A 112,805-nucleotide genomic window follows, 5' to 3' on the forward strand; every position below is an offset into this window, starting at 1 on the left:
ACGCGCCTATTTGTATTGCGGGGTGGTCCCTCCCCTCTCCCCCTCCGGGTAACCATGGCGGGTCCCCCCTCTCCTTCCTTCTCCTTCCCCCCCCCCCCCCCCCCCCCCCGGACCCCTACCTCTCACCTGTTCCACTGCACCACCTCCCTGATACCCGCGTCACCCGGTGACGTGTAACCGACCGGAGGGTCCGCCGTGGCCAAGCCAAGTTCCCGCAAGGACGCAGCGACTGCCGCTGCCCAGCACCCAGTTGACGAGCGCCTCCCGGCGCTCAAGATGGCCACCACCGGCCTTCAGCACGTCGCCGCGATGTACGCGGGCGTCGTGGCACCGCCGCTGATCGTCGGCGCCGCGGTGGGACTCTCCGCCACCGAACTGACCTTCCTCACCGGGGCCTGCCTGTTCACCGCGGGCCTTGCCACGTTCCTCCAGACCCTCGGCGTCTGGAACATCGGCGCCCGCCTGCCGTTCGTCAACGGCGTCACCTTCGCGGGCGTCGCGCCGATGCTCGCGGTCGTGGACTCCACCAAGGACAAGGACGACGCGCTCCCCGTCATCTTCGGCGCGGTGATCGTCGCCGGGATCCTCGGCTTCGTCGCGGCCCCGTTCTTCTCCAAGGCGGTCCGCTTCTTCCCGCCCGTCGTCACCGGCACGGTCATCACGCTCATCGGCATCTCCCTGATGCCGGTGGCCTTCGGCTGGGCGCAGGGCCCGAACCCCGGGGCCGACGACTACGGTTCGCGCAAGTTCCTGGCCCTCGCGGGCATCACCCTGCTGATCGTGCTGCTCCTGCGCCGGTTCACCCGCGGCTTCGTGAAGCAGATCGCGGTCCTGCTCGGCCTGGTCGTCGGCACCCTAGTGGCCATCCCGTTCGGTGTGACGGACTTCGACCCGGTCACGCAGGCGGACGTGGTCGGCTTCCCGACGCCGTTCCACTTCGGCGCCCCGCAGTTCACGGCGGCCGCCATCGTCTCCCTGTGCGTGGTCATGGTCGTCTCCATGACGGAGTCCACGGCGGACATGCTCGCGCTCGGCGAGATCGTCGACCGCCCCGCCGACGAGAAGACCATCGCCGCGGGCCTGCGCGCCGACACCCTCGGCTCGGCGGTCAGCCCGCTGTTCAACGGCTTCATGTGCAGCGCCTTCGCGCAGAACATCGGCCTGGTGGCGATGACGAAGATCCGCAGCCGCTACGTCGTGGCGACCGGCGGCGGTTTCCTCGTCCTGATGGGCCTGTGCCCGATGGCGGCCTCGCTGATCGCGGTCGTGCCCCGGCCGGTGCTCGGCGGCGCGGGCGTCGTGCTCTTCGGCTCGGTCGCGGCCAGCGGCATCCAGACCCTGGTCAAGGCGGGCCTGGACAAGGACAACAACGTCCTGATCGTCGCGGTGTCCCTGGCCGTCGGCCTGATCCCGATCTCGGCGCCGGAGTTCTACCACGCGTTCCCGGAGACCGCGAGGATCATCCTGGATTCCGGCATCTCCACGGGCTGCGTCGCCGCGGTCGTCCTCAACCTCCTCTTCAACCACATCGGCAAGGGCAGCGAGGACGACGAGGTCACCGCCCCGATGGAGCCGGGCGACGAGATCTCCGAGATCCGGCTCCGGGGGCAGCGCCCCGAAGGGGCGCGGGGAACCGCGCGCCCCGCCACGATGGACCGGTAGCCGACGGACGGCCCATCGTGGCAGGACCTGCTGCTCAGCGGGAGATGTGGAACGCCTCGCCGTAGACCTTCCAGTCCAGCGGCGGGTCCAGGTTCAGGTTCCTCTTCTTGAGGAAGACGCGCTGGGCGGTGTCCACGCGGCTGGTGTCCTCGTGCGCCTCCTCCTGCTTCATGGCCCAGACGCGGGCGTCGAGGAAGGCGTTGAGGTAGGTGACCTCGTCGCCGCCCTGCGCCGGAGGCTTGGCGGTGCGCAGGGCGCGCTTGCGGATGTTGCTGAAGCTGGTGCTGTCGCCGCCGTCGCCGTGCATGACGATCGCGTCGTAGTACGCGAACTGCCCGAGCACGCCGATGCCGTCGGCCTTGCCCTGCTTGACGGCCGGGTCGAAGTACACGCGGTCGCGCTCGTCGTTCTGCGCCCGCTGGAAGGCCGGGTCCTGCGCGGCCTTCTTCCAGTCCTTGGTGTAGTTCGGGTCCAGGCCCGCGTGGGAGTCGGAGCCGTTCACGCGCCGCAGCGCGGGCAGGTACTTCTCCAGGACGTTGCCGGGCTTGCGCTCGGCGTACAGCTCGACGAGGTCGAGCATGTCGCCGGTGCCGGAGCAGAAGCCGATGATGCCCGCGGTGTAGCCGCGCTTGTCACCGATGTCCTCGATGTACTTGTACTGCGCCTTCCAGTCGAGCGAGGAGTTCTCCGCGCTGGAGACCAGCTTCATGGCGATCTCCTTCTTCGCCGGGTCGTCCAGGCCCGCGGCGGCGGTGCCCGCGGGGGTCGCGGCGCGGGGCGCGGGCGCCGCGCCCGCGGACTGGGTGGTGAGCAGGGGGCCCGCTATCAGGGCCGCGCCTATCAGTCCGACGACGGCGCGTCGCGTGCTGGTGGGGTGGGGGGTGCGAGGGGAGTGCAACGGGGCCTCCAGAGGGGGGATTTCGTGGTGCCGTGTGCGGATCGCGCTTTGTTAGGAAGGTTTCCTACCAGAGAACGGAGATGACGTATACCCGTCAAGCACGGTCCGGTGCGCGGCACAGGAGCCGAGGCGGTCCCCCGACGCGGCACGCCGCCGGGCCCCAGCGGGCCCAGGAGCGCGCTCGCACATGGCCGGTCATCGCCCTAGTCGCTGCTCACGCTGGTCCGTACGATCCCAGCACCCTCAGCCTCCGCTCATCGCACGCCGACCGGTCGCCGACCCGTGAGCGGACCCGTGCGATGGCTGAGTCAGTTCCTCCCAGCACACGCTCCATCCCCCACCTCGCGGCGGCACGCCCTGCGTGCGTGCCGCCACGGGCCGAAGCACTCGATGGGAGAACCACCACCATGTCCGCTGCACTGCTCGCCGGTGGCGCCCTCGCCACCCTGCTCGCCGCGGGTCTGCCCGCTCACGACCCGACCGAGTTCAGTGACCCGCCGCCCGACAAGATCGTGATCGAGATCGCGACCGTGAACGGTTCGGGTTGCCCGAGAGGGACGGCGGCCGTCGCCGTCTCCCAGGACAACACGGCGTTCACCGTCACCTACAGCGACTACCTCGCCCAGGCGGGCGGCAGCTCCGCCCCCACGGCGTTCCGCAAGAACTGCCAGCTCAGCCTGATCGTGCACGTCCCGCAGGGCTTCACCTACGCGATCGCGAGCGCCGACTACCGCGGCTTCGCCTCGCTGGAGCGGGGCGCCAAGGGCACGGAGAAGGCCTCGTACTACTTCCAGGGCTCGCCCGACACCGGCGCCAAGTCCCACATCTTCTCCGGCCCGGTCGCCGACAACTGGCAGGCCACCGACGAGACCGAGGTCACCCAGCTGGTGTGGGCACCCTGCGGCAAGAAGCGCAACTTCAACATCAACACCGAGCTGCGGGTCGACGTCGGCACCTCGGACCGCACCAAGACCAGCTTCATGACGATGGACTCCACCGACGGGGCCATCAGCACGATCTACCGCGTGAAGTGGAAGGAGTGCCCGAACTGACCGAGCCCGGGTGAGGTGCTGACCAGACAGCTCCTGGTGAGGGGGCCGCGCCTCCGGCGGAAGAGTCCGGCCGGGGGCGCGGCGAAAGACCCGCGCGAGCGGGATCCGGCGAGCGCGTCACGTACCTTCTTCGCGATCGTGTACGTGTCTCCCGTGGGGGTCACGGCGAGGCGTCCGGGTTCGCGGAGCCACCGGTCCTCCAGGGCGAACCAGTCCGCCCGGCCGAAGGCCCGCGGCTCGCGGCCCTCGGCGAGCGCGGCGCGCAGCTCGTCGAAGTACGTCGTCCAGCGCAACCGGTACAGGCCGCCGACCAGGCCCGCCCATTCGCGGTTGGCGTAGTCGTTCAGCCCCGCGTCGGCGCCGGCGCGGGTGCCCCACACGGTGACCAGCGACAGCTGGTCGTAGGCGAGTTGGTCGCGCTCGCGGTCGTCGGCGCCCCAGGCGCGGGCATCCGCCACCCACCGCCCGAGCAGCTGCCGGGCGTCGGTGGCGGCGAGGCGGTCGAGCAGATCGAACAGGTGCAGCCAGGTGCGGGTGAGCCGCTCGAAGAGGGCGGTGTCCCGCGCCTCGTACGCCGCCCTGACGCGGGGCAGCAGCACCCGGCTCCGGTTCGACAGGGCTTGGCGCGCCACGTCGAGCAGGTCGCGCCGGTACGCGGACGAGTTCCTCAACTCTCGCCGTACCAGCAGGAGTTCGTCGAGCGCGGGCTCGAAGTCGGCGGCCGGGTAGCGCAGCTCCTTCGGCGACCAGGAAGCGGCGGAGCGCACCGTGAGGGCGGGCCGCGCGCCGAACAGGCCGTCGGCGCCCTCGGCCCACCCGTCGGCGCGGGTGGTGCCGTAACAGGTGCGGCGCAGCACGTCCCAGGCGCGCGCGGCATGCGCGTCGGCGCCGCCGTACCGGCTGGTGGCCCACTGCGTGAACCACTCCTTCAAGTCCAAGTCGCCCTGACGCCAGGCGAGTTCGGAGAACAGCTCGAAGGCCGCGGGGTTGTTGTCGGCGGCCTCCGGCAGCAGCGCGATGCCGCGCAGGGCGCTGCCGTCCTTGGTGCGCCACCGCTCGTAGAGCCGCGCCCAGTCGGGCGTGTTCGCGCCGAGCGCGGTGTGCCCGCCGAAGTTCCAGATCGAGCCGAAGGCGTACGGCGTGCCGCCCCAGTCGGCCTCGCGGTCGGTGACGTACGGGAAGCGGTCGGACAGGCCGTCGACGACGAGTACGCGGTCCTTGTCGACGGCGTCCGTGAGGGCCTTCGGCGGGTTGCGCCGCCAGCCGAGGATCACCCACAGGGCGTCCGGGCGCGCGGCCCGCAGCGCCCGCTCGACGCCCCGGGCGGCCTCGCCCACCGGCACGTCACCGGGCCTGCCGCCCTCGTGCAGCAGGTCCATCTTGTACATCGTGGACGGTCCGAGGAGTTCGCCTTGGACACGGTAGAAGGCGGCGGCGACCCGCTCGAAGGGGCCGGTGCGCGGATCCAGCCAGTCGGGCCGCGCGAAGCCCAGCCAGTCGCCCTGCGGCACGGTCCGCGCCCCCGGGTTCCGCTCGGCGAAGCCGGGTGGCACGGTGCCGCAGTAGCCGGGGAACACGGGCGTCATGCCGAGCGCGCGCAGCCGGTCCGCGATGCGCCGCCCCAGCCGGGCGCGCCGCTCCAGGAGCTGCCGGGACACCGGGTGCGGGAAGGCCGCCATGTTCTGGAGCAGCCACCACGGCTGGTGCGCGGGCCCCGGCACCCAGGCCCGCAGCTCCTCGTCGCCGTACCCGAACTCCTGGAACAGCCGGTGGTGGACGGCGTCCGCGCCCGCGTACACCAGGACCTCGTTGTAGCCGTGCAGCGCGAGTACGTCGATCTCGCGCTCCCAGTACGACCAGTCGTGGTACGCGTTCGTGTAGCCGTCGTTGGTGTCGTTGAGGGCGAACCGGTGCGGGGTGTTCGCCCGCCCGGTGACCGGTGTGCCGGGCGCGGGCAGCAGCTTCGGCAGGGCGAGTTGGTGGCCCGCCCAGGTGATGTTGGCGTGGCAGACGTGCTTCAGGTAGTGGTACAGGCCCTTGAGCTGGACCGCGGGGGTCGGCCCCGCCACGGTGAGGCGCCCGCGCGCCCCGGACACGCGGTAGGTGTCCGGAGCCCCGGAGGCCTCGAACGCGATCTGGTCCGCGTGCCGGGGCAGCAGCCGCCGGGCCGCGGCCGCGGCGCTCCCGGGGGCCCCGGTCCCGCCCCCGGGTGTCCGCGAGTCACCGTCGGCCGCGCTCCCCCCGGAGCAGGCCACGGCGGTCCCGGCCGAGCCGGCGAGGGCGGCGAGCAGGGTGCGGCGGGGCAACTGGGGCATGGCGGCTCCCGGGGTCGGGCGAGCGCGGCGGACACCGAGGTGACTCCTGCCCCGCAAGGCCCCGCCCGCTAACCCACCACCAGACCCGCGAGGTCAGGGCGCGGGCCCTTCATCGGGTCGACGTGGCCGGAAGGCCCGGGTCGGCGCGCTCGCTGACCACGGCGTACTCGGTGAAGGTGCCGCAGGCCGCGAAGCCGAGCGCGCGGTAGACGCCCTCGCCCTCCGGTGACGCCTGGAGCACCGCCGTCCGCATCCCGGCGGCGCGCCCCGCGTGCAGCGCGGCCAGGGTGATGGCCCCGCCGTAGCCGCGGCGCCGGTCGGCGGCGAGGGTCGAGATGTTGTAGATCCCGGCGACGCCCGCGTGCAGGAAGGCCTCGGCGGTGCACACCGGGCGCCCGTCGACGTACCCCACCAGGTAGCGGGCGGGGCAGTCCGCGGCGAGCGCCCCCTCGGCGACGGCCGCGTAGAAGGCGCGGACCGTCGCCGCCGGGGGCTCCCAGTTGGCGGCCAGGATCGCGGCGTACGCGGCGAGTTCGGCGGCCGTGGTCACAGTCCTGATCTCCAGGCCGTCCGCGTGCGCGGGCGGCGGGGCGGCGCCCAGGTCAAGGCACATCCCGGTCTCGGTCCCGGCCGCGGGAAGCCCGGCGGCGGCGAGGCGCGCGCCGAGGTCACCCGGCGTCGAGGTGTCACCCACCCACCAGGAGAAGGCCCGCCCGGTGCCGGTCAGCTCCGCCACGGTGGCGGCGACGCGGGCGTCCGCGTCCTCGGCGGTGAACCGCGCCGCGGCGACGATGTTGAAGGTGTCGTCGTCGATCCCGCTGTCCGCGACGACCAGGTCCCCGCTGTCGGCGACGCGGGCCCCCGGCAGGAAGCGGTGGAGGTGCCCGGCGTGAGCGGCGAGGTTCCGCTCGGCCGCGTCGAGCGCCTCCGGGCCGGTCACAGCTCCTCCAGGACCGTGTCGATGGTCGTCGTCAGGGCCTTTCGGTCGTCCCGTACGCGGGCCAGGACGCGCATGCCGTAGTACGTGCTCTGCACCAGGCGTGCCACCTCGCGCGGGTCGCGGGCGGGGGAGATCTCGCCGGTGGCCTGTCCGGCCCGGGTCACCGCGCACACCTCGTCCTCGACGCGGTCGAAGCCGCGGCGCACGGCGCGGCGGACGTCGCCGTCGAGGCCGGCCCGTTCGATCGCCGCGTTGATGGCGAAGCAGCCGCGGCCGTCGTCGGCGTCCAGGTCGCTCTCCAGGGAGTGCAGCATCATCGCGCGCAGCCGCTCCTTGGCGGAGCCGGGGGACTGGAGCCGCTCGACCTGCGCGGCGGTGACCGTGTCGTAGTAGCGGTCGAGGGCGCGCAGATACAGCTCGCGCTTGCCGCCGAAGGTGTTGTAGAGGCTCGACGGGCCGAGGCCCGTCGACTCGCACAGGTCGCGTGTCGACGTGCCCTCGTACCCGCGGCGCCAGAAGGTCTCCATGGCCGCGGTGATGACGCGGTCCTCGTCGAACTGTCGTGGCCTGGCCATGGACCGGACCCTACCCGTTTTGGAATACCTTTTCAAAACTAGCCGACGCCGAAGCGGAAGGTGTCGGGGCGGCCCGCCGTTCCAGGATCCCCGCTCCCACCGCCGCCGCGCAGCCGAGCGCCGCGAGCCCGGCCCCGACCCACGCGACGGCCGCGTAGCCGTGGCCCGCGTCGATGGCGAGGCCGCCGAGCATCGGGGCGAGGGTGTTGCCGACGTTGAACGCCGCCGTGTTGGTCGCGCCGACGAGCGTGGGCGCGTCCGGCGCGAGCGTGAACACCCGCGACTGGAGCGCGGGGTTGGTGACGTACCCCGCCATGCCGAGCAGGAAGACCAGCGCCACCACGACGGCCACCGCCGAGCCCGCGGTCAGCGCGAGCACCGCCGAGACCGCCGCGAGCGCGCCGAGCCCCCACACGAGCGTGGCGACCGCGTGCGTCCGCGCCGTCCGGCCGCCGACGACCAGGCCGAGCATGCCGCCCGCCCCGAACAGCGCGAGCACCGCGGGCACCCACCCCTCGCCCAGGCCCGTCTCGTCGGTGAGCAGCGCGGCCAGGTAGCTGAAGGTCACGATGACCGCGCCGAAGGCGAAGGCCGTGACGGCGTACGAGAGCCACAGCTGCGGGCGCGCCATGCCGCGCAGCTCCGCCCGCACGGACGGCGCCTCGCCCCGCTCGCCGCCCGGCACCGCCACCACCGTGCACACCAGGCTCACCACCGTCGCCGCCGCGACCGCCCAGAACGCGGCCCGCCACCCCGCCGACTGGCTCAGTACGGTCCCCGCGGGCACGCCGACGATCGTCGCGAGGGTCAGACCGCCCGCGACCAGGGCCACCGCCTTGCTCTTCGCCTCGCTCGGCACGAGCGCCACCGCCGTCGCCACGGCCACGCCCCAGAAGCCCGCGTACGCGAGCGCGCTGACGATCCGCGTCGCGAAGAGGAGCCCGTACCCCGGTGCCACCGCGCCCACCACGTGGCCCGCCACGAACACCGCTTGCAGCAGCACCAGGGCCGTCCGGCGCGGCCACCGCAGCGTCGCCACGGCGAGCAGCGGCGCCCCGACGACCATGCCGATCGCGAACGCCGAGATCAGCAGCCCCGCGTCGGGGATGGACACCCCCAAGTCCTCCGCCATGCCCGGCAGAAGGCCGGACAGCATGAACTCCGATGTCCCTTGCGTGAAGATCCCGAGCGCCAACACGTAGACGGCGAGCGGCATGGGTGTCCCTCCCTGATGTGCACGTGAGTTCTGAAGCGGTCACTTCAAAACCGGGATGGACGGTAGCACGTTCTGAAGCGATCGCTTCAAAACATGGGCGGGGTGTGCGCCCCGTAAGGGGCGCGGGGAACTGCGCGACCAGCCCCCACCCGCCCGCAGGCAACTACTCGGCGGCAGGCTCCCAGACGGTGACGTCCAGCTCATCGCCCAAGGCCAACTTGCCCGTGCGCAGCACCGAGAACTTGGCCCCCAGGGCCACCCCACCCCCCGGCTGCCTCCGATACGCGGCCAGCGTACGCAGCGGCTCCGGCCCGACCCGCTCACCCGACGCCTGGTCGACGAGGGTGACCGCGCAGCGCAGGGCGAGCTTGGCGAAGCCCAGCTCGGTGTTGCCGATGCCGACGTTCCTGACGGAGTCCTCCGTGTGCGGCTCGTCCCACCCGTCGACGACGACGTTGGGCCGCAGCCTGCTCAGGGTGACGGGCGCGCGCCCCGCCGCCTCGATGCGGGCGTTGAGGTCGTCGTACGACGCCCGCGACAGCAGGTGCAGCGCGCCGCTGTCGGCGAAGCCGGACGTACCCGGGTGAAGCCCGTCGGTGACCCGCTCGTGCTCCGGCGGCACCCGCACCAGACGGCAGTCCGTGCCGAGCACGTCCGACAGCCACCGGGCCGCGTCCGCCCCCTGGTCGACGGCCCGGAACGGCGCCCCGAACAGGTCCACGTCGCGGCGCGGCGAATCGACGTCCACCGCGATCTCAAGCGGGTCCGCGGCCGGGGCCCGCAGCGTGAGCCGTGCGCCGTCCCAGCTCACCTCGGGGCGGATGACCGCGAGCCGGGGGGTCTTGCGCTGCGTGCGGTACACGCCCGAGTCGTCGACCACCATGAACACGCGGTCGTGCGCGAGCCCCGCCGGCGTCAGGTCGCTCTCCGTGAGGGTCACTCCGGCGCACCCCTTGACCGGATACGTGATGAGGTCCGTGACTACCGCTGCCATGCCGGTCCGATCGCTGCGACGTCGTCCATGGGAGCTGCCCTTCGGTCGGTCTGGAGGTCGATCTTCCCCGTCCGCCTCAGCATCGTTCGCCGACCGGCGCGGCATCAATGCCTTTTGCCCAACGAAAAGGATCACCGTGCGTGCCGGGCGGCCCGTCTCTGTAACGGTCGGCGTCCGCCCGATCGCCCGCGCGCGCCCGCTCCCGCCACAATGGCGGCGCCGCCCTCACCCTTCCCCCCACTGGAGACGCCATGAGGCTCCGCACCGCCCTCGCCCAGCTCTTATGCGCCGCACTCCTGGGCACCCTCGCCCTGATCGCGGCCCCCGCCGCCACCGCCGCCCCCGCGCAGACACCGCTGCGCGGCGGCACCCTGCTCTTCAGCCCTTCCGGGCGGTGCGTCGTCTCCTTCAACGCCACCACCGGCACCCGTTACTACGGGATCATGGCGGGCCAGTGCGGTGCCGTCGGCACCAAGTGGTACGCCGACCCGCGCCTCACCATCGAGGTGGGCATCACCGAGACGGCCGTCTTCCCCGGCAGGGACTACGCGCTGGTGCGGTACACCAACCCCGACTACTCGTACCCGAGCGAGGTCGTCGCGGGGATGCGGATCATCCGCATCAACCGGGCCGCGAACCCCGTCGTGGGCCAGTCCGCGTGCCGCGTCGGACCCACGACGGGGACGCACTGCGGCACCGTCCAGGCCGTGAACGCCTCCATCACCTACCCGCAGGGCACGGTCAGCGGCCTCTTCCGCACCAACATCTGCGCCGAGCCCGGCGACTCCAGCGGCCCCGCCTTCGGCGGCGACGCCGCGCTCGGCTTCCTGGTCGGCGGCAGCGGCAACTGCGCCTCCGGCGGGACGACGTACTACCAGCCCCTGGCGCCGGTGCTCAGCATGCACGGGCTGCGGGTGGGCTACTGAGCGCCGCCCGCGTACGCCACGAAGTCGGCCCAGGCGTCCGGGGCGACGGCCAGTCGGGGCCCGGCCGGGCGCTTGGAGTCGCGGATGTGGATGGTGGTGGGGCAGGTGGCTACCTCTATGCAGTCGTCACCGTTCCCGCCGCTGTAGCTCGACTTGTGCCAAGAGAGGGCAACCTCTACGCAGTCACCCGAACTTCCGCTGCTGTAGCTGCTCTTGAACCACTCCAGTTCAGGGTCAGTGCTCATAGCGCTCCTCGCAGTCGCTCCAACTGGATCACGGAGTCCTCAGGGGTGAGGGCCTGTGTGCGCAGTTTGGCATACCGCATCTGAAGCGTGCTGATCACTTTTGGATCTGAGATGAGCTGCCCGCTCTCCGGACCTTCGCAATACCCGAACCACCTGTTCTCAGGGGTTTCCAGGAGCTGGATGGGCCCGTCGAGCCCGCAGTGAACGTCCCGCTCCAGTGGCATGATCTGCACCTCGACGTTGCGCGGCGTCGCCGCTTCCAGTACGCGATCGATGAGTTGGCGCGTCACGTCGATGCCGCCGGTGCGGCGCATGAAGATGTGCTCCTCGATGATGAAGCTGAAGCCAGTGTTCGGCCGTTCCTGGAGCAGGTTCTGGCGCTCCAGTCGTGCGGCCACCTGGTCCTCCAGCTCCTGGTCCGACAGGGCGGGCACGCGGGTGCTGAACAACCTGCGGACGTACGCCTCCGTCTGTAGCAGCCCTGGGATCAACCTGCACTCGTACGTGCAGAGGTTGAGGGCTTCCTGCTCAAGCTGGGCCCACTGCCGGAACCACGCGGCCAGGCCCCGCTGTCGCGTCAGCTGGTTCACCATCAGCCGCAGCGTCCCGAAGGCGTCCAGCGTGACCTCCACCTGGTCCACGAAGCGCGGCGGCGGGAAGCGCCTGCCCTGCTCGATGGATGCGATGAAGTGGGTCGAGTAGCCGATCTCGGGGGCCAGGGTCTCTTGCGTGTACCCGGCCCGTTTGCGGAAGCTCTTCAGTGCGGCGCCGAACGCCTTGAGTCCATCGGTCGGTTCGGGCTCCTGAGAGCCCTGCGTGCTTGACGACATCACGGGTATCCCCTGACGCTCGCTTACCGTCCCCGCCAACGCGCCCATGATTACGGGCTGTTACTCCCGCTGTCTACGTTTCGCACTCGTACACTTACGGAGCGTACGAGTTTTGTGCCTCCCGAAGCGCGCGTTCACACGGTCACCGTGGTTCGCATGCCACCCCAGGTGCAAACTCCCACACCAGCACATGTGTTCACGCGGCGTATCACCGCCGGCCCGCGCGGGGCCCGCCTCGCGAGAAGGCTCGCCCGCGCCCGGCTCGACGGCTGGGGCATCCCTTACGGCAGCGAACTCTCCGACGCGGCGGCACAGATCGTCGCCGAGCTGGCCGCGAACGCGGCGACGCACGGGCGGGTCCCCGGGCGCAGCTTCGAGCTGAGGCTGCTGCTGCTCGCGGGGACGCTGCGGATCGAGGTGTCGGACACGCGGGCGGAGTGCGCGCCGCCCGAGGAGGCCCGGCTGCCGCCACAGGAGGCGGAGTCGGGCCGAGGACTCGTCCTCGTGGCGGCGCTTGCCGAGGAGTGGGGCGTGGAGGGCCGGGTGATCGGCAAGACGGTCTGGGCGAACCTGAACAGACGACCAGGCCCGTCCGGCGCCTGAGCGAGCGTGCGGACGCCGGGGGCCTGGAGGCCCTCACCGTGGGCTGACCTACAGGCCGAGGACCCGCGCGTCCGTCGCGAGCGCCCGGAAGTACTCCTTCGGGTCGTCGACCATGCGCCGCTCCTTCAGGTCGAGCAGCCCGCCCACGCCGGTCAGCTCCGCCGCGACCGTGCCGTCCGGCTTGGTGAAGATCTGCTCGATCCTGAAGGTCTTCCGCTCGCCCCACAGGAACCGGCACGACACGGAGACCTCGTCCCCGGCCCGCAGCTCGCTGCGGTACCGCACGGTGTTCTCCAGCGCCACGGGACCCACCCCCTTCGACAGCATGTCCGCCTGCCGGATCCCCGCCTCCATCAGAATCGACCACCGCGCGTGCTCCGCGTACTGGAGATACACGGCCTGATTCAGATGCCCCTGCGCGTCCGTCTCGTACCCCCGCACGACAATCCCGACGGAGTACCCCTCCGCCACGGAATCCCCCTGCTGCTGCGCCACGGTGCTCCCTTTTCTGTCGGTACACGGCTTGCAGGGCCTTCAACCCCCTGCGGCTGCCCGGCATTCCTGGCCGAGCTTCGTGGGCGTGCCCAATCCGGAGGTGCGTCTTTGCGTCGGCGAAGGCGCCCGGCGACCGGTGCTGACTTTCAGTCAACTGGGCCCTGTTATGCGCACGTTGCGCTCCGCCGATGATCACGACTGCTCCATAGGGTCTGGCCAGGTAGGGCACAGGTTGCGCACAAGTTCAGTAGAGGGTGGCCCGGCGGCGCTTTCGCGCCAACCGAGCGCGTATGCGCCGTTACCCCTTGTTACGTGCCAGCGACATCTACCTAAGGTGACCCTCGGCGCTCCGCAGGTCTGGACCACCCTGCCGTATCGGGCGCTGACTGAACCGGCACACCGGGGGGCGTGGAAGAGGCGTACGTACGTCTTCTTGCTTCCTTTGCTCCTGACCCTGGCCGTTCTGGCGACTCTCGCCGTCCACCCCGATCTGACGATGCGTGATCGCGGCGTTCCCGTGGCGGACTCCTACGACGGGTTCGACGCCAAGGGCGCCGACCAGCTCCGGCAGGATCAGTGCTTGATGGCCGAAGCGCTGCGGATGGGCGGACCGAACATGTTCGCCACCGCTCAGGAGGCGCTCGGGCAGTCACCGGACAAGCTGCGGGTGGCTGCGAATCGCGACTACTGGGAAGGCACCCCACTCAGCAAGGCGTTCGCGAAGGATGAGACGGCGGCCGGCAAGAAGGGCGACGAACTCGACAAGCGGGCGGACGTCTGGGAGGAGCCCCTCGACGGGCTGCCCACACCCGCCGGCTTCACGGAGACCGGCTTCTACTGGGCCCCCGACGGCGAGAAGAGCTTCTTCAACCAGGTCGGCTACCTCTCGTGGATCAGCGAGCAGTTCTGGAAGGACGAAGAGGGCTTCTACGACGACCCGACGCCGAAGGCCGGGAAGACGGAGGCCGCGAAGCTCCGCGAAGTGGGCGGCCCGCTGTACGGGGAGGCCCCGGATTCCTCGCTCCCCACCGACGAGTGGCGGAAGGCATACGCCGAGCACGAGGCGTGGGAGGCCCTCACCAAGGGCTTCCGCCCCCTGTCGGCCGACGACGCTCGGCTGTTCCTGACGACCGGCGGGTTCCCGCGCGTGGCCTCCGAAGAGGGCAGTCTGCCGTTCCGGGTGGCGGTGGAGGACTTGAAGACGCGGTTCGGCGCCTGCGCCTGGCGGGGCCCGTTCGATCCGAGTCGCGTACTGGGCAAGGAGGTCGCCGCCGCGTCGAAGGAGTGGCAGGAGGAGATCGCCTCACAGGCCACCCAGCGTGACGACATCCTGAACGCCAACAAGGAGACGACAGGGGCGCTGTCCACGGGCACCCAGGCGCTCGGCGAGCTGCTGGGCCAGTCCTGGGTGGCCGACCACCTCACCCGTTGGCAGAACTACTGGTCACTGGGAGGCCCGGGGGCGATCGGCGACAGCCCCATGATCGTGTACGTGCACGACGCCCAAGGCAAGTGCCTCGACGTGCAAGGGGGAGGCAGGGCCAACGGCACCCCGGTGCAGTTGTACACGTGCAACGGCTCGTCCGCGCAGAAGTGGCAGATCGACGGGGAGCGCCTGCGGAACGTCAACTCCGGCAAGTGCCTTGACGTCAAGGACGCCAGCACGGCCAATGGCGCGCCCGCACAGATCTGGAGGTGCAACGGCTCGGCGGCACAGAAGTGGCAGTACTCCACGCGCGGGACGAGCACGCTCAAGAACATAGGTACCGGAAACTGCCTCGACCTGCCCAAGTACGAGAACGGGTCCAACGCGCGGCTGTGAAACTGCAGCGGCACCGGGCACCAGAAGTTCGACGTCAAGCCGTCCGGGAACAACGGCACCGACGACCTCGACTACCCGACGAAGCCCCAGTTCGAGCAGGCGAAGAAGGGCGTCGCGGACGCGGAGGAAGAGGGCAGACGCCAGCTGGGCCTGCTCCAGGACCAGTTGGTGATCGCTACCAAGGCCGCTGCCCGTACCGAGGTCGCGAAACGCGAGTCGTACAAGATCGCTGACTCCAAGGGGGCGCCCCGCGGCCGAGGGCTCATCGTCGGTGAGCAGAAAGCGCAGGTGACTCAGGCGTCCCTCGCGGCTTTGCAGGCGATGGTCGCGGCCGGTAAGACCGCCTACCAGGCCACGAAGGCCTCCGCGTCGGACAGCGCCACGATCGCCGACCGGGCCCGCGCCCAAGCGTCTGCATGTCTGGGCCGCCAAGGCCGCCGGCCACGCGGCGGACGCCCGCAAGTCGGCCAAGAACGCGATCTCGTACGCCGCCGAAGCGGCGGAGGCGGCGGCCAAGGCCGCGGCTTCGCTGGCCCGCACGATCGAGTACGGCCAGCAGGCGGCCGAGGACGCCTCGTATGCCTCTCGTCGTCTACGTCGAAGACCAGAACCGCGGGCGCATGGCCGCGACCCATGAAGACCGGAAAGGTACCTTCCTTGCCTTGTGCGAGGCCGCTCCGGAGGGCAGCACTCTGCGGTTCGTGCAGCGTTACGGGGACACGATGCTGAACGAGCTGCAACTGGCCGGGTTCGTGGCGGAGCTGGACCGGCTTCCGGAAGGGGTGAAGAACAGCACGGTGCGGAAGCTGAGGGCGGCGGCCGAGTTCGCGATCGCCTCTCATGGCTACCTGTATTTCGTGGGGGAGGCCGAGGAAGAAGGCCGGTGACCTGGGGTGAACGGCGTCGGGCGGCCGGTGTCAGTGGGGTGGGGCAGTATCGGGAGCATGGCCAAGCCGACGACAGCCGCGCAGCGGCGGATCATCGCGGAGGCGGACCCCGTGACGGGGCGCCTGCGGGGGACGGAGGCGCAGCTCACCGCACTGGTGCGGCTCCAGCTCGCCTTCCGGCACCCCCGCCCGCCGCACGCGTACTTCCTGACGCCCGCGGGGCACCGCGTCCGGGAGGAGCCGGTGGGGGCCGCGCCGGAGGTGGCTCCGGTGGAGGCGCAGGCCGGGGTGTTCACGGCCCGCACCGGCACCGAGCAGGGCCCGCCCGGCGAGGACGGGCCGGAGCGCGCGCGGGAAGTGCGCGGTGCCTGGCTCGGCATCGTCGAGATGCGGCGCATGACGAACCCCGGCGGCGACCGGGACACCCCCTGCGCGTGGGAGCGGGCGCACCAGGTGCGGGCGGTGGCGATAGCCCTGGAGGCGGCGGGCCGCGTCCCGGCAGGGCCCGACCGGGAGGGGTACCGCGTGGTGGACACGGCACAGCCGGACGCGGTGGAGGTGGGGGAGCCCTCGGGGGAGGGCGTCCGGGCCTGCGGCGCGGTGCTTGAGCGGGCGGGCTGGCTGGTCAGCGAGCACGGCGACGCCCGCACGGGCCGCCGGTACGTCTTGGTGTCCCCGCGCCGCGCCTAGCCCTCGCGGGAACGCCCCTCCGCGCTCCGGGGCTGCCGCCCCGCCTTTTCGGCGCTCCGCGCCTCGTCCTCAAACGCCGGACAGGCTGGAAGATCTCCGGTGCGGGCCGCTCCCGGCCGCGGACCGGCAGCCTCGCGGGTCAGCAGCCGCCTGTGGACCCACGGACGGGGCCGGTCCACAGACGGGGTCCGGTCCGCATCCGGTATTCGGTCCGCTGTCGAGATCCGGTCCGCGGTGGCACCATCCAGCCCGTCCGGCGTTTGAGGACGAGCGCGTCAGCGCGATGGGGGTCTGGCCCGTCCGGCGATTGAGGGCGAGCCCGGCGGGCGATGAAGGGCGGGTGGGTGGGGAGAAGCCCGCGCAGCGGAGAGGGCCGGGGGCAGGGGGCCGCGAGGGGCGCTACGCCGAGGGGCGTAGGTTCCACGTGGCCACCACGGGGCGGCCGTGCTCGAAGCTGAGGCGGCTCACCGTGCCCGTGGCCAGCTGGAAGTGGGCGCCCGCCGCCGCCGGAAGGCCCAGTCGGCGGGCGGCCAGGACGCGGAGGAAGTGACCGTGGGCCACCAGGAGCACACTGCCCTCCGTGTTGGCGAGCGCCGCGTCCACCTTGGCGAGCATGCGATCGGCCCGCGCCCCGACCTGCTCGGGGGACTCACCCGGATGCTCCGGCGGCCCCGCGGCCACCCCGTCCGTGAACAGGAACCAGTCGGGCCGCGTCCGGTGGATCTCCACCGTCGTCACGCCCTCGTACGCCCCGTAGTCCCACTCGGCCAGGTCGTCGTCCACGCGCGCCTGCGCGAAGCCGGTCAGCTCCGCGGTCTCCCGCGCCCGCGCGCGGGGGCTGGTGAAGGCCGCGTCGACCCGGTACTTCCCGATCAGCGGCGCGAGCGACCGGGCCTGCTCGCGGCCGTGCTCCGTGAGGGGGATGTCCGTCCAGCTCGTGTGCTGCCCGGACAGGGACCACTCGGTCTCGCCGTGCCGGACCAGGAGGAGATCACCCATGTGCGTTCCGTTCTGCTCGGTTCCGCTCAGTGCGAACCGTCGGGGCGGTGGCCGTATTCCATGATCCGTCCCCCTTCCGGTCGGCCGTCACCTCCGCCGCAGCTCCCGACCGCCGAACGCCCCGGCGCCGTCGGCCCGCTTCCACCACGCCTCCATGCCGCCCTGGTCGAGCGACCGCCACGCGGGGGTCTCCCGCACGAGGGCGCGGCCCAGCTGCCGCCCCAGGTCGACCATGGTGCGGCCCGCGACCGTGCGGTCGGCGTCGTAGGACTCCAGGGCGTCGGGCCAGGTCACGGCCGTGGTGATGGCGGACTCCAGGACGGTGGCGTCCTGGAGGGCCTTCACCGCGCCGGCCCCCGTGTGCGGGCGCGCCACCGTCGCCGCGTCGCCCGCGAGCAGCACCCGGCCCTGGGTGTAGCGCGGCGCGGTGTAGTCGTACATGGGCTGGAGGAACAGCTCGGCCGGTTCGGTGGCGCGCACCACCGACCCCCAGTAGGGCGGAAGCAGCACGTCGGCGACGTACGACAGATGGCCGCGCAGGGTGTCGGTGAGGCCGCCGGGCGGCAGGCTCCGGGGGTCGCCGAAGCCCAGGTCCGCGTCGAGGCCGGACGGCGGCGCGGTGTACAGCACCCAGTTCACGCGGCGCCCGCCCCTCCCGTCGGGGATGCGGTACAGGATCACGTGGCCACCGTCGAACACGGCGTACACGCAGTCCTCGACGCCCCACAGGTCCGGATCGGGCACGCGCTCCTCCGCGTACGCGCCGCGCCACGCCACATAGCCCGCGTACGCGGCCCGCACGCCGGGGAACACCGCCTCGCGCACCACCGAGCGGTAGCCGTCCGCGCCGACCACCACGTCGAACCGCTCCGTGCCGTCGTCGGTCTCCACCACGGCCCCGCCCGGGCAGGCCCGCACCCCGGCGACCGCCGTGGCGGTGCGGAACGTGACCGTCTCGGGCACCCGGCGCCGCAACTCGCCCCACAGCGGGCCCCAGTTGTACGTCCGGAACGGGAACGGCATCACCGCGATCGCGTGCCCGCGCGGGTCCTTCGCCGCGTCGTCGCGCACGTACCAGCGGCGCCGGACGAGCTGCACCCACTGCATGTCCGCGTCCAGATACCCGGCCGACTCCAGCTCCGTGTACCGGGAGTTGTGCACGGCGAGGCCGAGGCCCCGGTCGGCGAGGCGGCCCGCGGCCCGCTCGTAGACGGTGATCTCGTCCGCGCCGCCCCGGTGCGCGGCCAGTGCGGCCGCGCAGCCCGCGACGCTGCCGCCCACCACGGCGACTCTGCCCGAATGCATCATCGCGCCATCCTGGCAGGGCGGGTGACGTCCTGTCATGACCGTCGGTCAGCGCATGGACACACCGCGCCCGGCGAAGAACGGCTCGAACTCCGCGCGCGGGAGCCACGCCGTGCGCGTGGGCGCGTCGATGCCCGACGGGTTGTGGAAGTGCAGGCCCCCGTCCGCCGTGCGCGCCGTGACCAGGACCAGATGCCCGCCGCGGCCCGGCGCCGGGCGCCCCGGGCGGCGGATCTCGCGGTGCGCGGAGGCGATCACCGTGTGCCCGGTGTCGACGAGATCGGCCACCTCGTCGAGCGTGAGGTGGCGGTGCACCGCCGCCTCGATGCCGTGCGCTTCGCGCACGTACTCGACGAACGGCGCGTAGATCAGGCCCTTGATCGTGCCGTCCGCGGGGTCCTCCGTGTACGCGCCGTACTTGAGGGCGCCGTCTCGCAGCTCGAAGAGCGAGGGGGCGCCCTCGCCGAGCGCCATCCGCAGGCAGGTGAGGCCGCACAGATGGCCGCACCAGCGCGCGTAGTCGTCGAGCGTGGCCGCGCCCGAGTCCCGCCAGGCGGGGTCCTCGGCCGCGTCGTGCCCCTCGTACACGATCCTCCCGACCAGACCGGGCGAGGCGAACTGGGTCAGGGAAGGGACCTGGCAGGTGGGGCAGTCGACCACGGGCGTGCTCCTCGTCGCGGTGACGGGCCCGCGGGGACCGCGGGCCTACTGGCGATAGCCGCTCAGGAAGCGGCCGATGCGGCTGATCGCCGCGTCGAGATCGTCAGCGTACGGGAGTGTCAGGATGCGGAAGTGGTCCGGGCGCGGCCAGTTGAAGCCGGTGCCCTGGACGACCTGGATCTTCTCCTGGAGGAGCAGGTCGAGGACGAACTTCTCGTCGTCGTGGATGGCGTGCACCTTGGGGTCCAGGCGCGCGAAGGCGTACAGCGCGCCCTGCGGCTTCACGCAGCTCACCCCGGGGATCTCGTTGAGCTTTTGCCAGGCGCGGTCGCGCTGCTCGTGCAGACGGCCGCCCGGTGCGGTCAGCTCGTGGATGGACTGCCGGCCGCCGAGCGCCGCCTGGATCGCGTACTGCGCCGGCGCGTTGGCGCACAGGCGCATGGAGGCCAGCGTCGTCAGGCCCTCCAGATAGTCCCGCGCGTGCTGCCTGGGGCCCGTCACGACCAGCCAGCCGGAGCGGAAGCCCGCCACCCGGTAGGTCTTGGAGAGCCCGCAGAAGGTGAGGACCACCAGGTCGGGGGCCAGCGCGGCGACGCTGTGGTGCACCGCGTCGTCGTACAGGATCTGGTCGTAGATCTCGTCGGCGAACACCATCAGGCCGTGGCGGCGCGCCAGGTCGAGGATGCCTTCGAGGACCTCGCGCGGGTAGACGGCGCCCGTCGGGTTGTTCGGGTTGATGATCACGACGGCCTTGGTGCGGTCGGTGATCTTCGCGGCCATGTCGTCGAGGTCGGGGTACCAGTCGGCCTGCTCGTCGCACAGGTAGTGCACGGCCTTGCCCCCGGAGAGGGTGGTCACGGCCGTCCACAGCGGGAAGTCGGGGGCCGGGATGAGGACTTCGTCGCCGTCCTCGAGGAGCGCCTGCACGGCCATCGTGACCAGCTCGGACACGCCGTTGCCGAGGAAGACGTCGTCCACGGAGACGTCGTCGATGCCCAGGGCCTGGTACCGCTGCGCCACCGCGCGGCGGGCGGAGAGGACGCCCCGCGAGTCCGTGTAGCCGTGGGCGCTCGGGAGCATCCGGATCATGTCCTGGACGATCTCCTCGGGCGCCTCGAAGCCGAACAGGGCGGGGTTGCCGGTGTTCAGGCGCAGCACGCTGTGGCCCGCCTCCTCCAGGGCGTTGGCGTGCTCGATGACCGGGCCCCGGATCTCGTAACAGACCTCGCTGAGCTTGCTGGACTGCCGGAACTCCATGCGGTGTGCCTCCCGTAGCGTGGGTTCCTTGGTTTTACCAAGTTGGCGCTTGGAAAGTCCAACAGCTTGTCTAGACTGCGACGCATGCCATATCGACCGCGCCGCAGCTACGACCAGTTCTGTGCCGCCGCCCGCGCCCTCGACGCGGTCGGCGATCGCTGGACCCTGCTGATCGTCCGCGAACTGCTCCCCGGTCCGCGCCGCTACACCGATCTCCACGCCGACCTGCCCGGCGTCAGCACCGACGTGCTCGCCTCGCGCCTGAAGGACCTGGAGCAGTCGGGCCTCACCACCCGCCGCAGACTGCCGCCGCCCGCCGCCGCGTACGTGTACGAACTCACCGCGCGCGGCCGGGAGCTGGCGCCGGTCCTGCGCGCCCTCGCGGCCTGGGGGGCGCCCGAACTCGCCGAGCGCCGCCCCACCGACGCGGTGCGCGCCCACTGGTTCGCGCTGCCGCTCCTCGACGCCGTCGCCCTGGAGGCGGGCCTGCTGGAGCTGAGCCTGGAGGAGGGTGCCTTCCACGTCCGGATAGGCGTCGACGGGGCGGTCTCGTACGGCGAAGGACCCGCCCCCGAGGAGCCCGACGCGCGTATGACGCTGGACGCGGGGACGGCCGTCGAGCTGGGGCGAGGCGTGATCAGCGTGGCCGACGGGGTGCGGGGCGGGCGGATCGCGGTGACCGGCGAGGGGCCACTGGCCAAGGCCTTGCGGGAAGGGTGAGGGGTCCAGGGGCCGAGCCCCTGGACCCCTCCGCGCGTGCGGGTCCAGGGGTCGAGCCCCTGGACCCCTCCGCGCGGGCGCCGTGCGCCGCGTGTCCTCAGACGCCGGACGGGCTCGCCGGAGGCCTGCCGTTGCCGCGCGTCAGGGCGTAGCCGCCCACGCCCGCCAGCGCGGCGAGCACACCGCCGACGCCCGTCCAGACCCAGCGGTCCGTCCACCATCCGGAGGACCAGCCGTCCTCGGGCTCGGCGGCGGAGGGCTTGGAGCCCGGCACGAGCGGGTCGCCCAGGTGGCCGTCCACCGCCGCCGAGCCGCCCACGTCCTTCGACGTGGCTTCGACCTCGGCCGTGACCGGCTGGCCGAGCCCTGCCGTGCGCAGGCCGGTCGCCGTCAGGCGCACGTAGTACGTGCCCGGCAGCGGGTCGTTGGCCCACGGCTCCGACCAGGCGCGCACGGTGCGCAGGGTGCAGGCCAGCTCGACGGAGGAGCCCTCGGCCTTGCGCGCCTGCATGCCGTACATGCAGGACTGACGGCGCCTCAGCCCGTCGTACACGTCGATCCGCCACGTGGCGCCGGACGCCCCCGCGGCGGACTCGGGCAGCTTCACGGTCGCCTTGACCGTGGGCCGCTGACCGGAGTCCGCGGGGAAGGACCAGTACAGGTAGTCACCCGACGAGGCGCTCGCCGTCGCCTTGTGGCCCTGCTCGATCTCCGTCGCCGTACGGAAGGACGTGCCCGCGTCCGTACGCTCCTTGCCGTCGTCACCCGAGGCGGCGAACGCCGGGCCCGAGGTGAACAGCGCGCCGAGGCCGAGCAGGCCCGCGACGGCCAACAGACGTGTCCTACGCATCAGTTCGTCCTCCAGACAGCGACGCGCCAGCGCGAGATCCAGCCCCACAGCACACCGCCCACGAAGCCGGTGAGCACCAGGGCGCCGAGCAGCCACCAGCCGCGGCCGAGGCCGAAGGCCGCCACGTCGGACGAGCCGTCGGGCGCGTCCACGACGTCGACGGCCAGTTCGACGGGCAGACCGGGCTTGCCCTTGGCGGCGGCCCCGGCGGCGGGCGAGTAGGAGTGCGACACCTGAAGGCAGACGGTCTCCTTCTCGTCGGCGTCGTCATCGTCGTCGTCCCGCTCCGGCTTCGGATACCGCAGCCCCGTCGAGATCACGTCGGTACGGCCGTCGCCCGCCTCGGAGCCGCGCACGATCTCGCGGTCGTGCTTCGTGACGGCCCGCAGGAGCACGCCGTAGTCGTTGTTCACGGCCCGGTCGGCGCCCACGCTCACCGAGGCGCGCAGCTCCTTGCCCGGCGCCACGTCCACGCGGTACCAGCGGTGCTCGCCGAACCCGGCGCGGTCGGTGTACAGACCCGGCTTCAGCTCCGGCGCGGCCGAGCAGCGGTCGGCGCCCTCGACGGCCACGGGGTTGACGACCGGATCGGCCGCGCGGTCCACCAGCTGGCCCACCCGGTCGGTGAGTTCGTCGGTGTGCCGGATGGAGGTGTACGTGCCGCCGGTGGCCTCGGCGATGCAGCTCAGCTGCGCGCGCATCTTGGTGTTCGGGACCAGGCCCAGGGTGTCGACGGTCAGGTTGATGCCCTTGGCCGCGATCTCCCGCGCCACCTCGCACGGGTCGAGGGGCTGGCAGGTGTCCTCGCCGTCGCTGATGAGGACGATGCGGCGCGAGCCCTCGCCGCCCTTCAGGTCGTCCGCGGCCTTCAGGAGGGCCGGGCCGATCGGGGTCCAGCCGGTGGGCGAGAGGGTGGCCACCGCGGTCTTGGCGTCCCTGCGGTCCAGCGGTCCCACCGGGTAGAGCTGCTCGGTGTCCTTGCAGCCGGTCTTGCGGTCGTCGCCGTGGTAGTTGGCGCCGAGGGTGCGGATGCCCAGCTCGACGTCCTCGGGGGTGGCGTCGAGCACCTCGTTGAAGGCCTGCTTCGCCGCGGCCATCCGGCTCTTGCCGTCGATGTCGCGGGCCCGCATCGAGCCGCTCACGTCGAGGACCAGCTCGACCTTGGGCTTCGCCCCGCCCTCGCTGTCCTCCGGTTCGTCGGCCGCGTGGGCGACGGTGGGCGCGATGCCCATGCTCAGGGCCGCGAACAGGGCACAGAGCCCCGCCGCGAGCCGTTTTGTGGTGATCATCAGCGGATCCTATGGATCAAGGTCCGTCCGCTCCAAAAAACCAGTTGAGGGCGCCGGTTAGGGTGGCGGGTGTGCTGCGAGAAGTGACGGCTGTCCGATATCTGGAACCCCTGCGGGCCGGTGGCTCCGTGCCCGGCGTCGTCGAGGCCGACGACCTCGGGACCTACGTCCTGAAGTTCACCGGCTCCGCCCAGGGCCGCAAGGCGCTGGTCGCCGAGATCGTCGTCGGGGAGCTGGCCCGCCGCCTCGGCCTGCGCGTGCCCGAACTCGTCCTCGCCCACTTCGACCCGGCCGTCGCCGCGCACGAGCCGCACCAGGAGGTCCAGGACCTGCTGCACCGCAGCGCGGGCCTCAACCTGGGCATGGACTATCTGCCCGGGGCGCACGACTTCGCCCCGGACACCGACCTCGACGTCGACCCGCTGGAAGCGGGCAGGGTCGTCTGGCTCGACGCCCTCACCGCGAACGTCGACCGCACCGTGCACAGCTCGAACCTCATGGTCTGGCCCACCTTCGGCACCCGGCCGCCGCGCCTGTGGCTCATCGACCACGGCGCCGCGCTCGTCTTCCACCACCGCTGGGACGCCGCGTCGGCCCTCGCCACCGCCGAGAAGGCCTACGACTTCCGCCAGCACGCGCTCGGCCGCTACGGCCCCGACACGCGCGCGGCCGACGCGGAACTCGCGCCGCGGGTGACGGAGGAGCTGCTGCGGTCCATCACCGCGGACGTCCCCGACGCCTGGCTCACCGGCGAGCCGGGCTTCGCCTCCCCCGACGAGCTGCGCGAGGCCTACGTCACCCACCTCACGGCCCGCGCCCGCGCCTCCGCCGCCTGGCTCCCCACCGACTTCCCCTCCCGCGCCCAGCTCGCCGCCGAGGACGCGCGGCGCGCCCGGGCCACCGAGGCGGGCCGCCCCGCCTGGCTGAAGAAGGTCCCCAACCTGCACGGCCAACCCGACCCGCGCCCCGCGAAGAGGTACCCATGAGCCACCGCGTAGAGATCGAGTACTGCACCCAGTGCCGCTGGCTGCCCCGCGCGGCCTGGCTCGCCCAGGAACTCCTGACCACCTTCGAGACCGACCTGACCGACCTCGCCCTGAAGCCGGGCACGGGCGGAATCTTCGTCGTACGCGTCGACGGCGAGCCGGTGTGGGACCGTAAGCAACAGGGCTTCCCGGAGCCGACGGCGGTCAAGCGCCTGGTACGCGACCGCGTGGCCCCGGGCCGGAGCCTGGGCCACTCGGAGAAGTAGCGGGCGGCCGCGTCGGGCGAGGGGGAGGGGGAGGGGGAGCGAGCATGCGGTCGCCGCCCCGCAGGACCCCGCTGGACGTACAGGCGCTGCTCATCGGCGTGGTTCTCGGTTTCGGCACGAATCTGGTGACGGCCGACCCCGCCGGGTGGTGGGGCCCGCTGCCGCTCATCGAGCGGTACGCGGCCCTCTGGCTGCCGCTCGGGATCGGCGCGGTGGTCGGATGGGAGTACCTACGGCGTCGAGCGGAGCGGCGCCGCGTGCCCTGGACCCGGCCGGACAGCCCCTACCCGGGACTTGAGGCCTACGGAGCGGACCGGGCCGAGGTGTTCTTCGGGCGCGAGGCGGAGACGGCCGAGATCGTGGGCCGCGTCACCGCGGGCCGTGAGGCCGCGGAGCGCTGGCTCACCGTCGTCGGCCCCTCCGGGAGCGGCAAGTCGTCCCTCATCGCCGCCGGAGCGCTGCCCCGCCTGCGCGGGCACCACACGGTGCTCGGACCGATGCGCCCTGGCTCCGCGCCCTTCCTCGCGCTCGCCCACGCGCTGGTCGCGGGTTCCCCCGCGGACGGCCCGGCCGCGGCCCAGCGACTCGCCGCCACCCTGCGCGCGGAAGCGGTGGCCCTCGAGGCCGAGCCGGACCGGGGCCACCCCACCGCGCTGGCCGCCGCCCTCCTGTCGGCCCAGCGGCACCGGGCCCGCACGGTCCTGGCCGTGGACCAGCTGGAGGACGTCTTCCAGCTGGTGCCGGAGGACGAGTGCGCCCTCTTCCTCTGTCTGCTGCGGGCGGCCCTGCGCACCCAGCCCCAGTTCCACGTCCTGGCCGCGCTGCCGACCGAGAGCGTGCGGGAGGCGGCCACAGGACCGCATGCGGACCTCTTCCGTGCCCGGATCCTCGTCCCCCCTCTCGGTCCGGCACAGATCCGCGCGGTGATCACCGGCCCGGCGAGGGCCGCAGGAGTGCCCGTCGACGCGGAAGCGGTGGAACTCATCACCGCCGAGGCGACTGCGGGCAACACCCTGCCCCTGCTCGGCCAGCTGCTGCGCGACCTCTACGAATCGGCGGCTGACAGCACCGGCATCGACCTCGAACTCCTGGCGCAAAGAGGCCCGTTGGCCGAAGCCATCGGACGCCACGCCGAAGTCGCGTACGCGCGGATCGCGCAAGTGCACGCGGCCCGGACGATCGACAGGCTCCTGATCAAGTTCGTCTCCTGGGACGAACGCGGCTGTAGGCGGCGGTTCGTGGCCGTGGGCGACCTCGACGGTCCGCAGCGGGACATCGTGGCGGCGCTGCGCGGGGCCCGCCTGCTGGCCGAGACCGACACCGGTGAGGCCTTCGACCTCGTCCACGACGCCGTGCTGCGGCACTGGCCGCGCCTGCGCGACCTCATCGCCCGCCACGAGGAGACGCTGCGCCTCCTCACGGACGTCGAGCGCAGGGCGGCCGCCTGGCGGGCCCAGGGCAGGACCGTGGACGACCTGCTGCGGGGCCGGGGCCTCGCCAGGGCGGTGGACATGGCCGCCGAGCACAGTGTGTCCCCGACCGTGCGGGACCTGATCGCGGCCTCGCTCAGGCAGGCGGAGCGGGAGTCCGGCGAGCGGGCCGACGCCCTCGCCGCCTCGGCCCAACAGGTGTACGCCGCGGGGGAGGAGCCGGGCCTCGCCCTCGCCCTGGCCGCGGCCGCCGTGCGCGAGTTCAGCGCCACCCCGACCTCCGCCCTGACGCTCTGGGCCGTCGTGCGGCCTCCCGACACCGAGCAGCTCGCCTTCGGCCACGCGGGGAAGGTCCTCGCGCTCGGCTGGGACCGGGAGTCCGGTGCGCTGCGGACCATCGGCGAGGACGGCCGGATCGTCACGTGGACGCCCGACGGGGGCCTGGTGGGCCAGGAGGCGGCGGGGCTGGGGGAGTTGGACAAGGCGGGCCTCGGCGACGGCGACGCCTACTGGGTGGCGGCCCGGCCGCCGGGCCCCCTGGAGGTCCGCAGGTTCGGCGACCCCCGCGCCGCCACGAGGACGGACACCTACGGGCCGAACGCGGTGGCGGTGTCGCGGGACGGCGCGTGGGCCGCGGCCGCCTTCTCCGGATCCGGCGTCAGCATCGTGGAACTCACCGCCGCGGAGAGCGGCCGGATCGCCCCCTGGACCCTGGACGCCCAGGGGGCCACCGGCCTGAAGTGGTCGCCGGACGCGACGCACCTGGCGGTCGTCGCGTACGACGAACTGCGGGTGGTGCGCATTGAGGACGCCCAGACCCTCTGGACGTACGCGCCGCCCGGCGCGGTCAGGTTGCTCCCGGAAGCGTGCGTCGACTGGTCCCCGGACGGCGGGCGCCTCGCGGTGGGGGCGCGGGGTGCCGTCGGCATCCGGTCGGCCGGGGACGGTTCGGTCCTCGTGGAACGGGAGTCGGACCGGGCCGTGTCGGCGCTCTCCTGGTCACCCGACGGCCGGTTCCTCGCGATCGCGGAGGGGGAGACGGAGGCCGACGCCCGCGTCGTGGTGTGCGACGCGTCCCTGACGGAGACCGCGGCGGCCGGCCTGAACGGCCGCGCCGACGCGGTCGTATGGAACGGCGACAGCACGCGCCTGGCCTGGCGTTCGGCCTTCGGCGAGGTGACGATCTGGGAGCGGGGCTCGGGGCGGCGGCACGTCCTGGCGACCGGAAGGCTGATCGCCGCCTCGTGGAGCGGTGACCGGGTGGCCACCCTCTCGTCCGGGTCCGGGGCGGTGCGCGTCATCAGGACCGGGGAATCGCCGCTGCCCGTACGGGTCCTGACGGCGGAGGATCCCCGTCCGGCCAGGGTCGCGTGGAGGCCCGACGACGACGCCCTCGCCGTCTCGTTCAAGGACCGGGTGGAGATCTGGGACACGGCGGGCGCGACCCGCACCGTCCTGCTCCGGCCCGCGTCGAACGTGCCCGCGGTCTGCGCGTGGGCCCCGGTGGGCACCGCCCTCGCGACCCTTGGCCGTGACTTCTGGCAGCGCGAGCCCGATCGCGTCGAGGTGTGGGACCCCGCGACGGGCACGCGCGTCGCCCTCATGGACAGCGGCGACGCCGGGCTGTGCCCCGCCTTGGCGTGGCGCCCGGACGGGGCCGCCCTCGCCGGGGTGACGAAGGCCGGGCACCTGGCGGTCTGGGCCCCGCGCACGGGCGAGCGGACGGCCACCCACGCCACGTCGAGCGGCCCGGTGGCGGCGCTGTGCTGGTCACCCGACGGCCGGGCGGTCGCCCTGCTCGGCCAGGACTGCCGGATCGGCGTGTACGAAGCGGGCTCGGGGCGTGAACTCGTGCGCACCGTAAGGGGAGGCGACGGCAGCGCGCGCCTGGCGTGGTCGCCCGACGGCCGCTACCTGGCGACCACCGGGATCCGCCGCATCCGGTTCTGGCTCGCCGCCACGGGGGAGTGTCTCGCGGTGGCCCGGGTGGACGGCGTCACGGCACTCGACGCCCGCTGGCTCGACAGCCGGCGCTTCGAGGTGACGAGCGAGCACCACGTCCGGTCCGTGTGGACCCTGCCCGAACGCGCCGACGCGGCCGCGTGCGCGTCCCTCCTGGACACCGCGGGCGACGGTCCGCGCGCCCTGACCGCTGAGGAACGCAAGCGCTTCGGGCTGCCCGTGGACGAGGGCCGATGACAGCGCCCCGGCGCCGAACGGCACCGGGGCGGTAGCTACGTACGGCTGGTTCAGCGCAGTCGCTCGTACGCCGGCAAGGTCAGGAAGTCCGCGTAGTCCGCGTCCAGGGACACCTGGAGGAGGAGGTCGTGGGCCTCCTGCCACTTGCCCGCCGCGAAGGCGTCCTCGCCGAGGTCGGCGCGGATCGCGGCCAGTTCGGCGGCGGCGACCTCGCGGGCGAGGTCCGCCGTGGCGGGCTTGCCGTTCTCGAAGACGACGCCCGCGTTGATCCACTGCCAGATCTGGGAGCGGGAGATCTCGGCGGTCGCCGCGTCCTCCATGAGGTGGAAGATGGCGACCGCGCCGAGGCCGCGCAGCCAGGCCTCGATGTAGCGGATGCCGACCTGCACGGCGTTGACCAGGCCGTCGTAGGTGGGCTTGGCGTCGAGGGAGTCGATGGCGATCAGGTCACCGGCGGCCACGGAGACGTCCTCGCGGAGGCGGTCCTTCTGGTTCGGCTTGTCGCCGAGGACCTTGTCGAAGGACTCCATGGCGATCGGGACGAGGTCGGGGTGGGCGACCCAGGAACCGTCGAAGCCGTCGCCCGCCTCGCGGTCCTTGTCGGCGCGGACCTTCTCGAAGGCGACCTTGTTGACCTCGGCGTCCTTGCGGGACGGGATGAAGGCCGCCATGCCGCCGATGGCGTGCGCGCCGCGCTTGTGGCAGGTGCGCACGAGCAGTTCGGTGTAGGCGCGCATGAACGGGGCCGTCATCGTGACCGCGTTGCGGTCCGGCAGGACGAACTTCTGGCCGCCGTCACGGAAGTTCTTGACGATGGAGAAGAGGTAGTCCCAGCGGCCCGCGTTCAGGCCGGAGGCGTGGTCACGCAGTTCGTAGAGGATCTCCTCCATCTCGTACGCGGCCGTGATGGTCTCGATGAGGACGGTGGCGCGGACGGTGCCCTGCGGCAGGCCGACGTAGTCCTGCGCGAAGACGAAGATCTCGTTCCAGAGGCGCGCCTCCAGGTGCGACTCCGTCTTCGGCAGGTAGAAGTACGGGCCCTTGCCGAGGTCCACCAGGCGCCGGGCGTTGTGGAAGAAGTACAGGCCGAAGTCGACGAGGGCGCCGGGGACGGGTGTGCCGTGCTCGTCCGTCAGATGCCGCTCGTCCAGGTGCCAGCCGCGCGGGCGGGTCACGACGGTGGCGAGTGAGTCCGCGTCCTTCAGGGCGTACGACTTGCCGGTGCGCTCGTCGGTGAAGTCGATGCGGCGCTCATACGCGTCGATGAGGTTGAGCTGGCCGAGGATCACGTTCTCCCAGGTGGGAGCGGAGGCGTCCTCGAAGTCCGCGAGCCAGACCTTCGCACCCGAGTTCAGCGCGTTGATGGTCATCTTGCGGTCGGTGGGGCCGGTGATCTCCACCCGGCGGTCGTCGAGCGCGGCCGGTGCGGGCGCCACCGTCCAGGAGTCGTCCGCGCGCACGGCGGCGGTCTCCGGCAGGAAGTCGAGGGACGACGTGCGGGCGATCTCGGCGCGGCGCTCGGCGCGGCGGGCGAGGAGTTCGTCACGGCGCGGCGTGAACCGCCGGTGCAGCTCGGCCACGAAGGCGAGCGCCGCGTCGGTCAGGACCTCTTCCTGCCGGGGCAGGGGCTCGGCGTCGACGATGGCCAGCGGGGACGGCGCTGGTGCGGACATGAGCTGTCACTTCCTTCAGCGAGCGTGCTTCACGGGCGGCGCGGCGGTGGCGGCGGAACGACCGTCGGCCCGGTCGCGCGGCACTGCGTGCCACGGCGCCGGGGAACGGCCGCGGGCGCCGTCCACCGGGTCAGGCGCTTCTGAACAGTGGATACTAGTTTCCTCATGGTGGAAGTTCAATGGACTGTTGACGTCGAGATTCTCTTCGTCGACAGAACGCGGCGCAGAGTGCCACCGCCGTCACTCCCAGTGGACCAGGGCTCCGGCGGGGCGGCCAGGGGGCGCCCGCGCCCCGTCCGTCACTCAAGGCGCTCCAGGTCCGATGGCGAGTCGATGTCGTACGGCTCCGCCACGTCCCCGCACTCCACGAGCGTGAGCGCCGCCGCGTGCTCCTTGAGGTAGGCGCGGGCCCCCTGGTCACCCGTCGCGGCCGGCGCGATGCCGTCCCAGTGGTCCGCGCCGAACAGCACCGGATGGCCGCGCTCGCCGTCGTACGCGGCGGCCGCCAGGTCGGCCGGGGAGCGGTGCGTGGCAAGGAGCCGGGCCACCGCCGCCGCGCCGACGCCCGGCTGGTCCACGAGCGTGACGAGCGCGGCCCGCGCGCCGGTGCCCCGCAGCGACGCCAGGCCCGCGCGCAGCGAACTCCCCATCCCCTCGCGCCAGTCCGGGTTGTCGACGAGCACGCACCCCGGGAGCGCCGCCCGCTCCCGTACGACGTCGGCGGTGGCCCCGAGCACGATGTGCACGCGGGTGCAGCCGCCCTCGCGCAGGGCCCGCGCGGCGCGCTCCACGAACAGCTCCCCGCGGTGTTCGAGCAGCGCCTTCGGGCAGCCGCCCAGGCGCCGCCCGCCGCCCGCGGCGAGCAGCAGCCCGGTGACCTCGGCGGCGGGGGCGGACGGGGCGGGTGACAGTGATTCGGTCATGACCCTTGCTTACCGCATGGCTTCTGGGGACCCTGTTCCGGCCGGGGCGTGGCCGAAAGGTGCGGCTGCCGCACGACGACGTGCGAGGGGGAGAGCTGTGTTGCGGAGCATGGGGCAGAGAGCGGCGACGGGCGGCTACGAGGATCCGCGGGTGACGGAGCTGCGGGCCGCGGTGTCCCGCCTGCGGCGTGAACTCGCCGCCTACCCCGGGGAGTTCCCCGACCGTGGCATCGCCGAGGACGAGCTGGCGGCCCTCGCCGCGATGGCCGCGGCGGGGGCGCCCGACCTCCGCCGGCTGCGGCGCTCCCTCTTATTGGTCGCGGGCTCGATCGGCTCGGTCAGCGCCCTGACGGGGGCGCTGGGCGGGGTGCGGGTGGCGGTGGAACGGTTCCGCGAGCCCTGGGCCTGAGCCCTCGCGGGGCGGCGAGCCGTGCGCCTGAGCCCTCGCGTCCCGCGCGCCCTGGATCAGGGGCCGCACCCCCGCCCTCCGCTCACGCCGCGTGCCCGCCGTCCACCGAGACCTCCGCCCCCGTGACGTACGCCGCCTCGTCCCCGACGAGGTACGCCACCAGCGAGGCCACCTCGGCAGGGCTCCCGTAGCGGCCCAGGGCGGTGGCCGCGACCTGGCCCGCGGCGTAGGGGCCGTCCGCCGGGTTCATGTCGGTGTCGATGGGCCCGGGGTGCACCACGTTCGCCGTGACGCCCCGCTCGCCCAGCTCCCGAGCCAACGCCTTGGTGAGTCCGATGAGCGCCGCCTTGCTGGTGGCGTACAGCGTCCCGCCGGGACCCGGCACCAGCTTGGCCATGCAGCTGCCGATGGTCACGATGCGCCCGCCGCGCGGCAGTCGCGCGGCCGCCGCCTGGGAGGCGAGGAACGCCGCGCGGACGTTGACGGACAGCACGCGGTCGACGTCGGCGAGGCTGAGGGCCTCCAGCGGGGCGATGACGCCGGCGCCCGCGTTGTTGACCAGGATGTCGAGGCCCCCGAGGTCGTCCGCGGCCCGCTCGACGGCGCCCGCGGCGTCCCCCGCGTCGGCCGCGTCGGCCCGGATCGCGAAGCCGCGCCGCCCGGCCGACTCGACCTTGGCGACGACCTCGCGGGCCGCGTCCTCGCCCTGCACATAGGTGATCGCGACATCGGCGCCCTCCTGGGCCAGACGCAGGGCGATCGCCGCGCCGATGCCCCGGCTGCCGCCGGTGACCAGGGCCTTCTTGCCGATGAGTGAAGACATGTCAGTAACCGCGCTTTCGTGTTCGTCCGTGGTGGCCGCCGGTGGCGGCCCCCGCTCACGTCCTCCATCAAAGGCGCGGCCGCGCCCCGGAGCTGGCGGTAATCGGACGCCGAGGCGCGGGACGGCGGAGCGCCCGCAGAGCGATGAGTTCCGGGCGGTACGAGGGTCGAAAGAGGTGACGGGCGCGGACGGCGCCCGGCAGGGACCGCGGGGCGCGGACGGCGCCCGGCGGGAACTGCGCCTCGACACGGAAGGCGGTCACCATGAAGATCACGCTCACGCAGTTCCAGACCCTCGACGGCGTCATCCAGGCCCCGGGCGGCCCCGACGAGGACACCAGCGACGGCTTCACGCACGGCGGCTGGTCCGTGCCGTACGGGGACGAGGACTTCGGCGGCTTCGTCGCCGAGGTGTTCGCCCGGGCGGACGCCTTCCTCCTGGGCAGGCGCACGTACGAGATCTTCGCGGGGTACTGGCCCAAGATGACCGACCCCGCCGACCCGATCGCGTCACGGCTCAACTCGCTTCCCAAGTACGTGGCGAGCCGGACGCTCACCGGCGCCGACTGGACGGGCACCGAGATCATCGGTCGTGGGGACCTGGTGCGGGACGTCGGCGCGCTCAAGGAGCGGCCCGGCCGCGAACTCCAGCTGCACGGCAGCGCGGGCCTCGCGCGGAGCCTGCTGGCGCACGACCTGATCGACACGCTGCACCTGCTCACGTTCCCGGTGGCCCTCGGCACCGGCAGGCGCCTGTTCGCCGAGGGCGGCCTGCCGACGGCGTTCCGGCACACCGGATGCCGTACGACGTCCAAGGGGGTCGTGATCAACTCCTACGACCGCGAAGGCCGTCCGGAGTACGGGAGTTACTAGTCCACCGAGCGGGCGAGGCCGCCCATATCGGGCGGCCGGTCCCGGTTAACTCCAGGGAAATTCCTCGGACTTACGGCCCATTGTCATTGACACATCAACCTCTACGCGCGTCACACTGGGCCCATGCGAATCCCCCCACGGATCACCCGTCTCGTCAGTGTCTCCGCCCTCACCGCCGCGTTCCTCGTCGGCGGCTCCGTCACCGGCGTCGCGCACGCCGCTCCGCAGCCGGCTCCGGCCGTCGCGGGCCCGGCCGGCTTCTCCGTCGCCGCGGTCGGCGACATCTGTTACTCGGCCCTGCCCGCGCAGGCGCACGACACGCTCGACCTGATAGCGAAGAACGGGCCGTTCCCGTATCCGCAGGACGGCACCGTCTTCCAGAACAGGGAGGGCGTCCTGCCCGAGCAGGGCACCGGCTACTACCACGAGTACACCGTCAAGACCCCGGGCTCCTCCCACCGCGGCGCCCGCCGCATCGTCACCGGCGAGCGGAACCAGGAGGACTACTACACCGCCGACCACTACCGGTCGTTCGCCCTGGTCGACCGCGGCTGCTGAGCCGCGCCCAGGGGGCTCAACGCGCCTTCTCGCCACTCTCCGCCGCCGCGAAAAGAGCGACGGCGAGCACGACGAGCACGATGCTCAGATACAGCTCGTAGCCGTCGGCGAAGCCCAGGTGCTGGATCACGCCCCAGCCGCGCGCCCAGCCGGTGAACTCGTGCACCAGGCCCGCGGCCCCCTGGACCAGGAGCACGAACCCGATCCCTTCGAGAAGTTGTTTCATGACAGGTGATCCTCGTTCCGCGGACCGCGCACGCGCATCGGCCGCGGGGCGGGGCCCGCCTCGCCGTGCGGCCGCCTCCAGAGGCGCCCGGGTGCGTCCAAAGTCGCGTACGCCGTGACTTTCGTCGACGATCACCGCTGGTGGGCGGGGTTCCCGCCGCGAGGTGCGTAGATTTGTCGATTGTGAACGACAGCACTTCCACCCGGCCGGCCGTCGACGGGGGACGGCCGGCCGGCGTGGACCGCCGGACCGGTACGGACCACGCAGGAGGGACCGGGCCCGTGGTGCGCGGCACCTGGTTCCTGCCCTCGGCCGTCGCCGCCGAGCTGGACCCGGACCGGCGGGACGGCGGGGGCAGGCGCGTGCGGCGCACCCTGCGGGACTGGGTCGTCGACTTCTGCTTCTTCCTCGTCGCCGTGGCCATCGGCCTCGTCGGCGCGGACGGCGTCGCCAAGAACCCGGCGGTCTCCGAGAACATGGTCGTGCTCGACCAGCTGATCGGCGCCGCGGCCTGCGCCGCCGTCTGGCTGCGCAGGCGCTGGCCGGTCGGCCTCGCCGTGGCGATGCTGCTCGCCGGCTTCGTCTCCGACTCCGCGGGCGGGACCACGCTCGTGGCCTACTTCACGCTCGCCGTGCACCGGCCGTTCAAGTACAGCGCGTTGATCGGCGGCCTCTCGGTGGCCTCCATCCCGGTGTTCTACTGGCTGCGGCCCGACAGCGACATGCCGTACCTGGTGTCGGTCGTGCTGATCACGATGGTCATCCTCATCGTCTTCGCCTGGGGCATGCTCGTGCGCTCCCGGCGCCAGCTCCTGATCGCCCTGCGCGACCGGGCCCGGCGCGCCGAGAACGAGGCCGCGCTCCGCGCCGAGCAGGCCCAGCGCCTGGCCCGCGAGGCCATCGCACGCGAGATGCACGACGTCCTCGCCCACCGTCTGACGCTGCTCAGCGTGCACGCGGGCGCCCTGGAGTTCCGGCCCGACGCGCCCCAGGCGGAGATCGCCCGCGCGGCCGGGGTCATCCGGGAGAGCGCGCACGAGGCGCTCCAGGACCTGCGCCAGGTCATCGGCGTGCTGCGCGGCGGCGAGGCGGACGCCTCCTCCGGGCGGCCCCAGCCCACCCTCGCGGCCCTGGACACGCTCGTCGCCGAGTCCCGCGACGCGGGCATGAAGGTGGCGCTCGACCTGCGCGTCGCCGACCCCGAGGCCGTGCCCGCCGCGATCGGCCGCACCGCGTACCGCATCGCCCAGGAAGCCCTGACCAACGCCCGCAAACACGCGCCGGGCGCCGAGGTCACCGTCACCGTCGCGGGCACGCGCGACGAGGGCCTGACCGTGACCGTCCGCAATCCGGCGCCCCCCGGCGACGTACCCCCCGTGCCCGGCTCAGGCCAGGGGCTCATCGGGCTCACCGAACGGGCCTCGCTCGCGGGCGGGCGGCTCGCCCACGGCACCCGGCGGGGCGGCGGCTTCGCCGTGGAGGCATGGCTGCCGTGGGGATGAGCCGGACCGCCCGGCTCCGCCCCTGACTCCCCACCCCCCCCGGGCCTGGTGAGGGGGCGTGATCACCGGTGCGCCCGCCCCGGATACGATCGGCCGCTGCACACGAGCAAAGGGCCGCGAGCACGGGCTCTTACCGGAGAGGTGAAGGCTGTGACGGGGGAGAGCGCGCCGGACGACACCGGCCGCCCACAAGAGGGCAAACGGTTCATACGCATACGGCAACGCCTCGGGGCCCGGCGCGCCGCGCTCGCCGCCGGCACCGTGGTGGTACTGCTCGCGGCGGGAGCCGGTACCTGGGCCACGGACACCTGGCCCTTCGACGGCCGCGCACGCTACTGCTGGGGCGCCTGGGAGGAGGGCAGCGGCCCCGCCGTCCTCGGCGACGAGGCCTTCGACGGGGACGACGCCCACAGCCGCACGGCGGCGGAGACCGCGCCCACCAGGGCCCGGCCGCAGGGGCGGTGCGTGCTCGCCGTGCGCTCCGAACACACCTTCAGCGACGGCGACAAGGGCGTCCAGGACACCCGCGTGACGGTGACGTACGGACCGGCACCCGAGAAGACCGCCGCCCGCCTGGAGTGGATCAACACCTTCGTGGGCGGCCGCGCGATGCCGCTGCCCGAAGGGCTGCCCGGCGCCGTCGACGGCAGCCGCGGCCTGCTGGTCCTGCCCAAGGGCTGCGACACCCGCGACGGGCGGCCTACCGCCGTCACCCTCCGGGCCGAGGAGAAGGGGCCGGACGACGTCGTCGGCGGCACGGACCTCGGCGGCGCCGACGCGGCCGTCGAACTCCTCCTCGCCGCGGCCGACCGGGGCATGCGCGCCGCGGGCTGCGCCCCCGCGAAGCCGTTGCGCGTCACCTCGCCCCTGCTCAGGCTCCCGGAGAAGGACGACACCAGCCCGTCGTACGCCGTCTGCCGCATCCCCGGCCTCGACGTCCGCTCCGGCCTCGGCAAGGAAGCGGCCCTGCGGGTCGTCACCCAGGCCGGCGCGGTCACCCGGGACCGGCAGGCCTGCTCCGCGTGGATCGGCCGCTCCGCGCGGCTCGGCGTGCGCGAGGACACCCGGATCTTCGACGCCCTGATGATCCGCGAGCCACGGCTCGGCGCGCTGCTCGACGGCGTGATGGGGAGCGAGCCGCCCGCGCCGGGCTGGCGCGGCACCGGCGTCCTCGCCGACGGCCACCAGGTCGTACGCGCCCGGTGCGCGGGGCGCCCCACGGCGTTCCTGATGCTCGGCTCGCCGGCGCGCGAGACCAAGGGCTACTTCACGACGTTCACCGACGCGGTGACGCGGCGCCTGGGGTGCGCGCCCCTCGCGCCGAAGGCGGCACGGGCTGCCGGCGGGTCCGCTGCCGAGGGGACCGCTGCCGACGGGTCCGCTGCCGAGGGGTCCGCTGCCCAGGGGGAGAACCGATGAGCGAGCACAGCACGACGGCCACGGGGGACGCCCGCGAAGGCCGGGGCGACGTGGCGGCCGCCGTCGCCACGACCGGGCCGCGCCGCCCCTGGTGGCACTGGCGGCAGCTCACCCGCGGCCGCCTGCGGCCCGCGCTCGCCGCCGCCATCGCCGGGGCGCTCCTCGGCGGTACGGGCGTGGCCTGGCAGGCCCAGGCGGGGCCGTTCGCCGAGGAACGGGCCTGCTGGGGCGCGCTCGACGAGGACGACGTGGCCGGCCTGTTCCACGGCAAGCGGGACGTCGAGGCCTCCGAAGTGCCCGTCACCACCAGCAGGATCGGCTCCGAGGGGCCCTCCGGCCTGTGCCGCCTCACGTCCCCGCGCGGCGCCCGCGTCACCGCCCGGCTGCACCAGCTCGACGTCCGCTTCGGCGGCGCGGGCGACAAGTGGGCCGACGAATACCTGTCCGCGCGCATGACTCCCCTCGGCGGCGGACTGCTCGGCATGGTGTCCGACACGCGCGCGTGGCTCGCGGTCCCCGAGGGCTGCGTCGGCCGGCAGCGCGAGGACGACGGCCCGCTCGTCGCCGACATGGAGACCGGCTGGACGGTGTACGACAACGAGGTCGACACCGACGAACGGGCCCGGCTCGCGAGCACCGTGGTCAAGCTCGTCAACGACTACATGGCGGACCAGGGCTGCACCCGCGCCCTCGCCGACCCGGCCGAACGGCTCGGCGCCCCCGCACGGTTCACCGACGAGAAGCGCGACGCGATCTGCGGCATCAAGGGCCTGCGCACGCACGACGGGAAGGACGCGGACCACTACCGCCGCCCCCTGGTCACCGTGGGCGACGCCCCCGTGCGCACCTGCGACCGCGACGTCCTCTTCGGCCACCCCTCGCTGCGCCTGATGACGGTCGCCGACCCGCGACTCGCCGTGCTGTACAAGAACCTCTCGTACGACGGCGGGCAACGGCGCATCACGGCCGAGGGCGACACCCGCAGGCGCCCCCGGGGCTACGGCTTCCTCCGCGACGACATGGCCCTCTACCAAGCCTCGTGCCAGAGCGGCGACGTGACCTTCCTGATCCGGGCCGACGACGGGGAGCGCGCCGCCGACATCCGGGCGCTCATGCCCCGCTACGTGGCGGCGGAGGCCGACCGCGTGGGCTGCGGCCCCCTGCGCCTGAGGCTGCCCCGGTGACCGCGTCCCGGCCCCGTCCGGGGCTCGTTACGGTAGGGCGCATGAAACCGATCAGGCTCCTGCTCGTCGACGACGACCCGCTGGTCCGTGCCGGCCTCTCGTTCATGCTCGGCGGCGCCGACGACATCGAGATCGTGGGCGAGGCGGGGGACGGCAGCGAGGTCGCCGCGCTGGTCGGCGAAGTGCGCCCCGACGTCGTCCTCATGGACATCCGGATGCCCACGATGGACGGCCTCGCCGCCACCGAGGCCCTGCGCAAGCGCCCGGACGCCCCCGAGGTCATCGTCCTCACCACGTTCCACGCCGACGAGCAGGTGCTGCGGGCGCTCCGCGCGGGGGCCGCCGGGTTCGTCCTCAAGGACACCGCGCCCGCCGAGATCGTCGCGGCCGTACGGGCCGTGGCCGCGGGGGAGCCCGTGCTCTCGCCCTCGGTGACGCAGCAGCTCATCTCCCAGGTGACCGGGGGCGGGCCGCAGCTCGACCGGAAGCAGCGCGCCCTCGCCCGCCTCGGCGCGCTCGGGGAGCGCGAGCGGGAGGTCGCCGTGGCGGTGGGCCGGGGCGCCTCCAACGCGGACATCGCGGCGGAGCTGTTCCTGAGCGTGGCCACGGTCAAGGCGCACGTCTCGCGCGTCCTGACGAAGCTGGACCTCAACAACCGCGTGCAGATCGCCCTCCTTGTCCATGACGCGGACCTCCTGGACGGCTCCTGACCCTCAGCTCCCCTCCGGCGGTCGAGGACGGGTGCGCAACACGAGGAACGCCGGAACCCCGGGCGCGGCCACCCCTGTTCGGGAAAGGGCAGGCCCGGGGTGTGCTCCCCTCGGGTCAGCCCAGTTCGCGGTGGCGGGTCCTGAGGGCCGTGGACCCGGTCTCGGTGAGGCGGCCGAAGAGGCGGAGGCGGGAGATGCCGCCGTCGGGGAAGATGTCCACGCGCGCGTGGGTGCCGACGGCGGTCTCGGGCAGCACGAAGCGGTGGTTCGTGTCGGGCTGGAGCCGGGTGCGCGGAAGCACCTCCACCCAGTCGCCGCCCTCACCGTCACGGACGGACACGGAGGCCCATCCCGCCGAGTTCCCCTTCAGATACGCGGTGTCGATCTCCAGGGCCCGCACGGAGGCCTGCGCCACGAGCCGGTAGCGGATCCAGTCGTGCCCCTGGTCGCGCCGCCGCCGCGTCTCCCACCCGTCGTCCATCTTGCGTGAACGCCCGGGCTGGATGGTGTTGGTGGCGGGGGAGTAGAAGCGGTCGGACGCGTCCTCCACCTGGCCGCCGTTCTCCAGGGCGACGACGTCGAAGGTGCCGAGCGCGGCCAGCCAGTCGGGGTCGGCGACGACTTCGCCGTACACGCGCAGGCGGGCGATGCCCCCGTCGGGGTGCTGGTTGACCCGCAGGTGGGTGAAGCGCCGCGGCACGTCCACGGCGAAGCCGTTCGCCGCGTGGCCCCCGACGGGCGTACGGGGGACGAGTACGGTCCACTTCACGTCGTCGGCGAGGAGTTCCCCGGGCGTCGGCGAGCCCTCGACGGCCGTGCCCTCGACGGAAACGGCCTGCGGGTAGTTGCCCCGGAAGTGCGCGGTGTCGACGACGACGCCGTGGATCACGCCGGGCGCGCCGAGCCGGACGAGGGCCCAGTCGTGGTCGTCCGCGGTGGGCCAGGGCTGCTCGGCGGACACACCCCGGCGGCGGCGGGTCTCCCAGCCGTCCATGACCTTGCCCTTGTGGCCGAAGTGCTCGGGGTCGAACTCGGCGGCACCCGGCAGGAGCAGGTTCTCGCGCATCGCGAAGAACTCGTCGTTGGCGGCGATGACTCCGGCGCCGAGCTGCCGGTCGGCGAGGTTGGCGTACTGGGTGAAGGGGAAGTCGGCGGTGCGGTAGTCGGCGTAGGGCTCGCCGCCGCCGTAGGGGCTGGCGTCGCCGGTGAAGCTCGGTATCGCCGTCACGGTGATCAGTTCTTCCTTTCCAGGAGTCGGCCCGAGGGAGCGGTGAACTCACCGTCGGACACAATGCGTTGGCCCCGCAGCCAGGTGGACTTGACGACGCCGCTGAGGGTTTTGCCCGCGTACGCGGTGACCCGGTTGCGGTGCTGGAGCCGGGCGGGGTCCACGGTGAAGGTCTCGTCGGGCGCGAGGACCGCGAAGTCGGCGTCGCGGCCCGGCTCGATGGCGCCCTTGCGGTCGAGGCCGACCAGGCGCGCGGTGTGGGCGGACATCCAGCGCACGACGTCCTCCAGGCCGTGGCCGCGCGCGCGGGCCGCCGTCCACACGGCGGGCAGGCTGAGCTGGAGGCCGGAGATGCCGCCCCACGCGGTGGCGAAGTCCGGCGTCTTGAGGTCGGCGGTGGACGGGGAGTGGTCGGTGACGACGCAGTCGATGGTGCCGTCGGCGAGCGCCTGCCAGAGCAGGTCCTGGTTGGCGGCCTCGCGGATGGGCGGACAGCACTTGAACTCGCTGGCCCCGTCCGGGACTTCCTCCGCGGTGAGCGTGAGGTAGTGCGGGCAGGTCTCGACGGTCAGACGGACGCCCTCGCGCTTGGCGGCGCGGATCAGGGGCAGGGCGTCGGCCGATGACAGGTGCAGGACGTGCACGCGGGCGCCGATGCGCCGGGCGAGGGCGATCAGGCCCTCGATGGCGGTGTCCTCGGAGACGCGCGGCCGGGTCGCCAGGTAGTCCGCGTACCTGGGCCCGCCGCCAGCGGGCGCGGCGGCCAGCTCGCGCGGATCCTCGGCGTGCACGATGAGCAGCCCGCCGAAACCGGCGATCTCCCCCATGGACGCGGCGAGCCGGTCCTGGTCCAGCTCCGGGAACTCGTCCACGCCCGAGGGCGAGAGGAAGCACTTGAAGCCGTAGACGCCCGCGTCGTGCAGGGGCCTGAGGTCCTTCACGTTGTCGGGCAGGGCGCCGCCCCAGAAGCCGACGTCGATGTGCGCCTTGGGCCGGGCCACCTCCTGCTTCGTACGGAGGTGCTCGACGGTCGTCGTCGGCGGCAGGGAGTTGAGCGGCATGTCGACGAGCGTCGTGATGCCGCCGGCCGCGGCCGCGCGCGTGGCGGTCCAGAACCCCTCCCACTCGGTGCGGCCGGGGTCGTTGACGTGCACGTGCGTGTCGACGAGCCCGGGCAGCAGCGCGTGGTCGCCGACGTCCTCCAGGCGGGCGCCCGGCTCCACGGGCGCGTCATGGGGGCGGACCGCCACGATCGTGCCGCCGCTGACGGCGACCGACGCGGCGCGCGTCCCCTCGGGGGTGATGACGCGCGTCGAGCGCAGCACCAGTTCGACGTCGGACACCGCGACCCCTCTCTCCTGCGGCCCTCCCGGCCGACCAGCGGAATTCAACGTTCTGTTGAAGGAGTTTTCACTCCGTCGCGAGCCGCGTCAAGGGTCTATACGTTTCCATAAAGTGGAAGTACAATTCCGTAGTTCAGAATGTAGCTCTCTACGACGCACCCCGGCGAAGACGCGTCGACCGCCTCGCGGGAGACCGGACAAACACGCACTGACCGGCACGGACGCCCCGCCCGCGCCGGATACGCTCCCGCAGGCGCCCGGTAGGCTGCATACCGCCTGCCAGTCGAAAGGAACGCGCCGTGCCGACGTCCAGCGCCAGCACCACCGACGCCGCGAAGTCCTCAGCTCCCGCGCCCGCGAGCGGGGGCGTCCAGTCCCTCGAGCGCGCCTTCGACCTCCTGGAGCGGATGGCGGACGCCGGGGGCGAGGTCGGCCTCAGCGAGCTGTCCGCGAGCAGCGGCCTGCCGCTGCCGACCATCCACCGCCTCATGCGCACGCTCGTCGCCTGCGGATACGTCCGCCAGCAGCCCAACCGGCGGTACGCGCTCGGGCCCCGCCTGATCCGCCTCGGCGAGTCCGCGTCCCGCCTCCTCGGCACCTGGGCGCGCCCCTACCTCGCCCGCCTGGTCGAGGAGACCGGCGAGACGGCGAACATGGCCCTGCTCGACGGCGACGAGGTCGTGTACGTGGCGCAGGTGCCCTCCAAGCACTCCATGCGCATGTTCACCGAGGTGGGGCGGCGGGTCCTGCCGCACTCCACCGGCGTGGGCAAGGCCCTTCTCGCGCACACTCCGCCGGACGAGGTGCGGGCGCTGCTCGCGCGGACGGGGATGCCCGCCGCCACGGAGAAGACCCTCACCACGCCGGACGGCTTCCTCGACGCGCTCGAAGAGGTCCGCCGTGCGGGGTACGCGGTCGACGACAACGAACAGGAGATCGGCGTGCGCTGCCTCGCCGTCTCCGTGCCCGATTCCCCCACCGCCGCGGCGATCTCCATCTCGGGCCCGGCGGGCCGCGTCACCGATGAGGCCACCCGCCGCATCGTCCCCGTCCTCCAGCAGGTCGCGGCCGAACTGTCCACGGCCCTGGCCAGCTCGGGCCCATCGTCCTGACCCCCGCGGGGCGCCCCTGACCCGCGCCCCCTCCCCGCCCCGAGGCCGAAGGCCGATGAAGGGGCGGGGCGCCCGGGGGCGGCAGTCCCTAGTTCCGGGAAGGGGCGGGGCTGGGGCGCGCCGCGAAGTCCGCCGCCCGCGCCCGCCGCAGAGCCCGCCGCAGGGCGACCGGCACCACGGGCGCCGGCACCACCAGGACGGGGCAGCCCGCGTGCGCCTCGGCGTAGCGGCGGATCCGCCCCCGCCACCACCCGCCCCGCGCCCCCACGACCAACAGATCCTCGGGCCGGCAGGCCACCCGGCACAGCGCGCGCTCCGGTCTGTCCCGCACCAGGCGCCGCTCCACCGTCACCCCCGGCGGCGCCCCGCCGAACGCCTCGCCGAAGGCCGCCGCGAGCCGCCCCCGCGCCACGTCCCGCCAGTGCTCGGCCCACGCCCGGTCGGGGTGGCGCAGATACAGCGCCTCCCCCTCCGGCGGCTCCCACGCGAGCACCGCGACCAGCTCCCGCCCGCTCCGCCGCGCCTCCCGCGCGGCGATCCGCAGCGCGGCGAGGCTCACCAGCGAGTCCCCGCCGACCCCGACCACCACGCGCCCCGGCCCTGCCGTCTCCGTCTCCACGTACCGCTCGCCGTCCACGTCGTCTCCTCGTACGTCTCCCTGCCCCTGCCAGGCCAACACCTCGGCCAAAGCGGCTGCTGATCTTGAGTGTGTAAGGTGATTGGCCTGGGCAGCAGGGCCAATCGGAAGGATCTGGCATGGCAGAGGCGCACGTGGTCCACTCCGTGGACAGGCGGCTCGGCGGTACGCGGCTCGCCGGCCTGGTGACCGACCTCGCCGGGGCCCGGCCGGGCTACCGCGCGCTCGCCCAGGCGGTCCGCACCCTGCTGCTCGACGGCCGCGTGCCGCTGCACACCCGGCTGCCTGCCGAGCGCGAGCTGGCGACGGCACTGGGTGTCAGCCGGGCCACCGTCACGGCGGCGTACGACCTGCTGCGCGACAGCGGGTTCGCGCGCAGCCGCCGCGGCGCGAGCACCTGGACGGAGCTGCCGGAGGGCCGCCGCCCGGCCAGCGTGGCGGCGTTCCCCCTCGGCGACCCGGGCGGCGACGTCATCGACCTGGCGGTGGCGGCGCCGCCCGCGCCGGAGGCGGAGCTGAGCGCGGCGCTCGCGGCGGCCGCCGCCCGGCTGCCCGAGCACGCGCCGACCGCGGGCTACCACCCTTACGGACTCCCGGAGTTGCGCGCGGCGGTCGCGGAGCGGTTCACGCGCCGGGGCCTGCCGACGCTGCCGGACCAGATCCTGATCACGACCGGCGCCCAGCACGCGATCTCCCTGGCCCTCGCGCTGCTCGGCCGCCCCGGCGACCGCGCCCTCGTCGAGAATCCGTCGTACCCCAACGCGCTCGACGCGATCCGCCGCGCGGGCATGCGCGCGACGCCTGTGCCGGTCACCGACGCGGGCTGGGACACCGCCCTGATCGAGTCCACGCTGCGGCACGCGGCGCCCCGCCTCGCCTACCTCGTACCGGACTTCCAGAATCCGACGGGCGCCCTGATGGGCCACGAGCAGCGGCTGCGGATCCTGGAGACCGCCCGCGCGACGGGCACCTGGCTCCTCGTCGACGAGACGATCGCCGACATCGCGCTCGACGTGCCGCCGCCCGCGCCGTTCGCCTCGCTCGCGCCGCACGGGGTCGCCGAACAGGTCGTCACCGTGGGCTCGTTGAGCAAGTCGCACTGGGGCGGCCTTCGCCTCGGGTGGGTCCGGGCCGGGTCCCGCCTGATCACGGAGCTGGCCATGGCGCGGGTGCCGTCCGACATGGCCACGCCGGTGATCGAGCAGCTCGTCGCGCTGCACCTGCTCCAGAGCATGGACGAGACGCTGCGCGTACGGATCGCCTCCCTGCGGGCCTCGCGGGACGCGCTCGCCGCCGCCCTGACGCGGCACCTGCCCGAATGGCGCTGGCAGTTGCCCCCCGGCGGGCTCTCCCTGTGGGTGGACCTGGGGGCACCGGTCGCCTCGGCCCTCGCGCGGGCCGCGCTGGCGCGGGGGGTGCGGATCGAGGGAGGCTCCCGCTTCGGGGCGGACCCCGGTACGCATGAGCACCGGCTGCGGATCCCCTACACGCTGCCACCGGACCGGTGCGAGCACGCGGCCGGCCTCCTGGCCGCCGCCCTGGCCGACGATGCGAAAGCCCCCCCACTGGGTACGCCGCTGCCCGGCGACTGGGTGGCCTAGCCCACGCGGCGCACACCGGACCCGCCCCTAGAGGCGCGCTCGCCGGACCGGTAGCGGTGCCCCGGAGGCGGCCCGCGGACTGGCGGGCGGCAGTCGCCGCCCCACCCGCGCCCACCGGATGGTAGAAGTCCTCCCATGACCGACGCCATGGAACACACCCGGCCCCTGGACCTGACCCTCGCTCAGCGGACCCTCGCCGCCCAGCCGTTCAGCCGCCTCGTGCAGGCGGAGATCACCGCGTTCGGCGACGGCGCGGCCACGCTGGAGATACCCCTGCGCGCCGAACTGCTCCAGCAGAACGGCTTCGTGCACGGCGGCGTCCTGTCCTACGCGGCGGACAACGGCATCACGTTCGCCGCCGGCACGGCCCTCGGCCCGGCGGTCCTGACGTCCGGCTTCTCCATCCAGTACGTGCGCCCGGCCACCGGCGTCCGCCTCGTCGCCCGCGCCACGGTCGCCCACGCGGGCCGCCGGCAGGCCGTCGTACGGTGCGATCTGCTGACCGTCGACGACCAGGGCGCCGAGACGCTCTGCGCCCTGGCCCAGGGCACGGTCCGCGCGGCGGGCTGAGCCGCGGCCCGGGGGTCTCAGGCCCCCGCGATCTCCGCGAGCCGCACCACCCGGCGCTCGGCCCTCGACAGCTCGCACGCCTCGGCGATGCGCAGCGCGTGCAGCGCCTCCCGGCCGTCGCAGGGGTTGGCAAGATCGCCGCGTACGACACCGACGAACGCGGCCAGCTCCGCCTCGTACGCCGGGGCGAAGCGCTCGAGGAAGCCGGGCCAGGGCTTGTCGGGGGCGCCGGGTCCTTCCGGCTCGGCGGAGGTGAGCGGGGTGCGGGCGCTCACACCGACCGCGAGCTGGTCGGCCTCGCCCGCCAGCTCCATGCGGACGTCGTAGCCCGCGCCGTTGCAGCGCGTCGCCGTCGCCGTCGCCAGGGTGCCGTCGTCGAGGGTGAGCACGACGGCCGCCGTGTCGACGTCACCCGCCGCGCGGAACATCGCCGGACCCGCGTCGGACCCCGTCGCGTACACCTCGGTCACCTCACGCCCCGTCACCCAGCGCAGGATGTCGAAGTCGTGCACCAGGCAGTCCCGGTACAGGCCCCCGGACAGCGGCAGATACGCGGCGGGCGGCGGCGCCGGGTCCGAGGTCATGGCCCGCACGGTGTGCAGCCGCCCGAGCTTCCCGGCGCGCACGGCCGCGCGCGCCGCCGCGTACCCGGCGTCGAAGCGGCGCTGGAAACCCAGCTGCAAAATCGTTCCGGCGGACTCGACGTCGGCGAGGGCGGCCAGGGTGCCCGGCAGGTCGAGCGCGATGGGCTTCTCGCAGAACACCGGGAGTCCGGCCCGCGCCCCCCGGGCGATCAGCGGCGCGTGCGCGGCCGTCGCCGCCGTGATCACCAGCGCGTCCACGCCCGGCCCCGCCGTCCCGCCGGTGAACAGCGCGTCCACCGAAGGGGCCGCCGTCGCCCCGAGCCGCGCCGCGAGATCCGCGGCCCGCGCGGTGTCCACGTCCGCGACCACGATCGATTCCACCTCCGGACGGCGGGCGAGGGCCGCCGCGTGGAAGGTGCCGATACGTCCCGTTCCGATCAGTCCGATGCGCATGGGCCCCACCCTCGCGACGCACCCACGCCCCTGTCAATGGTTTGTCCTGACAACAGAACTTCCGAACTTCCCGTCATCATCTCCCCGGACTACGCTCGCCCCGTGACCGAACCAGCAGCAGCCAAAGCCGCGAAACCGGCCGTGGACCCCACCGTGGCCCTGCACCTCGGCGTCGACCGCAGCAGCCCGGTCCCGCTGTACTTCCAGCTGTCCCAGCAGCTGGAGGCGGCGATCGAGCGCGGCGCGCTCACGCCCGGAAGCCTGCTCGGCAACGAGATCGAGCTTGCCGGGCGGCTCGGCCTCTCGCGGCCCACCGTCCGCCAGGCCATCCAGTCACTCGTCGACAAGGGCCTGCTCGTGCGGCGCCGGGGCGTCGGCACCCAGGTCGTGCACAGCCAGGTCAAGCGCCCCCTGGAGCTGAGCAGCCTGTACGACGATCTGGAGGCGGCGGGCCAGCGCCCCGAGACCCGGGTCCTGCGCAACGTCGTCGAGCCCGCGTCCGCCGAGACCGCGGCCGCCCTCGGCGTGGCCGAGGGCAGCGACGTCCACCTGATCGAGCGGCTGCGGCTCGCGCACGGCGAGCCCATGGCCTGTCTGCGCAACCACATCCCGGCCGGGCTGCTCCCCCTCGACACCGCGCCCCTGGAGGCCACGGGCCTGTACCGGCTGATGCGGGCCGCGGGCATCACGCTGCACAGCGCCCGGCAGTCCGTGGGCGCCCGCGCCGCGGGGGAGGAAGAGGCCGAGCTGCTCGCCGAGCCGGCGGGCGCGCCGGTGCTCACCATGCGGCGCACGACCTTCGACGACACGGGCCGCGCGGTCGAGTACGGCTCGCACCTCTACCGCGCCTCGCGGTACTCCTTCGAGTTCCAGCTGCTCGTACGCCCCTGACCTGGCGCGGCGCCGAAGAAGTAAGAATGTTCTGACAAATTCATTGACGGTGGGCCGCGCCCCCGGCTACAACTCCCTCCAGCCGCACAGCAGCGGCGGCCGGGAGCAAGCCGGGAGAAGGGTGGCACCACCATGCGTACAGCCCGCACGGCAGCAGCCGTCATCGCGGTCGTCGCGCTCGCGGCAGGCTGTAGCGGCTCCGGCGGCAAATCCGATGAGAACGGTGCGAACGGTGCGAATGGCGCGGACGGCGGCTCCGGCGGGAAGGCGGCCGGCACCCCGCGCCTGAAGATCGCGATGATCACGCACTCCGGCGAGGGCGACACGTTCTGGGACATCGTGCAGAACGGCGCCGAGGAGGCGGCGAAGAAGGACAACGTCGAGTTCCTGTACTCCAGCGACAAGGAGGGCAAGGGCCAGGCCGAGCTGGTCCAGACCGCCATCGACAAGAAGGTCGACGGGATCGTCGTGACCCTCGCCAAGCCCGAGGCCATGCGGGCCGTGCTCGGCAAGGCCAGGAAGGCGGGCATCCCCGTGGTCACGATCAACTCGGGCGGCGAGTTCTCCACCCGGTTCGGCGCGCTCGGTCACATCGGGCAGGACGAGGCCGTGGCGGGCGAGGCCGTCGGCGACGAGCTGGACAGGCGCGGCAGGAAGAAGGCCCTGTGCGTGATCCACGAGCAGGGAAACGTCTCCCTGGAGCAGCGCTGCGCGGGCGTGCGGAAGACCTTCGGGGGCTCGGTCGAGAACCTGAACGTCGACGGCACCAACCAGCCCGGCGCCCAGTCGTCCATCAGCGCGAAGCTCCAGGCCACCAAGGGTATCGACGCGGTCGTCACGCTGGGCGCGCCGGTCGCGGCGGTGTCCGTGAAGGCCAGGGAGGACGCCGGCAGCAAGGCGGAGATCGACACCTTCGACCTGAACGCCGAGGTCGTGCGGCGGCTCAAGGCGGGCGAGGTCGGCTTCGCCGTGGACCAGCAGCCCTACCTCCAGGGCTACCTCGCGATCGACGGGCTGTGGCTCTACAAGACCAACGCGAACGTCGTCGGCGGCGGCAAACCGGTCCTGACCGGGCCCGCCGTGGTCACCGAGAAGGACGTCCCGAAGCTGGAGAAGTTCACCGCCCGCGGCACCCGATGACCATGCGGGGCGACGGCGTGACCGATACTTGGGCGGCTGGGTCCGGTCACCGGGCCCAGCGGCACGAGAGACGCGGCGGGTCGCGGCACACTGTGCACACCGCGAACACGGCACTCTCAGCACACACAGCAAACACAGCACACGCAGTAAACACAGCACGCGCAGCAAACACTGCAAGCACGGCACAGCAAGAAGGGCACGGCGACGTGGCAAGGGTTCGAACGGGAGTACGTGCGGTGGGTGCCGTGCTGGTTGCGGTGCTCGGGGCGTCCCTCGTGGGATGCAGCAGCACCGGCGGCAAGCGCGCCGAGGACGCGCGCAAGGCGGCGCAGGCGTCAGGCAGGGCAGCGGTGGACACGCCGCGCTGGACCTTCGCGATGATCACCCACTCGGGCGACGGCGACACGTTCTGGGACATCGTCCAGAGCGGCGCGAAGCAGGCCGCCGTCAAGGACAACATCAAGTTCCTGTACTCGCACCACGACGAGGCGCAGCAGCAGGCCCAGCTCGTGGACGCGGCCATCGACAAGAAGGTCGACGGCATCATCGTCACCCTCGCCAAGCCGGACGCGATGAAGGCCGCCGTGGCCCGCGCCCGCAAGGCCGGGATCCCGGTGGTCACCGTGAACTCGGGCTCGGCGGAGTCCAAGGAGTTCGGCGCCCTGACCCACATCGGCCAGGACGAGACCATCGCGGGCGAGGCCGTCGGCGACGAGCTGAACAAGCGGGGCAGGAAGAAGGCCCTGTGCGTCCTGCACGAGCAGGGCAACGTCGGCCACGAGCAGCGCTGCGAGGGCGCCAAGAAGACCTTCAAGGGCGAGATGAAGAACCTGTACGTGGAGGGCACCAACATGCCCGACGTGCAGTCCGGCATCGAGGCCAAGCTCCAGGCCGACAAGGACATCGACGCCGTCGTCACGCTCGGCGCCCCGTTCGCCGACACCGCGGTGAAGGCGAAGGAGGGCGCGGGCAGCAAGGCCGAGATCGACACCTTCGACCTGAACGAGAAGGTCGCGGGCGGCCTGAAGTCGGGCGCCCTCGGCTTCGCCGTCGACCAGCAGCCCTACCTCCAGGGCTACGAGGCCGTGGACCTGCTGTGGCTCTACAAGTACAACGCGGACGTCCTCGGCGGCGGCAAGCCGGTCCTCACCGGCCCGCAGATCGTCACCAAGGACCAGGCCGGCGAGCTGGAGGACTACGCGAAGCGAGGGACCCGATGAGCGCGACCGCACCAGCACCGCACAGGCCCGCGAAGGCGGGGGACGAGCGCCTCCTGACGACCTCCCCCCTCAAGAAGCTCCTCGGCCGCCCCGAGCTGGGCTCGGTCGTCGGCGCCGTGGCGGTCTTCCTGTTCTTCGCGCTCGTCGCGGACAGCTTCCTCCAGGCCAGCAGCATCGCCACGGTCCTGTACGCGGCCTCCACGATCGGCATCATGGCGGTCCCGGTGGCGCTGCTCATGATCGGCGGCGAGTTCGACCTGTCGGCGGGCGTCATGGTCACGACGTCCGCGCTGATCTCGTCGATGTTCAGCTACCAGATGACCGCGAACGTCTGGGTCGGCGTCGGCGTCTCGCTGCTCGCGACCCTCGCCATCGGCGTGTTCAACGGCGTCATGCTGATCCGCACCGACCCGCCGAGCTTCATCATCACGCTCGGTACGTTCCTGATGCTGACCGGCGCGAACCTCGGCTTCACCAAGCTGATCAGCGACACCGTCTCCACCAAGTCGATCTCCGACATGGAGGGCTTCGCCTCCGCCAAGGACGTCTTCGCCTCCACGATCACCGTCGGCGGCGTCGACTTCAAGATCACGATCGTCTGGTGGCTCGCGATGGTCGCGGTCGCCACCTGGATCCTGCTCCGCACCCGCGCGGGCAACTGGATCTTCGCGGTCGGCGGCGGCGAGCAGGCCGCCCGCGCGGTCGGCGTCCCCGTCGGCAGGACGAAGATCGGCCTCTACATGGGCGTCGCCTTCGGCGCCTGGGTCTCCGGCCAGCACCTGCTCTTCAACTACGACGTCGTCCAGTCCGGCGAGGGCGTCGGCAATGAGCTGATCTACATCATCGCGGCCGTCATCGGCGGCTGCCTGATCACCGGCGGCTACGGCTCGGCGGTCGGCGCCGCGGTCGGCGCCCTGATCTTCGGCATGACCAGCAAGGGCATCGTGTACGCCGAGTGGAACCCGGACTGGTTCAAGTTCTTCCTCGGGGCGATGCTGCTCCTCGCGACCCTGCTGAACGCCTGGGTCCGCAAGCGCGCGGAGGCGACGAAATGACCACTGAGGCCGCACCCAAGGACGCCACGGCCCCCGCGGACGGCACGCCGCTCGTCGAGCTGGACGACGTCAGCAAGTACTACGGCAACATCCGCGCCCTCGAAGGCGTCTCCCTGGAGGTGCACGCGGGGGAAATCTCCTGCGTGCTCGGCGACAACGGCGCGGGCAAGTCGACCCTCATCAAGATCATCGCGGGTCTGCACCGGCACGACGCGGGCACCTTCCGGATCGAGGGCGAGGAGACCCGCCTCACCGGCCCCCGCGAGGCCCTGGACCGCGGCATCGCCACCGTCTACCAGGACCTGGCGGTCGTGCCCCTCATGCCGGTGTGGCGGAACTTCTTCCTCGGCTCCGAGCCCACCAAGGGCGCCGGCCCGTTCAAGCGCCTGGACGTCGAGCGCATGCGCGTGACGACCCACGCCGAGCTGCTCCGCATGGGCATCGACCTGCGCGACGTCGACCAGCCCATCGGCACCCTGTCCGGCGGCGAGCGCCAGTGCGTGGCGATCGCCCGCGCGGTCTACTTCGGCGCGAAGGTGCTCGTCCTGGACGAGCCGACGGCGGCGCTCGGCGTGAAGCAGTCGGGGGTCGTGCTCAAGTACGTCGCCGCCGCGCGTGACGCGGGGCTCGGCGTGGTGTTGATCACCCACAACCCGCACCACGCCTACCTCGTCGGCAACCGCTTCGTCCTCCTCAAGCGGGGGCGGATGTCCGGCTCCTACACCCGAGCCGACGTCACCCTCGACGAGCTGACCCGCCAGATGGCGGGGGGCTCCGAGCTGGAGGACCTCCGCCATGAGCTGGAGCGAGGCACCGCCCCGTAAGGGGCGCGGGGAACTGCGCGCTCGGCGCGCGAGGAGCCGCAGACGCGTCTGCTCAGCGCTCGGCAGGTGCGTCTGCGGCTTTGTCGTGGCTGGCCGCGCAGTTCCCCGCGCCCCTAGGGGGGCTCACCCGGAGCCCAGGTGGGAGCTGGGACGCGCCCTGGGGGGGCACCGCCCCTTAAGGGGCGCGGGGAACTGCGCGCTCGGCGCGCGAGGAGCCGCAGACGCGTCTGCCGAGGACCCGAGCAGATGCGTCTGCGGCTTTGTCGTGGCTGGCCGCGCAGTTCCCCGCGCCCCCAGGGGGGCACCCGGGGCCCGGGCGGGAGCTGGGACGCGCCCCCGGGGGGCACCGCCCCTTAGGGGGCTGACCCGGGAGCCCCGGTGGGAAAGCCCGGGGCGGCCGCGCCCCGGGTCCCCGTTGTGCGCGCCCCCGCGGGCGTGAGGCAGAATCGGCGCGATGAGCACCTACCGCGACCTCACGCACCGCGGCTCCGCACGAGCCACCGTCCTGCGGACCGTGGGCACGCGTGAGCGCCGTTCGCACCTGACGGCCCCCCGTGTCCCCACCGTCGGCATCGACATCGGCGGCACGAAGGTGATGGCGGGCGTCGTGGACGCCGACGGCAACATCCTGGAGACCCTGCGCACCGAGACGCCGGACAAGTCCAAGAGCCCCAAGGTCGTCGAGGACACCATCGTCGAGCTGGTCCTGGACCTCTCCGACCGGCACGACGTGCACGCCGTCGGCATCGGCGCCGCGGGCTGGGTCGACGCGGACCGCAACCGCGTCCTGTTCGCCCCGCACCTGTCCTGGCGCAACGAACCCCTGAGGGACCGCATCTCCGGCCGCCTCGCGGTGCCCGTCATGGTGGACAACGACGCGAACACCGCCGCCTGGGCCGAGTGGCGCTTCGGCGCGGGCCGCGGCGAGGACCACCTCGTCATGATCACCCTGGGCACCGGCATCGGCGGCGCCATCCTGGAGGACGGCCAGGTCAAGCGGGGCAAGTTCGGCGTCGCCGGCGAGTTCGGCCATATGCAGGTCGTGCCCGGCGGGCACCGCTGCCCGTGCGGCAACCGCGGCTGCTGGGAGCAGTACAGCTCCGGCAACGCGCTGGTGCGCGAGGCCCGCGAGCTGGCCGCCGCCGACTCCCCGGTCGCGTACGGGATCATCGAGCGCGTCAAGGGCAACGTCCCCGACATCACAGGCCCCCTCATCACCGAGCTGGCCCGCGAGGGCGACGCCATGTGCGTCGAGCTGCTCCAGGACATCGGCCAGTGGCTCGGCGTCGGCATCGCCAACCTCGCCGCGGCCCTCGACCCGTCCTGCTTCGTCATCGGCGGCGGCGTCAGCGCCGCCGACGACCTGCTCATCGGCCCCGCACGGGACGCCTTCCGCCGCCACCTCACCGGCCGCGGCTACCGCCCCGAGGCCCGCATCGCCCGCGCCCAGCTCGGCCCCGAGGCCGGCATGGTCGGCGCCGCCGACCTCGCCCGCCTGGTCGCCCGCCGCTTCCGCCGCGCCAACCGCCGCCGCGTCGAGCGCTACGAGCGGTACGAGCGCTACGCCCAGGCCCGCCAGGCCAACGACCGCACCGCCCAGGGAACCCCGTAGATGACCGTCCCCCGCCAGCCCTCGCCCCCGGACCTGCCCGGCGCCCCCGGCCCCGCCGACCGCGAGCCGCGCCCCGAGGGCCGCCGCCACATGATCCGCCGCCGCTGGCTCACCGCGACGATCATCGTGCTGCTCATCGGCGTCCCCGCGGGCTATCTGCTGATCTCCGCGAACCAGTCCCGCGACAGCGGCCGAGACAAGGAGAAGAAGTACTCCGCGACCGGCCTCACCGCGGGCTGGCCCTCCAAGGTCCAGCGCCGCCTCTACGACGTGCCGGTGCCGCCGTACTCGGCGGAGGTCGCCTACTACGAGACCAACAACTGGCGCACCAGCCGCCTGTACGTGCAGTTCCTCACCAGCAACGAGGGCCTGGAGAAGTTCCTCAAGGAGACCGGCACCAGCGCGAGCAAGCTGAAGAAGGACGACATCACCATCAGCAAGCGCGACCAGAACGTCGTCGGCTGGGAGTTCACAGGACCCGGCCCCTGGTGGGGCGTGACCCACGACCAGGACAACCCGGCCCCCACCCAGGACATCGTGGTGAGCCGCGCCAACCCGAAGCACCCGATGGTCTACGTGGTCTCCGCGACCACCCCGTAGACGGGTCAGAAAAAGCGCGGGACAGGAAGTGGCCGTGGCGGGTTCCGCCGCGGCCTCGTAGCATGACGCCATGATCCTCGGCCGCGGCAGCTCCGCCACCGGCGCCCACCGGGCCCGTGCGCTGCCTTCGCGCGGCTGTTGTTGATCCTTAAGCGCACCCCCGCCGAGCCCGTCCCGTACGCCGTGTGACCTCCCCCCGGTCCGGCGTACGCGCCACGCCGCACCCCTCCTGTCACGTCACGCCGCGCGGAAGGCCGCCCCCATGACGCCGCCCCACCCCACCCCGACCGAAGCCGCCCACGACCGGCGCAGGCTGCGCCAGTGGCTCGCGGGCGAGGCCCGCGCCGACGGCGTGGCCCGCCGTGACCTGCTGCGGCTCACGGCCGCCGCCGGCCTCGCGGCCTCCGCGCCGGGCCTCGGGAGCGCCCCGCGCGCGCACGCCGCCACGGCCCCCGCCATCGTCAAGGCGCTGCCCGACGAGCTGTTCACCGTGCGCGGCACGAACGCCGAGACGAAGTTCGAGGCCCTCGCGGCGACGGGCCACCTCACCCCCGCGTCCCACTTCTTCGTCCGCAACCACACCAGCACCCCCCAACTCACCGCCCACGACTGGAAACTCACCGTCTGGGGCGACGGACTCACCGGCGGCCCACGGGAGTTCACCCTCGCCGACCTCCAGCGGCTGCCGTCGACGACCCGCACCGCGTTCGTGGAGTGCGCGGGCAACGGCCGCGGCCTGTTCGCCACCCAGCAGGGCCGGCCGGTCACCGGCACGGCCTGGACCCTCGGCGCCATAGGCCAGGCGCGCTGGCGCGGCGTGCGCCTCGCCGACGTACTGCGCCGGGCGGGCCTCGCCCGCGACGCCGTGGACGTCATGCCCCGCGGCCTCGACGGCGACTACGTCACAGCCGACGGCACCAACCTCGGCCGGGTGCGCCGCCCGCTGCCCCTCACCAAGGCCCTGGACGACGTACTCCTCGCGTACGAGATGAACGGCGAGCCCCTGCCCGCCGACCACGGCCACCCGGTGCGCGTCCTCGTGCCCTCCTGGATCGGCGTCGCGTCCATCAAGTGGGTGGGCGACATCGAGGTCTCGTCGACTCCGCTCTACTCGCCCTGGAACACCGACTTCTACCGCCTGTACGGCCCCGGCCACCCCGCGGACGGCTCCGCGCCGCTCACCCGCCAGACCCTCAAGTCCGCCTTCGAACTGCCCTGGAACGCGCCGCTGGCCGCGGGCGTCCGGCACCGCCTCACCGGCCGCGCCTGGTCCGGCGCGGCCTCTGTCGCCCGCGTCGACGTCAGCACCGACGAGGGCGCCACCTGGCACCCGGCCCGGCTGCGCGACGAGCCGCGCCGCGGCTCCTGGGTGCGCTGGAGCACGACCTGGCGCCCGCGCGCCACGGGCCGCGCCACGCTGCTCGCCCGCGCCACCGACGCGACGGGCCGCACCCAGCCGCCCACGACGCCGCACAACACCCAGGGCTACCTCTTCGACGCCGTCGTACGGCACCCGGTGACGGTGGTGTGAGCCGCCGTCAGACCTCCGTGCCCGCGCCCCGCCGTTCGTACGCCGCCACGGCCACCGCCAGGTCCTGCCACGCCATCCCCGCCGACTTGAACAGGCGCGGCCGGTCCTCCGCGACCGGCACCTGGCCCCGCACCAACTCGCCCAGCGTGCGCAGCCCTTCGACGTCGAAGGCGCGGGCGGCGAGGGCCTGCACGATGTCGCCGCACTCGCGCAGCGCCACGGTCCTGGCCTCGGCGACGACCGTGGCCCGGCCCACGAGGTGCTCGTCCACCTCGCGCGCGTCCGGCTCGTGCGAGCCGACCGCCGCGACGGCCGCGTGCGGCGCGAGCAGCGCGCTGTCGAACAACGGCTCGCGCGCCGTCGTGCAGCAGCACACCACGTCGGCGTGCGCGACGTCCTCGGGCGCCGCGGCCGCCGCCGTGAGCCCCGCGCCCCGGCAGCGCTCCACGAACGCCGTGAGCCGCTCCGCATCCCGCCCCACCACGTCCACGTGCGCGAGCCCGGGCCGCACCGCCCGCACCGCCTCCACGTGCCCCCACGCCTGCGGCCCCGTCCCGAACACCAGCAGCCGCCGGGCCCCTGGCACGGCCAGGTGCCGCAGCGCCGCCCCGGACACGGCGGGCGTACGCAGCGACGTCAGCGCGATGCCGTCGAGCAGGGCCAGCGGAGTGTGACTCGCCCCGTCGAGCAGGAGGTAGAGGCCCTGGATGCGGGGCAGCCCGCGCGCGGGGTTGGCGGGCGTGACCGAGGCGACCTTCACGCCCGCGTACGCCGTCGTGGCCGAGGGCATCATCAGCAGCTGCCCGCCCGGCACCCCGACCACGGCACGCGCGGGCTCCGCCTCCGGATCAAGCCCGCCCCCCACGAGCACGGCCTCGACGGCGTCGACGGCCGCGGCCATCGGAACGAGCCGCGCCAGGGCGTCAGCGGCGATGTGGGGGAGGGGCTTTCCTGAAGGTTCCGCGGAGAACGGCAGTGGATTCATCCCATGACCCTCACCGATGCGGGCACCCCGGAAACCCCGCACCAGCACCCTGAAAGGGCGCGGGGAACCGCGCGACCAGCCACAACAATCCCGCCGACGTGCCGTCGCTCAGCCCTTGCGGCGCAGGCGCACGGCGGCGACAGCGCCCAGTGCGGCGCCGGCAGCCAGAGCGATGAGCCCCCTGACCCAGACCTCCTGTTCGATCTGCGTCGCGAGCACAACGCAGGAGGCGGCTCCCAGTACCGGGACGGCGGTCGGCGCCCGGAAATGGTCGCGCGGGACAGTGTCGCGGCGCAGGACGAGGAGCGAGGTGTTGACGAGGAAGAACACCACGAGGAGGAGCAGGACCAGGGTGGAAGCGAGGGTGTCCACCTCGCCGGTCGTCGCGAGGAACAGAGAAAGCGCCGTCGTCGCGGCGATCGCCACCCAGGGCGTGCGCCGACGGGGCAGCACCGTCGTCAGAAAGGACGGCAGGAGGCCGTCCCGCGCCATGCCGTACGCCAGGCGTGAGGACATGATGCCGGTGAGCAGAGCGCCGTTCGCGACGGCCACCAGAGCGATCGCGCTGAAGAGTTCGGTGGGGACCCGGCCCGCCACCCGGACGACTTCGAGCAGCGGCCCGCTCGACCCGGCCAGCCTTCCGGTCGGTACGGCTGCCGCCGCGGCGGCGCCGACCAGCGCGTACACCGCGCCCGCGGTGAGCAGGGCCCCGAAGAGCGCTCGGGGGTACGACCGGCGAGGATCCCTGGTCTCCTCGGCCACGTTGACGGACGTCTCGAAGCCGACGAAGGAGTAGTAGGCGAGCACGGCCCCGCTGAACAGAGCCGCCGCGGGCCCCTTGCCCGCGGTCCCCAGGTCCGTCAGCCTCCCCAGGTCCCCGTCGCCGCGCAGCACGATCCAGCAGCCAAGCCCGATCACGAGCAGCAGTCCGCCGACCTCGATGACGGTGGCGACCACGTTGGCGCGCGTCGACTCGCTGATGCCGCGCGCGTTCAGCAGCGCCAGCGCGACCAGGAACACGATCAGTACGAGCACGAGGGGCAGGGTGACGAACTCGGCCAGATAGTCACCGCCGAACCCCCGGGCCAGGGCGGCCACCGAGACCACGCCGGCGGCCAGCATGCAGAACCCGGTCAGGAACCCGGCGAACGGCCCGAACGCCAGGGTCGCGTAGTGCGACGAACCACCCGCGCGCGGATACTTGGTGACCAGCTCGGCGTAGGAGGCGGCGGTCAGCAGTGCCAGACACAGAGCGGCGAGCAGCGGGGCCCACACCGCACCGCCGGAGTCGGCCGCGACCTGCCCGACCAGGACGTACACGCCCGCCCCCAGGACGTCTCCCAGGATGAAGAAGTAGAGCAGCGGCGTGGTCAGCGCCTTCTTGAGCGACGTCGGGGACTGGGACGTCTCCGACTGGGCGGGGGGCGTTCTCACGTGATCCCGTATACCCGTCCTGGTGTTCGGCAGGCGGCTCGTCCCCCGGATGCGGGTGACCCGTCGGCCCACGGTCAACCTGTGGGCCCTCCGCGGTGAGCCGCGGAGGGCCCCGGCGCTTCCCCGCGTACGAGGAGGCGCTCAGACCGTCGTCGGGAACCGCTCCCAGACGCGGTGCGCGCCCATCAACGCGGTCAGCTCGCCGAGGACGCGGGGGCCGGAGGCGCCGCTGACGACGCCCGGCGCGTCCGCCGCGATGCCCGCCGCGGCCAGGGCCGTCTCCGCGCCCGCCCAGCCGCCGATGGCCTTGCCGTGGCGGAAGGCTTCCGACAGCAGCAACAGGACCCGCGGGTCGGTGGCGGCGGTCTTCTTCCGGGCGTTGGGCTTACGACCCTTGCCCGCCTTGGCGTCCCTGGCCGCGAACGCGTCCGCGCCCGAGCTGAGCGGGCCCGCCACGAGCAAGGCGTCGTACTCGACCGAGCGTGCGGTGGCGTAGGTGCGCTGCACGGTGAGCGGGCCGCCGGAGGCGTCCAGGGAGCCGCCCGTGGGGGCGATGACGAGGGGCACCATCCCGGCGTCGAGGATGTCCTGACGCACCTTCCGCACCCCGTCGAGGTCACAGTCGGCGTCGGCGATGACGCCGATGATCCGGCCGTCCAGCGGCCACGTGCGGCCGACCTGGGAGAGGGCGGGGCTCGGGGTGGGCTTCGCCGGCTTCACCGTGGGGGCCGGCGCGGGCAGGCCGAGGCCGGCAGCGACCTGCTCGCTCAGCACGGGGTCGATGTTGGCGAGCACCTGGAGCGCCCGCTCCTTGATCGCCTGCTCGTAGCATTTGCTCAGCTCGAAGGTGTAGGCGGCGATGATGTGTTCGCGCTCGATGTCGCTCATGCTCAGCCAGAACAACCGGGGTTGGCTGAAGTGGTCGTCGAAGGAGGCCGGTGCCTCGCGGACCTTCCGGCCCTCCGGAACCGTCACCGGCCGCTCGACGTACGCTCCCACGTCCTCCCCGGCCACGAAGGGGCAGCCGCCGTCCAGGGAGTTGGGTTTGTACGGGGCCGCCCCTCGGTGTACAGCCGTCTGGTGCATGCCGTCGCGCAGCATGTCGTTGACGGGGGCGTGCGGGCGATTGATCGGCAGCTGGGCGAAGTTGGGGCCGCCGAGCCGAGTGATCTGCGTGTCGAGGTAGGAGAACAGGCGACCGGAGAGCAGCGGGTCGTCGGTGATGTCGATACCGGGCACCAGGTGGCCGACGTGGAAGGCGACCTGCTCGGTCTCGGCGAAGAAATTGCTGGGGTTGGCGTTGAGCGTGAGCAGTCCGACCGGCTGCACCGGGGCCAGTTCCTCGGGCACGAGCTTCGTCGGGTCGAGCAGATCGATGCCCTCGAACGTCTGGTCGGCGGTGTCGGGGAACACCTGGATCCCCAGTTCCCACTGCGGGTACGCGCCGGCCTCGATCGCGTCGGCCAGGTCGCGGCGGTGGAAGTCCGGGTCCACGCCATTGGTGATCTGCGCTTCCTCCCAGACCAGCGAGTGCACACCCAGCTTCGGCTTCCAGTGGAACTTCACCAGCGAGGTGGAACCGCCGGCGTCGACCAGGCGGAACGTGTGGACGCCGAAGCCCTCCATCATGCGGTACGAGCGCGGAATGCCCCGGTCCGACATGTTCCACAGCGTGTGGTGGGTGGCTTCGGTGTGCAGGGTGACGAAGTCCCAGAACGTGTCGTGCGCGCTCTGCGCCTGCGGGATCTCCCGGTCGGGGTGCGGCTTGCCCGCGTGGATGATGTCGGGGAACTTGATCGCGTCCTGGATGAAGAAGACCGGCATGTTGTTGCCGACCAGGTCGAAGGTGCCTTCCGTGGTGTAGAACTTCGTGGCGAAACCGCGGGTGTCCCGGACGGTGTCGGAGGATCCACGGGAGCCGAGGACCGTGGAGAAGCGGACGAACACCGGCGTCTCGACACCCTTGCCCAGGAAGGCCGCCTTGGTGACCGCGGAGGCGGTCCCGTAGCCCTCGAAGACGCCGTGGGCGGCGGCCCCGCGGGCGTGCACGACCCGCTCGGGGATGCGTTCGTGATCGAAGTGGGTGATCTTCTCCCGCAGGTGGTGGTCCTGGAGCAGCACCGGGCCGCGCGGGCCCGCCTTGAGGGAGTGGTCCGTCTCGTACAGCCGGACGCCCTGCGCGGTGGTCAAGTAGCCCTCGCCCTGAGCCATGTGCGCGGGGTCCGCGGCGGTTGCCTGACCGGTCGGGCTGACGGTGGCCGGGCCGCTCTGGTCGGGTTTGGGCGGCAGCGGGGCGCGCGGGGTGGTGGGCTCGGCGACCGGCGGGGTCTCGGCGCCGGGTTTGCCCGGGACGCCGTCGGCGGGGCCGGCGCCCGGGGCCGGGGCGTCGACGGCCTTCTTGGCCCCAGCCTTCCGGGGGCTCTTCTTGCGCCCCTGCTCGGGCTTCGCCGCCGCTGCCGGCTTCTTGGCGGTCGGCTTCTTGGCCTTCTCCTTGGCGGGCGCCGGCTTCTCCGCCACCGGCGCGGCCCTCTTGGCCGTCTTCTTCCTCGCGGGCTTACCCGCGGCCGCCGCCGACGAGGCGGTCTTCTTCGACAGCTTGTCGGCAGCCTTCTTGTCCGGCATGCGCTCTCCAACCGTGGGGGTGTGTGAGGTGCAGCTGAGGGGGCGAGGTCTAGGGAGCGGTGTCGCTCATCGGATCCCGCAAGGCCGTACGTCCCTTGCGCCAGGCGGCGAGAAGGTGCTCACCCAGTTGGTCCTCCAGGAAGCCGGTCGACCGGACGGGGAACGCGATGCCGGGGGCGAGCCCGGGCTCGTCCTCCGGAACACCGCCGATCACGCCCCGTCGCACCACCAGCTCATGGACGGCGTCCGCCACCACATCCTCTTCGCAGCATCGCAGGGCGGCCTGCCCGGCGCCCGCCTGGTGCGGCGCCCGGGCGAGTGGCGCAGCTCGTACAGGAGGCAGAGGCAGAGCCGGAGGTCTCGCCGTGCGGTCGGGCACGGGTGATGTCCTCGGGGTCGCCGGAACGCCGACGGGGGCATCGACGGTGATCACAGGGCCTCCATGCTGATCGGGGCGGTCACCCACCGCGCCCCACGAGGGCAGCTTCAACAATCCAGACTCCGCCTGTCACCGCCGGACCACCACTCGAGGACCGGCCCCTCCACCCGAACCGCCCCACGACGTGCGGCTCTCCCCGGATGCCCCCTTCGTCCTGTCGCACACCTCTTCCCGTGTGGATCCTCGCGGTGGCCCGAGAAGCCAGCCGTTCGGCCGGACAGCTACAGTCAGGACCCGCTCATAAGGACTGTCGTGACAGATGAGAGGGTCGGGCGGGTGAGTGAGACACCGACGAACACCCTGCAATACCGCGCTGACGGGCCAGAAGACGCCCCGGTCCTGGTCCTGGGTCCCTCACTGGGTACCACGTGGCACATGTGGGACCGGCAGGTGCCCGAGCTGAGCAAGCACTGGCGAGTGCTCCGCTTCGACATGCCCGGACACGGCGGCGCCCCCGCCCACCCCGTGGAGTCCGTCGGTGACCTTGCCGCCCGCGTGCTCGCCACGCTCGACGAGGTGGGCGTACAGCGCTTCGGCTACGCGGGCTGCTCGCTCGGCGGCGCCATCGGCGCGGAGCTGGCCCTCAGGAACCCCCAGCGGGTCGCCTCGCTCGCGCTCATCGCCACCTCGCCGCGGTTCGGCACCGCCGACGAGTGGCGCCAGCGCGGCGTGATCGTCCGCACGAACGGCCTCGAACCCGTCGCCAGGACCTCGCCCGAGCGCTGGTTCACGCCCGGCTTCGCCGCCGCCCAGCCCGCCATCACCGACTGGGCCGTGCAGATGGTCCGCACCACCGACCCGGGCTGCTACATCGCCGCCTGCGAGGCGCTCGCCGCCTTCGACATCCGCGGCGAACTGGGCAGCATAGGAGTGCCCACGCTGGTCCTCGTCGGCTCCGAGGACCAGGTGACCGGCCAGGGCGAGGCCCGCACGCTCGTCGCGGGCATCCCCGACGCCCGCCTCGCCGTGGTGCCCTGCGCCTCGCACCTCGCGCCCGTCGAGCAGCCCGCCGCGGTCACCGACCTGCTCGTACGCCACTTCGGCAGCGCCTGGCAGGCCGCGCCGGACATCGGCGCGACCGGCCAGCACGCCATCGCGGCACCGCCCGTCAAGCCGGTGCTCGCCCCGCCGCCTGCCGCGCCCCCGGCCGAGATCGCCCCCGTGGAGCCGCCCCAGGAGCGGGCCGCGCGCCCCGACGCGTACGCCACGGGCATGAAGGTGCGCCGCGAGGTCCTCGGGGACGCGCACGTCGACCAGGCCCTGGCCGCCGCCGACGAGTTCTCGGCGGACTTCCAGGACCTCGTCACGCGCTACGCCTGGGGCGAGGTCTGGAGCCGCCCGGGCCTCGACCGCCGCACCCGCAGCTGCGTCACGCTCACGGCCCTCGTCGCGGGCGGCCACCAGGAGGAGCTGGCCTTCCACATCCGCGCCGCGCTGCGCAACGGCCTGACCCCGCCCGACATCAAGGAAGTGCTGCTCCAGGCCGCCGTGTACTGCGGCGTGCCCGCGGCCAACAGGGCCTTCCGGGTCGCGCAGACGGTCATCCGGGAGGAAACGACACCCCCTGAATAGCGCCGAGCGGCGCGGCGAGCAGGATGGGGAACCACGCGACGGAGAAGAGAAGGGGACCCCCATGACGACGACCACCGGCACGAAGCTCACGAAGCAGTCCCACGCGTGCGTGCGCCTCGAAAAGGAGGGCCGGACGCTCGTCATCGACCCCGGGGGCTTCACCGAGGCCGACGCGGCCCTCGGCGCCGACGCGCTCCTCGTCACCCACGAACACCCCGACCACTTCGACGAGGCCCGCCTGCGCGCCGCCATGGAGGCGAACCCGGCCGCCGCGATCTGGACCCTGGCGGCCGTCGCCGACCGGATCGCCGCGGCCTTCCCGGGGCGCGTGCACCGGGTCGGCCACGGCGACACGTTCACGGCCGCGGGGTTCGACGTCCAGGTCCACGGCGAGCTGCACGCCGTGATCCACCCCGACATCCCGCGCGTCACCAACGTCGGCTACCTGGTGGACGGCGCCGTCTTCCACCCCGGCGACGCGCTCACCGTCCCCGACCACCCCGTGGACACCCTCCTGGTCCCGGTGATGGCCCCCTGGAACAAGATCTCCGAGGTCATCGAGTACGTCCGCGAGGTCGAGCCGCGGCGTGCCTACGACGTCCACGACGCGCTGCTCACGGACCTGGCGCTGCCGATCTACGAGGGGCACATCGGCAGGCTCGGCGGCACCGAGCACACCCGCCTCGCACCCGGCGAGTCCGCCCGGGTGTGACCGCCGCCGGGCCGCCCGCTGTCAGTCCCGGCAGGTAGGTTGTCCGTCATGCGCATCGCCACCTGGAACGTGAACTCGATCACCGCACGCCTTCCCCGCCTCCTGGCCTGGCTGGAGAAGAGCGGCACGGACGTCCTGTGCGTCCAGGAGACCAAGTGCACCGCGGAGCAGTTCCCCACCGAGGCCCTGCGCGAGCTGGGCTACGAGTCGGCGGTCAACGCCACCGGCAGGTGGAACGGCGTCGCGCTGCTCTCCCGCGTAGGCCTGGAGGACGTCACCACGGGCCTGCCCGGCGGCCCCGACTACGACGGCGCGCAGGAGCCGAGGGCCATAGCGGCCACCTGCGGCCCCCTGCGCGCCTGGTCGGTCTACGTGCCGAACGGCCGCGAGGTCGACCACGCCCACTACGCCTACAAGCTCCAGTGGTTCGAGGCCCTCAAGGCCGCCGTCACCGCCGACGCCGCGGGCCCCCGCCCCTTCGCCGTCCTCGGCGACTACAACGTCGCGCCGACGGACGACGACGTCTGGGACGTCGCCCGCTTCGAAGGCCTCACGCACGTCACGCCCCCCGAGCGCGCGGCCCTCGCGGCGCTCCGCGAGACCGGCCTCACGGACGTCGTCCCGCGCCCCCTGAAGTACGACCACCCCTTCACGTACTGGGACTACCGCGAGCTGGGCTTCCCGAAGAACAAGGGCATGCGCATCGACCTGGTGTACGGCAACGAGCCGTTCGCCAAGGCCGTCAGCGACGCCTACGTGGACCGCGAGGAGCGCAAGGGCAAGGGCGCATCGGACCACGCCCCGGTGGTCGTGGACCTCGACCTCTAGCCCCGGAGCGCCTCCAGGGGCACCGCGCGCGCCAGGGCGGCCAGGCCCGCGTCGCCGGGGTGCAGATCGTCGCCGCTGTCGTACGCGGGCAGCAGGCGCTCGGGCCGCGCCGGGTCGCGGAGCGCCGCGTCGAAGTCGAGCACGGCGTCGGCGTCCGTCTCGCCCCGCCGCAGCGCCGCGTTCACCGCGACCCGCCGCGCGTCGACGGCCGCCGTGCACCGGGCCTCCCCGGCGCACGGCACCAGCGTCGCCGCGACGACCCGCAGCCCCCGCGCGCGGGCCCGCGCGGCGATCTCCCGCAGGCCGCCCACGACGTCCGCGGCGGCCGCCCCGGCCCGCAGGTCGTTGATGCCCTGGAAGACGACCACGGTGCGCGGGGACGTCTGCGCGAGCACGTCACGGTCGAGCCGGTGCAGCGCGCTGACACCTCCGGTGTCGGTGGACACCCCGTCCCCGGGATAGCGGTCCCCGACGACACGGTTGGCGGAGATGCCCTGGTTGAGGACGCCGTAGCGCGCCGAAGCCGGCTCCTCCAGGAGCCGCCGCGCGAGCACGTCGGGCCACCGCCGGTTCGTGTCAGGAGTGGAGCCGACCCCGTCGGTGATGGAGTCACCGAGCAGCACCACCGAGCCCGGCCCGCCCGCCACGTCGACCCCGGTGAGCAGCGGCCACACCCGCATCGTGGAGGTGTACGCGGCGCCGGACGCCTCCGCCGCGTGATCACCCGGCCCGCTCACGTACGAGGTCTGGAGGGCCTGGCTGTGCACGGGCGCGGCCGTCACCGTCCCCGGCAGATGGAAGCTGACGAGCAGATCCGCGCCCGCGGGCACCGCGAACCGCACGGGGTCGCTGAACACCTGCGCCCCCGCGGGGATCTCCACCCCGCCCGCCCCGCCGAACGTCAGCGGTACGGGCGCGCCGCGCGCCTGTGCTCCCGCGCCCCGCACGGCGACGCTCGCGCTCCCGACGCGCACCGGCGCCGACGCGAAGGTGTTGTCCAGCCGGATCCGCGCCCGCGGCCCGCCCACGCCGGTGTGCACCACGAGCCGCACGGTCCGGTCCGCCCACGGGCCCACGCTCGCGTACCCGGCCGTCGACGCCGACCACGTCCCCGTCCACCCGGCGGCGGGGGACCGTACCGACACGGCGAAGACATGCAGGTCCGCCGCGCCGGGATCGCCGGGAAGGCGCACCGACGCCACCTCGCGCCCGCGCGCGAGCGGCACGGTGACGACGTACAGCCGTGCCTTCTCGGCGCGTTGCCCGTCCGGCGTGTTGATGTGCGGCAGGGCGACGGACTTGGTGGCGAGCGGTCCGGTGCGCCAGTCGGGGGCGGTCAGACGGTACGTGGTGCGCGATCCGTCGCCGTACCGCACGGTCCCGGTGCCGTGCGCGTCGCCCCCGGTCCCCGCCACCAGGAAGGCGAGCGCGTCCCCGCGCCCGCGCAGCCGCACCCACTGCCCGTCGGCCCGCACGTTGTCCGGCTCGCCCGCCCGCGTGTCCGGCCAGGCGAGGCGCGCGCCCTCAACTCCCAGCGTCCGGCCGGGAGTCCACCCGGCCGCCGCCAGGTCCGGCGCGGACAGCGAGGCGCCCGCGCCGTCGAAGTCCGCGTCACCGGGCCGCGCGTCGTCGCTGACGGCCCTGTTGTCGAAGAGCCGCTCCAGGGGGAGCGGCCCGGACCGGTGCGGCGCGGCCCCCGCGGCCCCCACGGGGGCGAGGCCCCCCAGGAGCGCGAGCACGACGGCGGCACCGCGGACACGTCGGCGCACGACGGCCCCTTCCCCGAGCCTCGGTGTTCCTGGCGTTCTCCGGCCCCCCGGTGTGACGGGGGACGCGCCCTGAAGCTAAGGAGCCGTCAGAGGCCAGTCAAGACGGCGACCCCGTCCGTCACCCCGGCCGCCGGTCCCCGAACCCCTTTGCCAGGATGGGCCCATGCATCTTTACGATGAGCGCCTGACTGTCCCGGCCGTGTGGTGGTTCCTCGTCGTGCTCGGCGGCGGGCTCTTCGCCGGGCTGCTGCTGCCGTTCGGCCCGGTGGCCGCCGCGGCCGGTCTCCTCCTCGTCGTCGCCGTCTGCGGCCCGCTCGTCCACCGCTACGGCTCGGCGCGCATCGTCGTGACACCGGGCACGCTCGTCGCGGGAGGCCGCGCGATCCCCATCGACGAGCTGGGCACGACCGAGATCCTGGACGCGGGGGAGGCCTTCGAGTGGCGCACCCGCAAGGCGAACGCGTACGCGCACCTGCTGCTGCGCAGCTATGTGCCGACCGCGCTGCGCGTGGAGCTGCGGGGCCCGCACCACACCGCGCCCTATCTGTACCTCTCGACGCGCCGCCCGATGAACCTGGCCACGATCCTCGCCTTCACGCGCCGCTGAGGGCCCGCGCGGGCGGCGCCACGGGAGGCGGGCGGAGTGATTCGCCTGATTCCGTGATCAACTGCCGCAAGATACATTCCTTGGAACGCGAAAGCCGCCGTCCGAACGCTCGGGCGCCCCACGGAGAGGCCGGTCATGAACATTCCGTTCCTGGACAAGTGGCGCAAGCGGCACGCGGGCGGGGCAGGGCTGAAGCTCGCCGCCGCCTTCGAGGCCGACCCGGAGGGGGTGGCCGAGCTGCTCTCGGAGTGCGAGCTGCTGCGCTCCCAGGCGGCGCGCGCGGGGCTCGAACTCGACGACACGCCCGCGTCGTTGGCGGCGCTCGACCAGCTCACGCCGCGCTGGCGCGAGGACCCGGAGACCCTGCCCTGGCTCGGCAACGACGCGGGGCTCTACCTCGGCACGGTCATCGTCCGCACCGTCCCCGGCGCTGTGTGGCACGTCCTGCCGGGCGGCACGCCCGTCGTCCGGCTCGCCTCGGGCCGGGAGCTACAGGTGGTCGCCGCGGGCCTCGACTGGGCCGTACAGGGCACCCCCGAGCTGTCCCAGATGTACGCCGAGACCTCCGAGACCTAGGGCCTGTCCGATGGGCCGGCGCGGGCGCGGGGGAGGCGTGCCCGCGACATGACCGGCGCGTGGCCGGGCCGTGGCGGCACGGCGAACCTCCGGTCTCAAATACGGTTAATGCCCATAAGTGCGTGTCGTCCCATAAGTCCTGTTTTGCCGTGGATAGTTTGCGCGGACCGACACAGCTGAGAGTGGGCAGGTCTGGGCATGGCCGTCGATCCGTTGATCGAGCTGCGTGACGTGAACAAGTACTACGGCGAGTTGCATGTCTTGCAGGACATCGACCTCACCGTCGGCAAGGGGGAGGTGGTCGTGGTCATCGGCCCGTCCGGTTCGGGCAAGTCGACGCTCTGCCGGACGATCAACCGTCTTGAGACCATCCAGTCGGGCACCATCCGCCTCGACGGGCAGCCGCTGCCCGAGGAGGGCAAGGCCCTGGCCCGGCTCCGCGCCGAAGTCGGCATGGTCTTCCAGTCGTTCAACCTCTTCGCGCACAAGACCGTGCTGCAGAACGTCGCCCTGGCCCAGGTGAAGGTCAGGGGCCGCAAGAAGGACGAGGCGGACCAGCGCTCCCGCGAACTCCTGGAGCGGGTCGGGCTCGCCGCGCACGCGCAGAAGTACCCCGCGCAGCTCTCCGGCGGCCAGCAGCAGCGCGTGGCCATCGCCCGCGCCCTCGCCATGGACCCCAAGGTCATGCTCTTCGACGAGCCGACGTCGGCCCTCGACCCCGAGATGATCAACGAGGTCCTCGAAGTCATGCAGTCCCTCGCCCGCGAGGGCATGACGATGGTCGTCGTCACCCACGAGATGGGCTTCGCGCGCTCGGCCGCCAACCGCGTCGTGTTCATGGCCGACGGCAGGATCATCGAGGACAGGGCCCCCGAGGACTTCTTCACGCACCCGGAGAGCGACCGCGCCAAGGATTTCCTCTCCAAGATCCTCAAGCACTGACGGGGGGATGCGTCCCATGCGTACGACACGCCTGCTCGGGCTGCTCGCGGCCCTGTCGCTCACCGCGCTCGCCACCGCCGCCTGCGGCAAGGAGGGCAGCCCGCCGACCAAGGGGCCCGCCGCGGGGAAGCTGCCCGTCTACCGGGTCGCCGAGGGCTTCGACCTGTCCGCCTCCAGCACCTGGCGCAAGGCCGAGAACCGCGGCCACTTCGTCGTCGGCGCCAAGGAGGACCAGCCCTACCTCGGCGAGAAGGACCCCGCCACCGGCCGCTACTCCGGCTTCGACATCGAGATCGCCAAGATGGTCTCGGCCTCCCTCGGCCTCGACCCGAAGCGCATCTCCTTCAAGACCATCGCCTCCGCGAACCGCGAGACCGCCCTCCAGAACGGGCAGATCGACTACTACGTCGGCACCTACACCATCAACGACAACCGCAAGAAGCTCGTCGGCTTCGGCGGCCCCTACTACATGGCCGGCCAGGGCCTCCTCGTACGCCACGACGAGGACGACATCAAGGGCCCGAAGGACCTCGACGGCAAGCGCGTGTGCTCGGCCGCCGGCTCCACGCCGTACCAGCGCATCCAGAAGGACCACCCGAAGGCCACGCTCGTCGCGTACGACACGTACTCGGTGTGCGTCGACAACCTGCTGACCTACCAGGTCGACGCGGTCACCACCGACGACGCGATCCTGATCGGCTACGCGGCGAAGGTCCCCGAGGAGCTGAAGGTCGTCGGCAAGCCGTTCTCCGAGGAGCCCTACGGCATCGGCGTCCCCCGGGGCGACAACACGCTGCGCCTTGCCATCGACGACGCCCTCGCCGCCCGCGAACGCGACGGCGACTGGAAGAAGGCGTACGACGCGACCCTCGGCCTGTCCGGGGTCCCCGCGCCGAAGCCCCCCGCCATCGACCGCTACCCGGCGAGCTGAGGAGGCGTCGTGGACGTACTGACGGACAACTTCTCCACCTACGGCGAGGGCTTCCTCGGCACCGTCGAACTCACCGTGTACGCCTCCGCCCTGGCGCTCGTGCTCGGCTTCGTCATGGCCTCCTTCCGGGTCGCGCCCGTCGGCTCCTTCCGCGTGTTCGGCGCGGTCTGGGTGGCGGTCCTGCGCAACACTCCGCTGACCCTGCTGTTCTTCGCCGTCCTGCTCGGCCTGCCGCGCTTCGGACTCGTGCTGCCCTTCAAGGTGTTCGCCGTCCTCGCCCTCGGCTGCTACACCTCCGCCTTCATCTGCGAGGCACTGCGCTCCGGCATCAACACCGTGCCCAGGGGGCAGGGCGAGGCGGCCCGCAGCCTCGGCATGACGTTCGGTCAGACCCTGTCCATGGTGGTGCTCCCGCAGGCCTTCCGCTCGGTGATCCCGCCCGTGGGCTCCACGCTCATCGCCCTCGCCAAGAACTCGGCGATCGCCGGCGCCTTCAGCGTCACCGAACTGCTCGGCACCTACAAGACACTCAGCGAGCTGGGCTACAACATCGTCTGGACCTTCCTCTGGATCGCCCTCGGCTACCTGATCATCACCCTGGCCATCAGCGCCGTCTTCAACATCCTCGAGAAGCGCTGGGGAGTCGCCCGATGACCACCACCGCCGCCGAAGCCACCGCCCTCTACGATATCCCGGGCCCGAGGACCCGCAGGAGACACCTGCTGTACGGCGTCCTGTCGACCGCCGTCATCGTCGGGCTCGTCGCCTGGGTCCTGTACCTGCTGTTCGACACCGACCAGTTCACGCGCACCAAGTGGACGCCGTTCGAGTACCAGGGCATCCAGGAACTGCTCCTGCGCGGCCTCGGCAACACGCTCAAGGCCTTCGCCGTCGCCGCCGTGCTCTCGCTCGCGCTCGGCGCGCTCCTGGCCACCGGGCGCCTCTCCGAGCACCGGGCGGTGCGCTGGCTGGCCACGCTGGTCGTGGAGTTCTTCCGGGCCATGCCCGTACTCGTGATGATCTTCTTCGTCTTCGTGGCGCTGAAGGTCCAGCCGCTTCCGGCGCTCGTCGCCGGGCTCACGCTCTACAACGGCTCCGTGCTCGCCGAGGTGTTCCGCTCCGGCGTCAACTCCGTCGAGCGCGGACAGAGGGAGGCCGCCTACGCGCTGGGGATGAGAAAGACTCAGGTCATGTCGTACGTCCTGGTGCCACAGGCCGTGCGGGCCATGCTGCCCGCCATCATCAGCCAGTTGGTCGTGGCCCTGAAGGACACCTCGCTCGGTTATCTGATCACCTATGAGGAGTTCCTGCACGCCGGGAAACTGATCGCGTCGAACCTCGACTACGATTTGCCTTTCATCCCCGTGGTCATGGTGATCTCACCGATCTACATCGGGATGTGCATGCTGCTGTCGTGGTTCGCCTACTGGGTGTCCAAACGCCAGCGGCGCAGTCCCAAGACAGAGGCCGTGGACGTCGCCCCGGCTGAACCAGGGACGCTGCTGCCGGGAGGGGGTCCCCCCAGGGCCCCCGCCCCCTAGGGGGAAGCAGCAGCTGGAGGGCCAGGCCCGCCCGGCAGCAGCCGGAGATCACTGCTCGCGCAGCGGGATCGACACGTACGACGGGTCGGTCCTGGGCGAGGAGAAGGTCAGCTGCGCGCCGGACGGGTTGTGCTCGATATAGAGCGGGTCGACCGTGTCGACCACCAGGGCGAGCCTGTGTCCTGCCGGGACGTCGTAGGCCGTGGAGAACAGCTCCAGGTCGACGCCGAACGGCTTGCCGGGGGTCTTGCCGTGGAAGGTGTACGGCGCGTTGCTGACCAGCTTGCCGAGGCCGAGCGGGCCCACGTCGTAGAGGTACGCGACGAGGGTGCCGCTCTCCTTGGTGCTGGTGAGCGTGGTGTGCAGCTTCGCGGTGCCGCGCACGCGCTGGGGCCGCTCGGCCCGCTGCCCCTGCCAGACGGCCGCGTACCGGCGCGGCAGCAGCGGCATCGACGCCATCGGCGGCAGCTTCAGGAACTGGTCGAGGGCGTTGGAGAGCATCACGATGCCGCCGTTGGCGCCCGAGTCGACGTTCGTGTGGATCGTGGTGGTGCCCGCGAGGTCCAGCTTGCGCTGGGCGGCCCCTACGGACTTCCAGTCGGGGTAGCCCTCGTAGCCGCCCGTGGAGCGGGACTTCAGCTGGACGGGCTGCTCCTGGTCGACGCCGTTCTTCTCGCCCTTCAGATAGCGGTCGAACCAGCGCCGGGTGCTCGTCCAGGTGTCGTTGGGCAGCCCCAGCAGGCCCGTCGCCTCGGCCGTCGCGTGGTCGCCGGGGCGGAACTCCAGGCGCTTGGGGCCCTTGAGCTTCTCGTAGAAGTCGGCGTACTCGTTGGGCGGGAAGATGGTGTCGCCCCAGGCGTTGCCGAGCATGACGGCCGCGCCGTTGCTGTTGATGCGGTCCAGGTACGTCGCGGGGGAGCGCTTGGCGCCCCACGCGATCATCTCGTCCTCCTGGTCCAGGTTGGAGCCGAGGAAGTCCTTGAGGACCCCCTGCAGCTCGGCGCTCGGGCGGCCGGTGAGCCGGCCCGCCCCGCCGAGCAGGGCGGCCGCCTGGAGGTGCTGGGTGCGGCCGCTGTAGATGGACCCGACGAGGTCGCTCCAGCCGCTGAGGGCCGCGACCGCCTTGACCCGTTTGTCGTGCCCGGCGGCCAGCAGGCTGATGCCCGCCCCGTAGCTGACGCCCGCCATGCCGACCTTCTCCGGGTCGGCGGGGGTGTTCCGCAGCGTCCAGTCGATGACGCGGGAGGCGTCCGCGATGTCCTCGGGGCCGCCGACCTCGATCTCGCCGCCGGACTGCCAGAAGCCCCGCGAGTTGTAGCTGACCACCACGTAGCCGGCGTCGGCGAGCTTCATGGCCTGCGCGATGTACTCGATCTGCGGCATGGCCCAGCTCGTGGGCAGCACGACGACGGGGTACGAGCGGTCCGCCGGGGCGCCCGCGGGCGTGACGACGTTGGCCTTGAGGACCGTGCCGCCGTCCCCGGGGATGTCGACGAAGCGGACGCCCGGGGCGGCGGCCTTGGACGGGGGTGCGGCCTGGGCGGCGGGGGCGGCACCGGCGACGAGCGCCACCGATACCGCGCCCAGGGCGGTGGTCCGCAAAGCTCTGCGCGTCTTTCCCACGGGTCACTCCTCACACATGCCGGTGCAAAGTGACCTGACGGTAACCGCGCAGGATTACCTCGGGTAACCCCGCGGTAAGTTACGTACGGGTAACGATAGTTGAGGTGTGGAGTTTCTCCGCCGCTCGCCGCTCGCCGCTCGCCGCTCGCCGCTCGCCGCTCGCCGCGCGGTCTCAGCGCAGCGCGCTCTTGGCCTGCCAGTCCGCCCACGACAGGTTCCACTCGCCGAAGCCGTTGCCGGGGTCGGGGGTGCCCTTGGAGCCGCTGCCCGAGACCTCGAACGGGTCGCCGATCTGGACCTGGCCGTACAGCCACGCGGCGTTGCCGGTGCTCATGCCGACGCAGCCGGAGCTGTGGTTGGTGTTGCCGAAGTACGCCGCGTTCCAGGGGGCCGCGTGGGCGTACATGCCCGACCAGGTCAGGCGCATCGAGTAGTCGACCATCTTGTCGTAGCTGTTGCCCAGGCCGACGGTCTCGGAGCGCATGTTGATCGTGCCCTCCTTGGCCATCAGGACCGACGTGCCGCCCCAGGAGGCCTTCTCGCCACCGGGTGTACCCGCGGACATCGGTACAGACTTGACCGTCTTGCCGTCCCGCGTCAACGTCGCGGTCTTGTTGTCAAGATTGACCTTGACGACCTGGTTCTTGCCGACGGTCATCGCGGTGTCGTAGTCGCGGACGAACCAGCCGCCGTCGGCGCCGGAGTCCACGCCGTTCAGCTCGGCGTCCAGCGTCACCTCGGTGCCGGACTTCCAGTAGTCCTTGGGCCGCCAGTCCACGCGGTCCTTGCCGTCATAGTTCTTGATCCAGCCCCAGGAGCCGACGGTGTCGTCGGACGTCTTCACCTTGAGGTGCTTCTCGACCTCCGCCTTGTTCTTGACGGGGTGGTCGAAGACGATCGACAGGGGCTGGGCCACGCCGACGGTCTTGACGTTACGGCCCGGGGTGATGGTGACCTTGTTGACCTTCTCGGGCGCGGCCGTGGTGAACGCCTTGCCGGCCTTGCCGCCCTCCTGGGTGGTGGCGCTCACGGTGTAGCTGGTGCCGGGCGCGGCCACGCGCGCCGAGGTCCAGCCGCGGCCGTCGGCGGAGACCTTGCCGGGCAGCTTGGTGCCCTCGGCGTCGGCGACCGTGACGGCCTTCAGCTTGGCGTCCCCCGCGGCCAGCTTCACGGTGACCGTGACGCCCGCCTTCGCCTGCTTGCCGGTGAGGTTCACCGAGATCTTCGGCTTCTCGGCCTCGGCGTCGTCACCGGAGCCGCCGCCGGAGCAGGCGGTCAGGGCGGTCGCGAGGGCCGCGGCGCCCGCGACGGCCGCGTACCGGGGGCGTATGGAGCGGCGGCTGGTGCTCAGGGACCTGCGGGACCTCAAGGAAACGTACCTCCGTGCGGATGTTCATGCCTGCCCGGAGTGAGAGGGCGGAGGGTCCTTCGGGGTTGCCTGTTGTCGGGAAAATCCGGACTGCGTCACGGAAGTGTTATAGGGGCCTCGCGTTCCGCGGTCGGGTGCTCACTCGGCGCGATGGCTTACTGCCACGAGCGCGACGGACGGTTCGCAGGTCCGGCACCCCGTTCCGACGGCACGCGCGGCGTCCCGGCGAAGCCCTCAGCGGCCATTCGCAGCCACCTCGGCAGGCGCCGTGGCCGGGGGAGGGGGCGCGAAGTTACGCTGCGCGGACGGCCGTTGACTGGAGGTGCCCATGCGGCGTGAAGTAGTACGGAATCTGACGCTATTGGCGGTCGGCGGGGTATTGGTGACGGTCGGAGCGGCCGCCCCCTCCTCGCCTTCGCGCACAGCGGAACCGGGCACGGCGGCCGAAGCGGCCCCAGGGGCCCGAGCAGGCTCAAGACCCGATGCGGCCCCCGCGGCCCACGCTTCCAGGACGCCGCCGAAGGTGCCCGAGGCTGTCGGGTCCGGCGGGGCCGTCGCGAGCGTCGACGCGGACGCGTCGGCCGCGGGCATCGAGGTCCTGAAGAAGGGCGGCAACGCCGTGGACGCGGCCGTCGCCACGGCCGCCGCGCTCGGCGTCACCGAGCCGTACTCGGCGGGCGTGGGCGGCGGCGGGTACTTCGTGTACTACGACGCGAAGACCCGCACGGTGCACACCCTCGACGGGCGCGAGACGGCGCCGCGCACCGCGGACTCGGACCTCTTCCTGGAGAACGGCAAGCCCCTGCCGTTCGCGGACGCCCAGACCAGCGGGCTCGGCGTGGGCACGCCCGGGACCCCCGCCACCTGGCGCGCGGCGATCGACAACTGGGGCAGCGAGCGGCTCGGCACGCTCCTGAGGCCCGCCGAGCGGCTCGCCCGCGACGGCTTCACGGTGGACCGGACCTTCCGCGCGCAGACCGAGGCCAACCAGGAGCGCTTCAAGGACTTCCCCGCCACGGCGGAGCTGTTCCTGCCGGGCGGGAAGCTGCCGGTCGTCGGCTCCACGTTCAAGAACCCCGACCTCGCGCGCACCTACGCCGAGCTGCGGCGCAAGGGCGTCGGCGCGCTCTACCGGGGCGACATCGGCAGGGACTTCGTACGGACGGTCAACAAGCCGCCGGTGGACCCGGAATCGGATCGCGACGCGCGCCCCGGCGACCTGTCCATGAAGGACCTGCGCGCCTACGAGGTGAAGGAGCGCGCGCCCTCGAAGACCACGTACCGCGGCCTCGGGGTCTACTCGATGGCCCCGTCGTCCTCCGGCGGTACGACGGTCGGCGAGGCCCTCAACATCCTGGAACGCGGTGACCTCTCGCGTGTCAGCAAGGCGCGCTATCTGCACCGCTTCATCGAGGCGAGCCGGGTGGCGTTCGCCGACCGGGGGCGCTGGGTGGGCGACCCCGCCTTCGAGGACGTCCCCACCAAGGAACTGCTCTCGCAGCGGTTCGCGAACTCCCGCGCCTGCCTGATCAAGGACGACGCGGTGCTCAAGAGCCCCGTGGCGCCCGGCGACCCGCGCGACCCGCGGCCCTGCGCCAGCGCAGGCAAGGCGGCCCCGACGACGTACGAGGGGGAGAACACCACGCACCTGACGGCCGCCGACAAGTGGGGCAACGTCGTCGCCTACACCCTCACCATCGAGTCCACCGGCGGCAGCGGCATCACCGTGCCCGGCCGGGGCTTCCTGCTGAACAACGAGCTGACCGATTTCTCGTTCGCGCCCGCCCGGCCCGGCGTGCACGACCCGAACCTGCCCGGGCCCGGCAAGCGGCCCCGCTCGTCGCTCGCGCCGACCATCGTGCTCGACGAGGACCGCGAGCCGGTCGTCGCGGTCGGCTCGCCCGGCGGCGCGACCATCGTGACGACGGTCCTCCAGACCCTGACCGGCTTCCTGGACCGGGATCTGAAGCTGGTCGACGCGATCGCGGCGCCGCGCGCCAGCCAGCGCAACGCCGCGCAGACCGAGCTGGAGCCCGGCCTGTGGGACAGCCCGCTGCGGCGCGACCTGGAGGCGCTCGGCCACTCCTTCAAGCAGAACCCGGAGATCGGCGCGGCCACCGGCGTGCAGCGGCTGCCCGGCGGCAAGTGGCTCGCCGCGGCGGAGCCGGAGCGCCGGGGCGGCGGCTCGGCCATGGTGGTGCGACCGCGGTCGTAGACCCCGCGCGTCCACGGTGTGCGCACCGGGGCCCGTGCCGCTCACCTGGGTGGCACGGGCCCCCGCGCGTGCGGGCGGCCGATCGGCACCGGCCCCCCGCTCGCGCGGACGCCGGGGGCTGCGGCGCCGCAAGGCGGGTCAGAGCGCCGTCAGGATGCGCGGGCCCGCGTCCGTGATGGCCACGGTGTGCTCCGCGTGGGCCGCGCGGCTGCCGTCGTCCGTGCGCAGCGTCCAGCCGTCCGGGGCGGCGTGGAACCCGTCCGTGCCGCCGCTGATCAGCATCGGCTCGATGGCGAGCACCATGCCGTGGCGCAGGGGCATGCCGCGGCCCGGCCGCCCCTCGTTCGGCACCGAGGGGTCCTCGTGCATCTGGCGGCCGATGCCGTGGCCGCCGAAGCCGTCCGGGATGCCGTACCCGGCGGCGCGGCAGACGGTGCCGATGGCGTGGGCGATGTCCCCGATCCTGTTGCCCACCACCGCCGCCTCGATGCCTGCCTGGAGGGCGCGCTCGGCGGTCTCGACCAGGCGGACGTCCTCGGGGCGCGGCGTGCCCACGATGAAGCTGATCGCGGAGTCGCCCGCCCAGCCGCCGAGGTGGGCGCCGAAGTCGGCGGAGAGCAGGTCGCCGTCGCGCAGGCGGTAGTCGTCGGGGATGCCGTGCACGATCGCGTCGTTCACCGAGGCGCACAGGGTGGCGGGGAAGGGGACCGGGGCGAACTCCGGGTGATAGTGCAGGAAGGGGGACGTGGCACCCGCGTCCTTGAGGACCTGATGCGCCACCTCGTCCAGGTCGCGCAGGGTGACGCCGATGGCCGCCGCGGCCCGCACCGCGGCCAGGGCGCGCGCGACCACGCGCCCCGCCTCTCGCATCGCGTCGATCGATGTGTCCGTCTTGAGTTCCACCATGCCAATTACTATACCGGTATTTGAATGGGGTGCGCGTAGACTGGGGCCATGGTGCGCACCCCTCTGACCCCCGAAGAGCGCGAGCGCGGCGAGCGGCTCGGCCGCCTGCTGCGGGAGGCGCGTGGCGAGCGGAGCATGGTGGAGGTCGCCGCGAGCGCCGGCATCTCCGCGGAGACCCTCCGCAAGATCGAGACGGGCCGGGCGCCGACGCCCGCGTTCTTCACGGTCGCGGCGCTCGCGGTGACCCTGGAGCTGTCTATGGACGAGGTGGCACGGACGTGCGTCCTGGTCCCGGTGTGAGGCCCGCGCGGCGGACGCGCGCCGTCCTGCGGGCGATGAGCGCCGCGCCGCCCGCCGTCGCGAGCGCCAGCGCCACGAGGAGCGCGCTGACCCACAGCGGCGAGCGGTAGCCGAGCCCCGCGTCGATCGCCCGGCCCCCGGCCCACGGGCCCACCGCCGCGCCCACGTTGAACGCCGCCGTGGCGAAGGCGCCGCCCAGCGCGGGCGCCGCCGTCGCCGCGTACAGCGCGCGGGCGATCAGCGTGGACCCCACGGCGAACGACAACGTGCCCTGTACGAAGGCGAACGCCACGGTCACCGCGGTGTGGTGCGCGGTCAGCGCGAAGACCGCCCACCCCGCGAGGAGCGCGAGCGAACCGGCCACGAGCAGCGGCAGCGGACGGCTGTCCGCGAGGCGCCCGCCGAGCGTGACCCCGGCGAACGAACCGAGCCCGAACAGCGCGAGAAGCCCGGGCAGCCAGGCGTCCCCCACCCCGGCGACGTGGGTGGCGAGCGGTTCGAGATAGGTGAAGGCGCAGAACGTGGCGCCGTTCACGAGCGCGCCGAGCAGCAGCGTCACCACCAGGCGCGGGGCGCGCAGGGCGCCCAGCTCCGCGCGGGCACCGAGGGGCGCGCCCCCGGGGGTGTCCACGGGGACGGACCGCGCGATCGCGACGACGGCGGGCAGCGACATCAGGGCCACCGCCCAGAACGCGGCGCGCCACCCCCACAGCTGGCCGAGCAGCGCGCCGCCCGGCACGCCCGCGACGCAAGCGAGCGTCGTGCCGCCGAGCAGCACGGACGTCGCCCGCCCCTTGGCGTCAGGGGCGACCAGGCCGGTCGCGGTCGTGAGCGCCACCGCGAGGAACCCGGCGTTGGCGAGCGCGCTCACGACGCGGGTGGCGAGCAGGACGCCGTAGCTCGTGGTGAGCGCGCCCACCACGTGCGCAAGGAGGAAGGCCACCAGGAAGCCGAGGAGCGCCCGGCGGCGCGACCAGCGCAGGCTCAGCACCGCCATCAGCGGCGCCCCGACGACCATTCCCACGGCGAACGCCGAGGTCAGCCCGCCCGCGGCGGACACCGACACGTCCATGTCGGCGGCGATGTCCGACACCAGGCCGGACAGCATGAACTCGGACGTGCCCTGAGCGAACACGGCGAGTCCGAGCAGATAGAGGACCATGGGCACAGCGAAACTCCAAAGCCACGTCAGCCACGGCGTGGGCGCGACGGGTCCAGGAAGTGGCGGACGGGCCCACGGCGTGGATGGGAAAAGGGAAATGTCCGTGACTGCGGCGCGGTGATGGTCCCCGGGCACGCTCGCCGCAGAGCCCCGAGCGGGGCTGCGACGCGGGCGGCGGGCCGGATCGGCCGGGATGGGCCGGATCAGCCAGAATGGGCCGGATCAGCCAGAATGGGCCGGATCGGTCAGGATCGGGGCGAGGCCACCGGAGCGCGCCGGTGGCTAGCCTCTGCTGGCTTCGGGACTGGACATGTGCGCAGACTAGCCACGCCTCCCGCCGCACGTCCACGTAATTAACGAGGGCTCCGGAAAACCACGTGCAGCCGTCCCGTAACGCGTCTGGTGTTATCTTCCGGACCGGCAGACCCTAGTCTCCCAGGGGACGGTGCCCGACGATGGCAGTGGGACAACTCCCGGAACAGGTCACGGAGTTCGCGCGGTACTTGAACGGGCTCCTGGCACGCCTCGACCAGAGTGCCGGATGGTGCGGCGTGTTCTGGTCCCGTGACCCCGACGGCATGCGAGCCTGCCTGGACGGCACCGAAGTGCCGCCCTGGGACGTGGTGCAGGCGCTGCTCCACGACCTCGCGGCGGACGTCGGCGTGGGGGTCGCGCAGGCGGAGACCGGCCGCGCCCGGTCGCTGCACGCCGCGTCCGTGGCGGCGCACGACGACCGGCCCGGCGGGCGCGAACTCCTCAGTGACCGGCTCGACATGATGCTCCAGGAGCAGCGGTTCGCGGCCGAGCGGGAGCAGGAGCTGGCCCGCTCCCTCGCCCTCGCCGCGACGCCCGACGAGGTGGACCGCATCCATCTGGACCTGGCCTGGGTGCGCGACGACCACGAGCGCGCCGCGGCGCGCTGCGGCGAACTGCGCCGGCGCATGGAGCGCCTCGACCGGGCGCGCGCGCCGCGCTGGGTGGACTTCGGCGCCACCCCCTCCCCGGACGGCGCGGAGTTCCCCGCCGACGGGACCGGCACCCCGGCCGGAGCCCACGGGTCGGCGCAGGCCCCCGCATTCCCCACCGACACCGACACCGACGACTACTGGCCGGACGCGTACGACGGGGGCCGCGGCGAGGCCGCGTACGACAGTGAGGGCCGAGGGGTCGCCGCGTACGGCGACGACGCCCGGGAGGCCGCGTACGACAGCGACGGCCGAGGCGCGGCGTACGACACCGACGGCCGTGGCGTCGCGTACGACGACGTCCGCGCGTCCCCGGACCCGTATCCGGACTCGTCCCCGGACCCGTACCCGTACGACAGCGACCCGCGAGCGGAGGCGTACGACCGTGACGGGCGCGCCGCAGCCCCCGGCGGGGACGGCCACGACACCGCCTACGGCCACCCCCAGAGCCCCGAGGACCCCGATCCGCCCCGGCGGGACGCCGAGCCCGAGCCCGGGCAGGACACACCGCCGCGGGTCCCCGCCCAGTCCGGCCGCTCCCGGCTCGGGGTGCGGCGCCGGCCGCGCGGCGCCCGGTTCGCGGGCTTCGACGGCACGGGCGACGACCTGGCCGAGCCCGTGGCCGCGCCGCCCGGCGCGGGCGCCGCCGCCCCGCGCACCCCGCGCGGCGCCCGCTACGTACAGGCCGTCGACGCGCCCCCGCGCACCCACCCGGCACCGGCCGCCGCCCCGGACGGCGCCGCCGCGGACGAGCGCGCCACCGTCGAAGCGGTCGAGGCCCTCATCCGGCTGCGCGGCGAGGGCCGCAGCGGCGAGGCCCACGGCGTGCTCGTCGAGGCGGCCGGGTGGCCCGCCGCGCGGCTGCCGCTGTTCGCCGACGAACTGCTCCACGCGGGCCTCGCGGCCGACTGGGCGACCCTGCTGTGGGAGGCCGCGTCGCTGCCGCCCGACCGCCTCGTGGCCGTCGCCGACGCGCTCGCGGGCGCGGGCCGCGCCGACGACTGCCGCAAGCTCCTGCGCCAGGGCGTGGCCCGGCCCGCCCCGGAGATCGCCGAGTCGCTCCTCGCACTCCTGGACGCGGGGCGCGAGCGCGAGGCCCGCGCGCTGCTCGACGCGTACGTGCGCGTGCGCAGCGCCGAGGACGTCGCGGCCTGCGCGCACGCCGACGCGCAGCGGCTCGTCCCGCTGCTCCTGGAGATGGCCAAGGGCGTGTCGGACGCGCACCACTGGGACCTCGTGCACGCCCTGCGCGTCGCGGGCCTCACCACCTGACCGCCGCACGTCCCGCACCCGCTCGGGTGATCGGTGGCCCCTGAAACAAGATCGTCTCTGGCGCGTTACGGCGATGGTCTTGGCAAGGCCCCCGATGGGGCTTACGTTCGTCTGTCTACGCACCAAGTCTACGGGCGTAGAGGCTCTCTGACGTCCTGTCGAAGGAGCACAGCTCATGGTCAACGTCGTACGCGCCGCGCTCGTCCAGGCGACCTGGACCGGCGACACCGAATCCATGATCGCCAAGCACGAGGAGCACGCCCGCGAGGCCGCCCGGCAGGGCGCCAAGGTGATCGGCTTCCAAGAGGTCTTCAACGCCCCCTACTTCTGCCAGGTCCAGGAGAGCGAGCACTACCGCTGGGCGGAGCCGGTGCCGGACGGGCCGACCACGCGCCGGATGCGGGACCTGGCCCGCGAGACCGGCATGGTGATCGTCGTGCCTGTCTTCGAGGTCGAGCAGTCCGGCTTCTACTACAACACCGCCGCCGTGATCGACGCCGATGGCAGCTACCTCGGCAAGTACCGCAAGCACCACATCCCCCAAGTCAAGGGCTTCTGGGAGAAGTTCTACTTCCGTCCCGGGAACCTCGGCTGGCCCGTCTTCGACACCGCCGTCGGCTGCGTCGGCGTCTACATCTGCTACGACCGGCACTTCCCCGAGGGCTGGCGGCAGTTCGGCCTGAACGGCGCCCAGCTCGTCTACAACCCCTCGGCCACCTCGCGCGGCCTGTCCGCCCACCTGTGGCAGCTGGAGCAGCCCGCCGCCGCGGTCGCCAACGAGTACTTCGTCGCCGCGATCAACCGCGTCGGCCAGGAGGAGTACGGCGACAACGACTTCTACGGCACGAGTTACTTCGTGGACCCGCGCGGGCAGTTCGTCGGCGAGAAGGCGAGCGACAAGGCCGAGGAACTCGTCGTGCGCGACCTGGACTTCGGCCTCATCGACGAGGTGCGCGAGCAGTGGGCGTTCTACCGGGACCGCCGCCCGGACGCGTACGAAGGGCTGGTCAAGCCGTGAAGGACCTGCACACCCGGCACAGGGCCGTCCTGCCGGACTGGCTCGCGCTCTACTACGACGAGCCGATCGAGCTGACCCACGGCGAGGGCCGCCACGTCCAGGACGCCCAGGGGCGGCGCTACCTGGACTTCTTCGGCGGCATCCTGACCACCATGACCGCGCACGCGCTGCCCGAGGTCACCAAGGCCGTCGCCGAGCAGGCGGGCCGCATCCTCCACAGCTCCACGCTGTATCTGAACCGCCCGATGGTGGAGCTGGCCGAGCGCGTCGCCGCGCTGTCCGGCATCCCGGACGCGCGCGTGTTCTTCACGACCTCCGGCACGGAGGCCAACGACACGGCGCTGCTGCTCGCCACCGCCCACCGCGGCTCCCACCAGATCCTGGCGATGCGCAACAGCTACCACGGCCGCTCCTTCTCGGCCGTCGGCGTCACCGGCAACCGCTCCTGGTCGCCGACCAGCCTGTCCCCGCTCCAGACGCTCTACGTCCACGGCGGCGTCCGCACCCGCGGCCCCTACGCGGCCCTGAGCGACGCCGAGTTCATTGAGGCGTGCGTGGCGGACCTCAAGGACATGCTCGGCCAGACCCGCGGCGTCGCCGCCCTGATCGCCGAGCCGGTCCAGGGCGTCGGCGGCTTCACCTCGCCGCCCGACGGCCTGTACGCGGCCTTCCGCGAGGTGCTGAGGGAGCACGGCGCCCTGTGGATCGCCGACGAGGTGCAGACCGGCTGGGGCCGCACCGGTGACCACTTCTGGGGCTGGCAGGCACACGCCCGCTCGGGTCCGCCGGACCTGCTCACCTTCGCCAAGGGCATCGGCAACGGCATGTCGATCGGCGGCGTCGTCGGCCGCGCCGAGATCATGAACTGCCTGGACGCCCAGTCCATCTCCACCTTCGGCGGCTCACCGGTGACGATGGCCGCGGGCCTCGCCAACCTCACCTACCTGCTCGAACACGACCTCCAGGGCAACGCGCGCCGGGTCGGCGGGCTGCTCATCGAGCGCCTGCGGGCGATCTGCGCCCATCTGCCCGCCGTCCGCGAGGTGCGCGGCCGCGGCCTGATGATCGGCATCGAGCTGGTCAAGCCGGGCACCGACGAGGCCCACCCCGAAGCGGCCGCCGCCGTCCTCGAAGCGGCCCGCGAGGGCGGCCTCCTCATCGGCAAGGGCGGCGGCCACAGCACCAGCGTGCTGCGGATCGCGCCCCCGCTGACCCTCACGGTCGCCGAGGCGGAAGAAGGCGCGGCGATCCTCGAACGGGCCCTCGAAGAGGCCTAGTCCGCGCGCCGCCCGCCGCCGCGCACCACGGCGCCCGTCATCCCGTACGAAAGGGAGCGCATCACCATGAGTACCCGCACCCTGATCCGCGGCGGACTCGTCGTCACCGCCGCCGAGGAAGTCCACGCCGACGTGCTGATCGAGGACGGCCGGATCGCCGCGCTCGCCGCCCGCGGCACCGAGGCCGCCGCGGCCTGGACCGCGGACCGCGTCATCGACGCGAGCGAAAAGTACGTCATCCCGGGCGGTGTGGACGCCCACACGCACATGGAACTCCCCTTCGGCGGCACCTTCGCCTCGGACTCCTTCGAGACCGGCACCCGCGCCGCGGCCTGGGGCGGCACCACCACCATCGTGGACTTCGCCGTGCAGACCACGGGCCGGTCCCTGCGCTCGGGCCTGGACGCCTGGTACGCGAAGGCCGACGGCAAGTGCGCGATCGACTACGCCTTCCACATGATCCTCTCCGACGTCAACGAGCGGACCCTGAAGGAGATGGACCTGCTCGTGGAGGAGGGCATCACCTCCTTCAAGCTGTTCATGGCCTACCCCGGCGTCTTCTACAGCGACGACGGACAGATCCTGCGGGCCATGCAGCGCGCGGCGGCCGACGGCGGCCTGATCATGATGCACGCCGAGAACGGCCTCGCCATCGACGTCCTCGTCGAGCAGGCCCTCCAGCGCGGCGAGACCGACCCGCGCTACCACGGCGAGGTCAGGAAGGCCCTCCTGGAGGCCGAGGCCACGCACCGCGCGATCCAGCTCGCCCGGGTCGCCGGCGCCCCCCTGTACGTCGTGCACGTCTCCGCCGAGGAAGCCGTCGCCGAACTCACGGCCGCCCGCGACAAGGGCCTGCCCGTCTTCGGCGAGACCTGCCCGCAGTACCTGTTCCTGTCCACCGACAACCTCGCCGAGCCCGGTTTCGAAGGCGCCAAGTACGTGTGCTCGACGCCGCTGCGGCCCCGCGAGCACCAGGCCGCGCTCTGGCGCGGCCTGCGCACCGACGACCTCCAGGTGGTGTCCACCGACCACTGCCCGTTCTGCTTCACCGGCCAGAAGGAACTGGGCCGCGGCGACTTCTCGAAGATCCCCAACGGCCTTCCCGGCGTCGAGAACCGCATGGACCTGCTCCACCAAGCCGTCGTCGACGGACACATCAGCCGCCGCCGCTGGATCGAGATCGCCTGCGCCGCGCCCGCGCGCATGTTCGGCCTCTACCCGAAGAAGGGCACCATCGCGCCCGGCGCGGACGCCGACGTCGTCGTCTACGACCCGGCCGCGACGCAGGTGCTCTCCGCCGAGACCCACCACATGAACGTCGACTACTCGGCGTACGAGGGAAAGCGGATCACCGGCCGCGTCGAAACCGTCCTCTCGCGCGGCGAAACGGTCATCGACCAGCGCACGTTCACAGGGCGCGCCGGACACGGCGTCTACACGCCCCGCGCGACCTGCCAGTACCTGAACTAGGAGGCACCCCGTGGACTTCGGACTCGTCCTGCAGACCGACCCGCCCGCGGCCGAGGTCGTCGGCCTGATGCGGCGCGCCGAACAGAACGGCTTCCGCTACGGCTGGACCTTCGACTCGGCCGTCCTGTGGCAGGAACCCTTCGTGATCTACAGCCAGATCCTGGAGCACACCCAGGAGCTGACCGTCGGCCCGATGGTCACCAACCCGGGCACCCGCACCCCGGAGGTCACCGCCTCCACCTTCGCGACGCTCAACGACATGTTCGGCAACCGCACCGTGTGCGGCATCGGCCGCGGCGACTCCGCGATGCGCGTCGCCGGCCGCACGCCCCACACCCTCGCCCGGCTCGGCGAGGCGATCGACGTGATCCGCGACCTCGCCGAGGGCCGCGAGGCCGACGTCGGCGGACAGACCCTGCGCATCCCGTGGATCAAGAACGGCAGGCTCCCGGTGTGGATGGCCGCGTACGGCCCGAAGGCCCTCGCGCTCACCGGGCAGAAGGCCGACGGGTTCATCCTCCAGCTCGCCGACCCCTATCTGACCGAGTGGATGATCAAGGCCGTACGGGACGCCGCCGCGGCCGCGGGACGCGACCCCTCCGCCGTCAAGATCTGCGTGGCCGCGCCCGCGTACGTCAGCGCCGACCTGGCGCACGCGCGCGAGCAGTGCCGCTGGTTCGGCGGCATGGTCGGCAACCACGTCGCCGACCTCGTCGCCAAGTACGGCGAGCACTCCTCGATGGTCCCCGAGGCGCTCACCGCGTACATCAAGGAGCGCGAGGGCTACGACTACAGCCACCACGGCCGGGCGGGCAACCCCGACACCACGTTCGTGCCGGACGAGATCGTCGACCGCTTCTGCCTGGTCGGACCCGCCGCCGCGCACATCGAGAAGCTGCTCGCCCTCAAGGACCTCGGCGTCGACCAGTTCGCCCTGTACGCCATGCACGACGCCCGCGAGGAGGTCATCGACGCCTACGGCGCGGAGGTCATCCCGGCCCTGACCTGATCCCGCCCGCCCCGCCCCGCCGCGCGCGGTGCCGGGCGTGGCATGATCCCGGCATGAGCCGCATATCCCCGGGGCGCGCCGCCACGCTCGGTGCCGTGGCCGTCGCCCTGCTCGTCTCCGGCTGCGGGCAGGACGGACGCGGCACCCACGGGCAGGGCGGTGGCCCCGGGGCAGGCGTGCCCTCGCAGCCGGTTGTCGCCGACTCGCCCGACCCCGACGCCCGGCGCCACGGGGCGGAACTCGCGGAGCGGCCCGCGCAGCCCTCGCGCGACTGCACCGGCAAGACCGGCACCCTGCTCGAACCGGGCCCCGTCGACAGCGCGATGGGCCTGCGGGCCATGACGCTGTGGCTCACCCACTGCGGCACCGGCACCTACCGCCTCGACGGCTACCCGACGCTTCAGGTCCTCGCCGACGACGGCACCGCCTTCGACGTCCACAGCCTGCGGGGCGCGCAGGCCGTCACCACCGCCGTGGAGGACCCCGGGCCGCATCCCGTGACGCTGCGGCACGGCGAGTCGGCGACGGCCGGGGTGGTGTGGCGCAACACCTACGCCGACACCACCGAGGACCCCGTCAACGGCACCCGCCTCCAGGTGCTGCCCGCCCCCGGCAGGCCTGCGCGGACCGTCGCCCCGGACGGCGGGATCGACCTCGGCAGCACGGGGCGCATCGGCACGACGGCCTGGCGCACGGCACCGGCGGCCGAGTCCGGCGCGGGGCGCCCTACGGCACCCGCGCCGTCCACTCCGGCGCACTGAACTTCGTACGCGCCAACTCCTGGGCGCGGGCCAGCTCCCCGTCGGAGACCTTGCCCGCCGCCAGGCCGTACCGGCCGCGGAAGGAGTCGACCATGCGGTCGATGACGGCCTCGCGGGGCAGCCCGGTCTGGCGGCGCAGCGGGTCCACGCGCTTCTTGGCGCTCTTCGTGCCCTTGTCGGAGAGCTTCTCGCGGCCGATGCGCAGCACTTCGAGCATCTTGTCGGCGTCGATGTCGTAGGCCATGGTCACGTGGTGCAGGACCGCGCCCGGCCCGCCTTCGGGGCCGACCATCCGCTTCTGCGCCGCGCCCGCGATCTTCCCGGCGTCCGTGGCGATGTCGTTCAGCGGCTGGTACCAGGCCTTGACGCCCATGTCGCCGAGCGCGCCGAGCACCCAGTCGTCGAGGTAGGCGTAGCTGTCCTGGAAGGACAGGCCCTGCACGAGAGCGTCCGGCACGGACAGCGAGTACGTGATGGTGTTGCCCGGCTCCACGAACATCGCGCCACCGCCGGAGATCCGCCGCACCACCTCGATGCCGTGCCGGGCCGCGCCCTCGGGATCCACCTCGTTGCGCAGCGACTGGAAGCTGCCGATGATCACCGAAGGGGCGCCCCACTCCCACACGCGCAGCGTCGGCGGCCGGCGCCCCGCGGCGACCTCCTCCGTGATGACCTGGTCGAGGGCCATGTGCAGCGCGGGCGGCTGCGGGCCCTCGTGGACGAGCTGCCAGTCGTAGTCCGTCCAGTCCGTGGCGTGCGCAAGGGCCCGCCGCACGGCGATCGCGACGCCCTCCGCGGTCAGGCCGTACATGACGGTCCCCGCGGGCAGCGCCGCCTCGACCCGCGCGGCGAGCCCCGCGGCGTCCGCGCTGGCCGGGGCCCCGGCCAGCGCGGCGTCGATGGCGAGGATCGCCTCGTCCGGTTCGAGGAAGAAGTCACCGGCCACGCGCACGTCGCGCAGCCGGCCGTCCTCCACGTCCAGGTCCACTACGACGAGCTTGCCGCCAGGGACCTTGTACTCGCCGTGCACCGCGATCCTCCTGTTGTCCACCGCTGTCCGGGACCCGCCCGGAAAGTCCCTCTACGCTAACTCAGGACCCCTGTGGCGAGAGGCCGTCCAGCGGCTAGCCTGCCGGGCATGTTCACGTCGCGGCCCACCCTCCAGGGCACCTTCGGCATGGTCTCCTCCACGCACTGGCTCGCCTCGCAGTCCGCGATGGCCGTTCTCGAGGACGGGGGGAACGCCTATGACGCCGCCGTCGCCGCGGGGTTCGTGCTGCATGTCGTCGAGCCGCATCTGAACGGGCCCGCGGGGGAGGCGCCGATCATCATCGCGCCCGCGGGCGGGCCCGTGCGGGTGCTGTGCGGGCAGGGCGTCGCGCCCGCCGGGGCGACCGTCGCGCACTACCGGGACGAGCTGGGCCTCGACCTGGTGCCCGGCACCGGGCCGCTCGCCGCGGCCGTGCCCGGCGCCTTCGACGCGTGGATGCTGCTGCTGCGCGACCACGGCACCAAGCGCCTCGCCGAGGTCCTCGCCCACGCCGTCGCGTACGCGGAGGACGGGCACCCGCCCGTGGAAGGCGTCGGCCGGACCGTCGAGGCCGTACGGGGCCTGTTCGAGACGGAGTGGAGGTCGTCGGCGGAGGTCTACCTCCCGGGCGGCGCCGCCCCCACCCCGGGCGAGCTGTTCCGCAACCCCCGCCTCGCCGCCACCTGGCGGCGCATCGTCGCCGAGGCCGAGGCGGCGGGCGGCACCGACCGCGTCGCGCAGATCGAGGCCGCCCGCGAGGTGTGGCGCTCCGGCTTCGTCGCCGAGGCCCTGGTGCGCCAGGCCGCACGCCCCACCCTGGACACCAGCGGCAAGCGGCACCCGGGCACCCTCACGGCCGCCGACCTCGCCGGCTGGTCGGCGACGTACGAGGATCCCGTGACGTACGACTGGCGGGGCTGGACGCTGTGCAAGGCCGGGCCCTGGAGCCAGGGCCCGGCCTTCCTCCAGCAGCTCGCCCTGCTGCCCGACGAGCTGCCCGCGTACGGCTCGGCCGACTACGTGCACCTGCTCGTCGAGGGCTGCAAGCTCGCCATGGCGGACCGCGAGGCCTGGTACGGCGACGCCGCCGATGTCCCTCTCGACGAGCTGCTCTCCGCCGCCTACAACGCCGAGCGGCGGGCCCTGATCGGGGACGGGGCGTCCCACGAGCTGCGGCCCGGGCGGCCCGGCGGGCGCGAGGTGAGACTGTCCTCCCGCGCGCGGGAGGTCGCTTCCGGCGCGTCCGCGTACGACCCGCAGGGCATCCTGGCGGGCACCGGGGCCGCGGCGGGCGCCGGGGAGCCGACCGTCGCCCGGGACGGCGCGACCCGGGGCGACACCTGCCACCTGGACGTCGTCGACCGCTGGGGCAACATGGTCGCGGCCACGCCGTCCGGCGGCTGGCTCCAGGCCAACCCCGTCGTGCCCGAACTCGGCTTCCCGCTCGGCACGCGGCTCCAGATGGCCTGGCTGGAGGAGGGCCTGCCCAACTCGCTCACCCCGGGCCGCCGTCCCCGCACCACCCTGACGCCGACCCTGGCGCTCAGGGACGGCGTGCCGGTGCTGGCCTTCGGCACGCCCGGCGGCGACCAGCAGGACCAGTGGCAGGTGCACTTCTTCCTGGCCGTCGTGCTCCGCGGGGCCGTGCGCGGCGGGCTCGACCTCCAGGGCGCCATCGACGCCCCGAACTGGCACAACGACTCCTTCCCCGGCTCGTTCTACCCGCGCGGGATGCGGCCCGGCAGCGTCACCGTGGAGTCCGGCACGGACCCGGCCGTCATCGCGGAACTGCGCGCGCGGGGGCACGACGTGACCGTGGGGGAGCCGTGGTCGGAGGGACGGCTGTGCGCGGTGGCACGGGACCCGCGCACCGGGGTGCTCTCGGCCGCCGCGAATCCCCGCGGGATGCAGGGGTACGCGGTAGGGCGATAAGTACGCGGGGGCGCCCCGTCGGCCGTGGGGGCGCCCCGTCGGCCGTGGGGACGCCCCGTCGGCCGTGGGGACGCTGAGTCGGTCGTGGGGGATTTCATCCCGATTCCACCCTTTGTTCACCCCCTCCGCACGGGATGTCAGTGGCACGTGCTCTCATGGAGGCATGATCGAAACGCAGGAAATCAAGGAAAGCATCGACGACTTTCTCGCCCGCCAGGCCGCCGACGTGGAGCGCGTGATCCGCGAGGCCGCCGCGGCGGAGATCACCCCGCGGTTCCGGCAGCTCGCCGAGGACGACGTCGTCCAGAAGAGCGGCCCGCACGACCTGGTGACCGTCGCCGACCGCCGCGCGGAGGAGTACCTCACCCGTGAGCTGACCGCGCTCCTGCCCGGCTCGGTCGTCGTCGGCGAGGAAGCGGTGCACACCCACCCGGCGACGTACGACGCGATAGCCGAGAGCGCCCCGGTGTGGATCGTCGATCCCGTCGACGGGACACGCCAGTTCGTGCGCGGGGACGCCGGCTTCTGCACGCTGGTCGCGCTCGCCCTGGACGGCGTGGTCCTCGCCTCCTGGACGTACGCCCCCGCGCTCGACGCGTTCGCGGTGGCCGTCCGCGGCAGGGGCGCCACGCTGAACGGCACGCGGCTGCGCGCCGGAGCCCCCGAGCCCGGCCGCCCCCTCACCGTCGCCACCTCCCACCCGGACTTCACCACAGACGACGAGAAGCGCGCCCTGCTCGGCCTGTACTCCGGCGGCTTCGCGGCCCGCCCGTGCGGCTCCGCGGGCCTGGAGTACCTCGCGGTGGCACGCGGCGAGCTGGACGCCGTCGCGTTCGGCTGGGAGCTGGCCTGGGACCACGCGGCGGGCCTGCTCCTGGTCGAGGAGGCGGGCGGCGCCCACCTCACACGCGAGGGCGTGCCCTTCGCCATCACCGGGGGCAACGCCCTGCCGTTCACGGCCGCCCGGGACGAGGCCACGGCCCGCCGGGTCGCCGACGCGCTGGTGGCCGGGGCCTGACCGCACCGGCCCCCTGCCGCCGACGCCCGCGGCAGGGGCCCCGCCGGGGCTCCGGCATATCCTGTGCGGCACTGGCCACCGGCTGACGAAGGAGTCCGAAGGTGCCGTCGATGCTCGATGCCGTCGTCGTGGGAGCGGGTCCGAACGGTCTGACCGCCGCCGTCGAGCTGGCCCGCCGCGGCCTCTCGGTCGCCGTCTTCGAGGCCGAGGGCACCGTCGGCGGCGGCGCCCGCACCGAGGAGCTGACGCTGCCGGGCTTCCGGCACGACCCCTGCTCGGCCGCGCACCCCCTGGGCATCAACTCCCCGGCGTTCCGCGCCCTGCCCCTGGAGCGGTACGGCCTGCGGTGGCTGCACGCCCCGCTGCCCATGGCCCACCCCTTCCCCGACGGCAGCGCCGCCGTGCTCGCGCGCTCCGTCTCCGAGACGGCCGCCTCCTTCGGCCCCCGCGACGCGGGCACGTACCGGCGCCTGATCGCCCCCTTCCTGCCGCACTGGGACACCCTGGTGCGGGACTTCATGTCCCTGCCCCTGACCGCCCTGCCGCGCGACCCGGTGCTGCTCGCCCGCTTCGGACTCCAGGGCCTCCCGCCGTCGACGTGGCTGCTGCGGCGGTTCCGGGACGACCGGGCGCGCACGCTGTTCGCCGGGCTCGTCGCCCACGTCATCGCGCCCCTCGGCGGCTTCGCGACCACCGCCGTCGGCATGGTCTTCGCCCTCGCCGCCCACGCGCGCGGCTGGCCCGTCGCCCGCGGCGGCTCCCAGGCCATCTCCGACGCGCTCACCGCGTACCTGAAGGACCTCGGCGGCGCCGTCCACACCCACTACGAGGTCAAGCGCCTGGACGACCTGCCGCCCGCGCGCGCCTACGTCTTCGACACCTCACCCACCGCGCTCGCCCGCATCGCCGGCCTCGGCCGCTACTACGACGGCTACCGGTACGGCGCCGGTGTCTTCAAGGTCGACTACGCCCTCGACGGCCCCGTGCCCTGGACCGCCGAGGCCCCCCGCCGCGCGGGCACCGTGCAGATCGGGGCCACCAGCCAGGAGGTCGGCACCGCGCTGCGGGCCGCATCGCGCGAGGGCCGCGCCCCGGACACTCCGTTCCTCATCACCGTCCAGCCCGGCGTCGCCGACCCCACCCGCGCCCCCGACGGCAAGCAGGTCTTCTGGGCGTACGGCCACGTGCCGAACGGCTGGCGGGGCGACCTGACGCACGCCGTCGAGCGGCAGCTGGAGCGCTTCGCGCCCGGCTTCCGCGACCGCGTCCTGGCCCGCGCCACCGCGGGCCCGCCCCAACTCGCCACGCGCAACGCCAACTACGTGGGCGGCGACATCGCCTGCGGCGCCGCCAGCGGCCTGCAACTGCTGCTGCGGCCCCGGCTCACCGCGTTCCCCTACCGCACCCGGCACCCCGCCGTGTTCCTCTGCTCCTCCGCGACCCCGCCGGGACCCGGCGTGCACGGCATGTCCGGGCACAACGCCGCGAAAGCCGTCTGGAAGCGCCTCAGAGAGCAGGGCGCGCCCCGATGACCGCCCGCGTCACGCTCGTCCAGGGCGACATCACCGAGCAGCACGCCGACGCCGTCGTGAACGCGGCGAACTCCTCGCTGCTCGGCGGAGGCGGCGTCGACGGCGCCATCCACCGCCGCGGCGGCCCCGAGATCCTCGCCGACTGTCGCCGCCTGCGCGCCGCCCACCTCGGCAAGGGCCTGCCGACCGGCCAGGCCGTCGCCACGACGGCGGGCGAGCTGGCCGCCGCGCACGTCATCCACACCGTCGGACCCGTCTGGTCGGCGACCGAGGACCGCTCCGCGCTCCTCGCCTCCTGCTACCGCGAGTCCCTGCGCGTCGCCGCAGGACTCGGCGCCCGCACGGTCGCCTTCCCGGCGATCTCCACGGGCGTGTACCGCTGGCCGATGGCGGACGCGGCCCGGATCGCGGTCCGCGCCGTACGGGACGCCCTGACGGCCGCTCCGGGGGTGAGCGAGGTGCGGTTCGTCCTCTACGACCAAGCCGCGTACCGGGCCTTCGAGGAAGCGCTGGCCGACGAAGGTTGATGTCGGATTTCCGCCAGCCCAGGGGAGGGCGATCGCCGATCCTTGAGCCATGCCGACCGTGACGCCCACCTCCGCGACCCCCGACACGCCCGTGAGCGCCGGGACCCGCCCGGCGCCGGCAACGGCCGCGCCCGCCGGGATGCACGGGGACTTCGACCGCTGCGTACGGGCCGTGCAGTCCAAGGACGACCGGTTCGACGGATGGTTCTTCACCGCCGTGCGGACCACCCGGATCTACTGCCGGCCCAGCTGCCCCGTCGTACCGCCCAAGCCCGAGAACATGACGTTCTACCCGAGCGCCGCCGCCTGCCAGCAGGCCGGATTCCGCGCCTGCAAGCGATGCCGCCCCGACAGCAGCCCGGGCTCGCCCGAGTGGAACCAGCGCGCCGACCTCGTCGCCCGCGCCATGCGCCTCATCGGCGACGGCGTCGTCGACCGCGACGGCGTGCCCGGCCTCGCCGCCCGCCTCGGCTACAGCACCCGCCAGGTCGAGCGCCAGCTCCTCGCCGAACTCGGCGCGGGACCCCTCGCGCTCGCCCGCGCCCAGCGCGCCCAGACCGCGCGGCTCCTCATCGAGACGACCACGCTGCCCATGGCGCAGATCGCCTTCGCCGCGGGCTTCGCCTCCATCCGCACCTTCAACGACACCGTCCGCGAGGTGTTCGCGCTCGCCCCGGGCGAGCTGCGGGCCCGCGCCGCCCGCCGGGGCCCCGGCCACGGCGGACGGGCGCCCGTCGCCAACGGCACGATCGCGCTGCGACTGCCGTTCCGGGCACCCCTCAACCCCGACAACCTCTTCGGCCACCTGATCGCGACCGCCGTCCCCGGCGTCGAGGAGTGGCGCGACATGAGCGGGGGCGGCGCGGAGCGCCACGACGCAAGGGCGGCGGCGGGAGACGGGTGGGCCTACCGCCGCACCCTGCGCCTGCCGTACGGGCACGGCATCGCCGCGCTCACCCCGCACCCCGACCACATCGGCTGCCGCCTCACCCTCACCGACCCGCGCGACCTCACCATCGCCATCAGCCGCTGCCGCAGGCTCCTCGACCTGGACGCCGACCCCGTCGCCGTGGACGGCCAGCTGCGCGCCGACCCGCTGCTCGCGGCCCTCGTCGACAAGGCGCCGGGCCGCCGCGTGCCGCGCACCGTGGACGAGGCCGAGTTCGCGGTGCGCGCGGTGCTCGGCCAGCAGGTCTCCACGGCCGCCGCCCGCACCCACGCCGCCCGCCTGGTCACCGCCCACGGCGAACCGGTCGAGGACCCCGAGGGCGGGCTCACCCACCTCTTCCCCGCCCCGGAGGCGCTCGCCGCGCTCGACCCCGAGTCCCTGGCCCTGCCCCGCAGCCGCCGCGCCACCCTCCTGACCCTCGTACGCCACCTCGCCGACGGCACGCTCCAGCTCGGCGTCGAGAACGACTGGGAGCGAGCCCGCGCCCAGCTCACCGCGCTGCCGGGCTTCGGCCCCTGGACCACCGAGGTCATCGCGATGCGCGCGCTCGGCGACCCCGACGCCTTCCTGCCGTCCGACCTCGGCATCCGGCGCGCGGCCCAGGCGCTCGGCCTGCCGCACACGCCCGCCGCGCTCACCGCCCGCGCGGCGGCCTGGCGCCCCTGGCGGGCATACGCCGTCCAGTACCTGTGGGCCACCGACGACCACGCCATCAACCGCATCCCCGCCCACCCCGCCCCCTGAAGACCCCGGGACCGACCGCCATGCACCGTACGCACACCGTCATCGACAGCCCCTACGGGCCGCTCACCCTCGTCGCCACCGACAGCACCCTCAGCGGCCTGTACATGACCGAGCAGCGCCACCGCCCCGCCGACGAGACCTTCGGCGACCGCGACCCCGACGCCTTCGACGCGGCGACCGAGCAGCTCACGGCCTACTTCACGGGCGAGCTGACCCGCTTCGACCTGCCGCTGCGTCTGGACGGCACACCGTTCCAGCAGTCCGTCTGGCAGCAGCTCCTGACCATCCCCTACGGGCAGACCCGTACGTACGGGCAGCTCGCCGACGCCCTGGGCAAGCCCGCCGCGTCCCGCGCCGTCGGCCTCGCCAACGGCAAGAACCCCATCGGCGTCATCGTGCCGTGCCACCGCGTCATCGGCGCGGGCGGCGGCCTGACCGGCTACGGCGGCGGCCTCGACCGCAAGCGGCGGCTCCTGGAGTTCGAGAGCGGGACGGCCCTGTTCTGAGGCGCGGCCTTCGGCGCCTCAGTCCGCGCAGACCCCCGAGTCCGCCAGCTCCGCGATCACCTCGGCGTGGCAGGGCTCCGGCACGCACCAGCACCCGAGCCGGTGCCCCCGCAGCCCGGGCAGGAGCGCGAGCAGGTCCGGGCGGCTCAGCAGATGGTCGCGGTACATCGCCACGACCTCCTCCCGCGTCCCGTCCTTGCCGGGCCTGAAGGGGCTGGCGAGAGGGGAGCCCTCCAGCTGCCAGCCGCCGCGGTGCATGGCCCGGCCCACGTACACGACGTCGGCGTAGTCCGGGTCGTCCCGGTGGCCCTTGAGATTGACGACCGTCGTACGGCTCACGGAGCGGCCCCTTCCGGACGCGGCGCCGCGAAGACCGCGCAGGTCGTCGTGGCGTGGGCGTACAGCTTTCCGTCCACGGAGCCGACGACGCGGGCCTCGGCCGTCGCCGTGGTCCTGCCGACGTGGAGGGCGCTCGCGTCGCAGCGCAGGCGCGGGGTGTCCGCGAACACCGGGCGTACGAAGTTCACGCTGAGCTGCGTCGTGGTGTAGGCCCGGCCCGGGGGCAGAAGCGTCGCGACCGCGCAGCCCAGGGCGGAGTCCAGGAGCGTGGCCAGGAAGCCGCCGTGCACCGTCCCCATGGGGTTCAGGAGGTGCTCACCCGGGTCGCTCTCGAACACCGCGGTGCCCTCGCCGAACTCCACCAGGCGGTAGCCGAGCGTCGAGCCGATGGGCGGCTCCGGCAGCTCCCCGGCGAGGATCTTCCGCAGCAGGTCAGGGCCGCTCACGTCCCCCGCGTCGGCCCAGGCGACGGGCGGCTGCCAGGTGTGCGTGCGCACGCGCGGGCCCGGCTGCGCCGACTGCGTTGGCTGCGTTGGCTGCGTTGTCATCGAGGATGCTCCGTCCTTCGCCCCCGCGGCGTGCGTCCGGCTCCCGCCGCTCTCCTATGACTCTCGCTGGCATCGGCGAGCGCCGCGCGCCGAGAGCGTACGCCCCGCGCGGCACACGGGCCGAGCACCCCACGCACGGCTCAGCCCACGCGCAGACCGTCCTCCAGCTCCACCGCGCCCCCGCCCGCGGCCAGCACGTCGAGCGCGACCCGCAGCCGGCGCGCGAGCGGCTCCGACAGGTACGACTCCAGGTCCTCGGGGGCCACCAGGCGCCAGGAGAGCAGCTCCTCCTCCTGGGTGCGGATCTCCGCGAACCGTTCGGCGGGCAGCACGCCGCCGTCGTACAGGAACGCCACCAGCGGCGGCCGCACGTCCGTGCCCGGCACCCAGTCGACCACGAGCAGCCCGCCGGGATCGATGTCCAGACCGACCTCCTCCGCGGTCTCGCGACGGGCGCCCTGCCGTGGTGTCTCACCGTCGGCCGACTCGACGCCGCCGCCCGGGAGCGCCCACTTCTCGCGGTAGTTCGGCTCGACGAGGAGCACGCGGCCCGCCGGGTCCCGGATGACGGCGGCGGCTCCGGCGAGGACACGGGGGAGGCCCGCGATGTACGCGGCGTAGTCAGTCGTCACGGGGGGAAAGGGTAGCCCCGCGCCCGGGGCGCAGCCCCCGGAAGTCTCACTCGTCCGACCTCCCCCGAGACCTGGCGATCCGGCGGAGCCGCGGGTGGCGGTCGGCCGACTGCGAGGTCAGGGCGTCGCCCACCATCGCCCGCACCGCGTCCCGCAGGCCGTGCAGCGCCGTGTGCCGCGCGGGCCCCGCCCCCGGATCCGCCCTCAGCTCCTTCAGGAGCGCCCAGCACAGCGCCAGCATGACGACGACGAACGGCAGGGCCACCAGAATGGTCGCGCTCTGCAAGGACTTGAGGCCGCCCGCCACGAGCAGCACCGCCGCCACCGCCGACATCAGCGCGCCCCAGGTGACGACGAGCCAGGTGGGCGGGTGCAGCGAGCCGCGGCTGCTCAGCGAGCCCATCACCAGCGAGGCGGAGTCGGCGCTGGTGACGAAGTACGTCATGACGAGGACCATCGCCACCCACGAGGTGACCGTGGTCAGCGGCAGGCCGTCCAGCATCGCGAACAGGGACGCCTCGGCGCCCTCCTTGGCCTTGGCCGCCATGTCCACCGCACCGGTCATGCCGAGCCGGATGCCGGTGCCGCCCATCACGCAGAACCACACGACGGTCGCCCCGCTCGGCACGAGCAGCACCCCGATCAGGAACTCCCTGATCGTCCGGCCGTGGGAGATGCGCGCGATGAACGTGCCGACGAACGGCGCCCAGGACAGCCACCACGCCCAGTAGAAGATCGTCCACGCGCCGAGCCAGGCGCTGTCGGTGAAGGCGCCGGTGCGCGTGGCCATCGGCAGGAGCTGGTGCAGGAAGCCGCCCACGCTCGCCGGGATCGCGTCCAGGATGAACACGGTCGGGCCGAGCACGAAGACGAACAGCATCAGAAGCGCGGCCAGCGCGAGGTTGAGGGTGCTGAGCCACTTCACGCCGCGGTGCACCCCGGAGAACGCGGAGAGCACGAAGGCCGCGCCGAGCGAGGCGATGATGGTCAGTTCCAGCGCGGTGGTGTCCTCGACGCCCGCCGTCAGATGCAGCCCCGTCGCGACCTGGAGCGCGCCGACGCCGAGGCTCGTGGCGGTGCCGAAGACCGTCGCGAAGACGGCGAGCAGATCGATGACCCGGCCCGGCCAGCCGGCCGCCCGCGCCTCGCCGATCAGCGGCACGAAGACCGAACTGAGCCGGTTGCCGCGCCCCTTGCGGAAGCCCGCGTAGGCGAGCGCGAGGCCCGCGATGCCGTAGATCGCCCACGGCGTCAGGGTCCAGTGGAAGAAGGAGTACTCGAACGCGACGCGGGCCGCGCCCCCGGAGCCCGCCTCGGCACCGGATGCGGGCGGGGGGTCGAGGTAGTGCGTGAGCGGCTCCCCGACGCCGTAGAACATCAGGCCGATGCCCATGCCCGCGCTGAACATCATCGCGATCCAGGCGAGGTTGGTGAACTCCGGCTCCGAGTCGTCGGCACCCAGCCGGATCCGGCCGAAGCGGCCGAGCGCGAGCAGCACGCACAGGACCAGGAAGACATCGGCCGCGATCACGAAGAGCCAGGCGAAGTTGTCCAGGACCCAGGCGAGGGCGGAGCCCGTCGTGCTTTCGAAGGACGACTTGCCGACGGCCGCCCAGGCGACGATGCCGAGGACGACGAGGACGCCGATGCCGACGACGGTGAAGTCGGGGGAGCCGTCAGGGGCGGAACGGGGCGGAGGGGGCGGGTCCGACGGGCCGCCCGGAGTTCCGTCGGGGAGCGGTTGATCGATCACTTCCGTGCTCATGCCGCCCCACTATGGGGCGCTATACCATGATTTCTCCGGCTGACGCGCCGTCCGTGCGCCCAGCTGACCATGGGCAGGGGGCCCTTCCTGCGGTTATGGTCGCTGCGGCGCGACTGCCTTGACGCGAGCAAGGCCCGGAAGCAAGGGGAATGCAAGGTGGCGGACGCTGTAGGGACGACATCTCACGACGGGGGCCGTGAGGCGGAGCGCGGCGACGGTCGCGGACACGTGCTGATCGCCGCGGACAAGTTCAAGGGCTCGCTCACGGCCGTCCAGGTCGCGCGGCGCGTGAGCGCGGGCCTGCGCCACGTCGTACCGGACCTCCAGGTGCGGGCCCTGCCCGTGGCCGACGGCGGCGACGGCACGGTCGACGCGGCCGTCGCGGCCGGGTTCGAGCGCCGGGAGGTGCGGGTCACCGGGCCGCTCGGTGACCAGGTGACGGCGGCCTACGCCCTGCGCGAGGACACGGCCGTCGTGGAGATGGCCGAGGCATCGGGCCTGCAACGACTGCCCGACGGCGCCTTCGCACCGCTCACGGCCACGACGTACGGCACCGGAGAGCTGATCCGCGCCGCCCTCGACGCGGGCGCGCGCAGAATCGTCTTCGGGGTCGGCGGCAGCGCCACCACGGACGGGGGCGCGGGCATGCTGGCCGCCCTCGGCGGGCGGCTCCTGGACGCGGACGGGCGGCCGGTCGCGCCCGGCGGCGGCCCGCTGCGCGACCTGGAGACCGCCGACCTGTCCGGCCTCGACCCGCGCCTGAAGGACACCGAGATCGTCCTCGCAAGCGACGTCGACAACCCGCTGACGGGCCCCAAGGGCGCCCCCGCCGTGTACGGCCCGCAGAAGGGCGCCACGCCCGAGGACGTGGCGGCGCTCGACGCCGCGCTCGCGCACTTCGCGCGGGTGCTCGCCCGGACCGCGGGGCCCCGGGCCCTGGAACACGCCGAGGCGCCCGGCGCGGGCGCCGCGGGCGGCATCGGCTACGGCGCCCTCGTCGGCCTCGGCGCGTCCTTCCGGCCCGGCATCGAGGTCATGCTGGACGTCCTCGGCTTCGGGCCCGCGCTCGAAGGGGCGCAGCTCGTCATCACCGGCGAGGGCTCGCTCGACGAGCAGACCCTCCACGGCAAGGCGCCCGCCGGGGTCGCCGCCGCGGCTCGCGCCGCCGGCGTCGAGGTCATCGCCGTCTGCGGGCGCCTCGCGCTGCCGCCGACCGCCCTCGGCACGGCGGGCATCCGCCGCGCGTACGCCCTCACGGACATCGAGCCGGACGTCCAGCGCTGCGTGGCCGAGGCGGGCCCGCTCCTGGAGCGCCTGGCCGAGGGCATCGCACGGGACTACCTGAGCTGAACCCCGCCCCGGGGCCCGCCACGGGACCCCCGCAGGGCAGCGAAAAGCCGGGTGGGCCCGAACCACGAAGGTTCGGGCCCACCCGGCCACCAAGGTCACGCGAGGCTACGGCAGCTGTGCCGCCCGCGCCTCCCGTCGGTTGTCCCGGAAGTTGTTCACCCGCCGCGCCGTGGCGAAGAGCGGGATCACGGCGCCGAGCACCAGCTGGAGCGCGCAGCCCGTCTGGAGCAGCAGCTGCCCGCCCGGCGCGTCGAACGCCCACGCCGCGAGCAGCCCCATCGCGGAGACGATCCACGCCAGCATGGCCACCGCGAGCGGTCCGCGCGGCTTCGGGTACTCGACGCGGCTGACCATCAGCCACGCCGTGCCGATGATCGCGAGGAGCGTGGCCACGAAGGGCAGCTCCAGGAGCACGATCGACACGACCGTGAGCGCCCCGAAGGGCGAGGGCATCCCCTGGAACACCCCGTCACGCAGCGTCACGCACGAGAATCTCGCAAGCCGCAGCACCACCGCCAGGAGCACCACGATCGCGCCCACCGCCGCGACCCGCTGATGCGCGTCGTCGGCGACCATCCCGTACACCAGCACGAAGTACGCGGGCGCGAGCCCGAAGCTGATCAGGTCCGAGAGGTTGTCCAGCTCCGCGCCCATCGGCGAGGACCGCAGCTTGCGCGCGACGAGGCCGTCGAACAGGTCGAAGACCGCCGCGCACAGCATCAGGATCACGGCCGTCGCCGCGCTGTGCCGGGCCATGCCCGACTCGTCACTGCCCGTGAGGTGCGGGATGAGGATGCCGGTGGTGGTGAAGTACACCGCCATGAACCCGCACGTGGCGTTACCGAGCGTGAGGGTGTCCGCTATTGACAGACGCAGCGACAGGGGCATGTCCTCGTCGGCGTCGTCCACGGCGTCAACCGCCTCGGGCACCCAGCCGCCCGCCTGCGCCTCGGGATCAGTCACGGTCAATGCGAGTCACCCCAGCCACGGTCTTCTGACCGACCTCGACATCCACCTCGACGCCCTCGGGCAGGTAGATGTCGACGCGCGAGCCGAAGCGGATCAGCCCGATCCGCTCGCCCTGCTCCACCTTCGTGCCCTGCGGCACGTACGGCACGATGCGCCGGGCCACCGCGCCCGCGATCTGGATCATCTCGATGTCGCCCAGCTCGGTGTCGAAGTGCCAGACAACGCGCTCGTTGTTCTCGCTCTCCTTGTTGAACGCCGGGACGAAACCGCCGGGGATGTGCTCGACGGACGTCACCGTGCCGGCCAGCGGCGCGCGGTTGACGTGCACGTTCAGCGGGCTCATGAAGATCGCGACGCGGGTGCGCCCGTCCTTCCACGGCATGATGCTCTGCACGACGCCGTCGGCCGGGGAGATCACCCTGCCCTGGGTGATCTCGCGCTCGGGGTCGCGGAAGAACCACAGCATGCCCGCGGCGAGTGCGGTGGTCGGTACGGCGAGGGTCGCGGCGGCCCTGGACCGGCGGGCCCGGGCCAGGCTGAGGGCCGCGGTGGCGACGGTCGGCAGGAGCCACGGCGATGCTCCGCGCGCGAGGCGTACACCAGCCAGGCTGTCGCGAGGTGCAGAGGTTTGGCTGTGGGGCATGGATGACCTTCGTAGCGGATGATGCCGCACTGCATACGGGGGGACGGCGGCTTTCCCGGGATCGTATCGGTTGCGAGCCACAACTGGGCAAGCCAGGAAGCCGAGTCGGCCGCGCGCGCGTGCTGACTGGGTGTGATCTTCTTCTCGATTAGATCTCGAAGAAACCGCCCCAAACCGGGCATTCAGCCCTGAAGTCGATACTCTTCGAGGAGTCGTCGGCCAATGATCATTTTCTGGATCTCGGCGGTACCTTCACCGATGAGCAGCATCGGCGCCTCTCGGTACAGGCGCTCGATCTCGTACTCCTTCGAGAAGCCGTAACCACCGTGGATCCGGAACGCGTCCTCCACGACTTCCTTGCAGTATTCGGATGCCAGGTACTTCGCCATCCCCGCTTCGAGGTCGTTTCGCTCCCCGGAGTCCTTTTTGCGTGCTGCGTTTACCATCATCGCATGGGCGGCCTCGACCTTGGTAGCCATCTCCGCGAGCTTGAACTGAATCGCCTGGTGCTGTGCGATCGGCTTGCCGAAAGTGTGGCGTTGCTGGGCATAGGAGACACCCAGCTCGAAGGCACGCTGAGCGACGCCGCAACCACGCGCCGCCACGTTCACGCGGCCGACCTCGACGCCGTCCATCATTTGGTAAAACCCGCGGCCGGTGGTCCCGCCGAGCACGCGATTGGCCGGAATGCGCAGGTCACTCATCACCAGCTCGGTGGTATCGACCCCCTTGTACCCCATCTTGTCGATCTTGCCCGGGATGGTCAGCCCTGGGCGCACCTCGCCGAACCCCGCCTCCTTCTCCACCAGGAACGTCGTCATCGACCTGTGCGGCGCCGCGGCCACTTCCTCGGCGGAGTGTCCTTCGTCACTTCTGACGAGCACGGCCACGAGCGTTGACGTACCGCCGTTCGTCAACCACATCTTCTGACCGTTCAGGACGTACTCCTCACCGTCCCGCACCGCCTTGGACGTGATCGCCGACACGTCCGAGCCGAGCGCCGGCTCCGACATGGAGAACGCACCGCGGACCTCGCCGAGCGCCATCCGCGGCAGGAAGTACTCCTTCTGCTCCTGCGTGCCGTGCTGCTTGAGCATGTACGCCACGATGAAGTGGGTGTTGATGATGCCGGACACCGACATCCAGCCGCGCGCTATCTCCTCCACGCACAGCGCGTACGTCAGGAGCGACTCGCCCAGGCCGCCGTACTCCTCGGGAATCATCAGGCCGAACAGGCCCAACTCCTTGAGCCCGTCCACGATCTGCTGCGGGTACTCGTCGCGGTGCTCCAGGTCCGTCGCGACCGGAATGATCTCTTTGTCGACGAAGTCACGGACGGTGGACAGGATTTCCCGCTGGACATCCGTGAGGCCCGCGGTCTGGGCGAGTCGGGACATGGCTACTTCTCCTGGCTCTTCGGCTCCGGGCGGCCGGGCTGCTCGCCGCCGCGCTCCTTGATGTAGGTCTCGGTGGGCACCATCACCTTGCGGCGGAACACGCACACCACGGTGCCGTCCTGCTTGTAGCCCTTCGTCTCCACGTAAACGATCCCGCGGTCCGACTTCGACCTCGACGGCGTCTTGTCGAGGACCGTCGTCTCGCCGTAGATCGTGTCGCCGTGGAAGGTCGGCGCCACGTGCTTGAGCGACTCGACCTCCAGGTTCGCGATCGCCTTGCCCGACACGTCCGGCACGGACATGCCGAGCAACAGCGAATAGACGTAGTTGCCCACGACGACGTTCTTCCCGAAGTCCGTCGTCTTCTGCGCGTAGTTGCTGTCCATGTGCAGCGGGTGGTGGTTCATGGTGAGCAGACAGAACAGGTGGTCGTCGTACTCGGTGACCGTCTTGCCGGGCCAGTGCTTGTACACGGCGCCGACTTCGAACTCTTCGTAGGTACGGCCGAACTGCATGTCCTTACGCCTCCGGAGCCTCGAACGCCGACGTGCGCCGCATGCCCGCCGCACGGCCCTTCCCGGAGATGACGAGCGCCATCTTCCGGCTCGCCTCGTCGATCATCTCGTCGCCGAGCATCGCCGAGCCCTTCTTGCCACCCGCCTCGGAGGTGTAGTACGCGTACGCGTCCAGGATCAGCTCGGCGTGGTCGTAGTCCTCCTGGGACGGCGAGAACACCTCGTTCGCGGCCTCCACCTGGCCGGGGTGCAGCACCCACTTGCCGTCGAAACCGAGTGCCGCGGCGCGCTGGGCGACCTCGCGGTAGCCGTCGATGTTCTTGATCTGGAGGAAGGGACCGTCGATCGCCTGGAGGTCGTGCATGCGGGCGGCCATCAGGATGCGCATCAGGATGTAGTGGTACGCGTCCGCCGGATAGCCGGGCGGCTGCATGCCCACGACGAGCGACTTCATGTTGATCGACGCCATGAAGTCGGCAGGGCCGAAGATGATCGTCTCAAGTCGTGACGAGGCGCCCGCGATCTCGTCAACATTGACCAGACCCTTCGCGTTCTCGATCTGCGCCTCGATGCCGATGCGCCCGACCTCGAAGCCCATCGTCTTCTCGATCTGCGTGAGCAGCAGGTCGAGGGCCACGACCTGCTGGGCGTCCTGGACCTTGGGCAGCATGATGCAGTCCAGGTTCTGGCCCGCCCCCTCGACGACGGTCACGACGTCGCGGTACGTCCACTCCGTCGTCCAGTCGTTGACGCGCACCACGCGCGTCTTGCCCGTCCAGTCGCCCTCGTTGAGGAACTTGACGATCGTGTGCCGGGCCTCCGGCTTGGCGAGCGGCGCGCAGGCGTCCTCCAGGTCGAGGAAGACCTGGTCGGCGGGGAGGCCCTGGGCCTTCTCCAGGAAGCGGGGGTTGCTTCCGGGGACCGCGAGACAGGAGCGGCGGGGGCGAAGGCGGTTGACATCAGGAAGGTGCGCGGCGGAGCCGCTCGTTGGAGGGGTGGTGGCGGGCGACGGGCGGGTCATGCGGGGACCTCCAGGGGGTCGAGGTGGTTCGCTGTGCGGATCTCGTCGACGATACGGCCGATGATCTCCGTGATGCCGAAGTCCTTGGGGGTGAAGACGGCGGCCACGCCCGCCGCCCTCAGGTCCTCGGCGTCGCTGCTGGGAATGATGCCGCCGGCGATGACGGGGATGTCGTTGGCCCCGGCGGCGCGCAGCCTGGTCAGGACGTCCGGCACGAGCTGCGCGTGCGAGCCGGAGAGGATCGACAGGCCCACCGCGTGCACGTCCTCCGCGAGCGCCGCGTCGACGATCTGCTCGGGGGTGAGCCGGATGCCCTGGTAGACGACCTCGAAGCCGGCGTCGCGGGCCCGGACCGCGATCTGCTCGGCGCCGTTGGAGTGCCCGTCGAGCCCGGGCTTGCCCACCAGGAAGCGGAGCTTGCCGGTGCCCAGGTCGGCGGCCGTCTTCTCGACCTTGTCGCGGACCAGGGCGAGCGGCGTGCCCGCCTCGGCGGTGACCGCGAGCGGCGCCCCGGAGACACCCGTGGGCGCCCGGAACTCGCCGAAGACCTCCCGCAGGGCGCCCGCCCACTCACCGGTCGTGACCCCGGCGCGGGCGCACTCCAAGGTGGCCTCCATGAGGTTGCCGGTGCCCGCCGCGACCTCCTTGAGCCGGTCCAGGGTCTGCTGCACCGTCGGGAAGTGGAAGGGGTCGCCGCCGCCCTGCCGGTCGGAGGACTCCTGACGCGTGGTGCGCCAGTCCCGCACCGCGCTCACCACGCGCGCCTCCACCTGCGGGTCGACCGTCATGATCGCCGTGTCCAGGTCGGCGGTGAGCGGGCTCGGCTCCGTGGCCTCGAAGACGTTCACGCCCACGATCTTCTCCTCGCCCGCCTCGATCCGCGCGCGCCGCTCCGCGTGCGAGGACACCAGCTGCGACTTCAGATACCCGGACTCCACGGCGGCCATCGCGCCGCCCATCTGCTCGATGCGGTCCATCTCCTCCAGGGACGCCTCGACGAGCGCCTCGACCTTGCCCTCGACGACGTGCGAGCCCGCGAAGATGTCCTCGTACTCCAGGAGGTCCGACTCGTGCGCGAGGACCTGCTGGATGCGCAGCGACCACTGCTGGTCCCAGGGCCGGGGCAGGCCGAGGGCCTCGTTCCACGCCGGGAGCTGCACGGCACGCGCGCGTGCGTCCTTGGAGAGCGTGACGGCGAGCATCTCCAGGACGATGCGCTGGACGTTGTTCTCCGGCTGCGCCTCGGTCAGGCCGAGCGAGTTGACCTGCACGCCGTAGCGGAAGCGCCGCTGCTTGGGGTTCGTGACGCCGTAGCGCTCGCGCGTGACCTGGTCCCAGATGCGGCCGAACGCGCGCATCTTGCACATCTCCTCGATGAACCGGACGCCCGCGTTCACGAAGAACGAGATGCGGGCGACGACGTCACCGAACTTCTCCTCCGGCACCTGCCCGGAGGCGCGCACGGCGTCGAGGACGGCGATCGCCGTGCTCATCGCGTACGCGACCTCCTGCACCGGCGTGGCCCCGGCCTCCTGGAGGTGGTAGCTACAGATGTTGATCGGGTTCCACTTCGGGATGTGCGCCACCGTGTACGTGATCATGTCGGTGGTCAGGCGCAGGCTGGGCCCCGGCGGGAACACGTGGGTGCCGCGCGACAGGTACTCCTTGACGATGTCGTTCTGCGTCGTCCCCTGGAGCGTGGTGATGTCGACGCCCTGTTCCTCGGCGACGACCTGGTAGAGCGCGAGCAGCCACATGGCGGTCGCGTTGATCGTCATGGAGGTGTTCATCTGCTCCAGGGGGATGTCCTGGAACAGCCGCCGCATGTCGCCGAGGTGGGACACCGGGACGCCGACCCGGCCCACCTCCCCGCGCGCGAGGATGTGGTCCGGGTCGTAGCCGGTCTGCGTCGGCAGGTCGAAGGCGACCGAGAGGCCCGTCTGGCCCTTGGCCAGATTGCGGCGGTACAGCTCGTTCGACGCCTCGGCCGTGGAGTGACCGGCGTACGTCCGCATGAGCCACGGCCGGTCCTTCTGGCGTTCCGTCATGTGCGTAACCTCGGAGTCCTCGGTGTTCTCAATGGCCTCGGCGTCCTCAGACGTTCCGGAAGCGGTTGATGGCGTCGATGTGCTGCGCGCGCTTCTCCGGGTCGCGCACCCCGAGGCCCTCCTCGGGCGCGAGCGCGAGGACGCCGACCTTGCCCTGGTGCAGATTGCGGTGCACGTCGTAGGCGGCCTGCCCGGTCTCCGCCAGGGAGTACACCTTCGACAGCGTCGGGTGGATCTTGCCCTTGGCGATGAGCCGGTTGGCCTCCCACGCCTCGCGGTAGTTGGCGAAGTGCGAGCCGATGATGCGCTTCAGGGACATCCACAGGTAGCGGTTGTCGTACTCGTGCATGTAGCCCGAGGTGGAGGCGCAGGTGGTGATGGTGCCGCCCTTGCGGGTCACGTAGACGCTGGCGCCGAAGGTCTCCCGGCCCGGGTGCTCGAAGACGATGTCGATGTCCTCGCCGCCGGTGAACTCGCGGATGCGCTTGCCGAAGCGCTTCCACTCCTTGGGGTCCTGGGTGCGCTCGTCCTTCCAGAACTTGTAGCCCTCGGCGTTGCGGTCGATGATCGCCTCGGCGCCCATGGCACGGCAGATGTCGGCCTTCTGCGGGCTGCTCACCACACAGATGGGGTTGGCGCCGCCCGCGAGCGCGAACTGCGTGGCGTACGAGCCGAGTCCGCCGCTCGCGCCCCAGATCAGCACGTTGTCGCCCTGCTTCATGCCCGCGCCGTTGCGCGAGACGAGCTGGCGGTACGCGGTGGAGTTCACCAGGCCGGGGGCCGCGGCCTCCTCCCAGCTGAGGTGGTCCGGCTTCGGCATGAGCTGGTTGGACTTGACCAGGGCGATCTCGGCGAGCCCGCCGAAGTTGGTCTCGAAGCCCCAGATGCGCTGCTCGGGGTCGAGCATGGTGTCGTTGTGCCCGTCGCTGGACTCCAGCTCCACGGACAGGCAGTGCGCGACGACCTCGTCGCCGGGGTGCCAGGCGTTGACGCCGGGCCCGGTGCGCAGCACGACGCCCGCCAGGTCGGAGCCGATGATGTGGTACGGCAGGTCGTGACGCTTCGTCAGGTCGCTGAGCTTGCCGTAGCGCTCCAGGAAGCCGAACGTCGACAGGGGCTCGAAGATCGACGTCCACACGGAGTTGTAGTTCACGCTCGACGCCATCACGGCCACCAGGGCCTCGCCCGGGCCGAGTTCGGGCACCGGCACCTCGTCCAGGTGCAGCGACTTGCGGGGGTCCTTGTCGCGCGTGGCGAGCCCGGCGAACAGCTCGGTCTCGTCCTTGTGCACGGTCACCGCACGGTACGACTCGGGCAGCGGCAGCGCGGCGAAGTCGGCGGCCGAGGTGTCCGGCGATTGGATCGCGTCCAGGATTTCCTGCATGGGTTGCCTCCGGCGAAGGGCACCCCGGGGGGGCGCTCTGAGGGGTACGTCGGGGTGGTACGTGGTGTGTGGTGCCTGAGTGCTTCGAGGGGTGCTGTGAGGGGATGCGCTGCTCGTTGCTCGACGGGTACGAGGGGGCCTCGGGCCCGTGGGGTACGGGAAGGGCGAAGCGGTGGTGCCGTCGGTTCGGCGGAGGTGGTGCTGCTGTGGCGGCGCCGTGGTGGGGCGCGGGAGGTGCCTGTGACGCAGGCGTCCGGGCGCGCTCGCCGAGGCTTGCGGGGACAGCCGGCGTACGGGTGGTGTCCGTGCGCCGGCCGCCCGGACAACATCAACGTATGACACCGTGTGCCAGTCGGCAAGGCACTCAGTGCCAACAATTTCTCTCAGTTGTCATCTGCCCGCTTCATCTGAGCGATGATCGATCATCGCAGGTCAGAGGGGGTGCGCCGGGCAGGCAGAAAGACGCCCGCCCGCTCCCGAGGGGGAGCGGGCGGGCGAACGGGAGTGCCGGAGGGGTCAGGGCCGCGTACGCAGGGCCTTCTCGATGGTGCGCATGACCTCGTCGAGGGGCGCGTCCGTGCGGGCCACGGTCACCAGGACCTCACCCCGGTCGGAGACGGTAGCGGGCGCCCCCGAGGGGGCCGCGTCCCGCCCGGCGCCGATGCCCGTCCCGAACGTCCGCCGTACGATGCCGAACGCGTGGTCGAGCTGCGCCTCCACGTCCCCCTGCCCCCCGGCCCGCAGCCACCGCCGCAGCACGTGGTTGTGGGCCGTGACGACGGCGGACGCCGCGACCTCCGCGAGCAGCGGGTCGTCGTTGCCGTCGTGGTGGGCGTGCTCGTCGAAGTGCCCCAGGAGATAGCGCGTGAACAGCCGCTCGTAGCGCGCCACGGAGGCGATCTCGCGCTCCCGCAGCGTCGGGACCTCGCGCGTGAGGCGGTAGCGCTCCACGGAGACGGCGGGCGATGCCGCGTACATCTTCATGACTTCCTTGATGCCGCGGCACACGGTGTCGAGCGGATGCTCGTGCGCGGGCGCCGCGTTGAGCACGGCCTCCGCGCGGATCAACGTGTCGTCGTGATCGGGGAAGATCGCCTCTTCCTTGGAGCGGAAGTGGCGGAAGAAGGTGCGGCGGGCGACCCCGGCCGCCGCCGCGATCTCGTCGACCGTCGTGGCCTCGTACCCCTTGGACGCGAACAGCTCCATGGCCGCGGCCGCCAGCTCGCGGCGCATCTTGAGCCGCTGCGCGGCGGCACGGCTGCCCGCGGCGCTCTCCGGAGCGTCGGGCGTAGCGGGCGTACGTGAGGACTTGGCGGCCTTGGGCATGACCCGAACGTACTGCATGTGCGCAGCTGAGTGCGCCCGCGGGACGGGACCGCCCGGGGGTTCGAGCAGCCCTCCCCAGTCCGCCCGCCCGCCGCGCACGGTGTCGTACGCGGCGGTCGGTCCTTCCGGGCCCCGGTCAGCGCCGGGCATATTCGCGGAAGCCACGGCCCGTCTTGCGGCCGAGGCAGCCCGCGGCCACCAGATGCTCCAGGAGCGGCGCGGGCGCAAGGCCCGGCTCGCGGAATTCGCGGTGCAGGACCTTCTCGATGGCCAGCGACACGTCCAGGCCGACGACGTCCAGCAGCTCGAAGGGCCCCATGGGGTAGCCGCCGCCCAGCTTCATCGCGGCATCAATGTCGTCAAGGGACGCGTAGTGTTCCTGGACCATCTTGATCGCGTTGTTGAGGTACGGGAACAGCAGGGCGTTCACGATGAACCCGGCCCGGTCACCGCAGTCCACCGGGTGCTTCCTGATCGTCGCGCACAGCTCGCGGGCCGTCGCGTGCACCTCGTCGGTGGTGAGCACGGTCCGCACGACCTCGACGAGCTTCATCGCGGGCGCCGGGTTGAAGAAGTGCAGACCGATCACGTCACCGGGGCGCGAGGTGGCGCGGGCACAGGCCACCACCGGCAGCGAGGACGTGGTGGTGGCGAGGACGGCACCCGGCTTGCAGACCTTGTCGAGCGTCGCGAACAGCTGCCGCTTGACCTCCAGGTCCTCCGCGACGGCCTCCAGGGCCAGATCGACGTCCGCGAACGCCTCGTACGAGCCGCTCGGCGTGATCCGGTCCAGGGTCTTGGCGGCCGCCTCCGCGCTCATGCGGCCCTTGTCGACCGAGCGCGAGAGCGACTTGGCGACGCGGGTCTTCGCCGTGACGGCCTTCTCCTCGCTGCGGGCCGCGAGCACCACGTCGTACCCGGCCTTGGCGAAGACCTCCGCGATGCCGGACGCCATCGTGCCGGAGCCGGCCACGCCCACCGAGCGCACCTCGCGCCCCCGCACCTGGCGCGCGCCGTCGACGGGTGTCAGCGCGTCCCGCACCACCTCGCCGCTGTCCGGCGCCGCGTACGTGTAGAAGCCGCGGCCCGCCTTGCGCCCGGTCAGTCCCGCCTCGCTGAGCTGCTTGAGGATCGGCGCGGGCGCGTGCAGCCGGTCCCGGGACTCGGCGTACATGGCGTCGAGGACGGTGCGGGCGGTGTCCACGCCGATCAGGTCGAGCAGCGCCAGGGGGCCCATCGGAAGGCCGCAGCCGAGCCGCATCGCCGCGTCGATGTCCTCGCGGCTCGCGTACTTCGCCTCGTACATCGCCGCGGCCTGGTTGAGGTAGCCGAAGAGCAGCCCGTCGGCGACGAACCCGGGACGGTCGCCGACGGCCACGGGCTCCTTGCCGAGCGCGGTGGCGAGTTCGGTGACCGTGGCGACGGCCGCGGGGGCGGTCAGGACGGACGAGACGACCTCCACGAGCTTCATCGCGGGCGCCGGGTTGAAGAAGTGCAGGCCCAACACCCGCTCGGGACGGGCCGACTCGGCCGCGAGCCGCGTCACGGACAGGGCGTTGGTGCCCGTGGCGAGGATCGTGTCCGGGCGCACGATGCCGTCGAGCGCGCGGAAGATCTGCTGCTTGATCTCGTACGACTCCGGCACGACCTCGATCACCAGGTCGGCGTCGGCGGCGGCCTGGAGGTCGGTGAAGGTACGGAAGCGGGCGAGCGCGTCCGCGCGCTCGGACTCGGTGAGCCGCTCGCGGCGCACGGCGCGCGCCGTCGAGGCCTCCAACGCGGCGACGGCGTGCGCGGCGGCCCGCTCGCTGATGTCGACGCCGATGACCTCGCGGCCCGCGACGGCGAGGACTTCGGCGATGCCCGCGCCCATCGTGCCGAGGCCGATGACGGCGACGGTCTGCGGCGGCGCGCCGGACGTACCGGAAGAACTGGAATGACTGGACGAACTGGCGGAGGGAGCGTCCATGCGGGGACTCCAGGGAGTGAGTGACGACTGAGAGGGCGCACGCGCGGGGCGCGCGGCGGGGGCGCACCGGACACGTCGGCACGCGCGCGTGCGAGCCACGCGAGCGGCGTGAAGGGGTGTACAGCGCGCGTGAGTTGCGCGAGAAGGAGAGCCGACGGGCCCTGTCCCGGAGCCGCGTCGTCCTGCGGTACGTGCGTACCGAACCGACAACACTCTCGACGGCTGCGTCACCAGGCCGTCAGGAGTCGTGGAACTGCTACGGGGAGTGGGCCCCGCTCACATGAGATTAACCGGTGAGTAACGAGCGCGCCAGCCCCCGGTGCCTGTGACCTCGGTCGCGACTAGGCTCACCGCATGGATGCGGAGTTGCGGACGGTGACGGAGCGCTTACGACGCGAGGCGGCCGCGTCGGGAGCGCAGAAGGCGTACGAGAGACTGCTGGCCGTCAGCGACCCGGACGAGCTGGCGGGGATGCTCCAGGCGGCGGGACAGCCCCTGTGGGCACGCGAGTTGGCGGCGGTGCGGCTCGGCGTCGCGGGCGACAAGCGCGCCTTCGAATCACTGGTGCTGCTGCTCAACCACCGGGACCCGCCGCGCTGCGCCGCCGCCGCGTACGCGCTCGCCCGGCTCGGCGACCCGCGCACGGCGCGCGCGGCGGCCGCGCTCGCCACGAACGAGCTGCGGGTGGCCTACGCCCTGCACCCCGTACGGCTGCTCACCGAGCTGCGCGCCCCGGAGTCGGCACCCGCGCTGATCACCACGCTCCGGCGCCGTCTCGCGCCCAACGACCCCTACGGCAAGGTGGCGCTCGCCTGCGTGGAGGGCCTGGGGGCGCTCGGCGACGCGCGCGCCATCCCGGTCCTCACGGCCGCCGTCGCCCACCCGCGCCTCGCGGCGGCCGCCTCGGCGGCCCTGGCGCGGGTGTCGGTGTGAGTCAGTCGGGCACCAGGCGGCGCAGGAAGCGCACGTACGGACTCCAGCGGGCCGGGCGCGCCACCGTGCCCGTCAGGGCGAACTCGGCGCGGTCCAGGCTGTCTTCGAGGCACGCGTCGTGGAAGGAGCGGAAGGCGAGCGGCCAGGTGAGGCGGGCCGGGCCGCGGGCGCGCATGGCCAAGGTGTGCCGCAGGACCGTGTGCTCGGCGCGCTTGGGGTGCCCGGCGCCGCCGTCCCCGTGGATCACGGGGTGCACCGTGAACTCGTGGAAGCCGTCGAAGCCGCGCGGCCCGGTGAAGGTGAAGCGCACCCACTGCTGGGGCGCGTACGCCGCGACCGTGTAGCGGACCGGGCCGTGACCGCCGCGCGAGCCGGGGCTGAGGCCCCGGTCCAGGCGCATGGGCGGCCAGTCGGCACCCGGCCACAGCGGGTCGCCGTCGGTGGCGAGGGCGTCGACGAGCGCGCCGACCTCGCTCGGCTTCGCGGGCAACAGGCGTTCGTGGACATTGAGGACGGCCATGACAGCTCCAGGTGAGGTTTTGGAGAGAGCCCTCTATTTAATTGGAGGGTACTCTCCAATACATGGCGAGGCCACCCCGGTACGACATGAACCGCTTCCTCGACGCCGCCGTGCGGCTCGCGGCGGAGGCGGGCCCGTCCGCGATCACGATGGCGGCCGTGGCCAAGGCCGTCGGCGCGCCCAGCGGCTCGGTGTACCACCGCTTCCCGGCCCGCGCGGCGCTGCTCGCGGAAGCGTGGCTGCGGACCGTCGAGGACTTCCAGGAAGGGTGGTTCGCGGCGCTTCAGGCCGAGGGCGCGGAGCCGCGCGCCGCCGCCCGCGCGGCGGCCGTCCACGTCGTCGCCTGGAGCCGGGCGCACCCGCGCGAGGCGGCCCTGCTCCTGTACGGCGTCGGTGACTTCCAGCGGGACGACTGGCCCCCGGAGAGCGAGGCCCGCGCGCGGGCGGGGGAGGAGCGGGTGCGGGCGGCCGTCGCCGGACTCTGCCGCGCGCTCGGCGCGGTCGACGCCCCGGCCGTCGACCGCGTCACGCTCGCGGTGATCGACATGCCCCTGACGGTGGTGCGCCGCCAGGTGCGCCGGGGGCGCGAACTGCCGCCGCACGCCGAGGAGCTGGCGGGCGAGAGCGCGCTGCTGCTGCTCGGCGGCTGAGGGGCCCAGACGCGCTAGGCGTCCGCCGCGGTCTCGTCCGGCACGACCGCGAGGGCCTCTATCTCCATCAGGAACTCGGGCGAGACCAGCGCCGCGACCTGGAAGGCCGAGGACGCGGGAAGCCGCGCCGGGTCGAGGTAGGCGTCCCGCGCGGCGCGTACCGCGGGCATGTGGGAGATGTCGGTGACGAAGTACGTCAGCTTGATCACGTCGTCGAACGTGGCGCCCGCGGCCGCCAGGCAGCGGCGCAGGTTCTCGAAGACCTGCATGGCCTGGGCCGCGGCGTCGCCCGCGCCGACCAGCTCGCCCCGCTCGTCCAGGGCGAGCTGGCCGGAGATCGCCACCAGGCGGCCGGTGCCCGTCACGACGTGGGTGTACGCCGTGGCGGGCGCGACCCCGTCGGGCGCGTGGATGTGCGTCAGTCGGTTCATGATCCCCATGGTGGACCATGGGTCCGACAGCCGGGTCCGGCAAGGCCCCGGCTCAGCGGTGCCCGGCAAGGCCCCGGCTCAGCGGTGCCCGGCAAGGCCCCGGCTCAGCCGTGCCCGGCTCAGCCGCGGAAGCCGAGCAGCCCGTGCAGCTCGGCGCCGCGCGCCGCCTCGCCTCCGGACCGCGCGCGCCGCGGCTTGGGATCCGGCAGCGCCTTGCACACCGCGTCGACCTCGCCGCCGCTGCTCGGCACCTCGCCCTTGTCGAGGTACTTCGCCAAGTAGCGGTCCAGGCAGGTGTTCCCGCTCAGGGTGACGCCGTGGTTGCCGCCGCCCCACTCCACCACGAGGCGTGAGCCGCGCAGCTTGCGGTGCATCTGGACCGCGCCCTCGTAGGGGGTCGCCGCGTCGTCCGTCGCCTGGAAGAGCAGCACCGGCGGCAGCGCGGAGTTGCGGACGTCCGTCGGGTCCAGCGAGGCGGTCGGCCAGAACGCGCACGGCGCGTTGTACCAGGCGTTGTTCCAGGCCATGAAGGGCGCCTTCGCGTATACCGCCCAGGTGTCCTCGCGCCAGCGGTCCCAGTCGCGCGGCCACGGCGCGTCCCGGCACTGGACGGCCGCGTACACCGAGAAGCTGTTGTCGCCCGCCGCGTCCACGGCGCCCAGGCGCTCGTACGCCGTCACCAGCGGGCCGGTGCGCTTGTCGTTCGCGTAGGCGGCGAAGGCCTTGGCGAGCAGCGGCCAGTAGCCGTTGTAGTAGCCGCCCGGCAGATAGGTGTCCTCCAGCTCGGCGGCGCCGACCTTCCTGCCCGCGGGCTTCTTGGCGACGGCGGCGCGCATGGCGTACCACTTCGCCTCGACCTTCGCCGGGTCCTTGCCGAGCTTGTACGTCGCGTGGTGCTTGGCCACCCAGGCGAGGAACGCCTTGTGCCGGGCGTCGAACGCGAAGTCCTGGGTGAGGTTGGCCTCGTACCAGACCGCCGTCGGGTCGACCACGGAGTCGAGCACCATGCGG

104 protein-coding genes (1 of these 104 running past the window's edge) are annotated in these 112,805 nt (G+C 72.8%); 55 read left to right on the plus strand and 49 right to left on the minus strand.

Translation table 11 applies throughout. The features are described 5' to 3' along the window. The first annotated feature begins 276 nt into the window (after positions 1–276). Positions 277–1,662 carry a nucleobase:cation symporter-2 family protein gene (locus AC07GB_RS07990; RefSeq protein ID WP_478843276.1) on the plus strand — a complete coding sequence of 462 codons (1,386 nt, stop codon included), beginning with the start codon at positions 277–279 and terminating at the stop codon, positions 1,660–1,662. A gap of 34 nt (positions 1,663–1,696) precedes the next feature. Here the strand turns inward: AC07GB_RS07990 and AC07GB_RS07995 are convergent, their stop codons facing one another. Further along, on the minus strand, positions 1,697–2,560 hold the full coding sequence (locus AC07GB_RS07995; RefSeq protein ID WP_478842703.1) for a chitosanase: 864 nt from the start codon (positions 2,558–2,560) through the stop codon (positions 1,697–1,699). A gap of 407 nt (positions 2,561–2,967) precedes the next feature. On the opposite strand from AC07GB_RS07995, the gene AC07GB_RS08000 reads away from it, so the two are divergent. Next, positions 2,968–3,612 (plus strand): DUF4360 domain-containing protein, encoded by a 645-nt coding sequence (locus AC07GB_RS08000; protein WP_478842705.1) that lies wholly within the window; start codon positions 2,968–2,970, stop codon positions 3,610–3,612. Here AC07GB_RS08000 and AC07GB_RS08005 read toward each other — a convergent pair. The 5 genes from AC07GB_RS08005 to AC07GB_RS08025 all read right to left on the minus strand — a co-directional run bounded on the left by AC07GB_RS08005 (position 3,579) and on the right by AC07GB_RS08025 (position 9,652). Next, positions 3,579–5,927 (minus strand): alpha-N-acetylglucosaminidase, encoded by a 2,349-nt coding sequence (locus AC07GB_RS08005; protein WP_478842707.1) that lies wholly within the window; start codon positions 5,925–5,927, stop codon positions 3,579–3,581. The genes AC07GB_RS08000 and AC07GB_RS08005 overlap by 34 nt on opposite strands. 109 nt (positions 5,928–6,036) lie before the next feature. After that, positions 6,037–6,867, minus strand: a complete 831-nt coding sequence (locus AC07GB_RS08010) for a GNAT family N-acetyltransferase (RefSeq protein WP_478842709.1) — start codon at positions 6,865–6,867, stop codon at positions 6,037–6,039. Next, positions 6,864–7,442 carry a TetR/AcrR family transcriptional regulator gene (locus AC07GB_RS08015; RefSeq protein ID WP_478842711.1) on the minus strand — a complete coding sequence of 193 codons (579 nt, stop codon included), beginning with the start codon at positions 7,440–7,442 and terminating at the stop codon, positions 6,864–6,866. The genes AC07GB_RS08010 and AC07GB_RS08015 overlap by 4 nt, the downstream gene beginning before the upstream one ends. Before the next feature lie 10 nt (positions 7,443–7,452). After that, positions 7,453–8,658: a Cmx/CmrA family chloramphenicol efflux MFS transporter gene (locus AC07GB_RS08020; protein WP_478842713.1), complete on the minus strand. Its 1,206-nt coding sequence runs from the start codon at positions 8,656–8,658 to the stop codon at positions 7,453–7,455. A gap of 163 nt (positions 8,659–8,821) precedes the next feature. Further along, positions 8,822–9,652, minus strand: coding sequence for an MOSC domain-containing protein (locus AC07GB_RS08025; protein WP_478842715.1), 831 nt, complete (start codon positions 9,650–9,652; stop codon positions 8,822–8,824). 251 nt (positions 9,653–9,903) lie between these two features. On the opposite strand from AC07GB_RS08025, the gene AC07GB_RS08030 reads away from it, so the two are divergent. Beyond that, positions 9,904–10,578, plus strand: a complete 675-nt coding sequence (locus tag AC07GB_RS08030) for a S1 family peptidase (protein WP_478842717.1) — start codon at positions 9,904–9,906, stop codon at positions 10,576–10,578. On the opposite strand, the gene AC07GB_RS08035 is transcribed toward AC07GB_RS08030, so the two are convergent. Then, complete coding sequence (locus AC07GB_RS08035; RefSeq protein WP_478842719.1) at positions 10,572–10,823, minus strand: DUF397 domain-containing protein; 252 nt, start codon at positions 10,821–10,823, stop codon at positions 10,572–10,574. The genes AC07GB_RS08030 and AC07GB_RS08035 overlap by 7 nt on opposite strands. After that, positions 10,820–11,653 (minus strand): helix-turn-helix domain-containing protein, encoded by an 834-nt coding sequence (locus AC07GB_RS08040; protein ID WP_478842721.1) that lies wholly within the window; start codon positions 11,651–11,653, stop codon positions 10,820–10,822. The genes AC07GB_RS08035 and AC07GB_RS08040 overlap by 4 nt, the downstream gene beginning before the upstream one ends. A 156-nt stretch (positions 11,654–11,809) precedes the next feature. Here AC07GB_RS08040 and AC07GB_RS08045 point away from each other — a divergent pair, with 156 nt between their 5' ends. Beyond that, positions 11,810–12,256, plus strand: coding sequence for an ATP-binding protein (locus AC07GB_RS08045; protein ID WP_478842723.1), 447 nt, complete (start codon positions 11,810–11,812; stop codon positions 12,254–12,256). Positions 12,257–12,304: 48 nt separating this feature from the next. Here the strand turns inward: AC07GB_RS08045 and AC07GB_RS08050 are convergent, their stop codons facing one another. Next, complete coding sequence (locus AC07GB_RS08050; RefSeq protein WP_478843278.1) at positions 12,305–12,727, minus strand: acyl-CoA thioesterase; 423 nt, start codon at positions 12,725–12,727, stop codon at positions 12,305–12,307. 457 nt (positions 12,728–13,184) lie between these two features. Here AC07GB_RS08050 and AC07GB_RS08055 point away from each other — a divergent pair, with 457 nt between their 5' ends. From AC07GB_RS08055 to AC07GB_RS08065, 3 genes are all read left to right on the plus strand, one after another. Next, positions 13,185–14,573, plus strand: coding sequence for an RICIN domain-containing protein (locus AC07GB_RS08055; protein WP_478842725.1), 1,389 nt, complete (start codon positions 13,185–13,187; stop codon positions 14,571–14,573). Between the two features lie 578 nt (positions 14,574–15,151). Continuing rightward, positions 15,152–15,460, plus strand: a complete 309-nt coding sequence (locus AC07GB_RS08060) for a hypothetical protein (protein ID WP_478842727.1) — start codon at positions 15,152–15,154, stop codon at positions 15,458–15,460. 57 nt (positions 15,461–15,517) lie between these two features. Next, positions 15,518–16,150, plus strand: a complete 633-nt coding sequence (locus tag AC07GB_RS08065) for a hypothetical protein (protein ID WP_478842729.1) — start codon at positions 15,518–15,520, stop codon at positions 16,148–16,150. Between the two features lie 399 nt (positions 16,151–16,549). Here AC07GB_RS08065 and AC07GB_RS08070 read toward each other — a convergent pair whose 3' ends face one another. The 4 genes from AC07GB_RS08070 to AC07GB_RS08085 form a co-directional block, all read right to left on the minus strand. Beyond that, entirely contained in the window at positions 16,550–17,149 is a 600-nt protein-coding gene (locus AC07GB_RS08070) for a histidine phosphatase family protein (RefSeq protein ID WP_478842731.1), read from the minus strand. Between the two features lie 87 nt (positions 17,150–17,236). Continuing rightward, positions 17,237–18,454 carry an FAD-dependent monooxygenase gene (locus tag AC07GB_RS08075; RefSeq protein ID WP_478842733.1) on the minus strand — a complete coding sequence of 406 codons (1,218 nt, stop codon included), beginning with the start codon at positions 18,452–18,454 and terminating at the stop codon, positions 17,237–17,239. Positions 18,455–18,502: 48 nt separating this feature from the next. Beyond that, positions 18,503–19,114 (minus strand): C39 family peptidase, encoded by a 612-nt coding sequence (locus AC07GB_RS08080; protein WP_478842735.1) that lies wholly within the window; start codon positions 19,112–19,114, stop codon positions 18,503–18,505. A 45-nt stretch (positions 19,115–19,159) separates the two neighbouring features. After that, on the minus strand, positions 19,160–20,371 hold the full coding sequence (locus AC07GB_RS08085; protein WP_478842737.1) for a pyridoxal phosphate-dependent aminotransferase: 1,212 nt from the start codon (positions 20,369–20,371) through the stop codon (positions 19,160–19,162). An 84-nt stretch (positions 20,372–20,455) separates the two neighbouring features. Between AC07GB_RS08085 and AC07GB_RS08090 the strand changes: the two genes are divergently transcribed. After that, entirely contained in the window at positions 20,456–21,091 is a 636-nt protein-coding gene (locus AC07GB_RS08090) for a winged helix-turn-helix transcriptional regulator (RefSeq protein ID WP_478842739.1), read from the plus strand. Positions 21,092–21,188: 97 nt separating this feature from the next. Here the strand turns inward: AC07GB_RS08090 and AC07GB_RS08095 are convergent, their stop codons facing one another. Together AC07GB_RS08095 and AC07GB_RS08100 are read right to left on the minus strand one after the other, a co-directional pair. After that, the gene (locus tag AC07GB_RS08095) at positions 21,189–21,941 is read right to left on the minus strand and encodes a hypothetical protein (RefSeq protein WP_478842741.1); all 753 of its coding nucleotides are present in this window, start codon (positions 21,939–21,941) and stop codon (positions 21,189–21,191) included. After that, positions 21,941–23,230 (minus strand): VWA domain-containing protein, encoded by a 1,290-nt coding sequence (locus tag AC07GB_RS08100; RefSeq protein ID WP_478842743.1) that lies wholly within the window; start codon positions 23,228–23,230, stop codon positions 21,941–21,943. Before AC07GB_RS08100 ends, AC07GB_RS08095 begins: the two co-directional genes overlap by 1 nt. A 71-nt stretch (positions 23,231–23,301) precedes the next feature. Here AC07GB_RS08100 and AC07GB_RS08105 point away from each other — a divergent pair, with 71 nt between their 5' ends. The 3 genes from AC07GB_RS08105 to AC07GB_RS08115 are packed head-to-tail and all read left to right on the plus strand — an operon-like array spanning position 23,302 to position 28,111. After that, positions 23,302–24,216, plus strand: coding sequence for a HipA family kinase (locus tag AC07GB_RS08105; protein WP_478842745.1), 915 nt, complete (start codon positions 23,302–23,304; stop codon positions 24,214–24,216). Beyond that, entirely contained in the window at positions 24,213–24,482 is a 270-nt protein-coding gene (locus AC07GB_RS08110; protein WP_478842747.1) for an Rdx family protein, read from the plus strand. The genes AC07GB_RS08105 and AC07GB_RS08110 overlap by 4 nt, the downstream gene beginning before the upstream one ends. 44 nt (positions 24,483–24,526) lie before the next feature. Next, entirely contained in the window at positions 24,527–28,111 is a 3,585-nt protein-coding gene (locus tag AC07GB_RS08115) for an nSTAND1 domain-containing NTPase (RefSeq protein ID WP_478842749.1), read from the plus strand. 50 nt (positions 28,112–28,161) lie between these two features. Here AC07GB_RS08115 and aceB read toward each other — a convergent pair whose 3' ends face one another. Together aceB and AC07GB_RS08125 are read right to left on the minus strand one after the other, a co-directional pair. Further along, a complete protein-coding gene (aceB, locus tag AC07GB_RS08120) occupies positions 28,162–29,784 on the minus strand; it encodes a malate synthase A (RefSeq protein WP_478842751.1) in 1,623 nt (540 codons plus the stop codon). Between the two features lie 299 nt (positions 29,785–30,083). Further along, the gene (locus AC07GB_RS08125) at positions 30,084–30,707 is read right to left on the minus strand and encodes a nucleotidyltransferase family protein (protein WP_478842753.1); all 624 of its coding nucleotides are present in this window, start codon (positions 30,705–30,707) and stop codon (positions 30,084–30,086) included. A 97-nt stretch (positions 30,708–30,804) separates the two neighbouring features. Between AC07GB_RS08125 and AC07GB_RS08130 the strand changes: the two genes are divergently transcribed. Further along, positions 30,805–31,116 carry a DUF5955 family protein gene (locus AC07GB_RS08130; protein ID WP_478842755.1) on the plus strand — a complete coding sequence of 104 codons (312 nt, stop codon included), beginning with the start codon at positions 30,805–30,807 and terminating at the stop codon, positions 31,114–31,116. Positions 31,117–31,198: 82 nt separating this feature from the next. On the opposite strand, the gene AC07GB_RS08135 is transcribed toward AC07GB_RS08130, so the two are convergent. Next, on the minus strand, positions 31,199–31,939 hold the full coding sequence (locus tag AC07GB_RS08135) for an SDR family oxidoreductase (protein ID WP_478842757.1): 741 nt from the start codon (positions 31,937–31,939) through the stop codon (positions 31,199–31,201). 263 nt (positions 31,940–32,202) lie between these two features. Here AC07GB_RS08135 and AC07GB_RS08140 point away from each other — a divergent pair, with 263 nt between their 5' ends. Further along, positions 32,203–32,811 (plus strand): dihydrofolate reductase family protein, encoded by a 609-nt coding sequence (locus tag AC07GB_RS08140; protein WP_478842759.1) that lies wholly within the window; start codon positions 32,203–32,205, stop codon positions 32,809–32,811. A gap of 123 nt (positions 32,812–32,934) precedes the next feature. Next, a complete protein-coding gene (locus AC07GB_RS08145; RefSeq protein WP_478842761.1) occupies positions 32,935–33,369 on the plus strand; it encodes a ribonuclease in 435 nt (144 codons plus the stop codon). A gap of 16 nt (positions 33,370–33,385) precedes the next feature. On the opposite strand, the gene AC07GB_RS08150 is transcribed toward AC07GB_RS08145, so the two are convergent. Continuing rightward, the gene (locus tag AC07GB_RS08150; RefSeq protein WP_478842763.1) at positions 33,386–33,595 is read right to left on the minus strand and encodes a hypothetical protein; all 210 of its coding nucleotides are present in this window, start codon (positions 33,593–33,595) and stop codon (positions 33,386–33,388) included. Between the two features lie 236 nt (positions 33,596–33,831). On the opposite strand from AC07GB_RS08150, the gene AC07GB_RS08155 reads away from it, so the two are divergent. The 4 genes from AC07GB_RS08155 (at position 33,832) to AC07GB_RS08170 (ending at position 38,410) form a co-directional block, all read left to right on the plus strand. Beyond that, positions 33,832–35,097 (plus strand): sensor histidine kinase, encoded by a 1,266-nt coding sequence (locus tag AC07GB_RS08155; RefSeq protein ID WP_478843280.1) that lies wholly within the window; start codon positions 33,832–33,834, stop codon positions 35,095–35,097. Positions 35,098–35,247: 150 nt separating this feature from the next. Then, positions 35,248–36,516: a hypothetical protein gene (locus AC07GB_RS08160; RefSeq protein ID WP_478842765.1), complete on the plus strand. Its 1,269-nt coding sequence runs from the start codon at positions 35,248–35,250 to the stop codon at positions 36,514–36,516. Then, positions 36,513–37,700, plus strand: coding sequence for a hypothetical protein (locus AC07GB_RS08165; protein WP_478842767.1), 1,188 nt, complete (start codon positions 36,513–36,515; stop codon positions 37,698–37,700). Before AC07GB_RS08160 ends, AC07GB_RS08165 begins: the two co-directional genes overlap by 4 nt. A gap of 41 nt (positions 37,701–37,741) precedes the next feature. Next, positions 37,742–38,410, plus strand: a complete 669-nt coding sequence (locus AC07GB_RS08170; RefSeq protein ID WP_478842769.1) for a response regulator — start codon at positions 37,742–37,744, stop codon at positions 38,408–38,410. Positions 38,411–38,525: 115 nt separating this feature from the next. Here AC07GB_RS08170 and alc read toward each other — a convergent pair whose 3' ends face one another. Both alc and allB read right to left on the minus strand, forming a co-directional pair. After that, positions 38,526–39,638, minus strand: coding sequence for an allantoicase (gene alc, locus AC07GB_RS08175; RefSeq protein WP_478842771.1), 1,113 nt, complete (start codon positions 39,636–39,638; stop codon positions 38,526–38,528). Positions 39,639–39,643: 5 nt separating this feature from the next. After that, positions 39,644–40,981: an allantoinase AllB gene (gene allB, locus AC07GB_RS08180; protein ID WP_478842773.1), complete on the minus strand. Its 1,338-nt coding sequence runs from the start codon at positions 40,979–40,981 to the stop codon at positions 39,644–39,646. Positions 40,982–41,280: 299 nt separating this feature from the next. Here allB and AC07GB_RS08185 point away from each other — a divergent pair, with 299 nt between their 5' ends. Next, positions 41,281–42,093: an IclR family transcriptional regulator gene (locus AC07GB_RS08185; protein ID WP_478842775.1), complete on the plus strand. Its 813-nt coding sequence runs from the start codon at positions 41,281–41,283 to the stop codon at positions 42,091–42,093. Between the two features lie 88 nt (positions 42,094–42,181). Here AC07GB_RS08185 and AC07GB_RS08190 read toward each other — a convergent pair whose 3' ends face one another. Further along, entirely contained in the window at positions 42,182–42,772 is a 591-nt protein-coding gene (locus AC07GB_RS08190; protein ID WP_478843282.1) for a universal stress protein, read from the minus strand. Positions 42,773–42,849: 77 nt separating this feature from the next. On the opposite strand from AC07GB_RS08190, the gene yczR reads away from it, so the two are divergent. Both yczR and AC07GB_RS08200 read left to right on the plus strand, forming a co-directional pair. Continuing rightward, positions 42,850–44,331: a MocR-like transcription factor YczR gene (yczR, locus tag AC07GB_RS08195; RefSeq protein ID WP_478842777.1), complete on the plus strand. Its 1,482-nt coding sequence runs from the start codon at positions 42,850–42,852 to the stop codon at positions 44,329–44,331. A 135-nt stretch (positions 44,332–44,466) separates the two neighbouring features. Beyond that, on the plus strand, positions 44,467–44,901 hold the full coding sequence (locus AC07GB_RS08200) for a PaaI family thioesterase (RefSeq protein WP_478842779.1): 435 nt from the start codon (positions 44,467–44,469) through the stop codon (positions 44,899–44,901). A gap of 17 nt (positions 44,902–44,918) precedes the next feature. Here the strand turns inward: AC07GB_RS08200 and AC07GB_RS08205 are convergent, their stop codons facing one another. Then, complete coding sequence (locus tag AC07GB_RS08205; RefSeq protein ID WP_478842781.1) at positions 44,919–45,938, minus strand: Gfo/Idh/MocA family protein; 1,020 nt, start codon at positions 45,936–45,938, stop codon at positions 44,919–44,921. Positions 45,939–46,079: 141 nt separating this feature from the next. On the opposite strand from AC07GB_RS08205, the gene AC07GB_RS08210 reads away from it, so the two are divergent. The 8 genes from AC07GB_RS08210 to AC07GB_RS08245 all read left to right on the plus strand — a co-directional run bounded on the left by AC07GB_RS08210 (position 46,080) and on the right by AC07GB_RS08245 (position 54,811). Continuing rightward, positions 46,080–46,829, plus strand: a complete 750-nt coding sequence (locus AC07GB_RS08210) for a GntR family transcriptional regulator (RefSeq protein WP_478843284.1) — start codon at positions 46,080–46,082, stop codon at positions 46,827–46,829. Positions 46,830–46,961: 132 nt separating this feature from the next. Continuing rightward, complete coding sequence (locus tag AC07GB_RS08215; RefSeq protein WP_478842783.1) at positions 46,962–47,969, plus strand: sugar ABC transporter substrate-binding protein; 1,008 nt, start codon at positions 46,962–46,964, stop codon at positions 47,967–47,969. Between the two features lie 206 nt (positions 47,970–48,175). Further along, positions 48,176–49,189 carry a sugar ABC transporter substrate-binding protein gene (locus tag AC07GB_RS08220; RefSeq protein ID WP_478842785.1) on the plus strand — a complete coding sequence of 338 codons (1,014 nt, stop codon included), beginning with the start codon at positions 48,176–48,178 and terminating at the stop codon, positions 49,187–49,189. Next, entirely contained in the window at positions 49,186–50,244 is a 1,059-nt protein-coding gene (locus AC07GB_RS08225) for an ABC transporter permease (protein ID WP_478842787.1), read from the plus strand. The genes AC07GB_RS08220 and AC07GB_RS08225 overlap by 4 nt, the downstream gene beginning before the upstream one ends. Continuing rightward, on the plus strand, positions 50,241–51,068 hold the full coding sequence (locus AC07GB_RS08230; protein WP_478842789.1) for an ATP-binding cassette domain-containing protein: 828 nt from the start codon (positions 50,241–50,243) through the stop codon (positions 51,066–51,068). Before AC07GB_RS08225 ends, AC07GB_RS08230 begins: the two co-directional genes overlap by 4 nt. Before the next feature lie 454 nt (positions 51,069–51,522). Next, on the plus strand, positions 51,523–52,680 hold the full coding sequence (locus tag AC07GB_RS08235; protein WP_478842791.1) for an ROK family glucokinase: 1,158 nt from the start codon (positions 51,523–51,525) through the stop codon (positions 52,678–52,680). Beyond that, the gene (locus AC07GB_RS08240; protein ID WP_478842793.1) at positions 52,681–53,280 is read left to right on the plus strand and encodes a sugar kinase; all 600 of its coding nucleotides are present in this window, start codon (positions 52,681–52,683) and stop codon (positions 53,278–53,280) included. It begins immediately after the preceding gene. A 262-nt stretch (positions 53,281–53,542) separates the two neighbouring features. Further along, a complete protein-coding gene (locus AC07GB_RS08245; protein WP_478842795.1) occupies positions 53,543–54,811 on the plus strand; it encodes a sulfite oxidase in 1,269 nt (422 codons plus the stop codon). 7 nt (positions 54,812–54,818) lie between these two features. On the opposite strand, the gene AC07GB_RS08250 is transcribed toward AC07GB_RS08245, so the two are convergent. From AC07GB_RS08250 to AC07GB_RS08265, 4 genes are all read right to left on the minus strand, one after another. After that, positions 54,819–55,796 (minus strand): ornithine cyclodeaminase family protein, encoded by a 978-nt coding sequence (locus tag AC07GB_RS08250; protein WP_478842797.1) that lies wholly within the window; start codon positions 55,794–55,796, stop codon positions 54,819–54,821. Between the two features lie 108 nt (positions 55,797–55,904). Further along, a complete protein-coding gene (locus AC07GB_RS08255; RefSeq protein WP_478842799.1) occupies positions 55,905–57,230 on the minus strand; it encodes an APC family permease in 1,326 nt (441 codons plus the stop codon). A gap of 141 nt (positions 57,231–57,371) precedes the next feature. After that, entirely contained in the window at positions 57,372–59,852 is a 2,481-nt protein-coding gene (locus AC07GB_RS08260; RefSeq protein WP_478842801.1) for a catalase, read from the minus strand. A 49-nt stretch (positions 59,853–59,901) separates the two neighbouring features. After that, positions 59,902–60,105 carry a hypothetical protein gene (locus tag AC07GB_RS08265; protein WP_478842803.1) on the minus strand — a complete coding sequence of 68 codons (204 nt, stop codon included), beginning with the start codon at positions 60,103–60,105 and terminating at the stop codon, positions 59,902–59,904. A gap of 462 nt (positions 60,106–60,567) precedes the next feature. Between AC07GB_RS08265 and pcaDC the strand changes: the two genes are divergently transcribed. The 3 genes from pcaDC (at position 60,568) to AC07GB_RS08280 (ending at position 63,403) form a co-directional block, all read left to right on the plus strand. After that, positions 60,568–61,863 (plus strand): bifunctional 3-oxoadipate enol-lactonase/4-carboxymuconolactone decarboxylase PcaDC, encoded by a 1,296-nt coding sequence (gene pcaDC, locus AC07GB_RS08270; RefSeq protein WP_478842805.1) that lies wholly within the window; start codon positions 60,568–60,570, stop codon positions 61,861–61,863. Between the two features lie 61 nt (positions 61,864–61,924). Continuing rightward, the gene (locus AC07GB_RS08275) at positions 61,925–62,575 is read left to right on the plus strand and encodes an MBL fold metallo-hydrolase (protein WP_478842807.1); all 651 of its coding nucleotides are present in this window, start codon (positions 61,925–61,927) and stop codon (positions 62,573–62,575) included. A 48-nt stretch (positions 62,576–62,623) separates the two neighbouring features. After that, a complete protein-coding gene (locus tag AC07GB_RS08280; RefSeq protein WP_478842809.1) occupies positions 62,624–63,403 on the plus strand; it encodes an exodeoxyribonuclease III in 780 nt (259 codons plus the stop codon). On the opposite strand, the gene AC07GB_RS08285 is transcribed toward AC07GB_RS08280, so the two are convergent. After that, positions 63,400–65,172 (minus strand): GDSL-type esterase/lipase family protein, encoded by a 1,773-nt coding sequence (locus AC07GB_RS08285; RefSeq protein WP_478842811.1) that lies wholly within the window; start codon positions 65,170–65,172, stop codon positions 63,400–63,402. The genes AC07GB_RS08280 and AC07GB_RS08285 overlap by 4 nt on opposite strands. 163 nt (positions 65,173–65,335) lie before the next feature. On the opposite strand from AC07GB_RS08285, the gene AC07GB_RS08290 reads away from it, so the two are divergent. The 6 genes from AC07GB_RS08290 (at position 65,336) to AC07GB_RS08315 (ending at position 69,769) form a co-directional block, all read left to right on the plus strand. Then, positions 65,336–65,779: a DUF3093 domain-containing protein gene (locus AC07GB_RS08290; RefSeq protein WP_478842813.1), complete on the plus strand. Its 444-nt coding sequence runs from the start codon at positions 65,336–65,338 to the stop codon at positions 65,777–65,779. 135 nt (positions 65,780–65,914) lie between these two features. Continuing rightward, entirely contained in the window at positions 65,915–66,355 is a 441-nt protein-coding gene (locus tag AC07GB_RS08295; protein ID WP_478842815.1) for a DUF6278 family protein, read from the plus strand. Between the two features lie 198 nt (positions 66,356–66,553). Next, the gene (locus tag AC07GB_RS08300) at positions 66,554–67,297 is read left to right on the plus strand and encodes an amino acid ABC transporter ATP-binding protein (RefSeq protein ID WP_478842817.1); all 744 of its coding nucleotides are present in this window, start codon (positions 66,554–66,556) and stop codon (positions 67,295–67,297) included. A gap of 7 nt (positions 67,298–67,304) precedes the next feature. Then, entirely contained in the window at positions 67,305–68,228 is a 924-nt protein-coding gene (locus AC07GB_RS08305; RefSeq protein WP_478842819.1) for a glutamate ABC transporter substrate-binding protein, read from the plus strand. A 9-nt stretch (positions 68,229–68,237) separates the two neighbouring features. Beyond that, positions 68,238–68,882: an amino acid ABC transporter permease gene (locus AC07GB_RS08310; RefSeq protein WP_478842821.1), complete on the plus strand. Its 645-nt coding sequence runs from the start codon at positions 68,238–68,240 to the stop codon at positions 68,880–68,882. Next, positions 68,879–69,769, plus strand: coding sequence for an amino acid ABC transporter permease (locus tag AC07GB_RS08315; protein ID WP_478842823.1), 891 nt, complete (start codon positions 68,879–68,881; stop codon positions 69,767–69,769). The genes AC07GB_RS08310 and AC07GB_RS08315 overlap by 4 nt, the downstream gene beginning before the upstream one ends. A gap of 48 nt (positions 69,770–69,817) precedes the next feature. On the opposite strand, the gene AC07GB_RS08320 is transcribed toward AC07GB_RS08315, so the two are convergent. Continuing rightward, complete coding sequence (locus AC07GB_RS08320) at positions 69,818–71,392, minus strand: alpha/beta fold hydrolase (protein ID WP_478842825.1); 1,575 nt, start codon at positions 71,390–71,392, stop codon at positions 69,818–69,820. Positions 71,393–71,564: 172 nt separating this feature from the next. Continuing rightward, entirely contained in the window at positions 71,565–72,761 is a 1,197-nt protein-coding gene (locus AC07GB_RS08325) for a L,D-transpeptidase (RefSeq protein WP_478842827.1), read from the minus strand. Between the two features lie 328 nt (positions 72,762–73,089). On the opposite strand from AC07GB_RS08325, the gene ggt reads away from it, so the two are divergent. Further along, positions 73,090–74,976, plus strand: coding sequence for a gamma-glutamyltransferase (ggt, locus tag AC07GB_RS08330; RefSeq protein ID WP_478842829.1), 1,887 nt, complete (start codon positions 73,090–73,092; stop codon positions 74,974–74,976). Positions 74,977–75,114: 138 nt separating this feature from the next. Here the strand turns inward: ggt and map are convergent, their stop codons facing one another. Further along, a complete protein-coding gene (gene map / locus AC07GB_RS08335; RefSeq protein WP_478842831.1) occupies positions 75,115–75,882 on the minus strand; it encodes a type I methionyl aminopeptidase in 768 nt (255 codons plus the stop codon). Between the two features lie 48 nt (positions 75,883–75,930). On the opposite strand from map, the gene AC07GB_RS08340 reads away from it, so the two are divergent. Then, a complete protein-coding gene (locus tag AC07GB_RS08340) occupies positions 75,931–76,182 on the plus strand; it encodes a helix-turn-helix domain-containing protein (protein WP_030667597.1) in 252 nt (83 codons plus the stop codon). Here AC07GB_RS08340 and AC07GB_RS08345 read toward each other — a convergent pair. Further along, positions 76,139–77,350 (minus strand): Cmx/CmrA family chloramphenicol efflux MFS transporter, encoded by a 1,212-nt coding sequence (locus tag AC07GB_RS08345; protein ID WP_478842833.1) that lies wholly within the window; start codon positions 77,348–77,350, stop codon positions 76,139–76,141. The two genes, AC07GB_RS08340 and AC07GB_RS08345, sit on opposite strands and share 44 nt — an antisense overlap. Positions 77,351–77,799: 449 nt before the next feature. Between AC07GB_RS08345 and AC07GB_RS08350 the strand changes: the two genes are divergently transcribed. The 6 genes from AC07GB_RS08350 (at position 77,800) to AC07GB_RS08375 (ending at position 85,116) form a co-directional block, all read left to right on the plus strand. Then, the gene (locus tag AC07GB_RS08350) at positions 77,800–79,581 is read left to right on the plus strand and encodes a hypothetical protein (RefSeq protein ID WP_478842835.1); all 1,782 of its coding nucleotides are present in this window, start codon (positions 77,800–77,802) and stop codon (positions 79,579–79,581) included. A gap of 175 nt (positions 79,582–79,756) precedes the next feature. Further along, positions 79,757–80,599 (plus strand): nitrilase-related carbon-nitrogen hydrolase, encoded by an 843-nt coding sequence (locus AC07GB_RS08355; protein WP_478842837.1) that lies wholly within the window; start codon positions 79,757–79,759, stop codon positions 80,597–80,599. After that, positions 80,596–81,876: an aspartate aminotransferase family protein gene (locus AC07GB_RS08360; RefSeq protein WP_478842839.1), complete on the plus strand. Its 1,281-nt coding sequence runs from the start codon at positions 80,596–80,598 to the stop codon at positions 81,874–81,876. The genes AC07GB_RS08355 and AC07GB_RS08360 overlap by 4 nt, the downstream gene beginning before the upstream one ends. Positions 81,877–81,942: 66 nt before the next feature. After that, positions 81,943–83,346, plus strand: coding sequence for a dihydropyrimidinase (gene hydA, locus AC07GB_RS08365; RefSeq protein ID WP_478842841.1), 1,404 nt, complete (start codon positions 81,943–81,945; stop codon positions 83,344–83,346). Between the two features lie 10 nt (positions 83,347–83,356). After that, positions 83,357–84,355, plus strand: coding sequence for a TIGR03842 family LLM class F420-dependent oxidoreductase (locus AC07GB_RS08370; RefSeq protein ID WP_478842843.1), 999 nt, complete (start codon positions 83,357–83,359; stop codon positions 84,353–84,355). A 53-nt stretch (positions 84,356–84,408) separates the two neighbouring features. Continuing rightward, positions 84,409–85,116 carry a DUF4232 domain-containing protein gene (locus AC07GB_RS08375; protein WP_478842845.1) on the plus strand — a complete coding sequence of 236 codons (708 nt, stop codon included), beginning with the start codon at positions 84,409–84,411 and terminating at the stop codon, positions 85,114–85,116. On the opposite strand, the gene AC07GB_RS08380 is transcribed toward AC07GB_RS08375, so the two are convergent. Next, the gene (locus tag AC07GB_RS08380) at positions 85,082–86,146 is read right to left on the minus strand and encodes a lipoate--protein ligase family protein (RefSeq protein WP_478842847.1); all 1,065 of its coding nucleotides are present in this window, start codon (positions 86,144–86,146) and stop codon (positions 85,082–85,084) included. The genes AC07GB_RS08375 and AC07GB_RS08380 overlap by 35 nt on opposite strands. Before the next feature lie 108 nt (positions 86,147–86,254). Here AC07GB_RS08380 and AC07GB_RS08385 point away from each other — a divergent pair, with 108 nt between their 5' ends. From AC07GB_RS08385 to AC07GB_RS08410, 6 genes are all read left to right on the plus strand, one after another. Next, positions 86,255–88,078 carry a gamma-glutamyltransferase family protein gene (locus AC07GB_RS08385; protein WP_478842849.1) on the plus strand — a complete coding sequence of 608 codons (1,824 nt, stop codon included), beginning with the start codon at positions 86,255–86,257 and terminating at the stop codon, positions 88,076–88,078. A gap of 163 nt (positions 88,079–88,241) precedes the next feature. Next, positions 88,242–89,096 (plus strand): inositol monophosphatase family protein, encoded by an 855-nt coding sequence (locus tag AC07GB_RS08390; RefSeq protein ID WP_478842851.1) that lies wholly within the window; start codon positions 88,242–88,244, stop codon positions 89,094–89,096. Positions 89,097–89,197: 101 nt separating this feature from the next. Beyond that, the gene (locus AC07GB_RS08395; protein ID WP_478842853.1) at positions 89,198–90,628 is read left to right on the plus strand and encodes a phytoene desaturase family protein; all 1,431 of its coding nucleotides are present in this window, start codon (positions 89,198–89,200) and stop codon (positions 90,626–90,628) included. After that, positions 90,625–91,155 (plus strand): O-acetyl-ADP-ribose deacetylase, encoded by a 531-nt coding sequence (locus AC07GB_RS08400; protein WP_478842855.1) that lies wholly within the window; start codon positions 90,625–90,627, stop codon positions 91,153–91,155. Before AC07GB_RS08395 ends, AC07GB_RS08400 begins: the two co-directional genes overlap by 4 nt. Positions 91,156–91,294: 139 nt before the next feature. Continuing rightward, positions 91,295–92,848, plus strand: a complete 1,554-nt coding sequence (locus AC07GB_RS08405) for an AlkA N-terminal domain-containing protein (RefSeq protein WP_478843286.1) — start codon at positions 91,295–91,297, stop codon at positions 92,846–92,848. A gap of 20 nt (positions 92,849–92,868) precedes the next feature. Then, positions 92,869–93,354, plus strand: a complete 486-nt coding sequence (locus AC07GB_RS08410) for a methylated-DNA--[protein]-cysteine S-methyltransferase (protein WP_478842857.1) — start codon at positions 92,869–92,871, stop codon at positions 93,352–93,354. 18 nt (positions 93,355–93,372) lie between these two features. Here AC07GB_RS08410 and AC07GB_RS08415 read toward each other — a convergent pair whose 3' ends face one another. The 4 genes from AC07GB_RS08415 to AC07GB_RS08430 form a co-directional block, all read right to left on the minus strand. Continuing rightward, complete coding sequence (locus AC07GB_RS08415; protein ID WP_478842859.1) at positions 93,373–93,693, minus strand: DUF4326 domain-containing protein; 321 nt, start codon at positions 93,691–93,693, stop codon at positions 93,373–93,375. Next, positions 93,690–94,241, minus strand: a complete 552-nt coding sequence (locus tag AC07GB_RS08420; protein WP_478842861.1) for a PaaI family thioesterase — start codon at positions 94,239–94,241, stop codon at positions 93,690–93,692. The genes AC07GB_RS08415 and AC07GB_RS08420 overlap by 4 nt, the downstream gene beginning before the upstream one ends. Positions 94,242–94,381: 140 nt before the next feature. Beyond that, positions 94,382–94,873, minus strand: a complete 492-nt coding sequence (locus AC07GB_RS08425) for an NUDIX domain-containing protein (protein WP_478842863.1) — start codon at positions 94,871–94,873, stop codon at positions 94,382–94,384. A gap of 46 nt (positions 94,874–94,919) precedes the next feature. Then, positions 94,920–96,638 (minus strand): BCCT family transporter, encoded by a 1,719-nt coding sequence (locus AC07GB_RS08430; protein ID WP_478842865.1) that lies wholly within the window; start codon positions 96,636–96,638, stop codon positions 94,920–94,922. A 228-nt stretch (positions 96,639–96,866) separates the two neighbouring features. Here AC07GB_RS08430 and AC07GB_RS08435 point away from each other — a divergent pair, with 228 nt between their 5' ends. Beyond that, complete coding sequence (locus tag AC07GB_RS08435; protein ID WP_478843288.1) at positions 96,867–97,988, plus strand: glycerate kinase; 1,122 nt, start codon at positions 96,867–96,869, stop codon at positions 97,986–97,988. Positions 97,989–98,093: 105 nt separating this feature from the next. Here AC07GB_RS08435 and pssA read toward each other — a convergent pair whose 3' ends face one another. The 9 genes from pssA to AC07GB_RS08480 all read right to left on the minus strand — a co-directional run bounded on the left by pssA (position 98,094) and on the right by AC07GB_RS08480 (position 109,260). Then, a complete protein-coding gene (pssA, locus tag AC07GB_RS08440; RefSeq protein WP_478842867.1) occupies positions 98,094–98,957 on the minus strand; it encodes a CDP-diacylglycerol--serine O-phosphatidyltransferase in 864 nt (287 codons plus the stop codon). Further along, positions 98,944–99,600, minus strand: a complete 657-nt coding sequence (locus AC07GB_RS08445) for a phosphatidylserine decarboxylase (RefSeq protein ID WP_478842869.1) — start codon at positions 99,598–99,600, stop codon at positions 98,944–98,946. The genes pssA and AC07GB_RS08445 overlap by 14 nt, the downstream gene beginning before the upstream one ends. A gap of 182 nt (positions 99,601–99,782) precedes the next feature. Continuing rightward, positions 99,783–100,997 (minus strand): acyl-CoA dehydrogenase family protein, encoded by a 1,215-nt coding sequence (locus AC07GB_RS08450; protein ID WP_478842870.1) that lies wholly within the window; start codon positions 100,995–100,997, stop codon positions 99,783–99,785. Between the two features lie 2 nt (positions 100,998–100,999). Next, positions 101,000–101,512, minus strand: coding sequence for a MaoC family dehydratase (locus AC07GB_RS08455; RefSeq protein WP_478842872.1), 513 nt, complete (start codon positions 101,510–101,512; stop codon positions 101,000–101,002). Between the two features lie 4 nt (positions 101,513–101,516). Then, entirely contained in the window at positions 101,517–102,533 is a 1,017-nt protein-coding gene (locus AC07GB_RS08460; protein WP_478842874.1) for an HpcH/HpaI aldolase/citrate lyase family protein, read from the minus strand. Next, positions 102,530–104,581, minus strand: a complete 2,052-nt coding sequence (locus AC07GB_RS08465; protein ID WP_478842876.1) for a protein meaA — start codon at positions 104,579–104,581, stop codon at positions 102,530–102,532. The genes AC07GB_RS08460 and AC07GB_RS08465 overlap by 4 nt, the downstream gene beginning before the upstream one ends. Positions 104,582–104,627: 46 nt before the next feature. Next, complete coding sequence (gene ccrA / locus AC07GB_RS08470) at positions 104,628–105,965, minus strand: crotonyl-CoA carboxylase/reductase (RefSeq protein ID WP_478842878.1); 1,338 nt, start codon at positions 105,963–105,965, stop codon at positions 104,628–104,630. 516 nt (positions 105,966–106,481) lie between these two features. Beyond that, the gene (locus tag AC07GB_RS08475) at positions 106,482–107,291 is read right to left on the minus strand and encodes a TetR family transcriptional regulator (RefSeq protein WP_478842880.1); all 810 of its coding nucleotides are present in this window, start codon (positions 107,289–107,291) and stop codon (positions 106,482–106,484) included. 136 nt (positions 107,292–107,427) lie between these two features. Further along, a complete protein-coding gene (locus AC07GB_RS08480; protein WP_478842882.1) occupies positions 107,428–109,260 on the minus strand; it encodes a 3-hydroxyacyl-CoA dehydrogenase family protein in 1,833 nt (610 codons plus the stop codon). 354 nt (positions 109,261–109,614) lie between these two features. On the opposite strand from AC07GB_RS08480, the gene AC07GB_RS08485 reads away from it, so the two are divergent. Then, entirely contained in the window at positions 109,615–110,193 is a 579-nt protein-coding gene (locus tag AC07GB_RS08485) for an adenylosuccinate lyase (RefSeq protein ID WP_478842884.1), read from the plus strand. Position 110,194: 1 nt separating this feature from the next. On the opposite strand, the gene AC07GB_RS08490 is transcribed toward AC07GB_RS08485, so the two are convergent. Beyond that, on the minus strand, positions 110,195–110,713 hold the full coding sequence (locus tag AC07GB_RS08490) for an SRPBCC family protein (protein ID WP_478842886.1): 519 nt from the start codon (positions 110,711–110,713) through the stop codon (positions 110,195–110,197). A gap of 62 nt (positions 110,714–110,775) precedes the next feature. Here AC07GB_RS08490 and AC07GB_RS08495 point away from each other — a divergent pair, with 62 nt between their 5' ends. Next, a complete protein-coding gene (locus AC07GB_RS08495; protein ID WP_478842888.1) occupies positions 110,776–111,363 on the plus strand; it encodes a TetR/AcrR family transcriptional regulator in 588 nt (195 codons plus the stop codon). Between the two features lie 14 nt (positions 111,364–111,377). On the opposite strand, the gene AC07GB_RS08500 is transcribed toward AC07GB_RS08495, so the two are convergent. Both AC07GB_RS08500 and AC07GB_RS08505 read right to left on the minus strand, forming a co-directional pair. Then, positions 111,378–111,794, minus strand: a complete 417-nt coding sequence (locus AC07GB_RS08500) for a RidA family protein (RefSeq protein WP_478842890.1) — start codon at positions 111,792–111,794, stop codon at positions 111,378–111,380. A gap of 119 nt (positions 111,795–111,913) precedes the next feature. Beyond that, positions 111,914–112,805, minus strand: the 3' portion of a protein-coding gene (locus AC07GB_RS08505; RefSeq protein WP_478842892.1) for an alpha/beta hydrolase. 695 nt of this gene lie beyond the right edge of the window; 892 of the gene's 1,587 nt are visible here — the last part of the coding sequence; its start codon lies beyond the right edge, outside the window — the gene reads right to left on this strand; its stop codon occupies positions 111,914–111,916.

This window comes from Streptomyces sp. NPDC045778, from assembly GCF_056431945.1.

Coding starts and splice junctions, on each gene's coding strand:
- AC07GB_RS08230 (WP_478842789.1), top strand. CDS start 50,241: ATGACCACTGAGGCCGCACCCAAGGACGCCACGGCCCCCGCGGACGGC.
- AC07GB_RS08225 (WP_478842787.1), top strand. CDS start 49,186: ATGAGCGCGACCGCACCAGCACCGCACAGGCCCGCGAAGGCGGGGGAC.
- AC07GB_RS08495 (WP_478842888.1), top strand. CDS start 110,776: ATGGCGAGGCCACCCCGGTACGACATGAACCGCTTCCTCGACGCCGCC.
- AC07GB_RS08040 (WP_478842721.1), bottom strand. CDS start 11,653: ATGTCGTCAAGCACGCAGGGCTCTCAGGAGCCCGAACCGACCGATGGA.
- AC07GB_RS08045 (WP_478842723.1), top strand. CDS start 11,810: ATGCCACCCCAGGTGCAAACTCCCACACCAGCACATGTGTTCACGCGG.
- AC07GB_RS08315 (WP_478842823.1), top strand. CDS start 68,879: ATGACCACCACCGCCGCCGAAGCCACCGCCCTCTACGATATCCCGGGC.
- AC07GB_RS08430 (WP_478842865.1), bottom strand. CDS start 96,638: ATGAGCACGGAAGTGATCGATCAACCGCTCCCCGACGGAACTCCGGGC.
- ccrA (WP_478842878.1), bottom strand. CDS start 105,965: ATGCAGGAAATCCTGGACGCGATCCAATCGCCGGACACCTCGGCCGCC.
- AC07GB_RS08065 (WP_478842729.1), top strand. CDS start 15,518: ATGGCCAAGCCGACGACAGCCGCGCAGCGGCGGATCATCGCGGAGGCG.
- AC07GB_RS08490 (WP_478842886.1), bottom strand. CDS start 110,713: ATGGCCGTCCTCAATGTCCACGAACGCCTGTTGCCCGCGAAGCCGAGC.
- AC07GB_RS08030 (WP_478842717.1), top strand. CDS start 9,904: ATGAGGCTCCGCACCGCCCTCGCCCAGCTCTTATGCGCCGCACTCCTG.
- AC07GB_RS08205 (WP_478842781.1), bottom strand. CDS start 45,938: ATGCGCATCGGACTGATCGGAACGGGACGTATCGGCACCTTCCACGCG.
- AC07GB_RS08275 (WP_478842807.1), top strand. CDS start 61,925: ATGACGACGACCACCGGCACGAAGCTCACGAAGCAGTCCCACGCGTGC.
- AC07GB_RS08095 (WP_478842741.1), bottom strand. CDS start 21,941: ATGCGTAGGACACGTCTGTTGGCCGTCGCGGGCCTGCTCGGCCTCGGC.
- AC07GB_RS08290 (WP_478842813.1), top strand. CDS start 65,336: ATGCATCTTTACGATGAGCGCCTGACTGTCCCGGCCGTGTGGTGGTTC.
- AC07GB_RS08260 (WP_478842801.1), bottom strand. CDS start 59,852: ATGCCGGACAAGAAGGCTGCCGACAAGCTGTCGAAGAAGACCGCCTCG.
- AC07GB_RS08445 (WP_478842869.1), bottom strand. CDS start 99,600: ATGCCCCACAGCCAAACCTCTGCACCTCGCGACAGCCTGGCTGGTGTA.
- AC07GB_RS08115 (WP_478842749.1), top strand. CDS start 24,527: ATGCGGTCGCCGCCCCGCAGGACCCCGCTGGACGTACAGGCGCTGCTC.
- AC07GB_RS08460 (WP_478842874.1), bottom strand. CDS start 102,533: ATGACCCGCCCGTCGCCCGCCACCACCCCTCCAACGAGCGGCTCCGCC.
- AC07GB_RS08140 (WP_478842759.1), top strand. CDS start 32,203: ATGAAGATCACGCTCACGCAGTTCCAGACCCTCGACGGCGTCATCCAG.
- AC07GB_RS08165 (WP_478842767.1), top strand. CDS start 36,513: ATGAGCGAGCACAGCACGACGGCCACGGGGGACGCCCGCGAAGGCCGG.
- AC07GB_RS08200 (WP_478842779.1), top strand. CDS start 44,467: ATGACCGACGCCATGGAACACACCCGGCCCCTGGACCTGACCCTCGCT.
- AC07GB_RS08400 (WP_478842855.1), top strand. CDS start 90,625: ATGACCGCCCGCGTCACGCTCGTCCAGGGCGACATCACCGAGCAGCAC.
- AC07GB_RS08485 (WP_478842884.1), top strand. CDS start 109,615: ATGGATGCGGAGTTGCGGACGGTGACGGAGCGCTTACGACGCGAGGCG.
- AC07GB_RS08500 (WP_478842890.1), bottom strand. CDS start 111,794: ATGAACCGACTGACGCACATCCACGCGCCCGACGGGGTCGCGCCCGCC.
- AC07GB_RS08305 (WP_478842819.1), top strand. CDS start 67,305: ATGCGTCCCATGCGTACGACACGCCTGCTCGGGCTGCTCGCGGCCCTG.
- AC07GB_RS08240 (WP_478842793.1), top strand. CDS start 52,681: ATGACCGTCCCCCGCCAGCCCTCGCCCCCGGACCTGCCCGGCGCCCCC.
- AC07GB_RS08385 (WP_478842849.1), top strand. CDS start 86,255: ATGTTCACGTCGCGGCCCACCCTCCAGGGCACCTTCGGCATGGTCTCC.
- AC07GB_RS08025 (WP_478842715.1), bottom strand. CDS start 9,652: ATGGCAGCGGTAGTCACGGACCTCATCACGTATCCGGTCAAGGGGTGC.
- AC07GB_RS08350 (WP_478842835.1), top strand. CDS start 77,800: ATGGCAGTGGGACAACTCCCGGAACAGGTCACGGAGTTCGCGCGGTAC.
- AC07GB_RS08250 (WP_478842797.1), bottom strand. CDS start 55,796: ATGAATCCACTGCCGTTCTCCGCGGAACCTTCAGGAAAGCCCCTCCCC.
- AC07GB_RS08235 (WP_478842791.1), top strand. CDS start 51,523: ATGAGCACCTACCGCGACCTCACGCACCGCGGCTCCGCACGAGCCACC.
- AC07GB_RS08020 (WP_478842713.1), bottom strand. CDS start 8,658: ATGCCGCTCGCCGTCTACGTGTTGGCGCTCGGGATCTTCACGCAAGGG.
- AC07GB_RS08295 (WP_478842815.1), top strand. CDS start 65,915: ATGAACATTCCGTTCCTGGACAAGTGGCGCAAGCGGCACGCGGGCGGG.
- AC07GB_RS08480 (WP_478842882.1), bottom strand. CDS start 109,260: ATGGACGCTCCCTCCGCCAGTTCGTCCAGTCATTCCAGTTCTTCCGGT.
- AC07GB_RS08085 (WP_478842737.1), bottom strand. CDS start 20,371: ATGGAGTTCCGGCAGTCCAGCAAGCTCAGCGAGGTCTGTTACGAGATC.
- AC07GB_RS08375 (WP_478842845.1), top strand. CDS start 84,409: ATGAGCCGCATATCCCCGGGGCGCGCCGCCACGCTCGGTGCCGTGGCC.
- AC07GB_RS08170 (WP_478842769.1), top strand. CDS start 37,742: ATGAAACCGATCAGGCTCCTGCTCGTCGACGACGACCCGCTGGTCCGT.
- AC07GB_RS08060 (WP_478842727.1), top strand. CDS start 15,152: ATGCCTCTCGTCGTCTACGTCGAAGACCAGAACCGCGGGCGCATGGCC.
- AC07GB_RS08015 (WP_478842711.1), bottom strand. CDS start 7,442: ATGGCCAGGCCACGACAGTTCGACGAGGACCGCGTCATCACCGCGGCC.
- AC07GB_RS08145 (WP_478842761.1), top strand. CDS start 32,935: ATGCGAATCCCCCCACGGATCACCCGTCTCGTCAGTGTCTCCGCCCTC.
- AC07GB_RS07990 (WP_478843276.1), top strand. CDS start 277: ATGGCCACCACCGGCCTTCAGCACGTCGCCGCGATGTACGCGGGCGTC.
- AC07GB_RS08410 (WP_478842857.1), top strand. CDS start 92,869: ATGCACCGTACGCACACCGTCATCGACAGCCCCTACGGGCCGCTCACC.
- AC07GB_RS08135 (WP_478842757.1), bottom strand. CDS start 31,939: ATGTCTTCACTCATCGGCAAGAAGGCCCTGGTCACCGGCGGCAGCCGG.
- AC07GB_RS08450 (WP_478842870.1), bottom strand. CDS start 100,997: ATGTCCCGACTCGCCCAGACCGCGGGCCTCACGGATGTCCAGCGGGAA.
- AC07GB_RS08125 (WP_478842753.1), bottom strand. CDS start 30,707: ATGACCGAATCACTGTCACCCGCCCCGTCCGCCCCCGCCGCCGAGGTC.
- AC07GB_RS08390 (WP_478842851.1), top strand. CDS start 88,242: ATGATCGAAACGCAGGAAATCAAGGAAAGCATCGACGACTTTCTCGCC.
- AC07GB_RS08075 (WP_478842733.1), bottom strand. CDS start 18,454: ATGCATTCGGGCAGAGTCGCCGTGGTGGGCGGCAGCGTCGCGGGCTGC.
- AC07GB_RS08355 (WP_478842837.1), top strand. CDS start 79,757: ATGGTCAACGTCGTACGCGCCGCGCTCGTCCAGGCGACCTGGACCGGC.
- aceB (WP_478842751.1), bottom strand. CDS start 29,784: ATGTCCGCACCAGCGCCGTCCCCGCTGGCCATCGTCGACGCCGAGCCC.
- AC07GB_RS08245 (WP_478842795.1), top strand. CDS start 53,543: ATGACGCCGCCCCACCCCACCCCGACCGAAGCCGCCCACGACCGGCGC.
- AC07GB_RS08405 (WP_478843286.1), top strand. CDS start 91,295: ATGCACGGGGACTTCGACCGCTGCGTACGGGCCGTGCAGTCCAAGGAC.
- AC07GB_RS08465 (WP_478842876.1), bottom strand. CDS start 104,581: ATGACGGAACGCCAGAAGGACCGGCCGTGGCTCATGCGGACGTACGCC.
- AC07GB_RS08035 (WP_478842719.1), bottom strand. CDS start 10,823: ATGAGCACTGACCCTGAACTGGAGTGGTTCAAGAGCAGCTACAGCAGC.
- AC07GB_RS08455 (WP_478842872.1), bottom strand. CDS start 101,512: ATGCAGTTCGGCCGTACCTACGAAGAGTTCGAAGTCGGCGCCGTGTAC.
- AC07GB_RS08300 (WP_478842817.1), top strand. CDS start 66,554: ATGGCCGTCGATCCGTTGATCGAGCTGCGTGACGTGAACAAGTACTAC.
- AC07GB_RS08420 (WP_478842861.1), bottom strand. CDS start 94,241: ATGACAACGCAGCCAACGCAGCCAACGCAGTCGGCGCAGCCGGGCCCG.
- map (WP_478842831.1), bottom strand. CDS start 75,882: ATGGTGGAACTCAAGACGGACACATCGATCGACGCGATGCGAGAGGCG.
- AC07GB_RS08100 (WP_478842743.1), bottom strand. CDS start 23,230: ATGATCACCACAAAACGGCTCGCGGCGGGGCTCTGTGCCCTGTTCGCG.
- AC07GB_RS08070 (WP_478842731.1), bottom strand. CDS start 17,149: ATGGGTGATCTCCTCCTGGTCCGGCACGGCGAGACCGAGTGGTCCCTG.
- AC07GB_RS08340 (WP_030667597.1), top strand. CDS start 75,931: ATGGTGCGCACCCCTCTGACCCCCGAAGAGCGCGAGCGCGGCGAGCGG.
- AC07GB_RS08215 (WP_478842783.1), top strand. CDS start 46,962: ATGCGTACAGCCCGCACGGCAGCAGCCGTCATCGCGGTCGTCGCGCTC.
- AC07GB_RS08090 (WP_478842739.1), top strand. CDS start 20,456: ATGCCATATCGACCGCGCCGCAGCTACGACCAGTTCTGTGCCGCCGCC.
- AC07GB_RS08475 (WP_478842880.1), bottom strand. CDS start 107,291: ATGCCCAAGGCCGCCAAGTCCTCACGTACGCCCGCTACGCCCGACGCT.
- AC07GB_RS08150 (WP_478842763.1), bottom strand. CDS start 33,595: ATGAAACAACTTCTCGAAGGGATCGGGTTCGTGCTCCTGGTCCAGGGG.
- AC07GB_RS08000 (WP_478842705.1), top strand. CDS start 2,968: ATGTCCGCTGCACTGCTCGCCGGTGGCGCCCTCGCCACCCTGCTCGCC.
- yczR (WP_478842777.1), top strand. CDS start 42,850: ATGGCAGAGGCGCACGTGGTCCACTCCGTGGACAGGCGGCTCGGCGGT.
- AC07GB_RS08005 (WP_478842707.1), bottom strand. CDS start 5,927: ATGCCCCAGTTGCCCCGCCGCACCCTGCTCGCCGCCCTCGCCGGCTCG.
- ggt (WP_478842829.1), top strand. CDS start 73,090: ATGCGGCGTGAAGTAGTACGGAATCTGACGCTATTGGCGGTCGGCGGG.
- AC07GB_RS08110 (WP_478842747.1), top strand. CDS start 24,213: ATGAGCCACCGCGTAGAGATCGAGTACTGCACCCAGTGCCGCTGGCTG.
- hydA (WP_478842841.1), top strand. CDS start 81,943: ATGAGTACCCGCACCCTGATCCGCGGCGGACTCGTCGTCACCGCCGCC.
- AC07GB_RS08280 (WP_478842809.1), top strand. CDS start 62,624: ATGCGCATCGCCACCTGGAACGTGAACTCGATCACCGCACGCCTTCCC.